The 113534-nt window shown below is 73.0% G+C and carries 98 protein-coding genes, 3 tRNA genes, 2 rRNA genes, 1 other RNA gene and 2 pseudogenes (2 of these 106 running past the window's edge); 60 read left to right on the forward strand and 46 right to left on the reverse strand.

Going from position 1 to position 113534, the window contains the following annotated elements:
• The 3 genes from GA0070606_RS17205 to GA0070606_RS34025 form a co-directional block, all read left to right on the forward strand.
• A 23S ribosomal RNA gene (locus GA0070606_RS17205) occupies positions 1-3021 on the forward strand; it begins 90 nt to the left of the window's first position.
• A 73-nt stretch (positions 3022-3094) separates the two neighbouring features.
• Positions 3095-3211: ribosomal RNA gene (gene rrf / locus GA0070606_RS17210) — 5S ribosomal RNA — on the forward strand.
• Between the two features lie 247 nt (positions 3212-3458).
• Positions 3459-3686, forward strand: coding sequence for a VOC family protein (locus tag GA0070606_RS34025; protein WP_425413101.1), 228 nt, complete (start codon positions 3459-3461; stop codon positions 3684-3686).
• Positions 3687-3791: 105 nt separating this feature from the next.
• Here the strand turns inward: GA0070606_RS34025 and GA0070606_RS17220 are convergent, their stop codons facing one another.
• Entirely contained in the window at positions 3792-5609 is a 1818-nt protein-coding gene (locus GA0070606_RS17220; RefSeq protein ID WP_091101093.1) for a VanW family protein, read from the reverse strand.
• Positions 5610-5772: 163 nt separating this feature from the next.
• On the opposite strand from GA0070606_RS17220, the gene nudC reads away from it, so the two are divergent.
• Complete coding sequence (gene nudC / locus GA0070606_RS17225) at positions 5773-6690, forward strand: NAD(+) diphosphatase (RefSeq protein WP_091101096.1); 918 nt, start codon at positions 5773-5775, stop codon at positions 6688-6690.
• Positions 6691-6854: 164 nt separating this feature from the next.
• On the opposite strand, the gene GA0070606_RS17230 is transcribed toward nudC, so the two are convergent.
• Positions 6855-8099 (reverse strand): polysaccharide biosynthesis protein, encoded by a 1245-nt coding sequence (locus GA0070606_RS17230; RefSeq protein ID WP_091101099.1) that lies wholly within the window; start codon positions 8097-8099, stop codon positions 6855-6857.
• 158 nt (positions 8100-8257) lie between these two features.
• Here GA0070606_RS17230 and GA0070606_RS17235 point away from each other — a divergent pair, with 158 nt between their 5' ends.
• Positions 8258-9013: an FkbM family methyltransferase gene (locus GA0070606_RS17235; protein WP_176737343.1), complete on the forward strand. Its 756-nt coding sequence runs from the start codon at positions 8258-8260 to the stop codon at positions 9011-9013.
• A 150-nt stretch (positions 9014-9163) separates the two neighbouring features.
• Positions 9164-10120 carry a helix-turn-helix transcriptional regulator gene (locus GA0070606_RS17240; protein ID WP_091101102.1) on the forward strand — a complete coding sequence of 319 codons (957 nt, stop codon included), beginning with the start codon at positions 9164-9166 and terminating at the stop codon, positions 10118-10120.
• An 18-nt stretch (positions 10121-10138) separates the two neighbouring features.
• On the opposite strand, the gene GA0070606_RS17245 is transcribed toward GA0070606_RS17240, so the two are convergent.
• On the reverse strand, positions 10139-12034 hold the full coding sequence (locus tag GA0070606_RS17245) for a hypothetical protein (protein ID WP_245724725.1): 1896 nt from the start codon (positions 12032-12034) through the stop codon (positions 10139-10141).
• A 135-nt stretch (positions 12035-12169) separates the two neighbouring features.
• On the opposite strand from GA0070606_RS17245, the gene GA0070606_RS17250 reads away from it, so the two are divergent.
• Both GA0070606_RS17250 and GA0070606_RS32570 read left to right on the forward strand, forming a co-directional pair.
• Positions 12170-13885 carry an MmpA family trehalose lipid delivery protein gene (locus tag GA0070606_RS17250; RefSeq protein ID WP_091107837.1) on the forward strand — a complete coding sequence of 572 codons (1716 nt, stop codon included), beginning with the start codon at positions 12170-12172 and terminating at the stop codon, positions 13883-13885.
• Positions 13882-14046, forward strand: a complete 165-nt coding sequence (locus GA0070606_RS32570) for a hypothetical protein (protein WP_176737344.1) — start codon at positions 13882-13884, stop codon at positions 14044-14046. The genes GA0070606_RS17250 and GA0070606_RS32570 overlap by 4 nt, the downstream gene beginning before the upstream one ends.
• Before the next feature lie 55 nt (positions 14047-14101).
• Here GA0070606_RS32570 and GA0070606_RS17255 read toward each other — a convergent pair whose 3' ends face one another.
• A complete protein-coding gene (locus tag GA0070606_RS17255; protein WP_091101106.1) occupies positions 14102-15259 on the reverse strand; it encodes a glycosyltransferase family 4 protein in 1158 nt (385 codons plus the stop codon).
• Positions 15260-15507: 248 nt separating this feature from the next.
• Between GA0070606_RS17255 and GA0070606_RS32025 the strand changes: the two genes are divergently transcribed.
• The 4 genes from GA0070606_RS32025 (at position 15508) to pgfA (ending at position 23681) form a co-directional block, all read left to right on the forward strand.
• The gene (locus GA0070606_RS32025) at positions 15508-17172 is read left to right on the forward strand and encodes a substrate-binding and VWA domain-containing protein (RefSeq protein ID WP_176737345.1); all 1665 of its coding nucleotides are present in this window, start codon (positions 15508-15510) and stop codon (positions 17170-17172) included.
• The gene (locus tag GA0070606_RS33725; protein WP_281190662.1) at positions 17169-21686 is read left to right on the forward strand and encodes an alpha-(1->3)-arabinofuranosyltransferase; all 4518 of its coding nucleotides are present in this window, start codon (positions 17169-17171) and stop codon (positions 21684-21686) included. Before GA0070606_RS32025 ends, GA0070606_RS33725 begins: the two co-directional genes overlap by 4 nt.
• Positions 21683-22504 carry a class I SAM-dependent methyltransferase gene (locus GA0070606_RS17275; protein WP_091101109.1) on the forward strand — a complete coding sequence of 274 codons (822 nt, stop codon included), beginning with the start codon at positions 21683-21685 and terminating at the stop codon, positions 22502-22504. Before GA0070606_RS33725 ends, GA0070606_RS17275 begins: the two co-directional genes overlap by 4 nt.
• 73 nt (positions 22505-22577) lie before the next feature.
• Positions 22578-23681: a cell envelope lipid trafficking protein PgfA gene (pgfA, locus tag GA0070606_RS17280; protein ID WP_091101112.1), complete on the forward strand. Its 1104-nt coding sequence runs from the start codon at positions 22578-22580 to the stop codon at positions 23679-23681.
• 360 nt (positions 23682-24041) lie between these two features.
• On the opposite strand, the gene GA0070606_RS17285 is transcribed toward pgfA, so the two are convergent.
• A complete protein-coding gene (locus tag GA0070606_RS17285) occupies positions 24042-25712 on the reverse strand; it encodes a DUF885 domain-containing protein (RefSeq protein ID WP_091101115.1) in 1671 nt (556 codons plus the stop codon).
• A gap of 226 nt (positions 25713-25938) precedes the next feature.
• Between GA0070606_RS17285 and GA0070606_RS17290 the strand changes: the two genes are divergently transcribed.
• The gene (locus GA0070606_RS17290; RefSeq protein WP_091101119.1) at positions 25939-26910 is read left to right on the forward strand and encodes a DMT family transporter; all 972 of its coding nucleotides are present in this window, start codon (positions 25939-25941) and stop codon (positions 26908-26910) included.
• An 81-nt stretch (positions 26911-26991) separates the two neighbouring features.
• On the opposite strand, the gene GA0070606_RS17295 is transcribed toward GA0070606_RS17290, so the two are convergent.
• The 3 genes from GA0070606_RS17295 to GA0070606_RS17305 all read right to left on the reverse strand — a co-directional run bounded on the left by GA0070606_RS17295 (position 26992) and on the right by GA0070606_RS17305 (position 32147).
• Positions 26992-28068 carry a PHP domain-containing protein gene (locus tag GA0070606_RS17295; RefSeq protein ID WP_091101123.1) on the reverse strand — a complete coding sequence of 359 codons (1077 nt, stop codon included), beginning with the start codon at positions 28066-28068 and terminating at the stop codon, positions 26992-26994.
• 65 nt (positions 28069-28133) lie between these two features.
• The gene (locus GA0070606_RS17300; RefSeq protein ID WP_091101127.1) at positions 28134-31070 is read right to left on the reverse strand and encodes a glycosyl hydrolase; all 2937 of its coding nucleotides are present in this window, start codon (positions 31068-31070) and stop codon (positions 28134-28136) included.
• 327 nt (positions 31071-31397) lie between these two features.
• On the reverse strand, positions 31398-32147 hold the full coding sequence (locus GA0070606_RS17305) for a M23 family metallopeptidase (protein WP_091101130.1): 750 nt from the start codon (positions 32145-32147) through the stop codon (positions 31398-31400).
• Positions 32148-32206: 59 nt separating this feature from the next.
• Here GA0070606_RS17305 and GA0070606_RS17310 point away from each other — a divergent pair, with 59 nt between their 5' ends.
• The 4 genes from GA0070606_RS17310 (at position 32207) to GA0070606_RS17320 (ending at position 34166) form a co-directional block, all read left to right on the forward strand.
• Positions 32207-32593: a hypothetical protein gene (locus GA0070606_RS17310; protein ID WP_091101133.1), complete on the forward strand. Its 387-nt coding sequence runs from the start codon at positions 32207-32209 to the stop codon at positions 32591-32593.
• A gap of 103 nt (positions 32594-32696) precedes the next feature.
• Complete coding sequence (locus tag GA0070606_RS32575; RefSeq protein ID WP_176737346.1) at positions 32697-32864, forward strand: hypothetical protein; 168 nt, start codon at positions 32697-32699, stop codon at positions 32862-32864.
• Between the two features lie 113 nt (positions 32865-32977).
• Positions 32978-33505: a tRNA adenosine deaminase-associated protein gene (locus tag GA0070606_RS17315; protein WP_091101137.1), complete on the forward strand. Its 528-nt coding sequence runs from the start codon at positions 32978-32980 to the stop codon at positions 33503-33505.
• A gap of 208 nt (positions 33506-33713) precedes the next feature.
• Positions 33714-34166 carry a nucleoside deaminase gene (locus tag GA0070606_RS17320; RefSeq protein ID WP_091107841.1) on the forward strand — a complete coding sequence of 151 codons (453 nt, stop codon included), beginning with the start codon at positions 33714-33716 and terminating at the stop codon, positions 34164-34166.
• 47 nt (positions 34167-34213) lie between these two features.
• Here the strand turns inward: GA0070606_RS17320 and GA0070606_RS17325 are convergent, their stop codons facing one another.
• From GA0070606_RS17325 to deoD, 3 genes are all read right to left on the reverse strand, one after another.
• A complete protein-coding gene (locus tag GA0070606_RS17325) occupies positions 34214-34681 on the reverse strand; it encodes an acyl-CoA thioesterase (RefSeq protein WP_091101140.1) in 468 nt (155 codons plus the stop codon).
• A complete protein-coding gene (locus GA0070606_RS17330; RefSeq protein WP_091101144.1) occupies positions 34678-35316 on the reverse strand; it encodes a TetR/AcrR family transcriptional regulator in 639 nt (212 codons plus the stop codon). Before GA0070606_RS17330 ends, GA0070606_RS17325 begins: the two co-directional genes overlap by 4 nt.
• 158 nt (positions 35317-35474) lie before the next feature.
• Positions 35475-36182, reverse strand: a complete 708-nt coding sequence (gene deoD, locus GA0070606_RS17335) for a purine-nucleoside phosphorylase (RefSeq protein WP_091101147.1) — start codon at positions 36180-36182, stop codon at positions 35475-35477.
• 75 nt (positions 36183-36257) lie between these two features.
• On the opposite strand from deoD, the gene GA0070606_RS17340 reads away from it, so the two are divergent.
• Positions 36258-36344 (forward strand) — tRNA-Ser (locus GA0070606_RS17340).
• Between the two features lie 87 nt (positions 36345-36431).
• On the opposite strand, the gene GA0070606_RS17345 is transcribed toward GA0070606_RS17340, so the two are convergent.
• Positions 36432-37697 (reverse strand): tyrosine-type recombinase/integrase, encoded by a 1266-nt coding sequence (locus GA0070606_RS17345; RefSeq protein ID WP_091101150.1) that lies wholly within the window; start codon positions 37695-37697, stop codon positions 36432-36434.
• Between the two features lie 16 nt (positions 37698-37713).
• Positions 37714-37848: a hypothetical protein gene (locus GA0070606_RS34120; protein ID WP_483819072.1), complete on the reverse strand. Its 135-nt coding sequence runs from the start codon at positions 37846-37848 to the stop codon at positions 37714-37716.
• Between the two features lie 23 nt (positions 37849-37871).
• Here GA0070606_RS34120 and GA0070606_RS17355 point away from each other — a divergent pair, with 23 nt between their 5' ends.
• From GA0070606_RS17355 to GA0070606_RS33360, 4 genes and pseudogenes are all read left to right on the forward strand, one after another.
• Positions 37872-38516 (forward strand): HAD family hydrolase, encoded by a 645-nt coding sequence (locus GA0070606_RS17355; RefSeq protein WP_091101156.1) that lies wholly within the window; start codon positions 37872-37874, stop codon positions 38514-38516.
• A gap of 207 nt (positions 38517-38723) precedes the next feature.
• Entirely contained in the window at positions 38724-39779 is a 1056-nt protein-coding gene (locus GA0070606_RS32035; protein ID WP_141721720.1) for a hypothetical protein, read from the forward strand.
• A 16-nt stretch (positions 39780-39795) separates the two neighbouring features.
• Positions 39796-40362, forward strand: coding sequence for a hypothetical protein (locus GA0070606_RS17365; RefSeq protein ID WP_091101164.1), 567 nt, complete (start codon positions 39796-39798; stop codon positions 40360-40362).
• Positions 40363-40541: 179 nt separating this feature from the next.
• Positions 40542-40698 (forward strand): annotated as a pseudogene (locus tag GA0070606_RS33360) (haloacid dehalogenase); the annotation flags it as partial.
• A 15-nt stretch (positions 40699-40713) separates the two neighbouring features.
• Here GA0070606_RS33360 and GA0070606_RS32040 read toward each other — a convergent pair.
• Together GA0070606_RS32040 and GA0070606_RS17375 are read right to left on the reverse strand one after the other, a co-directional pair.
• Complete coding sequence (locus GA0070606_RS32040; protein WP_141721722.1) at positions 40714-41478, reverse strand: hypothetical protein; 765 nt, start codon at positions 41476-41478, stop codon at positions 40714-40716.
• 429 nt (positions 41479-41907) lie between these two features.
• Positions 41908-42426 (reverse strand): MarR family winged helix-turn-helix transcriptional regulator, encoded by a 519-nt coding sequence (locus tag GA0070606_RS17375; RefSeq protein WP_091101168.1) that lies wholly within the window; start codon positions 42424-42426, stop codon positions 41908-41910.
• A gap of 57 nt (positions 42427-42483) precedes the next feature.
• Here GA0070606_RS17375 and GA0070606_RS17380 point away from each other — a divergent pair, with 57 nt between their 5' ends.
• Together GA0070606_RS17380 and GA0070606_RS17385 are read left to right on the forward strand one after the other, a co-directional pair.
• The gene (locus GA0070606_RS17380) at positions 42484-43200 is read left to right on the forward strand and encodes an SDR family NAD(P)-dependent oxidoreductase (RefSeq protein WP_091101171.1); all 717 of its coding nucleotides are present in this window, start codon (positions 42484-42486) and stop codon (positions 43198-43200) included.
• Positions 43201-43428: 228 nt separating this feature from the next.
• Positions 43429-44172 carry an MFS transporter gene (locus GA0070606_RS17385; protein ID WP_091101174.1) on the forward strand — a complete coding sequence of 248 codons (744 nt, stop codon included), beginning with the start codon at positions 43429-43431 and terminating at the stop codon, positions 44170-44172.
• Positions 44173-44248: 76 nt separating this feature from the next.
• On the opposite strand, the gene GA0070606_RS17390 is transcribed toward GA0070606_RS17385, so the two are convergent.
• Both GA0070606_RS17390 and GA0070606_RS17395 read right to left on the reverse strand, forming a co-directional pair.
• Complete coding sequence (locus GA0070606_RS17390) at positions 44249-44800, reverse strand: DUF5872 domain-containing protein (RefSeq protein WP_091101178.1); 552 nt, start codon at positions 44798-44800, stop codon at positions 44249-44251.
• 241 nt (positions 44801-45041) lie between these two features.
• Complete coding sequence (locus GA0070606_RS17395; protein ID WP_245724726.1) at positions 45042-48578, reverse strand: S8 family peptidase; 3537 nt, start codon at positions 48576-48578, stop codon at positions 45042-45044.
• A gap of 194 nt (positions 48579-48772) precedes the next feature.
• Between GA0070606_RS17395 and GA0070606_RS17400 the strand changes: the two genes are divergently transcribed.
• Together GA0070606_RS17400 and GA0070606_RS17405 are read left to right on the forward strand one after the other, a co-directional pair.
• On the forward strand, positions 48773-49285 hold the full coding sequence (locus GA0070606_RS17400) for a SigE family RNA polymerase sigma factor (protein WP_091101181.1): 513 nt from the start codon (positions 48773-48775) through the stop codon (positions 49283-49285).
• A gap of 10 nt (positions 49286-49295) precedes the next feature.
• Positions 49296-50582, forward strand: a complete 1287-nt coding sequence (locus GA0070606_RS17405; RefSeq protein WP_141721724.1) for a hypothetical protein — start codon at positions 49296-49298, stop codon at positions 50580-50582.
• 149 nt (positions 50583-50731) lie between these two features.
• On the opposite strand, the gene GA0070606_RS17410 is transcribed toward GA0070606_RS17405, so the two are convergent.
• The 3 genes from GA0070606_RS17410 to GA0070606_RS17420 form a co-directional block, all read right to left on the reverse strand.
• Entirely contained in the window at positions 50732-51226 is a 495-nt protein-coding gene (locus tag GA0070606_RS17410; protein WP_176737549.1) for a hypothetical protein, read from the reverse strand.
• A 32-nt stretch (positions 51227-51258) separates the two neighbouring features.
• A complete protein-coding gene (locus GA0070606_RS17415) occupies positions 51259-51873 on the reverse strand; it encodes a hypothetical protein (protein WP_091101193.1) in 615 nt (204 codons plus the stop codon).
• Between the two features lie 279 nt (positions 51874-52152).
• On the reverse strand, positions 52153-53109 hold the full coding sequence (locus GA0070606_RS17420; RefSeq protein WP_091101197.1) for a helix-turn-helix transcriptional regulator: 957 nt from the start codon (positions 53107-53109) through the stop codon (positions 52153-52155).
• 61 nt (positions 53110-53170) lie between these two features.
• Between GA0070606_RS17420 and GA0070606_RS32580 the strand changes: the two genes are divergently transcribed.
• Positions 53171-53581 (forward strand): VOC family protein, encoded by a 411-nt coding sequence (locus GA0070606_RS32580; RefSeq protein WP_176737347.1) that lies wholly within the window; start codon positions 53171-53173, stop codon positions 53579-53581.
• Positions 53582-53586: 5 nt separating this feature from the next.
• Positions 53587-54150, forward strand: coding sequence for a YdeI/OmpD-associated family protein (locus GA0070606_RS17425; RefSeq protein WP_218106027.1), 564 nt, complete (start codon positions 53587-53589; stop codon positions 54148-54150).
• A gap of 299 nt (positions 54151-54449) precedes the next feature.
• On the opposite strand, the gene GA0070606_RS17430 is transcribed toward GA0070606_RS17425, so the two are convergent.
• Together GA0070606_RS17430 and GA0070606_RS17435 are read right to left on the reverse strand one after the other, a co-directional pair.
• A complete protein-coding gene (locus GA0070606_RS17430) occupies positions 54450-54641 on the reverse strand; it encodes a DUF397 domain-containing protein (RefSeq protein ID WP_091101202.1) in 192 nt (63 codons plus the stop codon).
• Positions 54632-55399, reverse strand: a complete 768-nt coding sequence (locus tag GA0070606_RS17435) for a helix-turn-helix domain-containing protein (protein WP_091101205.1) — start codon at positions 55397-55399, stop codon at positions 54632-54634. Before GA0070606_RS17435 ends, GA0070606_RS17430 begins: the two co-directional genes overlap by 10 nt.
• 458 nt (positions 55400-55857) lie before the next feature.
• Here GA0070606_RS17435 and GA0070606_RS32585 point away from each other — a divergent pair, with 458 nt between their 5' ends.
• Together GA0070606_RS32585 and GA0070606_RS17445 are read left to right on the forward strand one after the other, a co-directional pair.
• Complete coding sequence (locus GA0070606_RS32585) at positions 55858-56187, forward strand: hypothetical protein (protein ID WP_176737348.1); 330 nt, start codon at positions 55858-55860, stop codon at positions 56185-56187.
• Positions 56184-56432: a flavin reductase gene (locus GA0070606_RS17445; protein WP_091101212.1), complete on the forward strand. Its 249-nt coding sequence runs from the start codon at positions 56184-56186 to the stop codon at positions 56430-56432. Before GA0070606_RS32585 ends, GA0070606_RS17445 begins: the two co-directional genes overlap by 4 nt.
• A gap of 66 nt (positions 56433-56498) precedes the next feature.
• On the opposite strand, the gene GA0070606_RS17450 is transcribed toward GA0070606_RS17445, so the two are convergent.
• The 4 genes from GA0070606_RS17450 to GA0070606_RS17465 form a co-directional block, all read right to left on the reverse strand.
• Positions 56499-57296 carry a sulfite exporter TauE/SafE family protein gene (locus tag GA0070606_RS17450; RefSeq protein ID WP_245724727.1) on the reverse strand — a complete coding sequence of 266 codons (798 nt, stop codon included), beginning with the start codon at positions 57294-57296 and terminating at the stop codon, positions 56499-56501.
• Between the two features lie 175 nt (positions 57297-57471).
• Positions 57472-58311, reverse strand: a complete 840-nt coding sequence (locus GA0070606_RS17455) for an alpha/beta fold hydrolase (protein WP_091101215.1) — start codon at positions 58309-58311, stop codon at positions 57472-57474.
• 99 nt (positions 58312-58410) lie between these two features.
• On the reverse strand, positions 58411-59712 hold the full coding sequence (locus tag GA0070606_RS32050) for a hypothetical protein (RefSeq protein ID WP_141721726.1): 1302 nt from the start codon (positions 59710-59712) through the stop codon (positions 58411-58413).
• 565 nt (positions 59713-60277) lie between these two features.
• A tRNA-Ser gene (locus GA0070606_RS17465) sits at positions 60278-60362 on the reverse strand.
• Between the two features lie 82 nt (positions 60363-60444).
• Here GA0070606_RS17465 and ffs point away from each other — a divergent pair.
• The 9 genes from ffs to GA0070606_RS17510 all read left to right on the forward strand — a co-directional run bounded on the left by ffs (position 60445) and on the right by GA0070606_RS17510 (position 71097).
• Positions 60445-60535: signal recognition particle sRNA small type (ffs, locus tag GA0070606_RS17470), an RNA gene on the forward strand.
• 108 nt (positions 60536-60643) lie between these two features.
• Positions 60644-63322: a DNA polymerase III subunit gamma and tau gene (locus tag GA0070606_RS17475; protein WP_091101217.1), complete on the forward strand. Its 2679-nt coding sequence runs from the start codon at positions 60644-60646 to the stop codon at positions 63320-63322.
• 259 nt (positions 63323-63581) lie between these two features.
• The gene (locus GA0070606_RS17480; protein ID WP_218106165.1) at positions 63582-63890 is read left to right on the forward strand and encodes a YbaB/EbfC family nucleoid-associated protein; all 309 of its coding nucleotides are present in this window, start codon (positions 63582-63584) and stop codon (positions 63888-63890) included.
• Between the two features lie 7 nt (positions 63891-63897).
• Positions 63898-64491 carry a recombination mediator RecR gene (recR, locus tag GA0070606_RS17485; protein WP_091101225.1) on the forward strand — a complete coding sequence of 198 codons (594 nt, stop codon included), beginning with the start codon at positions 63898-63900 and terminating at the stop codon, positions 64489-64491.
• Positions 64492-64923: 432 nt separating this feature from the next.
• Positions 64924-66588 (forward strand): ABC transporter substrate-binding protein, encoded by a 1665-nt coding sequence (locus GA0070606_RS17490; RefSeq protein WP_091101229.1) that lies wholly within the window; start codon positions 64924-64926, stop codon positions 66586-66588.
• A gap of 77 nt (positions 66589-66665) precedes the next feature.
• Positions 66666-67670 (forward strand): ABC transporter permease, encoded by a 1005-nt coding sequence (locus tag GA0070606_RS17495; RefSeq protein ID WP_091101233.1) that lies wholly within the window; start codon positions 66666-66668, stop codon positions 67668-67670.
• Positions 67667-68635 (forward strand): ABC transporter permease, encoded by a 969-nt coding sequence (locus tag GA0070606_RS17500; RefSeq protein WP_091101236.1) that lies wholly within the window; start codon positions 67667-67669, stop codon positions 68633-68635. The genes GA0070606_RS17495 and GA0070606_RS17500 overlap by 4 nt, the downstream gene beginning before the upstream one ends.
• 180 nt (positions 68636-68815) lie before the next feature.
• Positions 68816-69997: an ABC transporter ATP-binding protein gene (locus GA0070606_RS17505; protein WP_091101238.1), complete on the forward strand. Its 1182-nt coding sequence runs from the start codon at positions 68816-68818 to the stop codon at positions 69995-69997.
• Entirely contained in the window at positions 69994-71097 is a 1104-nt protein-coding gene (locus GA0070606_RS17510; RefSeq protein ID WP_091101241.1) for an ABC transporter ATP-binding protein, read from the forward strand. The genes GA0070606_RS17505 and GA0070606_RS17510 overlap by 4 nt, the downstream gene beginning before the upstream one ends.
• A 77-nt stretch (positions 71098-71174) precedes the next feature.
• Here the strand turns inward: GA0070606_RS17510 and GA0070606_RS17515 are convergent, their stop codons facing one another.
• Positions 71175-71657 (reverse strand): hypothetical protein, encoded by a 483-nt coding sequence (locus tag GA0070606_RS17515; RefSeq protein ID WP_091101244.1) that lies wholly within the window; start codon positions 71655-71657, stop codon positions 71175-71177.
• Positions 71639-72298: an HNH endonuclease family protein gene (locus GA0070606_RS17520; RefSeq protein WP_091101247.1), complete on the reverse strand. Its 660-nt coding sequence runs from the start codon at positions 72296-72298 to the stop codon at positions 71639-71641. Before GA0070606_RS17520 ends, GA0070606_RS17515 begins: the two co-directional genes overlap by 19 nt.
• Before the next feature lie 108 nt (positions 72299-72406).
• Between GA0070606_RS17520 and GA0070606_RS17525 the strand changes: the two genes are divergently transcribed.
• On the forward strand, positions 72407-73897 hold the full coding sequence (locus tag GA0070606_RS17525) for an MFS transporter (RefSeq protein ID WP_091101250.1): 1491 nt from the start codon (positions 72407-72409) through the stop codon (positions 73895-73897).
• Between the two features lie 25 nt (positions 73898-73922).
• Positions 73923-74135 (forward strand): DUF1737 domain-containing protein, encoded by a 213-nt coding sequence (locus tag GA0070606_RS17530; protein ID WP_091101253.1) that lies wholly within the window; start codon positions 73923-73925, stop codon positions 74133-74135.
• 45 nt (positions 74136-74180) lie between these two features.
• Here GA0070606_RS17530 and leuA read toward each other — a convergent pair whose 3' ends face one another.
• The 3 genes from leuA to GA0070606_RS17545 form a co-directional block, all read right to left on the reverse strand.
• Entirely contained in the window at positions 74181-75932 is a 1752-nt protein-coding gene (gene leuA, locus GA0070606_RS17535; RefSeq protein WP_091101257.1) for a 2-isopropylmalate synthase, read from the reverse strand.
• A gap of 300 nt (positions 75933-76232) precedes the next feature.
• Positions 76233-76760, reverse strand: coding sequence for a nitroreductase family protein (locus GA0070606_RS17540; RefSeq protein WP_091101260.1), 528 nt, complete (start codon positions 76758-76760; stop codon positions 76233-76235).
• Positions 76761-76844: 84 nt separating this feature from the next.
• The gene (locus GA0070606_RS17545; RefSeq protein WP_245724728.1) at positions 76845-77768 is read right to left on the reverse strand and encodes a hypothetical protein; all 924 of its coding nucleotides are present in this window, start codon (positions 77766-77768) and stop codon (positions 76845-76847) included.
• A 223-nt stretch (positions 77769-77991) separates the two neighbouring features.
• On the opposite strand from GA0070606_RS17545, the gene GA0070606_RS17550 reads away from it, so the two are divergent.
• Together GA0070606_RS17550 and GA0070606_RS17555 are read left to right on the forward strand one after the other, a co-directional pair.
• Positions 77992-79257 carry an aspartate kinase gene (locus GA0070606_RS17550; RefSeq protein ID WP_091101263.1) on the forward strand — a complete coding sequence of 422 codons (1266 nt, stop codon included), beginning with the start codon at positions 77992-77994 and terminating at the stop codon, positions 79255-79257.
• A 5-nt stretch (positions 79258-79262) separates the two neighbouring features.
• The gene (locus tag GA0070606_RS17555; RefSeq protein WP_091101267.1) at positions 79263-80324 is read left to right on the forward strand and encodes an aspartate-semialdehyde dehydrogenase; all 1062 of its coding nucleotides are present in this window, start codon (positions 79263-79265) and stop codon (positions 80322-80324) included.
• A gap of 209 nt (positions 80325-80533) precedes the next feature.
• Here the strand turns inward: GA0070606_RS17555 and GA0070606_RS17560 are convergent, their stop codons facing one another.
• Positions 80534-81958, reverse strand: a complete 1425-nt coding sequence (locus GA0070606_RS17560) for a GGDEF domain-containing protein (protein ID WP_091101269.1) — start codon at positions 81956-81958, stop codon at positions 80534-80536.
• A 218-nt stretch (positions 81959-82176) separates the two neighbouring features.
• On the opposite strand from GA0070606_RS17560, the gene GA0070606_RS17565 reads away from it, so the two are divergent.
• Positions 82177-82959 carry a phosphodiesterase gene (locus GA0070606_RS17565; protein ID WP_091107848.1) on the forward strand — a complete coding sequence of 261 codons (783 nt, stop codon included), beginning with the start codon at positions 82177-82179 and terminating at the stop codon, positions 82957-82959.
• A gap of 385 nt (positions 82960-83344) precedes the next feature.
• Positions 83345-85054 carry a bifunctional metallophosphatase/5'-nucleotidase gene (locus tag GA0070606_RS17570; RefSeq protein ID WP_091101272.1) on the forward strand — a complete coding sequence of 570 codons (1710 nt, stop codon included), beginning with the start codon at positions 83345-83347 and terminating at the stop codon, positions 85052-85054.
• Between the two features lie 64 nt (positions 85055-85118).
• On the opposite strand, the gene GA0070606_RS17575 is transcribed toward GA0070606_RS17570, so the two are convergent.
• Complete coding sequence (locus GA0070606_RS17575) at positions 85119-86414, reverse strand: MFS transporter (RefSeq protein ID WP_091101275.1); 1296 nt, start codon at positions 86412-86414, stop codon at positions 85119-85121.
• A gap of 206 nt (positions 86415-86620) precedes the next feature.
• Between GA0070606_RS17575 and GA0070606_RS17580 the strand changes: the two genes are divergently transcribed.
• A complete protein-coding gene (locus GA0070606_RS17580) occupies positions 86621-87094 on the forward strand; it encodes a hypothetical protein (protein ID WP_176737350.1) in 474 nt (157 codons plus the stop codon).
• Positions 87095-87402: 308 nt separating this feature from the next.
• Here GA0070606_RS17580 and GA0070606_RS17585 read toward each other — a convergent pair whose 3' ends face one another.
• Positions 87403-88038, reverse strand: coding sequence for a TetR/AcrR family transcriptional regulator (locus GA0070606_RS17585; protein ID WP_091101280.1), 636 nt, complete (start codon positions 88036-88038; stop codon positions 87403-87405).
• Between the two features lie 96 nt (positions 88039-88134).
• On the opposite strand from GA0070606_RS17585, the gene GA0070606_RS32590 reads away from it, so the two are divergent.
• Positions 88135-88278 carry a hypothetical protein gene (locus tag GA0070606_RS32590; protein ID WP_176737351.1) on the forward strand — a complete coding sequence of 48 codons (144 nt, stop codon included), beginning with the start codon at positions 88135-88137 and terminating at the stop codon, positions 88276-88278.
• Positions 88279-88327: 49 nt separating this feature from the next.
• The gene (locus GA0070606_RS17590) at positions 88328-88717 is read left to right on the forward strand and encodes a VOC family protein (RefSeq protein WP_091101283.1); all 390 of its coding nucleotides are present in this window, start codon (positions 88328-88330) and stop codon (positions 88715-88717) included.
• 321 nt (positions 88718-89038) lie between these two features.
• On the opposite strand, the gene GA0070606_RS33365 is transcribed toward GA0070606_RS17590, so the two are convergent.
• The 4 genes and pseudogenes from GA0070606_RS33365 to GA0070606_RS17605 all read right to left on the reverse strand — a co-directional run bounded on the left by GA0070606_RS33365 (position 89039) and on the right by GA0070606_RS17605 (position 91446).
• Entirely contained in the window at positions 89039-89440 is a 402-nt protein-coding gene (locus GA0070606_RS33365; RefSeq protein ID WP_245724961.1) for a permease-like cell division protein FtsX, read from the reverse strand.
• Positions 89441-89803: 363 nt separating this feature from the next.
• Positions 89804-89995 (reverse strand): annotated as a pseudogene (locus GA0070606_RS33370) (sigma factor); the annotation flags it as partial.
• A gap of 189 nt (positions 89996-90184) precedes the next feature.
• Positions 90185-90261, reverse strand: a tRNA-Pro gene (locus GA0070606_RS17600).
• A 291-nt stretch (positions 90262-90552) separates the two neighbouring features.
• On the reverse strand, positions 90553-91446 hold the full coding sequence (locus tag GA0070606_RS17605; RefSeq protein WP_091101290.1) for a metallophosphoesterase: 894 nt from the start codon (positions 91444-91446) through the stop codon (positions 90553-90555).
• A 25-nt stretch (positions 91447-91471) separates the two neighbouring features.
• Between GA0070606_RS17605 and GA0070606_RS17610 the strand changes: the two genes are divergently transcribed.
• On the forward strand, positions 91472-91927 hold the full coding sequence (locus tag GA0070606_RS17610; protein ID WP_091101293.1) for a GatB/YqeY domain-containing protein: 456 nt from the start codon (positions 91472-91474) through the stop codon (positions 91925-91927).
• Positions 91928-92005: 78 nt separating this feature from the next.
• Here GA0070606_RS17610 and GA0070606_RS17615 read toward each other — a convergent pair whose 3' ends face one another.
• Positions 92006-94447 carry a penicillin-binding protein gene (locus GA0070606_RS17615; protein WP_091101297.1) on the reverse strand — a complete coding sequence of 814 codons (2442 nt, stop codon included), beginning with the start codon at positions 94445-94447 and terminating at the stop codon, positions 92006-92008.
• A 406-nt stretch (positions 94448-94853) separates the two neighbouring features.
• On the opposite strand from GA0070606_RS17615, the gene GA0070606_RS17620 reads away from it, so the two are divergent.
• A complete protein-coding gene (locus GA0070606_RS17620) occupies positions 94854-95174 on the forward strand; it encodes a WhiB family transcriptional regulator (protein ID WP_091101301.1) in 321 nt (106 codons plus the stop codon).
• 6 nt (positions 95175-95180) lie between these two features.
• Here the strand turns inward: GA0070606_RS17620 and bagB are convergent, their stop codons facing one another.
• Genes bagB through GA0070606_RS17635 form a run of 3 tightly spaced genes read right to left on the reverse strand, consistent with a single transcriptional unit; the run spans position 95181 to position 97981 of the window.
• A complete protein-coding gene (gene bagB, locus GA0070606_RS17625; RefSeq protein WP_176737352.1) occupies positions 95181-96332 on the reverse strand; it encodes an ArsA family ATPase in 1152 nt (383 codons plus the stop codon).
• Between the two features lie 54 nt (positions 96333-96386).
• On the reverse strand, positions 96387-97364 hold the full coding sequence (gene bagA, locus GA0070606_RS17630; protein ID WP_091101310.1) for an ATPase BagA: 978 nt from the start codon (positions 97362-97364) through the stop codon (positions 96387-96389).
• A gap of 26 nt (positions 97365-97390) precedes the next feature.
• Positions 97391-97981: an Rv0361 family membrane protein gene (locus GA0070606_RS17635; RefSeq protein ID WP_091101312.1), complete on the reverse strand. Its 591-nt coding sequence runs from the start codon at positions 97979-97981 to the stop codon at positions 97391-97393.
• Between the two features lie 311 nt (positions 97982-98292).
• On the opposite strand from GA0070606_RS17635, the gene GA0070606_RS17640 reads away from it, so the two are divergent.
• The 7 genes from GA0070606_RS17640 (at position 98293) to GA0070606_RS17670 (ending at position 106106) form a co-directional block, all read left to right on the forward strand.
• Positions 98293-98775 (forward strand): hypothetical protein, encoded by a 483-nt coding sequence (locus GA0070606_RS17640; RefSeq protein WP_091101317.1) that lies wholly within the window; start codon positions 98293-98295, stop codon positions 98773-98775.
• Between the two features lie 46 nt (positions 98776-98821).
• The gene (gene sp36 / locus GA0070606_RS17645) at positions 98822-98977 is read left to right on the forward strand and encodes a Sp36 family protein (protein ID WP_013736319.1); all 156 of its coding nucleotides are present in this window, start codon (positions 98822-98824) and stop codon (positions 98975-98977) included.
• Between the two features lie 5 nt (positions 98978-98982).
• A complete protein-coding gene (locus GA0070606_RS17650) occupies positions 98983-99444 on the forward strand; it encodes a RidA family protein (protein ID WP_091107850.1) in 462 nt (153 codons plus the stop codon).
• Positions 99445-99565: 121 nt separating this feature from the next.
• Positions 99566-100393 (forward strand): MBL fold metallo-hydrolase, encoded by an 828-nt coding sequence (locus GA0070606_RS17655; protein WP_091101321.1) that lies wholly within the window; start codon positions 99566-99568, stop codon positions 100391-100393.
• Positions 100390-103977, forward strand: a complete 3588-nt coding sequence (locus GA0070606_RS17660) for an adenylate/guanylate cyclase domain-containing protein (RefSeq protein ID WP_091101325.1) — start codon at positions 100390-100392, stop codon at positions 103975-103977. The genes GA0070606_RS17655 and GA0070606_RS17660 overlap by 4 nt, the downstream gene beginning before the upstream one ends.
• Positions 103978-104115: 138 nt before the next feature.
• Entirely contained in the window at positions 104116-104586 is a 471-nt protein-coding gene (locus GA0070606_RS17665; protein ID WP_091101326.1) for a hypothetical protein, read from the forward strand.
• Positions 104587-104618: 32 nt separating this feature from the next.
• Positions 104619-106106, forward strand: a complete 1488-nt coding sequence (locus GA0070606_RS17670; protein WP_091101330.1) for a serine/threonine-protein kinase — start codon at positions 104619-104621, stop codon at positions 106104-106106.
• On the opposite strand, the gene GA0070606_RS17675 is transcribed toward GA0070606_RS17670, so the two are convergent.
• Positions 106083-106427, reverse strand: a complete 345-nt coding sequence (locus GA0070606_RS17675; RefSeq protein ID WP_091101334.1) for a hypothetical protein — start codon at positions 106425-106427, stop codon at positions 106083-106085. The two genes, GA0070606_RS17670 and GA0070606_RS17675, sit on opposite strands and share 24 nt — an antisense overlap.
• A gap of 99 nt (positions 106428-106526) precedes the next feature.
• Between GA0070606_RS17675 and GA0070606_RS17680 the strand changes: the two genes are divergently transcribed.
• The 3 genes from GA0070606_RS17680 to GA0070606_RS17690 all read left to right on the forward strand — a co-directional run bounded on the left by GA0070606_RS17680 (position 106527) and on the right by GA0070606_RS17690 (position 109906).
• On the forward strand, positions 106527-106985 hold the full coding sequence (locus GA0070606_RS17680; RefSeq protein ID WP_091101339.1) for a hypothetical protein: 459 nt from the start codon (positions 106527-106529) through the stop codon (positions 106983-106985).
• A gap of 182 nt (positions 106986-107167) precedes the next feature.
• Positions 107168-108973 carry an alpha/beta hydrolase gene (locus tag GA0070606_RS17685; RefSeq protein ID WP_091101342.1) on the forward strand — a complete coding sequence of 602 codons (1806 nt, stop codon included), beginning with the start codon at positions 107168-107170 and terminating at the stop codon, positions 108971-108973.
• 90 nt (positions 108974-109063) lie between these two features.
• Complete coding sequence (locus tag GA0070606_RS17690; RefSeq protein WP_091101344.1) at positions 109064-109906, forward strand: PhzF family phenazine biosynthesis protein; 843 nt, start codon at positions 109064-109066, stop codon at positions 109904-109906.
• Between the two features lie 12 nt (positions 109907-109918).
• Here the strand turns inward: GA0070606_RS17690 and GA0070606_RS17695 are convergent, their stop codons facing one another.
• The 3 genes in view from GA0070606_RS17695 to GA0070606_RS17705 are tightly spaced (at most 16 nt apart) and all read right to left on the reverse strand, a layout consistent with a single transcriptional unit that may run on beyond the window.
• Positions 109919-111082, reverse strand: a complete 1164-nt coding sequence (locus tag GA0070606_RS17695) for an acyl-CoA dehydrogenase family protein (protein ID WP_091101348.1) — start codon at positions 111080-111082, stop codon at positions 109919-109921.
• Between the two features lie 16 nt (positions 111083-111098).
• Positions 111099-113189: an ATP-binding protein gene (locus GA0070606_RS17700; RefSeq protein ID WP_091101352.1), complete on the reverse strand. Its 2091-nt coding sequence runs from the start codon at positions 113187-113189 to the stop codon at positions 111099-111101.
• An 11-nt stretch (positions 113190-113200) separates the two neighbouring features.
• Positions 113201-113534: the 3' portion of an acyl-CoA carboxylase subunit beta gene (locus tag GA0070606_RS17705; protein ID WP_091101356.1), read on the reverse strand. It continues 1268 nt past the right edge of the window; the window shows 334 of its 1602 coding nt (coding positions 1269-1602); its start codon lies off the right edge, out of view; it ends in the stop codon at positions 113201-113203.

Consider the following 113534-nt stretch of genomic DNA (forward strand, 5'->3'; position numbering starts at 1 on the left):
AACCGAGCTGTGATCCCAGGGTGTCCGAATGGGGGAACCCGGCATCAGTCATGTGATGTCACCTGCACCTGAACACATAGGGTGTATGGGGGGAACGCGGGGAAGTGAAACATCTCAGTACCCGTAGGAAGAGAAAACAAATTAGTGATTCCGTGAGTAGTGGCGAGCGAAAGCGGATTGAGGCTAAACCGGCTGCGTGTGATACCTGTCAGGGGTTGCGTGGTCGGGGTTGTGGGACCCTGCTGAGCAAGCTGACACTTGTTCGAGGAGTTATAAAGTCAGTGGCTAGCCGAACAGTCTGGAATGGCTGACCGTAGGCGGTGATAGTCCGGTAGGTGAAAGTTGCTGACCTTCTGTGGGTGTTCCCGAGTAGCGGCGGACCCCTGAAATCTGCCGTGAATCTGCCAGGACCACCTGGTAAGCCTAAATACTTCCTGGTGACCGATAGCGGACGAGTACCGTGAGGGAATGGTGAAAAGTACCCCGGGAGGGGAGTGAAATAGTACCTGAAACCGTTCGCCTACAATCCGTCGGAGCCTTGCGGGGTGACGGCGTGCCTTTTGAAGAATGAGCCTGCGAGTTAGTGGCATGTGGCGAGGTTAACCCGTGTGGGGGAGCCGTAGCGAAAGCGAGTCTGAATAGGGCGATTCAGTCGCGTGTCCTAGACCCGAAGCGGAGTGATCTAGCCATGGGCAGGCTGAAGCGCGGGTAAGACCGCGTGGAGGGCCGAACCCACCAACGTTGAAAAGTTGGGGGATGACCTGTGGTTAGGGGTGAAAGGCCAATCAAACTCCGTGATAGCTGGTTCTCCCCGAAATGCATTTAGGTGCAGCGTCGCGTGTTTCTTGCCGGAGGTAGAGCACTGGATGGTCTAGGGGGCCCACAAGCTTACCGAAATCAGCCAAACTCCGAATGCCGGTAAGTGAGAGCGCGGCAGTGAGACTGCGGGGGATAAGCTTCGTAGTCGAGAGGGAAACAGCCCAGATCACCAGCTAAGGCCCCTAAGCGTGTGCTAAGTGGAAAAGGATGTGGGGTCGCATAGACAACCAGGAGGTTGGCTTAGAAGCAGCCACCCTTTAAAGAGTGCGTAATAGCTCACTGGTCAAGTGGTTCCGCGCCGACAATGTAGCGGGGCTCAAGCACACCGCCGAAGCTGTGGCATTCACATTTTTACTTCGCAACGCCTTGATGTGTTGTGCAGGTGTGTGGATGGGTAGGGGAGCGTCGTGCCGGGGGTGAAGCAGCGGGGTGACCCAGTTGTGGACGCGGCACGAGTGAGAATGCAGGCATGAGTAGCGAAAGAAGGGTGAGAAACCCTTCCGCCGGATGACCAAGGGTTCCAGGGCCAGGCTAATCCGCCCTGGGTGAGTCGGGACCTAAGGCGAGGCCGAGAGGCGTAGTCGATGGACAACGGGTTGATATTCCCGTACCCGCGAAAGAGCGTCCCTGATGAACCTCGTTGTGCTAACCACCCAAACCAGCCAAGGCCTTCGGGTTGAGGTTGGGGAGCGTGGGAACCTGGCGGGTAGTAGTCAAGCGATGGGGTGACGCAGGAAGGTAGCTGAGCCCGGCCGGTGGTTGTGCCGGGGTAAGCGTGTAGGCCGTGCTGTAGGCAAATCCGCAGCACATGTAGGCTGAGACGTGATGCCGAGCCGATTCAGGTGAAGTCAGTGATCCTATGCTGCCGAGAAAAGCCTCTAGCGAGTTCTGAGCGGCCCGTACCCCAAACCGACACAGGTGGTCAGGTAGAGAATACCGAGGCGATCGGGCGAACTGTGGTTAAGGAACTCGGCAAATTGCCCCCGTAACTTAGGGAGAAGGGGGGCCGGAGACGTGAAGCCCCGCGCGGGTGGAGCGTTGTATGGCCGCAGAGAGCAGGGGGAAGCGACTGTTTACTAAAAACACAGGTCCATGCGAAGAAGTAATTCGATGTATATGGACTGACGCCTGCCCGGTGCTGGAACGTTAAGGGGACCTGTTAGCTCTTCGGGGCGAAGCGGAGAACTTAAGCGCCAGTAAACGGCGGTGGTAACTATAACCATCCTAAGGTAGCGAAATTCCTTGTCGGGTAAGTTCCGACCTGCACGAATGGCGTAACGACTTCCCCACTGTCTCAACCACAGGCCCGGCGAAATTGCATTACGAGTAAAGATGCTCGTTACGCGCGGCAGGACGGAAAGACCCCGGGACCTTTACTATAGCTTGACATTGGTATCTGAGTTAGCTTGTGTAGGATAGGTGGGAGCCGGTGAAGTCCATACGCCAGTATGGGTGGAGGCAATCTTGAAATACCACTCTGGTTGATTTGGGTATCTAACTTCGGACCGTTATCCGGTTCAGGGACAGTGTCTGGTGGGTAGTTTAACTGGGGCGGTTGCCTCCTAAAGGGTAACGGAGGCGCCCAAAGGTTCCCTCAGCCTGGTTGGCAATCAGGTGTTGAGTGCAAGTACACAAGGGAGCTTGACTGTGAGACTGACAGGTCGAGCAGGGACGAAAGTCGGGACTAGTGATCCGGCACTTGCGTGTGGAAGCGGTGTCGCTCAACGGATAAAAGGTACCCCGGGGATAACAGGCTGATCTTCCCCAAGAGTCCATATCGACGGGATGGTTTGGCACCTCGATGTCGGCTCGTCGCATCCTGGGGCTGTAGCAGGTCCCAAGGGTTGGGCTGTTCGCCCATTAAAGCGGTACGCGAGCTGGGTTTAGAACGTCGTGAGACAGTTCGGTCCCTATCCGCCGTGCGCGTAGGATACTTGAGAAGGGCTGTCCCTAGTACGAGAGGACCGGGACGGACGAACCTCTGGTGTGCCAGTTGTCCCGCCAGGGGCACGGCTGGTTAGCTACGTTCGGAAGGGATAACCGCTGAAAGCATCTAAGCGGGAAGCTCGCTTCAAGATGAGGTATCCCACCATCCTTTGGATGGGTAAGGCCCCCAGCTAGACGACTGGGTTGATAGGCCGGAAATGTAAGCCCGGTAACGGGTTCAGTTGACCGGTACTAATAGGCCGAGGACTTGATTACTAAGCTGCTACGCGTCCACTGTGCAACTCTGAACGAGCGAACACTCCACGTGTGTTTGACATGTTCATAGAGTTACGGCGGTCATGGCGGAGGGGAAACGCCCGGTTACATTCCGAACCCGGAAGCTAAGCCCTCCAGCGCCGATGGTACTGCACTCGGGAGGGTGTGGGAGAGTAGGACACCGCCGGACATTCTTTCGTTCAGGGCCACCCCTTTGTGGGGGTGGCCCTGAACGCATTCTGGCGTCCTTTCCGCCGGCCCCGAATCCGCCGGCCCCGACGAGGCCGAGTACGCGTTCGCCGACCTGGGGGACGTTCTGGCATCGGCGCCGAGGAGACGTTCCGGGCCCCACCGGGCGACGACGGCCGACCCGCGGTCGTCGATCACCGTGTCGGTCGTTGGCCCTTCCGGGTCTCGCCCGCCGTCTCGTCGTGGGGGTGGCTCTCGCCGGACGATCTCGGCGGGTCCGCAGTCTCCTGGAGATCGAGGTCGATGACCCGGGCGGAGTGGCCGAGCGCATGGTCGCCCACGGCGCGAAGGTCGTCGTGCCTGTCGAGAACCGCCCCTACGGCAAGCGCTCAGGTCGCATCCGTGACCCGTTCGGGCCACCTCTGGATCGTCACCGGCGAGCTACGGTGACGTCTGTTCCGCGCCCCTGTTCATGACCGCCTCCCGCCGCGCACTCACCCGGCGCGGTGCGCGTACGGCAGGAGGAAGCCCCGCCGGCGACGTGCCGGCGGGGCTTCCCGGAAGCGGAACCCGGACGGCCGTCAGGACGGCTCGCGCCCGCAGATGAAGCGCGGCTCGGCGTCGTAGCGCCAGGTGAACTTCTCCCGCTTGACGACCTTGCCGTCCTTCTTGATGACCCGGAAGGCGTCCTGGGTGAAGCCCTGGCTGCCGCTGGCCGGGATGCAGGTCGGCCCCGGCTCCAGGTAGACCGTCCTCGGCTGGGTGATGTTGCGGCGCGGGCCGTACTCGGTCTTGACGCTGTCCCAGATCTTGGTGCTCCAGATCGACACGGTGATCGAACTCGACGTGTAGGAGGTGTCGATCAGGACGCCGTACTCGGTGTTGTTGCGGAACTTGAAGTCCAGGTCGGGCCAGAAGATGGTCGACTCGATGACCGCCGGGTACCGGCTGAACCAGTACGAGTGCGGCTTGTGCTCGACGTCCTCCAGGCCGGCGTAGTAGGTCGCGTTGAACAGGGTGGTGGTGAACTGGGAGGTGCCGCCGCCCACGCCGGGCACCAGCTTGCCGTCGAGGATGACCGGGGCGTCCCGGTAGCCCTGCGCGTAGCCGCGCTCGCCGGTGTGCCCGTTGAGCGAGAACGTCTCGCCGGGCAGCACCACCGTGCCGTCCACGTCCTTGGCGATGGTGATGATGTTCTGGCTGCGCGGCGAGGAGAGCCCGCCGGTGAACCGGGTGGTGAAGGTGGAGACCCGCTCCCTGATGCCCAGCCCGGCAAGCTTCGCCGCGGTCAGCTCCGGCTCGGCCGGCTTCAGCTCGCCGGTCACCTTCCGGTCCTCCGCCTTCGGCAGTACGGCCAGCAGGTCACGCCCGAGGGCCGCGCTGTCGAGCTGCTGACCGGGCCGGCCCTCGACGACCTTCGGCTTGCCGCCGGAGATGGTCATCCGGGCGTCCTTCGGCGGCACCTCGATGGTCGCCAGGTCGTCGCCGAGCGCGGCGCGCAGCCGCTTCACGTCCACCTGCGGGGTCAGCTTGCCGGTCTTGTCGGCGGTGAACCGCAGGCTCTTCGCGATCGCCTTCGGCGGGATCTGCACCGAGCCCTTGCCGGTGGTCAGCGTGACCGGAGCGGCGACGGCCGGCTTCGCCAGCTCGGTGACCAGCCGGTCGACCTCCTCGGCGGTGGTCGCCGGGTGCGTCTCGACCAGCGGCACGGTCACCGGCTGGCGGCTCAGCCAGCCCTCGCGTACCACCTGCGCGGAGCGCTCCGGATCGAGCGCGAGGCTCGGCTTCGGGTGGACCGCCTTCGGGGTGGTGCCCTTCCAGGTGATCGCCGGCATGGTCATCTTCCGGCCCTGGTCGCCGACCACCTTCTTGAGGGCGGCGTCGAGCCGGGCGACGTCCACGGCCACCACCGGCTGCACCGCGCGGGACCCGACGAGCCGGTCGACCGCGTGCGCGTCGGCCTCGGCCGCCGCCGCCACGGTGGCGTCGACGTCGACCGTCAGGCCGACCTCGGCCGGGTCGATCTCCGCCGTCCGCTCGCCGACGCGTACCGACAGCGGGGCCGCCAGCTCGGCGGCGCGGCGGTCGAGCGCCGCCCGCAGTTCCCGCGCGGCGTCCGCGCGGCTCCGGCCACCGAGCTCCGCCCCGAGCACCGTCGTCCCGCGGGGCACGTCGCCGGCGTACGCGTAGGCGCCCACCCCGGCGACGGAGCCCAGCACCGCCGTGGCGACCCCGGCGGCGAGCAGCAGGCGTACCCGGCGTGACCGGGAGCCCCTGCCCGGCCCTCCGGTGGGCACGGCGGGTTCCGGCTCGTCACCCGGCCAGGTCACCGCCGTGACCCGCACGGTCGGCCGGTCGTCGGCGGGTGGCGTCTTCTCGCCGTACAGCGTCACGGTCACCTCGATCGAGACTTACCACATGGACGGGAGCGCGTCGCCCCCGCCGGGAGGACACCTACGGTAACCGGCGCCCGGCCGCGGCGGCAGTCTGCTCCCCGCCCGCAGGGGCAGCGCGTGTCGGGGCGGGCGCGGGGCGCGCCGGCGGGCGTGGCACGGTAGGGGCATGCGAGCGGACGACGTGGTCCTGGCGTACGGGGGCGGGTGGCTGGACCGGGCGGGCGAGCTGCGGGCCGACCCGGAGCGGATGGCGGCGCTGTTGGCCGACCCGGGCAGCGTCGTCCTGCCGTTGTGGCGGGACCGCTGCCTGGTCGCGGCGGACGTGCCCGTGCGGCTGACGGGCGACCGGGCGGCGAAGGCGCTCGCCGTCGCCGACCAGACCGTCTTCCTGGGCATGGACGACGGCTCGGCCGTCTTCGCCGCCGACCTCTCCGGCCTGCCCGAGGCCGCCGCCGTCGAGGCGGCCGGGGCGGGCACCGCCGTGGACGTCCGGGCGCTGGTCGGCCGGCTCGGCCCGGCGGAGGCGGCCGTCCAGGCGTACGCGCGAGGGCTGCTGCACTGGCACCGGCAGCAGCGCTTCTGCGGCACCTGCGGGGCGTCGACCGAGGCGCGGGGCGGGGGGCACGTCCGGTCCTGCACCCGGGCCGACTGCGGCCGGCTCCTCTTCCCCCGCATCGAGCCGGCGGTCATCGTGCTGGTCGAGGCGCCGGGCGCGCCGGACCGGTGCCTGCTCGCCCGGCACGCGGGCGCGCACGAGGGGGCGTACTCGACGCTCGCCGGTTTCGTGGAGGTCGGCGAGAGCCTGGAGGACGCCGTCCGGCGGGAGATGGCCGAGGAGGCCGGGGTGGCGGTCACCGACGTGCGGTACGTGGGCTCGCAGGCGTGGCCGTTCCCGGCGGGGCTGATGGTGGGCTTCCGGGCCACCGCCGCCTCCGAACGGGTGCGGGTGGACGGCGAGGAGCTGGTGGAGGCGCGCTGGTTCACGCGGTCCGAGCTGCGCGAGCGGGTGGCGGCCGGGCGGCCGCTGGGGCGGGTCGACTCGATCGACCACCACCTCCTGCACGGCTGGCTGGCGGAGGGCTGACCGAGGGCCGCGCCGGTCGGGACGACGCGCCGAGGCGGCGCGGACCGCCACCCGGGAAACGCGTCGGGGCGGCGTGGACCGCCACCGGGCGACGTGCCGGGGCGGCACGGGCCGCCGGAGGGAGGCCACGTGCCGGGGCGCCCGAACGCCGCCCGGAGGTGTCGTCAGGGGGCGCCGGTGGTGGGGCGGGCGCCGCGGAAGGTCAGCCAGGCCATGACAGTCGTCGTCAGGACGGCGGTGGCGAGCGCGCAGGTGAGCACGCCCGCGACCGTGCGCGGGGCGACGAGCAGCGCCGCCCCGGCGAGGCCGACGGTGGCCGCCCAGAGCGGCGCGGCGGGCCATCGGGCGCCCGTCGCCACCCGGTCGTTGACCAGCATGAAGAGCACCGCGTAGAGGGCTCCGACGGCGGCGAAGAGCGGGGCCGTGCCGGCCAGGTGCAGGTAGCCCGCCCCACCGGCGAGGCGGAACGCCAGCTCGCCGGCGAACGCGGAGGCGCCCACGAGGGCCGCGCCGCAGGCCAGGATCAGCGCCAGCGCGGCGAGCCGGGCCCGGCGGTCGCCCTGGGCGAGCCGGGGCAGCACCAGCACGGTGACCACCTGCGGCGCCCAGAGCGCGCCCTTGGTGAGCACCGACCCGACGGCGTACCCGCCGGAGGCGTCGCCGGACAGCAGCTGGCGGGCGATGATCAGGTCGGCGTACGAGATGGTGAGCATCGCCAGCGACGCGGCGCACGCGGTCATGACGTGCCGGGCGGTCAGCTCGCGGTCCGCCCCGGCGGCCTGGGCCGGCGCGGCCGTCCCGGCGGCCTGGACCGTCTCGGCGGACGGGCGGGCGAGGCGCGCCAGCAGGGGCAGGACGGCCAGCCCGGTCAACGAGGCGAGCAGCAGGCAGGCGACCGGCCCGCGGCCGAGGACCAGCCCGACGACGAGCCCGCCGTAGCGGCCCGCGGCGAGCACGGTCATCGCGGTGGCGAGGCGCAGGAACCGCTGGTCGCCCTGGAGCTCGCCGAGCCACCGGCCGGCCAGCACGGTGGCGAAGGTGGTCGTCGCGAGCAGCAGGGCTAGCGCCACCGGAAGCCGGAGCGCCACGCTGACCACCGGCGCGGCCAGCACCGTGACCCCGGCGGTGAGCGCGGCCGTGCGCAGCGCGAGCCGGGCGGTGCCGGTGGCGCCCCAACGGGCGCGGTGGGCGGCCACGGCGATCTGCAGGCCGAAGCCGGGCACCGCCGCGATGGCCGCGAGGGCGAGCACGGTGGCCAGCGCGCCCAGCTCGGCGGCGGCCAGCCGGCGGGCCCCCAGCACCGGGACCAGGTAGGCCAGCCCGTTGGTCAGCATGCTCGCGGCGGTGACGGCGACACCCGCCGCGCCCAGCCGCACGGCGCCGGCGTCGGTGTCCGTGGTCCGGGCCATGTCACCCCACACGTCGCGCTGCTGTCCGGCGCGGGCCGTGCGCGTCGCGGCCGGCGGAGCGGCCGGAACGGGCCCGACCCCGGGTGACGGTACCGGTCAGTAGGGTATTGCGTCAGCCCTCTGCCCATCCGCTCGGGAAACGTCTAGTGTGCTGGCCCATGGCGTCGACGCGCGTGACCACAGCAGCCACCTCCGGGCTGGCGGCGGTCCTCCCCGAACGGCTCGTCGCGGCCGGGATCCGGCGGGTCTATCCCCGGGTCGAGCCGGAGTTGGCCCGGCTGGCCGGGTTCGTCCCGCGCGGCGGCACGGCCGTGGACGTCGGCGCCTGGTACGGCCCGTGGACGGCCCGGCTGCTCCGGCGCGCCGACCGGGTGGTGGCGGTGGAGCCCACCCCACCGCTGGCCCGGCAGCTGCGGGCGGCGTTCCCGACCGTCGAGGTCGTCGAGGCGGCCGTGTCGGACCACGACGGCACCGCGTCGCTCTATCTGCCCGAGGGCGGGGCGATCGTCGGCACCTCGTCGTTGGAGGATCCGCGGCAGGGCGAGCCGGTGAAGGTCCGCCGGATCACGCTCGACTCGCTCGGCCTGACCGACGTGCGCTTCGTGAAGCTGGACATCGAGGGGCACGAGCTGCCGGCGTTGCGGGGGGCGGCGGAGACGATCCGCCGGGACCGGCCGGTGCTGCTCATCGAGGTGGAGGAGCGCATCCAGCCGGTCACGCCGCTGCTGGAGCTGCTCACCGGCTGGGGCTACCGGGGGTACGTGCTGCCGGGGCGGGACTGGCTGCCGCTGGCCGACTTCGACCTCGGCGGGCACCAGCGCGCGGCGATCGCCCGGATCGACCAGAGCTTCGCCCGCCGGGTGCTCTGGCCGCGCCCCCGCTACGTCAACTCGGTGCTGTTCCGCCCCGAGTGAAGCCGGTGTCCGGCACCCTCGGGTGGACGAAGCGGCCCTCGCCGAGCCAGCGGCTGAGTTCCCGCAGCCGGTCGGCCGTGGGGGCGTCGAGATCGACTCCGGGGAGGCTTCCGGCCAGTTCCTGACCGCAAGTCGAGGCAGGATGTCGACATGGCGAACACCAGCTCACGGACCCTCCGACTGCTCTCGCTGCTGCAGAACCACCGGCACTGGTCAGGGTCGGAGCTGGCCGACCGGCTCGGGGTCTCCGAGCGGACGCTGCGCCGCGACGTCGAGCGGCTGCGCGAACTCGGCTACCCGGTCGGCGCGACCCGGGGCACCGACGGCGGCTACCAGCTCGCGCCCGGCGCCGTCCTGCCGCCGCTGCTGCTGGACGACGAGGAGGCGGTGGCCCTCGCGGTGGGCGTCGGCGACGCGGCGCAGAGCGGGATCGCGGGAATGGACGAGGTGTCGCTACGGGCGCTCACCAAGGTGGTGCGGGTGCTGCCGCCCCGGCTGCGGGTCAGGGTGGACGTCCTGCGGGCGATGACCCTCTCCGCCGCCGCGTCCGGGCCGGTCGTCGCGGCGGGGGTGCTGACCGCGGTCGCCCAGGCCTGCCGGGACCAGGAGCGGCTGCGGTTCGGCTACACGGCCAGGGGCTCGGCGCGCACCGAGCGCGAGGTCGAGCCGCACCGCGTCGTCGCGCTCCGTGGACGCTGGTACCTGGTGGCCTACGACCTGGGCCGGCACGACTGGCGTAGTTTCCGCCTCGACCGGCTGACCGATCCGGCGGCGACCGGTTCGCGCTTCCGGCCGCGCCTGCTCCCGGCCGAGGACGCCGTGGCCTTCGTCCAGGCGGCGAGCGGGGCGCCGGCCCCGTACACGGTCGAGGTGCTGGTGCACGCGCCCGCCGCCCGGGTGCGGCAGGTGGTCGGCCGCTGGGGCACGATCGAGCCGGTCGATCAGGACAGGTGTCGACTCACCATGACCTCGACCTCCCTCGACTGGCCCGCCCAGGCGTTGGGCAACGTGGGCGCCGAGTTCGAGATCCTGGCGCCGGCGGAGTTCGCCGCGCACGTCCGGGAGTGGGGCGCCCGCTTCGTCCGGGCCACCCGCGCAACCGCCTGATCCGCTCGCGGCGGCAGCTCACCGCTGCGGCATCGGGGTGCCGACGACGACCTCGTCGGTGCAGATCGTCACGCCCGGTTGCGGGACGGTCAGCTCGACGGTGTCGCCGCCCCCGGTGAACTCGAAGAAGTACTGGTGCAGGCCCTGCCTGACGGGAATCTCCCGGACGCTGTCGCCGAGGCGGAAGGTGACGGTGGTGTCGGCGGAGCTGAGGTAGCCGATCCGGACCACCCAGAACCAGTCGTCCCGGGGCGCGGTGAGCGGCATCCGTACGGTCCGGCCACCGACGAGCTGGTATCCGCAGCCCTCGACGGGGCCGGGCCGGACGGCGGGGCCGTCGACGCGTACCGGGGCGATGCGACCCGTGTCGTCGAAGACGGAGGGCTCCTCCGCCCCGGTGACGAAGACCGGGCCGTCCTTCAGGGCCTGGAAGAACTTCGACTGCCGGTTGTAGGGCGCGGAGAGCGCGGGCACCACATCGCCGGGCAGCGGCAGGTCGAGGAACACCGTTCCGGGCGGGGCGGCGGCCAGTTGGGAGCGGGCGGTCTCCAGGAAGGCGTGGCCCCGCTTCACCGCCCACTCGTCGCCGTAGCGGGCCGTGCTCCAGGCGGCGCCGAGGCCCCCGGCGACCAGCACGATGACCAGCACGGTGCTGACCGTCTCGCGGTAGCGGCTGAGGAACGCCGGCGGCGGCGGGTCGCCGGCGTCCGGGTCGCCGGGGCGCGGTTCGGCGCCGTCCACCGCCGGCCCGCCGGCGGGCGAGGCCAGGCCGAGCAGGGCGACGCCGATGCAGAGCGCGGCCACCACGACCACGTCGCTGACGTACCGGGGCACGGAACCGGCCACGTCGCTGTAGACGGAGCCGAGCCGGGTCGCGCCCAGCAGCGCGGCCACCAGGGCCAGGTACGCCCCGAGCAGCACCCAGGCCCGCCCGGCGGCCCGCCGCATCCGTACGGTCACCACGACCAGGGCGATGAAGACGGCCCAGGACAGCCAGCGGGCCAGCTCCGGCGGGGCGGTCACCGGGGCGCCGTCGCCCGCCGCCATCCACCGCCACGGCCCGCCGAGCAGGCCCGGAACGACGGTCGAGCTGAGCAACTGCCACAGGAACGACAGCACCTCGCCCAGCGAGTCCGGCTTGCGCAGCGAGGACTCCGAGCGGGTCAGGTAGAGCCCGGCGAAGGCCAGCGCGACGGCGGTGAGCACCGCCCACGACGGCCAGTAGCGGCGCACCGTCTCCCGTACCGCCCGCACCGGCGGGCCGCCGACGAGCAGGCACGCGGTGAGCAGGAAGACCAGCGGCACCACCAGCAGGGCCTTCTCGAAGAAGAGCAGCCCGAACACCACCGCCAGGGCCAGGCCGACCAGGTGCCGGCGGTGGCCGGTGCGGGCGTAGCGGAGCTGGGCGCCGACCGCCAGCACCATGGCGAGCTGCATCGGCACCATGTTGACGCCCACCGCCCACCAGGTGCCCGCCTCCAGGGTGAGCGGGCTGAACAGGAAGACCGCGAGCGGCACCAGCAGCGCCAGGCCCGGCCGGACCAGCGTGCGGAGCAGCCGGAAGAAGGCCACCGCCAGCACCGCCTGACCGGCGGTCATCAGCAGCACGTACGGCCAGTAGGCGAGACCGAAAACGCGGGTGACCAGCCAGGTGATCAGCAGGGCCGCCGGCATGAAGTGGTTGTTGTAGAGGGTCAGCAGGAAGCCCGGCGTGAGGTCGGCCTCCGCCGCCCGGGAGATCAGCACCCAGTCGTCGACCGCGAGGTGGCCCCGGGACGCGACCTGTGCCCGCCAGGCCAGGCTGAACACGATCATCGCGATGCCGATCGCGCGTACCGGGTCCGCGCGTACCCAGTCGCCGAACAGCCCGCTCTCGTCGCGGCGGGCGGCCACCTCGGACTCGGTCAATGCCATGGCGGGAAGACTGCCACATCCCGGGCCGGGCGGTCCCGTCCGGTCAGCGGATTTCCCGGGGGTCGAACGGGCCCGCGTACAGTGGCCGCCACCAGCGCGGCGGTCGCCGCGCCCGGCAGTGGTGAGGTCCAGGGGATGCGTGAACGGCTGGTGCCGCACGGCGTGGCCGCCGCCGTGACGGCGGTGGTGCTCGCCCCGCTGGCCCTGCCCGGGTACGTGCTCCGCTACGACATGGTCTTCGTGCCCCGGCAGGCGTTGAGCTGGGAGGCGATCGCCCCGGCCTCGGCGCTGCCCCGGGCCGTCCCGCAGGACGCGGTGGTGGCGCTGGCCAGCCAGGCGGTGCCCGGCTGGCTGCTGCAACGGCTGGTGCTGGCCGCGATCCTGTACCTCGCCGCGCTGGGTGCCGCCCGGCTGGTGCCGACCGACCGGGTCGCGGTCCGCGTGGTGGCCGCCGTCGGGTACGCCTGGACGCCGTACCTGGCCGAACGGCTGCTCATCGGGCAGTGGGGGCTGCTGGTCGCGTACGCCGCGCTGCCCTGGCTGGTGCGGGCGGCGCTCGACGTGCGGGCGGGCCGGGGCGGGCTGCCCCGGCTGCTGCTCGCGGCGGCGGCGTCCGCGATCACGCCGACCGGCGGGGCGCTCGCCCTGGTCGCGGTCGCGGTGCTGCTGCCCGGGCGGTATCCGGCGGCGGCCCGGTCGACGTCGCTGGGGGTGGGGCTGACGGTGCTGCTCAACGCGCCGTGGCTGGTGGCGGGCCTCGCCAGCGGCGGGGCCGGCCGGTCCGACCCGGCCGGGGTGGCGGCGTTCGCCGCGCGCGCGGAGAACTGGGCCGGCCCACTGGCGGCGCTGGCGGGCACGGGCGGCATCTGGAACGGGCAGACCACCCCGGCGTCGCGGGGCGTGGTGCTGGTCCCGTTGGTCACCGCGCTGCTGCTGGCCGTCGCCGGGTACGGATTCCCGCTGCTGCGCCGGCGCTGGCCGTCGTCGGTCGCCGATCGGTTCGGCCTGCTCGCCGCCGCGTCGTGGCTGGCGGCGGCGCTCGGGGTGCTGCCCGGTGGCGCGGGCCTGCTGGGCTGGCTGGTCGCCACCGTGCCCGGTGCCGGCCTGGTGCGGGACGGCCAGAAGCTGCTGCTGCCGTACGCGCTGGCGCTGGCGCTGGCCGGCGCGCTCGGCGCGGAACGCCTCGCGGACCGGTTGGCGGCCCGCTTCGACGCGGCGACCGCTCAGGTGGTGCTGGTCGGCGCGGCGCTGCTGCCGGTGGCGCTCCTGCCCGACCTGGCCTTCGGCGGGGCCGGCCGGCTGCGGCCGGTCACCTGGCCGGCGGACTGGGCGACGGCGGCGCGGCTGACCGCCGAGCGGCCGGGCGAGGTGGTCTCGCTGCCGTTCCAGGAGTATCAGAGCCATCCGTGGAACCACGGCCGGGTGGTCATCGACCCGGCGCCCCGGTATCTCGCCGTGCCGGTGCTGATCGACGACACGCTCCGGGTGGGTGGCGTCGCGGTGGCCGGCGAGGATCCGCGCGCCGCGCGGGTGCGGGACGTGCTCGCCGCCGGTGCGCCGCTGTCGACGACCGGGGCCCGGTGGGTGCTGGTGCAGCGGGCGGCCGGCCCGGCACCGGACCCGGCCGCGCTGGCCGGTCTGCGGGTCGTCCACGCGGGACCCGACCTGACGCTCTACGAGAACCCGGACTGGTCGCCACCGGCCGCGACGGCCCGGCCCGGCCCGGTGGGACTGGCCCACGTGTTGGCCGGAACGGTGGTGATGGGGATCGTTTTTTCGGCCACTGCGCGGGTAGGCTACCGCGTGGTAGCGTCCCGGCACGCGAGTCCCGCGGAAGGAGAAGGTGGATGAGGAACCTGCCCGCGTTCGTCGCCGTCGGAGTACTCGGGGTCGTGCTCGGCCTGCTCGGGAGCGTCGGACTGGCGAATGCGCTCAGCCCGTCCGCCAAGGAGGCCGCCAACTCGAAGGTGAGTGAGCAGGGGACCGAGGCTCCGCTGTACGGCACGCGCTGAACCACGACGAAGAAGGGCGCCCACGACGCGGGCGCCCTTCTTCCTGTCTCCGGGCTCAGGGCCGGGCGGCCACCTGCGTCACCAGGCGGGCGAACCGCGCGCCCGTCGCCGCCCAGGTGAAGCGGGCCGCGTGGACCAGCGCCGCCTCACCCATCGCCTTGCGCCGCACGTCGTCGGCGAGCAACTCGCGGACCCGGGCGGTGAACTCCTCCTCGTCGTCGACGAGCAGGCCCGTCTCGGTGTCGACCATCGCCTCGGCGACGCCGCCGGCGTAGCGGAACGCCACGGTGGGGGTGCTGCGGGCGGCGGCCTCCACGATGGTCAGCCCCCAGCCCTCCTTGAGCGACGGGGTGAGCGCGACCCAGGACGAGGAGAGCACGGCGTGTTTCTCCTCCTCGCTGATGAAACCGGTGAAACGGACGCGGTCGGCGATGCCGAGTGATTCGGACATCTCCCGCAGCGGCTGTTCCCACCAGCCCTGGCCGGCCACCACGAGCTCCAGGTTGGGCAGTTCGCCGACCAGCTCCGCGACCGTACGCAGCGCGATCTCCACCCGCTTGTGCGGCACCAGCCGGCCGAGCACCAGCAGCGACGGGTGCGGCGTGCGGGGCAGCGGCGGGCCGGTCACCGGTGGCGTCCCGTTGGGCACCACGTCGATCCGCTCCGCGCCCACCCCCAGGGCGGCCAGCTCCGCGCGGCTCGCCTCCGACACCGTCACGTAGCGGCAGCGGCGGTAGAGCCGGACCGCCAGCCACGACTCGATCCACCAGCCCAGCCGCGCCATCTTCGGGCCGAAGACCACCGGCCACTGCTCCCGATGCACGTGGTGGACCAGGGCGAGCACGGGGCGGCCCGCGTAGAGCGGGGCGAAGAACGGCACGCCGTTGCAGACGTCGACGACCAGGTCCGGCCGGCCGAGGCCCCGCCGGCCCAGCGGACCGAAGCCGAACCGGCCGGCCAGGCAGGTCAGGGCCGCCCGGGCGTAGACCGTCATCCGGGAGCCGCGGCGCAGCACGCGTACGCCCGTGGGCGTGGTCTCGGCCGGGCCGGCGTTGCCGTGCGCGGCGCAGAGCAGGGTGGCCCGGTGGCCCGCGGCGACGAGTTCGGCGGCGATGCGCTCGACGTAGACCTCGGAGCCGCCGCCCTCCGGGTTCGTCGTGTCGCGCCAGTTGAGGAACAGCACGTGGCGCGAGGGGGTGTCGGAGTTGTCCACGCTACTCCTACCGGCGAGTAATGAAGCGGATTCGCGCCACCCTAGGGCGACGTGGGTCACATTCGCAATGGGTCGCCGCGTCGGCGGCGGTTCGGTCACGGCCGATCGCCAGGGGTTTGCCGGCGGCGGGAAACCTTGGCAGGGTGTGCAGCGCGACCGCGTACGGTAGCCGGCGTCGCCCGGCGCGACGCGGTGCCCGCTGCTGCCGGACGCCCCCCCGATCCGGCGATGACGAGGAGGTGACGGGCGTGCTGCGTGACGCTTCCGCGGTGCGGCGCCTCTTCCGGCTGTCGCCGGTGGTGCTGCTCAGTGCGGCGCTCGCGCTGCTGCTGGCCGGGTGGGCCGCGGTGGCGTACGTGCGGTCCGACCGGGGCACCCCGGAGTGCCAGGAGCGGGTCCGGCTCCGGGTCGCCGCGGCTCCGGTGGTCGCGCCGGCCCTGGACCGGATCGTCCGGGCCAGCTTCGGCAGCCGGCCCTGCGTGTCGATCGCGGTCGAGGCCCGGGAGTCCGCCACCGTCGCCGCGGAACTGGCCAAGGGCGTGGACGCCGCCGACGCCTGGGTGCCGGAGTCCACGTTCTGGCTGCGCCGGGCCCGCGACGCCGGCGCGTTCGAGGTGCCGTCGCAGGGCACGTCGGTGGCGAGCACGCCGGTCGTGCTGGCGGTCACCGAGCCGGCGGCGCGCCGGCTGGGATGGCCGGCGAAGCCGCTGACCTGGCGTGCCCTGATCGGCCCCGCGGCGCGTTCCGTCTCGGTGGGACTGCCCGACCCCGCCGCCGATCCGGCCGGCGTCGGGGCGGTGCTCGGGGTGCGCGGCCTGGCCGCAGGGGAACGGAACCCCGCCGCGTCGGCGGCGGCGGTGCTGCGCCGGCTGGCGAACCGGACGTTCACCCCCGGCCCCGGCGGGGCCCTGCCGGCCGGTTCGGGCCTGCCGCGCAAGTCCGACGCCGTGGCGGTCAGCGAGCAGACCGTGCTCGGTTACAACGCGCTGGCCACCGGCGACAAGCTGGTCGCGGCGTACCCGGAGGTCGCCGTCCCCGCGCTGGATCTGCCGTACGCGGTGCTGCCCGCCGCCCGCGGCCCGGTCCGCGACGCCGCCGCCGGCCTCCTGACCAGCCTGCTCACCGTCGAGGCCCGGGACACCCTGACCAGGTACGGCTTCCGCACCGCGGCCGGGTTCCCGCCGGCGGTGCCCCGGGACGGCCGGCTCTCGCCGGAGGTACGCGAACCGGCCCCGCTGCCCGCCGACGAGGCCGTCACCGACGCGCTGACCGGCTGGAGCGGCGTGCAGCGCAGCGCCCGCATCCTCACCGTGCTGGACGTCTCCGGTTCGATGGCGGCCCAGGTGCCCGGCTCCGACGAGACCCGGCTCGGTGCCACGCTCAAGGCGGCCCGGGAGGGCTCCGGCCTGCTGCTCGACAACACCGAACTCGGGGTGTGGGTCTTCTCCACGAAGGTCGACGGCGACCGGGACCACCGGGAGGTCCTGCCCGTCGGCCCGCTGGGCGCGCAGCGGGAGCGGTTGGCCGAGCAGTTGGCCGCCGTACGGGTGAAGCCCCAGGGCGGCACCGGGCTCTACGACACGACGCTGGCCGCGTACCAGAACGGCCGACGGCACTGGACGCCCGGGCGGATCAACCTGGTGCTGATCATGACCGACGGGCGGGACGAGGACGGCGACAGCATCGGCCGGTCCCGGCTGCTGGCCGAGCTGGCCGAGTTGCAGGACCCGCGCCGACCGCTGCCGATCGTCTTCATCGGGCTCGGCAAGGACGTCGACCCGGACGAGCTGAAGATGATCACCAAGGTCACCGGCGGGCAGGTGTTCCGCACCGAGCAGCCCAGCGGCATCCGGCAGATCTTCTTCTCCGCGCTCGCCGACCTGAGCTGCCTGCCCCCGGAGTGCCGGCGGTGACGCTGGTACGCCGGTTCGCGCGCTCGGTCCGCGAGGCGCCCGGCACGGCCCTGTCGCTGCTGCTGCTCACCGCGATCGCGTTCGTCCAGCGGCCCGGGCAGGTCACCTTCGACACCAAGCTCGACCTCGCGGCGAACCCGGTGCACTTCATGGCCCGGTCGCTGCACCTGTGGAACCCCGAGGCCACTTCGGGGGAGCTGCAGAACCAGGCGTACGGCTACCTGTTCCCGATGGGGCCGTTCTTCGCCGGGGGGCAACTGCTGGGCGTACCGCCGTGGATCACCCAGCGGGTGTGGACCGCGCTGCTGCTCGCCGCCGCGTTCTACGGCCTGCTGCGGCTGGCCCGGGCGCTGGGCATCGGCACCGAGCCGACCCGGTACGCCGCCGCCCTCGCCTACGCGTTGGCCCCCCGGATGCTCACCGAGATCGGGGCGCTCTCCTCCGAGACGCTCTCCGCAGCGATGCTGCCCTGGGTGCTGTTGCCGCTGGTCCTGGTGCGCCGCATCGGGTCGCCGAGAAGGGCCGCCGCGCTCTCCGCGCTGGCCGTGCTCGGGATGGGCGGGATCAACGCGGCGGTGGTGCTGCTCGCCCTGCTGCTGCCCGGGGTCTGGCTGCTCACCCGCCGCTGGGACCGGGAGCACCGGCGGCTGGTGGCCTGGTGGTGCCTCTGCGTCGTCGGGGTCTGTCTCTGGTGGATCGTCCCGCTGCTGCTGCTCGGCGAGTACAGCCTGCCGTTCCTCGACTACATCGAGTCGTCCACCACCACGACGGCGGTGGCGTCGCTGTTCCAGGCGGTGCGCGGCACCAACCAGTGGGTCGCGTACATCGTGCAGGGCGACCCGTGGTGGCCGGCGGGCTGGCTGCTGATCGACAACCCGGTGCTGATGACGCTCACCGCCGTGGTCGCGCTCGTCGGCCTGGCCGGGCTGGCCGGCAACCTGCTGCCCGAGCGCCGCTTCCTGGTGCTGGGCTTCCTCACCGGGCTGACCCTGCTCACCATCGGCTACGTCGGCAGCCTGGACAGCCCGATCTCCGCGCAGGTGCGGGACCTGCTGGACGGCCCGCTGGCGCCGTTCCGCAACGTGCACAAGCTGGACCCGGTGCTGCGGCTGCCGCTGATGCTCGGCTTCGCGCACGGCGTCGACGCGTGGATCTCCCGGCTGCACCGGGCCGGCGTCCGGCGCCGCCCGAGCCTGCGGCTGCGCCCGCTGATGTTGGTGCCGGTGCTGCTGCTGGTGCTGGGGGCCGCCGCGCCGGCCTGGCTGGGCCAGTTGCGGCCCGGGCCGGGCTGGTCGGACCTGCCGCCGCACTGGCGGGCGGCGGCGACCTGGCTGGCGGACCGGGACGCGTTCGCCCGGACCCTGATGGTCCCGGGCTCCGGCTTCGGCCAGTACGAGTGGGGGCGTTCCGTCGACGAGCCGCTCCAGGCCCTGGCCGGGGCGCCCTGGGCGGTGCGCCACCAGGTCCCGCTGGGCTCGGCCGGCAACACCCGGATGATGGACACCGTCGAGTCCGTCCTGGCCCACGGCCGGGGTTCGGCCGGCCTCGCCGACTTCCTGGCCCGCTCCGGGTTCCGGCACCTGCTGCTGCGCAACGACATCGACCGCACGCAGGTGGACGCGCCGCCGGTGGCGGCGCTGCGCCGGGCGCTCGCCGGGTCGCCGGGGATCGCGCGGGTGGCGACCTTCGGCAGCACCACCACCTTCGGCCGCACGCCGGGCAGCCCCGTCGACGAGGTCGCCGGTCCGCTGCCGGCGATCGAGGTGTACGAGGTGCGGCGTCCCGTGCCGGCCGCCTCGGCGGTCCTCACCGCCGACGTGCCGACGGTCAGCGGCGGGCCGGAGTCGCTGCTGCCGCTGCTGGAGCAGGGGCTGGTGGAGCGGGACCGCCCGGTGGTGCTGGCCGGCGACCGGGCCGGCTTCCGCGACGGCGCCGGCGACGAGTCGTGGATCGTGACCGACGGGCTGCGCCGCCGCGAGCGCGACATCGGCCGGGTGCGGGACAACCTCAGCCAGACGTTGACCGCGGTCGAGGCGAGCCGGCAGGGCCGGGTCGCCCTGGACCTGCTGCCGTTCCCCGGCGACCAGCACCAGACGGTCGCCACCTACCAGGGCGTACGCGAGGTCACCGCCTCCAGCGCGCTCAGCTTCGTGGACAGCTTCGCCCCGGCCGACCCGTCGCACCTGCCCTTCGCCGCGATCGACGGCGACGAGCGCACGGCCTGGCATTCGGCGCCCCTGGCCGGGCCCGTCGGGCAGTGGCTCCAGGTCGACCTGGACACGCCCCGCGAGGTGTCGAGCGTGACGCTCGCCTTCGTCGACGACCTCGGGGTGGGGTGGCCGGTGACGCGCTTCCGGGTCACCACGGACCGCGGCTCGGTCGACCACGAGGTCGCCCGGTCGCTGGGCGCACACCCGTACTACACGCTGCCGGGCTCCACCAGCCGGGTGCGGATCACGGTGCTGGCGGTGGCCGGCGAGCGCCTCGACGGGGGAGTCGGGATCCGCCAGCTCGACATCGACGGCACCGATCCGCGCCGGGCGCTGCGCGTTCCCGCCGACACCCCGACCGGCTTCGCCGGCCCGGTCGCCTGGTCGTTCAGCCGAGGGCCGGCCGACCGGCCCGCCTGCTTCCCGGTCGCCGCCGGCTCCGGGTCGGACGCCGCGCCGGCCACCGGCTCCGGCCTGCGGCCCGCCGGGACGGTGATCCGGTGCGACCGGTTCCTGGCCCGGGTCGGCGAGGAACCGCTCGGGGTGGACCGGGTGTTCCAGAGCGAGGCGCCGGGCACGTTCCGGCTGGCCCTCACCGCCGTGCCCCGGCCGGGCGGGCAGTGGTCGCTGTCCGGCGTGCCGGTCCGGGCCGCCGCCTCGTCCCACCTGGCCGGTGACCCCGCCGTGGCCGCGTTCGCGGCGGTCGACGGCGACCCGGGCACGGCCTGGCTCGCCGACACCGGCGACCTGCGGCCCACCCTGCGGCTGAGCTGGTCGGAGCCGCGCCGGATCGCCCAGCTGCGGCTGCGTCCCGCGGAGCTGCCGGTCGGCTCGCTGCCGCGTTCGGTGGAGGTCCGCACCCCGGGCGCCAGCCGGGTGCTGCCGGTCGGCGCGGACGGCGTGGTCCGCTTCCCGGCGGTGCGGACGGACCGGATCGAGATCGTGGTGCGGGAGTCCGACGAGCGGGTGGCGGACCGGCGGGGCAACGGGTGGACGGCGACGGCCGGCATCGCCGAGGTGGAGATTCCCGGGCTGAAGGACCTGCTCCGGCCGGTCGCCGGCGCGACGCGCGTGGTCGAGCGGTGCGGCTCCGGGCCCGTCGTCGAGCTGGACGGGCTCCGCTACGACACGTCCGTCGCCGGCACCCTCGCCGACCTGCTCACCGGTCGACCGCTGCCGGTCACCGTCTGCGGCGCCACCGGCGCGGTGGTGGACCTGAAGGCCGGCGGGCACCGCCTGGCGACCTCGCCGTCGGCCGGCTTCCTCGTGCAGGACGCCGCGCTGCGCCCGGAGGCGGCGGCAGCCGCGCCCCGGCACCGCGAGGTGAGCGTGCTCGACTGGAACCCGACGGACCGGCGGGTGCGGGTCGCCGCCGGCGGCGAGGCGTTGCTGGTGGTACCGGAGAACGCGAACGCCGGCTGGGCGGCGACCCTGGACGGTCGGTCCCTCGCCGCCACGCGGGTCGACGGGTGGCAGCAGGCGTGGGTGCTGCCCGCCGGCGCGGCCGGCGAGGTCCGGCTGACGTTCGCGCCGGACCGGACGTACCGGGGCGGGCTGGCGGCCGGGGCGGTGACGGCGCTCGGGGTGCTGCTGCTGGCGCTGCTGCCGGTGCGGCGGCGCGCGGCGGCCGGCGCGGTGCCGGACGCGCCCGGTCCACTCCCGGCCGAGGGTCCCGCCTGGGTCGCCGGCGTGCTGCTGGTGGTGTTGCTCGCCGCGCTGGGCGGGGTGCTGCCGGTCGCGATCGTGCTGGCCGCGATGTTGCTGCGGCAGTTCGCCCGCCGGGCGCTTCCGGTGGTGGTGTTCGGCGCGCTCACCGTCGCGACGATGACGGCGGTGGCCGGCCGGCTCCAGGGCCACGGCCAGGACTGGGCGTACGGCCCGTGGGCGCAGGGCGCGATGCTCGTCGCCGTCGGGGCGGTCGTCGCCGCGGTGCTACCGGCTCCCGGTGCCGCGCCCGCCGAACCGGCCACCGGACCGACCGGCGCCGCCACCGGATCGACCGACACCGGACCCGCCGGTACCGCCGCCCGATCGACCGACACCGTCACCGGACCGACCGACACCGGACCCGCCGGACCCGCCGGACCCGCCGGACCCGCCGGACCCGCCGGACCCGCCGGACCCGCCGGACCCGCCGGACCCGCCGCCGGGCCGGTCGGCGGGGACGGGGCGCCGGCGGCGAGGCCCGGCGTGGGGACGGGGGCGGCCCGCGCGTCGGATGCGCGAGATGTGCCGCCGGGCCCGGACGCGGGGCCGCCGGCCGGGACCACGGATCGGGACGACGACGGGACGGTGGCGCGATGAGCGCAGCATTCGAGGAGGCCGGTGGGCCGGCGGCCCGCCGCAGGTTCGCCACGCTGGGCCGGTCGGTGGCCCTGTTCCGGGCCTTCCTGGTCGAGCAGACGGACCCGGACCACTTCTACGGGCTGCTGGCCGAGGACTCCGTCCGCCAGGTCGCTGGCTACACGCCGCTCGCCGGGCGGACCGTGCTCGACGTGGGCGGCGGCCCGGGCTACTTCGCGGCGGCCTTCCGCGCGGCCGGGGCGCACTACGTGGGGCTCGACCCCGACGTGGGGGACTTCTCGGCGGCCGGGGACTCGGTCGCCGGCATGCTCCGCGGCAGCGGCACCGCCCTGCCGGTCCGCTCCGGCGCGGTGGACGTGGCGTTCTCGTCCAACGTGCTGGAGCACGTCTCGGAGCCCGCCCGGATGCTCGACGAGATGGTCCGGGTGACGCGCCCGGGCGGCGTGCTCTTCGTGTCCTTCACGCCCTGGTTCTCGCCGTGGGGCGGGCACGAGACCGCGCCGTGGCACTACCTCGGCGGCGACCGGGCCCGGCGGCGCTACCAGCGCCGCAACGGCCGCCCCCCGAAGAACCGGTTCCGGGAGACGCTCTTCCCGACCTCGATCGCCGACACGCTGCGCTGGGCCAGGGGCAACGCCGACGTCGAGGTGCTGGACGCACTGCCCCGTTACCACCCGTGGTGGGGGCGGTGGGTCATCCGGCTTCCCGGCATCCGGGAGGTCGCGGCCTGGAACTTTCTGCTCGTCCTGCGTCGCGTGGGGACGCGACCGGCCGGCGCGGCGGAAAAAACAGAGCTGACCGGGGGGTCGCGGTGCTAAGTGACTAGGTAGTAACCTCGCGGCCATCCCTCATCGACAGCGGCGAAACTCAACTCCTCCGGGGAGGAAGAAGATGAAGCACCGCGCCATAGGTGCCGTGCTGTTTGGCGGCGGCATACTGCTCCTGGCGCTGGCCGCCGGGCTCGTGCTCGTGGTCAAGCCCGCGGTGGCGAAGCTGCCCTACGATCTGGAGGCGTCGACCTCGGTTGCCGAGGCGAAGGGTGCGACCTTCCTCCAGATCACCAACGGCAACATCGCGATCAACCGTGCCGACCTGAAGTCGACCATTCGCGTCTCGCCCGACGCGAAGACGACCGACGACCTCTCCGGTGACCTCGACGGCAAGGCCGTCGTCTGGCAGGTCGGCCAGACCGTCGAGCGGACGGACACCAAGGAACTGGTCAGCGCGTACGGGCTGGCGCTGGCGCTCGACCGGGTCTCCGGCGCCGCCGTGGAGTGGAACGACCAGTACCTCGACGACACCGGCACGCGGGAGAAGGTGCAGTTCTCCGGCCAGATGTACAAGTTCCCCTTCGGCGCGGAGAAGAAGACCTACCAGATCTACGACCGCGACGTGCGGGACGTCCGTCCGGCCGAGTTCAAGGGCACCGAGGTCATCAAGGGCATCGAGTCCTACCGCTACGAGCAGGTGATCACCGAGGAGCCGCAGAAGCTGGCGGAGGAGCGGGTGAAGCTGCTGCTCGGCGCGCTGGCGCCGGGCGCGAGCACCGGCAAGGTCCTCTACAGCAACACCCGGACCGTCTGGATCGACCCGGTGACCGGCGTGTTCCTCAAGGTGCGCGAGGTGCAGCGCAAGACCCTGGTGCCGGACGTCGGGGCGCCGACGACGCTGCTGGACGCGGACTTCTCGTACAACGACGAGACCATCACCGCCTCCGCCAAGCGGGCCGAGGACAACCGGCAGAAGCTGAGCATCGTCGGGGTGTACGTCCCGATCGGGCTGGCGCTGCTCGGTCTGGTGCTGGCCGCGGCCGGCCTGCTGGTGGCCCGGCGGGGTGCCGCGTCGGCGGTCGAGGCGCGGCACCGGGCGGACGCGGACTCGACGCCGACCTGGACGGACCAGCCGGCGGCGTACGACACCGCCGAGCAGCCGACCGTCGCCAACCCGGCGGTGCCGGGCCAGCGCCCGGCGACCGGCGAGGTGGAGCGGCGCTGACCGCGAGCGAAGGGGTGGACCGGCCGGTCCACCCCTTCGTCGTTCTGCCGGCCTTCGACGCGGCCGGTTCCGGCTTCGTTATTCAATCGTGACTCATCGATGACCTGGTTGCCGAGAGTGACGAATGCCTGGCTCGACTGTCCGCTTTCGCGGATTTTATCGGCCAATCCCGGGCCCGCATTCATCTACCGTCGGTCACGGCGTCGGCTCGGCGACCGCCTCCGGCGTTACCGCCCGGTAATCGAGGCCTTGTGAGGCGTGCGGCAGCGGGGCAGCATCATCGGCACATTCGTTACCCGTCGGTAACAGATGGTGGGATCCAGGTGCGGGGCCGGTGTCCCTCCGGCCCCGCACCGCCCCTCAGATTCGGGCGAGCGCCTTGCGCAGCGGGTCGAGCCCGAGCGAGCCCAGGTCGAGCGCCTGGCGGTGGAACTCCTTGAGGTCGAAGTCGGCGCCCTTGCGGGCCTTCGCCTCGTCGCGGGCCTGGAGCCAGATCCGCTCGCCCACCTTGTAGGAGGGGGCCTGCCCCGGCCAGCCGAGGTAACGGTTCAGCTCGAAGCGCAGGTTCTCGTCGGGCACCCGGCAGTGCGCGCGCATGAACTCCCAGCCCAGCTCCGGCGTCCAGCGCTCGCCCGGGTGGAAGCCGAACGGGTTGTCCCGGGGGATCTCCAGCTCCAGGTGCATGCCGATGTCGACGATCACGCGGGCGGCCCGGAACGCCTGCCCGTCGAGCATGCCGAGCTTGTCGCCGGGGTCGTCGAGGTAGCCCAGCTCGTCCATCAGCCGCTCCGAGTAGAGCGCCCAGCCCTCGCCGTGCCCGGAGACCCAGCAGAGCAGCCGCTGCCAGCGGTTGAGCAGTTCGGCCCGGACGGCGGTCTGGGCGACCTGGAGGTGGTGGCCCGGCACGCCCTCGTGGTAGACCGTGGTCACCTCACGCCAGGTGGAGAAGTCGGTGACGCCCTGCGGCACCGCCCACCACATCCGCCCGGGGCGGGAGAAGTCCTCGCTCGGGCCGGTGTAGTAGATCGCGCCGTCGCTGGTCGGGGCGAGGCAGCACTCGATCCGACGCACCTGCTCCGGGATGTCGAAGTGGGTGCCGTGCAGGTCGCTGATCGCCTTGTCGGCGAGCGTCTGCATCCAGTCCCGGAACGCCTCCTTGCCCTGGATGGTCCGGGCCGGGTCGGCGTCCAGCGCCGCGACCGCCTCGTCGACGGTCGCGCCGGGCCCGACGATCCGGGCGGCCACCGCCCGCATGTCGGCCTCCAGCCGGGCCAGCTCCTCGAAGCCCCAGGCGTACGTCTCGTCGAGGTCCACCCTGGCGCCGAGGAAGTACTGCGAGGCCAGCTCGTAGCGCTCGCGGCCGGCGGCCTGCTTCTCCCGGCCCAACGGGGCCAGTTCGGTGCGGAGGAACTGCCCGAACTCGGCGGTCGCCGCGGTCGCCGCCGCCGCGCCCCGGCGCAGCTCCGCGCCGAGGGTGCCGTCGGCGCCCAGCCGCTCGACCAGCCCGTGGAAGAAGTCGTCGCCGTCCGGGTCGGTCCAGATGTCGCACTGCTTGGCCACCTCGACCAGCTGCACCCGCGAGCTGACGTGACCGGCGGCGGCCGCCTCGCGCAGCGTCGTCTTGTAGCCCTCCAGCGCGCCCGCGAAGCCGTTGAGCCGGGCGGCGATGTTGGCCCGGGCGTCGTCGCCCTCGGTCGGCATCAGGTCGAACACCATGCGCACCTCGTGCAGGCCGCTGGCGATCACGTTGACCTCGCTGGCCGTCTCGCCGGCCTCGTGGCGGGCGAGGTCCAGGCCCAGCCGTTCCTGCATGGCGTCCTTGGCGATCCGCTCCGACTCGGATTCCGGCTCGGTCACGTCCAGGTCGGCCAGGGTGCGGCGGATCAGGTCGGCCTTGGCCGCGTACCCGTCGGGCGACAGGTCGTCGAGCTGGTCGTCGTAGCCGGCGATGCCGACGTAGGTGGCGCCGGTCGGGCTCAGCGGCGCCCAGTCGGCCACGTACCGGTTGGCGAGGTCATCGATTCGTCCCACGCTGCGACCCTACGCGACGCGGCGGCCGCGTTGTCGCGCGTGTTTGCGGTGTTCAGGGCAGCCGTCGCGGAAGCCGGGACCGGACCGGCCCGGGCGCGCCCTTCCCGCCCCCCGGCGGCGACGCCCCGGCGCCTGATCCCGAGCCGTGGGACGGCGGCTGTGGTGGTCGACACGGCGGCAGAAAGGGCGCGAGACATTGTCGTACGGCTGCGGCAGAGTGTCAGGGGTGACAGCGGACTTGACTCCTGACCGGGTGGCGTTGCGGAGCTGGCTGCCCGGGTTCGTCGCGCTGGCCGCGATCTGGGGCTCCAGCTTCCTCTTCATCAAGGTCGGCATCGAGGAGCTGCACCCGCTGCACCTCACCCTCTACCGCGTCTGCGCCGGCGCGCTGACGCTGCTGGTGATGCTCGCCGTCCTGCGGGAACGCCTCCCCGCCGAGCCCCGGGTCTGGGCGCACCTGACCGTGGTCGCCGCGTTCGGCGTCGCCGTGCCGTTCACGCTCTTCGGCTACGGGGAGCAGCGGGTCGAGTCGATGCTCGCCGGCATCTGGAACGCGACCACCCCGATCATCGTGCTGCCGCTGGCGGTGCTGGTGTTCCGCACCGAGCGGCTGACCGCGCGCCGAGCGGTCGGGCTGGCGCTCGGCTTCGTCGGCGTGCTGGTGGTGCTCGGCGTCTGGAAGGGCGTCGGCGGGGCGCACTTCGTCGGGCAGCTGATGTGCTTCGGCGCGGCCGCCTGCTACGGCGTCGCCATCCCCTACCAGAAGAAGTTCGTGGCCGGCAGCGCGCACTCCGGGCTCTCGCTCTCGGCGGCGCAGCTGCTGATCGCGGCCGCCCAGCTCGCGGTCGTCGCGCCGTTCGTCGCCGGGGCGCCGCCGTCGCCGACCGGCCTGTCGGCCGAGGTGTTCGCCTGCGTGCTGGCGCTCGGCGCGCTCGGCACGGGCCTCGCGTTCGTCATCAACATGCGCAACATCCGGGTCGCCGGGGCGAGCACCGCCTCCGCCGTGACCTACCTGATCCCGATCTTCGCGGTGCTGATCGGCGCCGTCGTCCTCGGCGAGCGACTCACCTGGCACCAGCCGGTCGGCGCGCTTGTCGTCCTGCTCGGCGTCGCCGTCTCGCAGGGCGTGTTCGGCCGGCGCAGGCCCGCCCCGGCCGACGACGTCCCCGCCCCCGCGCCGGTCGCCGCCCGTCGCTGAGCGGTCCCCGGCCCGAGGCGGCACCCTTGCCCGCGCATCCCGCCACGCCTTCCCGTAGGCGCGCCGTCCGACGGGTCGCCGTCAGGCCGCCGCGTGCCCGCGCGCCCAGTCGACCAGCCGGTCGGCGTCCCAGGTGTTGACCACCCGGTCGGCGGGCACGCCGCAGCGGGCGGCGCGCTCGCAGCCGAAGCGCTGCCAGTCGAGCTGGCCGGGCGCGTGCGCGTCGGTGTTGACGGCGAACTGGCAGCCGGCCTCCAGCGCCCGACGGATCAGCCGCTTCGGCGGGTCCTGCCGCTCCGGCCGCGAGTTTATCTCGACGGCCACGCCCCGCTCGGCGCACGCGGCGAAGACGGCGTCCGCGTCGAAGTCGCTCTCCGCCCGCGTACGCGGCCGGTGCGCCCGGTCGCCCGGCCCCTTCACCCCGGCCGGCCGGGACGACACCATCCGCCCGGTGCAGTGCCCGAGGATGTCCAGGTGCGGGTTCGCGATCGCGGTCAGCATCCGGCGGGTCATCCTGGCCCGATCGTCGTTCAGGCCGCTGTGCACCGAGCCGACGACCACGTCGAGGCGGGCCAGCAGCTTCTCGTCCTGGTCCAGCGACCCGTCGGCGAGGATGTCCACCTCGATGCCGGTCAGGATCCGGAAGCCCTCCGGCAGCGCCTCGTTGACCTTCGCCACGTGGTCGAGCTGGCGGCGAAGCCGGTCGGCGGTCAGCCCCCGGGCCACCTTGAGCCGGGGCGAGTGGTCGGTCAGCACCATGTACTCGTGGCCCAGCTCGACCGCGGCGAGCGCCATCTCCTCGATGGGCGAGCCGCCGTCGGACCAGTCGGAGTGGGTGTGGCAGTCGCCGCGCAGCGCGGTCCGCAGGGCGGTGGCCTCCGCGTCCAGGTCGGTGCCCTCGGTGGCGACCAGCCGACGCAGGTAGACCGGCTCCTCACCGGCGATCGACTCGGCGACGCAGCGGGCGGTCACGTCGCCGACCCCGGACAGCTCGGTGAGCTTGCCGGTGCGGGCCCGCTCGGCCAGCTCCCCGGCCGGCAGCGCGGCGAGGGCCGTGGCCGCCGAGCGGAACGCCCGGACCCGGTAGGTCGCCTCGTTCGCCCGCTCCAGGAGGAAGGCGATCCGACGGAGGTCGGCGATCGGGTCCCGGGCGCTCATTCCAAGGAAAATACGCCTCCGCGCCGCCGGTCGTCGGACGACCGGCGGCGCGGAGGGTCACGGGATCAGGAGTGCGGCAGCTTCACCAGCGACTTGTCGCCGATGCCGAGGGTGGTCGGGTTGTTCCCGATCGCCGACCAGACCTCCACCCGCACCGTGCCGTTCGACAGGTTGCCGAGGGCGCCGGTGGCGGAGTGCAGGCCGCTCTGCTGGGTGTAGCGCTCGTAGCCGGGAACCGGGTCGGTGGCGAAGTAGCGGTAGGTCTCCACCCGCTCCCAGCTGCCGTTGCCGGTCAGGTCGTAGGAGACGCGTACCTGCACCCCGTTGCCGACCGCCGTGCCGGCGTCGAGGAACAGGTCGAACGCGGTCTGTCCGCCGGCGTACGCCAGGTCCAGGCCCGTCGCGGTGAACACCTGCGGGTTGCGCGGCGTTCCGTCGTGGTTGGTGCCGCCCGCGCCGGCCACCGTGGCGGTCGCCGGGCCGCCGGCCGCGGCCAGTCCGCCGTTGGGCAGCAGGTACCGGGTGGGGAAGTCCGCCGGCGGCGGGGTGGTGGGCGGCGGGGTCGTCGGCGGAGCCGTGGTGGGTGGGGTGGTCGTGGGCGGGACCGTGGTGGGCGGGGTGGTCGTGGGCGGCGTCGTGCCGCTGACCCCGCCGGTGGCGGTGCCGCCGCTCCAGGTGTACGCCCCGCTGGTCGCCGTCTTTCCGGCGGGCACGTCGAGCCGGGTGCCGTCGGAGAAGGTGACCGTCAGCGGTGCGGCGGTGATGTTGCTCGCCACGTAGGTGCGGGCGCCGTTGCGCTGGAACACGGCCGCCAGCGGGTGGTTGGCCGTGACCGGGGTGTGCACCGTCCCGAGCGCCGCGAGGTTGCGGATCCAGTGGAAGGTGTGCGCCCGGCTCTCGCCCTCCTCCGGCGTGTACCCGGGGTTCGCGCGCAGCTTCGCCAGCGCGGCGTCCGGGTCGCCGAGGGCCAGGAACTGCCAGTGGATGTCCTGCCACACCGTCGGCTCGCCGCCGTTGTTGCGCACCAGCTCCTGGTAGTTCGCCCGGTTGGACGCCGGGTACTGCCCGAGGTAGAGGTGCCCGCCGGTGACCGGGAGCATGTTGATGCCCTGGATCATCTCCGGCTCCGCGCTGAACCAGGTGGCGTACGCGCCGCCGTCACCCCAGACCATGCCGACCGTGGAGTGCCCGAACGCCGCCGGGTAGTTCTCTCCGGTCACGTCGAACCAGTACTCGTGGATCGCCGCGGCCTGGGTCGTGTGGATGAAGATGCCGGCGTCCCGTACGGCGGTGTTGCCGGTCGCCTGCCCCCACTGGATGAGGGCGTTGGCGAAGTTCATCCCCTCCGACGAGGACTCCTGGTTGTTGCCGGCGTGGAACGAGCCGTGCCCGGAGGCCCAGTCGTGCCCGGCGTAGATGTCGAAGTCGCGCAGGTACGGGAAGCGGTTGTCGGCGCGGTCGTAGTTGTTCGCGTCCCGGATCAGCAGGTCGATCATGCCGCCGTACTGGTCCTGCCGGGCCCAGGCCGGGTCGAACTTGGCCAGCGTGGCGGCGGCGGCGATGTAGTAGCCGTAGTGGAAGTGGTGGTCGTTGAGCTCCTGGTCGGAGCCGTACGACGCCGGGTAGCCGATCAGGGTTCCCCAGTTGCGGTCGTAGTGGAAGACCTTCGAGGTCTCCCCGGGCGAGGCGGTGAGCCAGTCGGTGAGCGTGCTCCGGATGGCGTTCAGCGCGGCGGTACGGGTCTCGGCGTCGCCGACCTGGTCGGCGATCTCGGCGATCCGGGCGGCCCGGCCCAGGCCCTTGCCCGTCCAGTAGGTGTCGCCGCCGCGCTGGTCCATCGGGTTGCCCCGGACGGCCGCCAGGTGGCTGCGCAGCGTGCTCAGGTCCGCGCCGTTGCCGGTCGCGACGGCCGGCACCTCCGGCAGCACCCCGTTGAACCTCATCGAGGTGCGGAACGCGTCCACGCCGGTGAGCACCTTCATCCGGCCGCGCGCCGACGGGTAGGTGAGCGCGAGCGGGGTGGCGCCGGTCAGCGACCGCCACTGGTGCGGGTACAGGCTGACGACCGTCCGGTTCGCGGTGCCCTCCCGGGCGGTCGTGGTCAAGGTGTACGTGGTGTTGACGGTGCTGGTCGCCGGGTCGTACGCGTACGAGACGCGGGTGCCGGTGACGTGGGCGTGGGCGTACCGGCCGTAGGTGGCGGCCAGTTCGGCGCGGGACGCGGCGTCGGTGCTCGGCGTGGTGGGCAGCAGGGCGACCGAGAAGTAGCCCTTCCCGGCGAGGCTGGACGTGATCCGCCCGCCGTTGACGGTCCAGGTGGCGCCGGTGGGCGCGTACGCGACGTAGTCGTGTCCCCGGACGGTGAAGCCGATCGTGGCGCCGCTGTTCGACCAGACCGTGGCGCTGCCGCCGGTGGCGTTGACCAGCGCGTCGCCGCCGCTGGTGCGGAAGTACGCGAACGGCAGGCCGTGGCCGATGGTGGCGCGCATGGTGCGGGCGCCGTCGTTCCAGTAGGGCGTGACCGTCCAGTCGGTCCAGCCGTCGACCTTGACGACCGGGGCGCCGAGCGCGGCCACGCCGACGCGGATGTCCTCGGCGTACGCGTACTTGAACTCGCCGACCCCGGTCGCGGTGCCGGTGATCGTGGGGGTGGAGGTGGCCGACAGGCCGAGGCCGTCGCCGAAGGGCTGGTAGGAGACGGGGTGCGCGTGCAGCGGCTCGCTGTAGGAGCAGTTGGTCCGCTTCCACAGCAGCGACGACCACCAGTCGTTGGTGGGGATCGGCCCGGCGGGGGCGTCGGCGGTGGCGAACTGGCGGGGGTTGGTGGTCATGTCGCCGCAGCCGGTGGGGAGGGGGCCGACGCGGTCGGTGGTGTAACTGCCGGCGCCGACGGTGGCGGCTTCGGCGGGGGTGGTGGCGACGACGGCCAGGCCGCCGAGCGCGACGGCCAGGGCGGAGGTGGCGGCCACGGCCCAGTTGCGGCGGGTCGGGGGAGGTTTCACGGTTCCTCCGGTCGGGAGTGCCGGTCGGATACGGAAGCCGACCGGCGGGGGTGAATTGTGAAGAAAGTTGCTTCAGAGAGCGCTCTCTTGCCGCCGGACGCTAGCCCAGCGGCGAGACTTCCGTCAATGTTTCCGGGCGGTGAACCGCTGATGCCGACAATCGTCGCGCCCGGCCCGGCCCTCGGGCGGCCCTCAGACAAGCTCCGGTCACCGCCCGCCTCCGGGCCGGGTCAGCCCGCCTTCGCCGGGCCATCGGGCCGGGTGAGTTCGCCGTCGCCAGGGCCTTCGGGCCGGGTCAGCCCGTCGTCGCCGGGCCTCCAGGTCGGGTCAGCCCGTCGTCGCCGGGGCCTTCGGGCAGCCGTGCCGGCGGTGCCAGGCCGACACCTCGGCGGCCGGCTCGCGGTTGCCCTTGCGCCGCCACGAGTTCAGGTAGGGCGCCGGCCAGACCACGCCCCGCCGGATCCACCACCCGTCCCGGCCGGTGCACGGCGGGGAGATGCCGAAGTGCAGGTGGCAGACGTTGTTGGCGTTGCCCGTCCGGCCGACCGCGCCGAGCCGCTGCCCGGCGCGCACCCGCACCCCGGCGTCGATCCCGTCGGCGATCCGGCTCAGGTGCGAGCCGTAGTAGCGCACCCCGTCGTCGCCGAGCAGCGAGACCGACAGCCCGCCGTTGTGCGGCCCCCGCGGCCCGCGCCGGTCGAACCGGTCCACCCGGCTGACCTCCAGGATCACGCCGTCGGTCACCGCCACCACCGGCTCGCCGCAGTCGGCGAAGATGTCCGTCCCCGGGTAGGCCGAGTGGGTCGGGTGGTAGGCGACGTCGGCCGCGCGTACCGGGAAGACGTGCGGCAGCCCGGCGCGGGTCGGCGCCGCCGACGGGCCGGTCGGGGCGACGGGGGTCGGGGCAGCGGGCGGCGGCGTCGGCTGCGCCGCCGTGGCCGGCAGGCTCGGCCGGGGAGTGCCGGGCGCCGTTCCGGGCCGGCTCGTCGCGCAACCGGCGGCCAGCGCCGGCACGAGCAGCAGCAGGACCGGGTACGCCGGACGCGCGCGGCGGCGTCCGATCGTCGGCGAGGGCATCCGGACATCCTGACAGAGTCGGTACGGTGGGACGAGGTCCACGGCGGAGGGAGGGGTCGGTGACGACCGGACGGTACGCCTACCCGCCGGAACCGGACTTCCGCCCGGCGCCGCGCGCCCCCTCGGGGCTCTTCCCGGCCGGGCCGCCGTCGCGACCCACCTACCGCGAGCCGCACCCGGTCACCGGCGCGGGCGTCGCCGCGGGCGGCGGTGCGGCCACCGCCTGGCTCGTCCTGTTCGGCCTGCTGGGCCGCAGCGTGCCCGAGTACGCCTGGTGGACGCTGCTGGCCGGCGCGCTGGCCTGGCTGGTCGCGCTGCTGCTGGTGCGGGCCGGCGATCGGGGGGTGGCCACGGGCATCGCCATCGTCACCGCCGGCGGGTGGAGCATCGCCGCCGCCGTCGTGGCGGTCCGCTGGGCGTCGAGCGGAGACTGGCCGCTCTGGTAGCTCTCGACGCCGACGTCCGGTTCGCGGCTGCGCTGCGTCGCGGGCCGGCTGCGCAGCGAATCCCGTCTTGACGTGGCCGCTCGGACTCGGCACCCTCGGCGGTATGGCCTGGACCACTCCGCGGCTCGACCCCGAGCGCAGCCGTCGTCGCCAGCAGCTCCTCGCCGAGTTGGCGGGCGCCCGGGCGGTACGCCAGCGCGAGCGGCCGCAGCGGGTGCGCAGCGAGCGGCTGCGGGAGCTGATCGCCACCCGTCGCCGCATCGCCGGCTGACGAGTTTCCCCAGGATTGGTCGGCCCTTCGGGGCGTTGACCGGTCGCCTGCCGACCCGACCGGCTAACGTGCACGCGTAACGGGTCGGGGTGCCGAGGCTTTTTGGGGGGACCGTGTCGTACTTCGCTGCGGCGGTCGTGCGTGACGACAGTGGTTGGACCGCCGCCGAGGTGAACCTGCGGGGTGTCACCGACGTTGACGACGTCGCCGACCGGCTGCGCGACGTCGACTCCGACGCCGACCTGTCGCTGCTCTTCGTCGAGGCGGACGACGCCTACCTGGTGATCCTGCGTCTGGACGAGGGCGAGGACCTGCGGGTCTTCGGCTCCGACTCCGCGTACGCGGAGGAGTCCCGGCTGGGCGCGCTGCTGGTCGGGGACCTGAAGACCTCGGTGACCGGGCTCGACGACACCGACGAGCCGCGCCCGGCCGCCTCCGGCGACGAGGAGACCGAGCAGCCCGCGGTCGACCCCGAGGCCGACCCGGTCGGCGACGCCGACATCCTGGCAGACCTGGGCATCTCCGCGCAGAAGCTGCTCAACCTCTGCGCGCACGAGGGCATGATGCCCGCCGACGTCACCGCCGAGGTGTGCCAGGTGCTCGGCTGCGCCGACGAGGTCGAGGAGCTGCGTGAGGTCTGACGGGCCCGGGTCCGTGGGGCCGGGACGCGTGGGGCCGGGACGCGCGGGGGCAGGCGGCGGCGAGCCGGCCGACGCCACCGATCCGGCCCTGGGGACCGTACGGCCGGGGCAGCCGACCCCGGGTTCGCCCGGCCGGGTCGGGCCCGGCGCGCGGGAAGGGCTGGCCGACCCGGACGGCGCCGGCCGGCGGCAGCGGCACGAGGTCTGGATGCGCCGGGCGCTGGAGGTCGCCGTCACCGGTCCCGCCTCCGCCGGCCCGGGCGACGACGAGGGCGGGCCCGACGACATCCCGGTCGGCGCCGTGCTCTACGGGCCGGACGGCGCCGAGCTGGCGATCGGGCGCAACGAGCGGGAGCTGACCGGCGACCCCACGGCGCACGCCGAGGTGCTGGCGTTGCGCCGGGCCGCCGAGCGGCTGGGCCGCTGGCGGCTCGACGGCTGCACGCTGGTCGTCACCCTCGAACCCTGCACGATGTGCGCGGGCGCGCTGGTGCTGGCCCGCGTGTCCACTGTGGTCTTCGGCGCCTGGGAGCCGAAGACGGGGGCGGCCGGATCGCTCTGGGACGTGCTGCGCGACCGCCGGCTCAACCACCGGCCGGAGGTCTACGGCGGCGTGCTGGAGCCGGAGAGCGCCGCGGTGCTGCGCGCCTTCTTCCGCTGACCCGCCGCCTCTGCCCGGCGGGGCGGGACGCGGTTCGGCTCCCTCGCTCAGGCCGGGGCCGGGGCGGGGCGAAGCAGGGTCGCGGCGACCGCGCGGGCGGCCTCGGTCCACGGGGTGGGTCGCCGGGTCGCCGGGTCGAGCCGGACGATCGCCCGCCGGCCCTCGGCGTAGACGGTGCCGCCGTCGGTCGAGCGGAACCGGTAGGCGTACTCGGCGCTGCTGGTGCCGAAGTGTTCGAGCCAGAAGTGCACGGCCACGGGCCCCGTGCCGGTGATCGGGGCGCGGTAGGTGATGCTGAACTCGCGTACGGCGTGGAACGCGTCGGGGGCGATCTGCCGCCCGCCCGAGAAGGAGATGCCCCGCTCCGCCCAGTACGGGGTCAGCGCCCGCTCCAGCAGCACCGCGTAACGCGCGTTGTGCAGGAGGCCGAGGGCGTCGAGGTCGTCGAAGTGCACCGTGACGTGCTCCACGTGACCGAACTCGACGGCCGGCTGTTCGATGATGGCGTGGCTCATGGGTGGCCTTCCGTTAGCAGGGTCGGATCGGGGCACAGCGCCCGCAGGCGGTTCAGCAGGCCCTGGCGGGCGTGCCGGTAGGTGGTGTCGGGGTCCAGCAGCCGGGAGCGCATCGCGGCGGCGATCCCGAGCGCGTCGATCTCGTACGCCAGCTCGGCGACGTCGGTGTCGGCGGGCAGTTCGCCGGCGTCGACGGCCTCCCGGACGAGCCGTTCGAGGAACGCGGTCCAGCGGCCGAACACCTCGGCGAGCCGGTCCCGGACCGGGCCGGGTCGGGCGTTGTACTCGAAGTCGGTGCTGGCGAAGAAGCAGCCGCCGGGGAGCACCCGGGCGGCGTAGAAGTCGATCCGGGCCCGGTGCAGCGCCCAGAGCCGCCGCACGCCCACAGGCGCGCGCAGGGCCGGCGCGACGATCAGCTCCTGCCACTGCTCGACCGCCCGGTCGACGGTGGCGAGTTGGAGTGCCTCCTTGGAGCGCCAGTGCGCGAAGAGGCCGGACTTGCTGACCCCGAGCGAGTCGGCGAGCTGGGCGAGGGAGAGCCCGTGCAGGCCGACCTCGGTGGCCAGCACCACCGCGGCGTCGAGCGCGGCGGCGCGGGTGCGGTCTCCGCGCGCCAGGCGTCCGTCGACTGTCATGGGGAGGAGACTAATGAATGTGCACGACCGGTCGTATAGTTTTTCCGCGTGACGGTGGTCACCCGTCCCGCGCCGAGGGCCCGGGCGGAAGCACGCCGAGACGACGCCGCCCCGCCGAACCGGAGCGGCTCGGCGGGGCGGCGGGAGACGCCGGAGGGTCAGGCGACGATCGTGTCCAGGGCGATCTCGACCATCTGGCTGAAGGTCTGCTCGCGCTCCTCGGAGGTGGTCTTCTCGCCGGTCTTGATGTGGTCGCTGACGGTCAGCACGGTCAGCGCGCGGGCCTTGAACCGGGCGGCGATCGTGTAGAGCGCCGCCGACTCCATCTCCACCGCCAGCACGCCGTAGTCGGCGAGCGTGTCGTAGAGGTCCGGGCGGTCGGTGTAGAAGGCGTCCGCCGCCAGGATCGGCCCGACCCGCATGCTGATCCCGCGCCGCTCGGCCACGTCGACCGACGTACGCAGCAGCCCGAAGTCCGCGACCGGGGCGTAGTCGATCAGCCCGTCGAAGCGCATCCGGTTCATGTTCGAGTCGGTGGACGAGCCGATCGCCGCGATCACGTCGCGCAGCCGCAGGTCCTCCGAGAGGGCGCCGCAGGAGCCGACCCGGATCAGCGTCTTCACGCCGTACTCGTTGACCAGCTCGTGGGCGTAGATGGAGGCGGAGGGCATGCCCATGCCGGAGCCCTGGACGGAGACCTCGACGCCGTTCCAGCGGCCGGTGAAGCCCAGCATGCCCCGGACGGTCGAGTAGCAGGTGGCGCCCTCGAGGTAGGTCTCCGCGATCCACTTGGCCCGCAGCGGGTCGCCCGGCATCAGGACCCGCTCGGCGATCTCTCCCGGCTTCGCGCCGATGTGCGTACTCATGGCAAGGATCCTGCCAGGCCGCCCCCGGGGATGCCGGTTCGGCGTCGGAACCCGGCGTCCTGTACCCTCGTCGGCGGTGGCGTGTCCGAGTGGCCTAAGGAGCACGCCTCGAAAGCGTGTGAGGGTTTACGCCCTCCGCGGGTTCAAATCCCGCCGCCACCGCTCGCTGAACAGGCGGAACGCCCGGCGACTCTCCATGAGTCACCGGGCGTTTCCCTGTCGTGGTCTCAGTTTCGGTCTCAATTGTCCTCACGACGCCTTGCTGAGCACCCCGGCCCCGCCGTCGTCCGGGTCGTGGTCAGCCGTCGGCGCGGGCTGCCAGAGCAGACCACCGACCCGCTTGGCCACGTCTCGTCGGACCTGTCCTGTGAGGTGCTGGTAGCGCCGGGCCATGCCGGAGTCCGACCACCCCATGATGCCCATCACGGCACGCTCGGCCACGCCGAGAATCAGCAGCACGGTTGCCGCCATGTGCCGGGCATCGTGCAGCCGCCCATCGCGCAGTCCGGCGCGGGTTAGCAGCCGCTTCCATTCGGTGTAGTCGGTGCGCGGGTTGACCGGGCCGCCGGTCGGCGTGGTGAACAGATAGCCGGTATCCGCCCAGAGCTGCGCGGCGGTCTCGCGCTCGGCGTCCTGTTCTTTCCGGTGCTGGCGTAGCAGGGCAACCAACGGATCCGGAAGGCCGATACTGCGCCGACCGGCCCGCGATTTCGTGTCGGCGGTTTCCGCGCGTAGTGGCTGCCGGTCCGGGCAGTGACCGCCAAACTTCCGGCCGCACGGTTTCGTGCAACCGTGCTTCCATTTGGGGCGCTGCCGGGCGCGGCGAACGGTGAGTATCCCGCCGTCGAGGTCCATGTCATCCCATTTCAGGCCCAACACTTCACCCTGCCGCAATCCGAGCGCCAGCGCGATTTCCCATCGCGCACTGTTTCGGCGCTCGCTGGCGGCGAGCAATAGCCGCTGAACGTCCTCCACCGAATACGGTTCGACCTCTTCGTCTTCGAGGCGGGGAGCTTTCGCCAGACTGGCAGGATTGCGCACCAGGTGTTGCCGGCGCACCGCCTCGTTGAGTGCGGTCCGCAGCGTGCGGTGGGCCTGATGGGCGGTGGCGGGGGCGCTGCCGGCGGCCTGCATCTTGCGGGTCAGCTTCTCCACGTGCTCGGGTTGCAACTTCTCCAAGCGGTGCGCACCGAGTCCGGGAATCAGGTGCCGGTACACGGCGACCCGGTAGCCGGCGATCGTGTTGTCACGAACGGCCGGCGCGGCGATGTTCTCCACCCAGTGCGTCAGCCATGTCTTGACCGTCCATGACTGTCCCGCCTTGCGGACGGTGCCCTTGTCGCGGTCGCGCTCCAAATCGCGCACCTTGCGAGTGACGATGGCCTCGGTCTTGCCCCGAACGTGGCGGCGGTCGGGACTGCCGTCGTCCTTAATGCCGACCGTCACGCGGCCGTGCCAGTAGCCGTCGCTGCCCTGATAGATGCTCGATGCGCCGTTGGGCTTGCGTTTTCCCATAAGTTCCCCGTCTCTTTCAGGCAGCGTTTTCTAGCGCGGTCTCTTCGGTGAGTAGGTTCTGCACGTACTCGTCAAGGCAGAAGGCCGGAACGCGCCGGAGACGGCCGATCGTGACCGTGCGGATCTGACCGGTCTTGACGAGCGCGTACATCGTGGTGCGGCCGATGCCGGGCGGTGCTGCTCGACTTCGACGGCCCGGTGTGCAACATCTTCGCCAACTACCCGGCGCCGCAGGTCGCCGCCGAGTTGGTCGACGTGCTACGGCGGTGCGGCGTCGATGTGCCGCCGGAACTGGCCAGCGAGCCGGACCCGCTTGAGGTACTGCGCCGGGCCGCGGTGGTCGGAGACCGGCGGGTCACGGAGGCGGTAGAGGACGCCTTGTGTTCAGCCGAGTGTCGAGCTGTTAAGACTGCTGAGCCGACGCCTTTCGGTCGGGAGGTCATCGTGGCGGCGCGGCAGTCTGGGATGTCCGTAGCAGTGGTAAGTAACAACTCGGCTGGGGCTGTGAGTGCCTATCTAATGGCGCACCGGCTCGCCGCGCATGTCTCGCCGGTCATCGGCCGAAGTTATGCCGACCCGGATCGAATGAAACCCAGCCCTGAACCCATCCTTCAAGCGGTGCGAGCCGTTGGTGAACCGGCCCACCGCTGCGTCCTAATAGGCGACTCGCCATCAGATATTGCGGGCTCCCTCGCCGCAGGCGTAAAGGTCATCGGCTATGCGAACAAAGCTGCCAAGGCGGATTCGCTGCGAGTAGCAGGGGCGGATGCTGTAGTTGACACCGTGCGAGAAATTGTCGACCGCCTATTGCTGGCATGAGAGGATCAATGAAGCATATGTAACCCAATTTTGCGGATTTACCTGATCTGTTCGTTTAGTATGCGGGTTCCGATTTGTGTAATCCTAGTGTCGTCAATGTGACACGCGGCGTGTCCGCCTGGCTTCGTCGACTTGAGGGAACGCCGAAACTGGAAACATTCGCTACAATAACACCACGCGAACCTCGTCTATGCGTGGGGGATGTGGATGGCAAACTACGGGTACCGGCTCTACACGTTCCAGATCGCCAATGGCGACAAGCGCAAAGCGGTCAACTTCAAGGACTGTAGTGGCGAGCACTATGTAGATGTCGCGCAACGCCTCCTCAAGTCCTTGTCGCAGCAAACCATGATTGGAGATGCTCCTCTCAACTCCACTGACGTCCTCGGTGTGGTCAACGACCAATCGCAGGGCGACGTACAGCGCTACGTTGATGAGCCGGCTTTCCGCGTTGAAGAGGTTCGCGTAGTCGACAGAACGATCCGAGCGACGGTTTTGTCTGGCAAATTCGGTAGTCATGAAAAGGCGCTCAGTGCCGCTGGGGCGGAGCAAGACGCCGACATTCGGGACAAGGCCGCAAGTAAGCGATTTCGGCTCGTGTTGGCGCTACCTGATGACGGCTTCACCGGCATTCTCGCTGTGGAAGACATCAGCCGTTCGCAACCGGTTTCTGCTATCACTCGGTGGTTGCGGTGGAGTTCGCGGGGGGAGGCCGTGGCTAGTTCAACTCCCGATAAGGAGGCTCCATGGTGGCGGCCGATAGTTCACCCTCTGGCTGACGAAGCTCGTCTAATTCAGATGATTAGCGAGGGTAACGCTAACAAATTAGAACTCGTGAAGCTCTCCATTACCTCTGCCAGAACCAGGCAACAAGAACGCTTCCGCGTATCTGCCCCTGTGGTGGATGAAGGGATGGCGGCCCAGATTGCTCAGATCGTCAAGGGATGGATACGGCGCACGAGCGTGGCCGAAACCTCTGGCGAGGTGTCGGATTGGACGACAGATGAGGAAGCGGCGAAGCAGCTTGCGGCGGTTGTTGGTCCCGAGATCGCCAATTTGGACGTGGACGATGGTTGGGTGGTCCTGAGCGACGCCGACGAAAAAACAAAAAAGGTGAGCCCGACGAGAATGTCTGAAGTGTTCACTTATGCCCAGCCGCGCGGAGACAGAAGTGACACACCCACGTTCTACGCTTTGGTCAAACAGACGGCGCAGAGGCTCCAGGCGGCAGCCAACCTGACTATCGACTGGCCTGCGCAGTAGCTAGAGGGGGCGACCGGTGCTCAGCCGCTTCAACATCGTCCCAGTCCTGCGGGGTCACTGGAAGGGCTTGAGCGATGGGCGATACCGCACGTATCGTCCGGATTGGGTCGCCCGCTGCATCCTAGCTGCGCCCGTAGGCGTTTTTGTCCTCATGTTGTGGTCAGGTACAGGCTTGGCCGCCCCCACGCCGCTCCTGACCGCCGTGGCGCTTCTGGCTGGAGGCATGCTCAGCACCTTCACCCATCTCTCTACGCTTCGCCTCAAGCTGACCGAGTGGTTAGAAAAGTTCGATGATGGTGAGGATGCGCGGTTCGTGGTTGAGCGAGAGTCGCTCGACGAAACTGCTGCGCACCTGCTTGCAGGGTCACTCGTGTGTGCTATAGATGCGGCAGTTCTGGTCGTTGGAATGAACGTCTCTACCTCTGACCGGGGAGCCCTGGAGGGAATTTGGGCCGCTCTCGGCGGAGGGTTGAGCAGCTATATTCTACTCGTATTCATAATGGTGATGCCTCGGATGTATTCAGCATATGTTGAAATCAACAGCGTAAGCACTAAGCTGAGCGGCTTCTCAAAGGATCGTTGAGGTCGGCGAGTCCAGCGGGTCGCCTCCGGCCGACTAGTGGAGTCTCAGGCGCAAGCGAGTTAGCTAGCCGACCAGGCCCTTGCAGCGGTCTAAGTTGTGGTCTCATTCGCGGCAGTGCGGGGGTGTTCACTCCGGTGTGGCCGCAGGGCGTCGAGCCTGTTCACGGGCAGTAGCCTACGACGCCGTACGGTCGGGAAGTCATCATGGCTGCTTGGCAATCAGGAATGCTGGTGGCGGCGGTTAGCAACAATTCAGCTGGCGCGGTAACCGCTTACCTCGCGATGCGCAGGCTTGCCAAGTATGTGTCTCCGGTTGAATGGTCGACCATACGCCGACAATGAGAACTTCATCTTATGAAAAAATGCTGGCGATTCGGGTCGCCAGATCGGCAGCCCCGGAAAGTGTGGGAACCATCCCCTGAAGGCTGGAAAACAGAACCTTCATCCTCGTGCGGCTCGGGTTATCGGCCCTTGCCTCAGCAAGAAAGCCGTCGAGCACTTCGACTGCCTCATCGTTATTCGACGCCCTGACAATCTGCTCAAGTTCGCGCAGCGCTTCAACTGTGTCTGTTCCGTACCGACTACGATATTGCCCGACATTGGAGTTGACGATGATGCTCTTGCTGACCACGTTGGAATTGTCGCCAACTGAGAGGTATTCATTGTAAGTCACGACAGGATCGCGCTCCCTTAGCCGTTTGTCGCCTTCGGCCGTTACGGCAACCACCGTAAACGAGTTAAGGTCGGAGGACGGAATTTCGCCTTCAGAGGCAATTTTGAGCTGCCCCCATTTTATTAATGGTTTCACAATGCAGATTGCGTATCGCTCGTGCTCATTCATGCCGGAAGCGATTTCCCTAATGCTCAAAGAGTGATCGTGACCTCTGAAAACGATGTCGATTACCTGACGCTCCACAGTGTCGCGTTCGGAGTGGCTAAGGCTCTCGGCTCGCGCTTTAGCATCGCTTATGGCGGAACGTTCGCGGAAGTGGCCACGCAGAAAGAATGCAGCGACCACAATTAGGACTAGGACCCCAATGCAGTTCTCAAGAAAGCTGGTCTCCTCGGCTGCCGCTGATCCAGCCAGTGCATCATAAGCAAGGAGGGGTGACGTCATGATCTACCTTCTTATCGGGCGAGATCGAGTATCCCTCAGCGAGAGATGGGCACGTGTGTCGGATCAACGACTCTTGTGCCCAGGGAACGTGTGGTCTCAGTTGTGGTCTCGTTCGCTGCGATACGTCGGTGCCCGATGCCGTCCGTCGGAGAGTGTTGCGCCTGGGCGGCCATCCCGGGACGCATCTGGCGGGTGGTCGCAGACCTCGAAAGCGTGTGAGGGTTTACGCCCTCCGCGGGTTCAAATCCCGCCGCCACCGCTCGTGACAAGCGAGAACGCCCGGTCGATCCGCGAGGATCGCACCGGGCGTTCCGCTTGTGGCCCCGGTTCCCGGTCGGCGTCGACGTCGGCGCGGGCGGGGGCGTCCTCCGGGCGCCCGGCCTCGCCCGGTGCCGCGTGGCGTCATCGGCGGGCAGTCGCTCCGGAGCGCTACGCGCCCACGGTGGGAATGGGCCCCGGTTCGGCGATCGCGTGGATGAGGCGCTCCAGTTGCGTCGCGAGCTGGCGTTGCTCGGCGGCCGTGAGGGACGCCAGCAGCTCCCGCTCCCGGTCGAAGATCTGCCCCGCGACGTGGTCGATGAGGTCGCGACCGCCGTCGGTCAACTGAACCAGCACCCGGCGGTCCGGGCCGGGTGTCCTCGTCACCCACTCCTGTCGCTCCGCTCTGGTCAGGCGCTGGGAGATCGCCGCCGGCGTCACGAGGGTCTGCTCGGCGAGCTCGCGGGTGGAGAGGGTGTAGGGGTGGCCCGCCCGGCGGAGCGTGCCCAGCAGGTCCAGCAGGGCCGGGTCGATGTCCAGGGTGGCGAGCAGGCGGCGCCGCTCGTCGGAGAACACCTTGGCCAGCTGCCAGATGCGCGTCACGACCGCGATGGACGAGGGGTCGAGGTCGGGTCGTTCCCGTCGCCAGGCCGCCTCGATCCAGCCGGCCCTGTCGGTGCCTGTGCTCACCCGACCAGTGTACGTTAAGCTCTTAATAGCAACGTTTAGGCCTTAACGGAGGGCGTCATGTTCGTGGTCACCGGCGGTGGAACCGGCATCGGTCGCGCAGTCGCGTCGGCGCTGCACGAGCGGGGAGACAGGGTGCTGGTCACCGGGCGGCGGGCCGCCCCGCTGGCGGCTCTCTCCCAGGAGGCCGGGGGCGGGATCGAGTTCCTGGCGTGTGACAACTCCGACCCGGCCGACGCGCGCCGGCTCGCCGAGTCGGTCACGGAGCCGGTCGACGGGCTCGTCCTCTGCGCGGGCGGCAACCCGGCCATCGGCCGCCCCGAACCCGAGAGCCTCGCCGACGTCGCCGCCCTGCTCGACGAGACCATGGCCAGCAACGTCCGATCGGCCGCGCTGACCGTCGCGGCGCTGGAGTCCCGCCTGGCCGACGGGGCCTCCGTGGTGCTGTTCGGGTCGATCGCGGCCGAGCACGGGGTCGGGTTCTACGGGCCCGCCAAGGCGGCCGTCGCCTCCTACGCCGTGGGCCTGGCCGCCCGCCTCGGCACCCGGGGGATCACGGTCAACTGCCTGGCTCCGGGGTACGTCACGGACACCGAGTTCTTCCGTGGCGGCATGACCAGGGAACGGGAGGAGCAGCTTCGCGGGCAGACGATGACCGGTCGCGTCGGGGCGCTCTCCGACGTGGTCGCCTGCGTCCTGTTCCTCCTCTCGCCGCAGGCCCGCCACGTCACCGGCCAGACGATCCACCTCAACGGCGGCGCCGTCACCACCCGATGAAGGACTTCCTGCGCTCGTGGGTGCCCAGCGTGGTCGCGTCCGTGGGCACCGGAGCGCTGTTGTTCCTCAGCAGTTGGTGGCTGGCGACCCACGCCAACGGCCTCGTCCTCGGCTGGGTCCTTGGGGGGACGGGTGTCGTCGCACTGGTCACCAACGCACTCGCGAGCGGGTGGGTCGACCGCGCGCCCCGCCGACGGAGCGCTGATCGGCCTCGGGCACGCCCACTCGGTGGCACCCACGGCGCTGCTCCTGCTCGCACTGGCGCTCGGCGCCACCCTCCTGGCCGGCTCGACCCTCGGCCTCCGGCGCCGGACGGACACTCCACGGCCGGCACCGGCGGCCGGCCCGCAGATGTCGACCAGGCGGGTGTGGCGGTACGTCACCGCCCGCCCGGACCTGCGCTACCTGCTCGCCTTCGGCGCATGGAGCAACCTGGCCGTGTCGCCGGTGCTGGCGATGCTCCCCGCCTGGTACGGCGACCTGCTGGGCCCCGGACCGGCGACGGCCGTCTGGTCGAGCCGCGCCCTCGCCGCGTACGCCGTGGGAATGATCCTCGGCAGCGTCCTCATCGGCGCCCGCCCGGTCGAGCCCGACGGCAGCCGAGCGCTGCTGCAGGCGACCCTCGCCCACCTGTCGATCTGTGCGGGGCTCGCCGTCGCCTCGGCACTGGCGTCGACGTGGGCCATCGTCGTCGCCCTGTTCTGCGTGGGTGGGCTGTTCTCGATACTCGTCGCGGCGGGCGGTCAGGTCTGGCTGCACGCCGCGCCGGCCGAGGCCCGGGCCCGCATCCTCAGCCTGAAGCGACTCGTCGCCTTCTCCACCATCCCGCTCGGCACGGCGCTCATGGGCGCGGTGGGGAACCGGTTCGGCTACCAGCAGTCGACGGGTCTCTTCGCCGCGACCTCGGCGGCCCTCACGCTGGCGAGCCTCGTCAGTTGGCGGATCCGGGCCGGCGCCCGCGTGCGGACGTAGCCGCGGCCGGGCCCCCGGGATCAGCCCCGTCAGCGCGGGTCAGCGCGGTCAGCGTCGGTCGGCCTGCTCCGCGCGGTCAGCGTCGGTCGAGTTCCGACTCCAGCCGCTGGATGAGCGTCTTGCGGCCCTTGCCGTCGCGCTCGCGTCGCAGCGCCGCCCTGAGCTGGCCGGTGTCGAGGCCCCGCACCAGCTTGGTCGCCTCGGCGACCGGCAGCTCCGACAGTCGCGCGACCGACGTGGCGTCCCGGCGCGCCCGTTTCGCCGGCTCGGTGTTGGCGACGAACTGCTTGCCGGACTTCGACTCCCGGCGCTTCTTGGCGTCCGTCGCGCGCCGTTCCTTCTCGGAGAGCTGCTCCCAGGCCCGTTTGGGCAGGTAGCGACTCGTCTCGGCGCCGTGCCGCGCCCGGGTGTCACCTTCGCGGGTCTGCCACTTCTCGTTGCCCCAGCGCTGGAGGGACTTCTGCCGCTCGTCCTTCGGGCCCTGGTAGCCCCCGCCGCGCCGCTGGTACTCCTTGGTGAGCAGCTGCGACTTGCGCGCCGACCACTGCCCCGGCCTGCCGCCCCTGTCGGAAGCCATGATCTCGTCCTTGACCTGCTCCCGCAGTTCGGGCTTCGTGTACCGCGCCATGCCCGGGCGGTTACCCGGCGCTCGGCCGCCCATGCCTCGGGCAGCGCCGCGCACCGCCGAGCTACAGGAACCTCGGGCGGCGCCGCGCACCGCCGAGCTACAGGGACCTCGGGCGGCGCCGCGCACCGCCGAGCTACACGGACCACGGTCAGCGCGACGGCCCGACGGTCAGGTACGCACGCGGTCCTCGCCGACCGGGTCGGCGAGGACCGCGTGCACGTGTCAGCCCGTCAGCCAGCGCTCACGGCTGACCGGCCCGGTACGCGCCGATGATGGTCTGCTCGATGCCGCTGCCGGCGTCGCCCCGCGCCGCCACCCGCAGCGAGACCGCCCCGCCGGCTGCGGGTTGCGGCAGCCGGGCCTGGTACGTGCCGTCGCCGGAGCGGTCGACCCGCACGGGCTGCCAGCTGGCGCCGCCGTCGAGGGAGGCGGCCAGCGTGAAGGAGGTGACCGCCTGCGTCCGGACGCCGTGCGCCTGGCGCACGGTGAAGGTCGCCGTGCCGGCGGTGGGGTGGTTGGCCGCGTCCAACGGCAGGGCGTAGTCGACCGACAACAGCGGCAGCGGGACACTGCCGGTGCCCTTCGGGCCGGCCGACCGGAACGTCCAGGCGGTGGTGACCCGGGTCGACACCGGCAGGACCGCGCTGGTGTCGATGTCGTAGGTCAGCCGGTAGTCGGCGGCCCGCCGCGGGACGCTGAAGTCGGCGACCGCGGCGTCGACCCGGCCCACCGTCCGCCCGTCGCGCTCCAGGGTGAGCGTGCGGGCGATGTCGAGGTCGATGCCGTCGGCGAGGCAGTCGAACCTGCCGTGCTGATCGGTCAGCGTGACGAGTTCGACGTGCAGGTTGCCGCTGGTGCGGCGCGGCGCGAGCGGCTGGCACTCGCTGGGGGAACCGGCCGGGTGGTCGTACCAGTCGGAGCGCAGCGGCTGCCGGACCCACACCTTCTCCTGCCGGCTGCCCGGCGCGTACCGCCGCAGCCCCTCCTGGGTCACGACCCCCCGCCAGAACGCCTCGTCGACCCAGTCGAAGCCGGGCGACACGTAGTCGGTGCGGTCGCCGGAGAGCCGGTCGGTGGAGTTCTCGGCGATGAACACGCCCTCCGGGCCGAGCCCGTACCGCTTGTGCGAGGTGTCGTGCTCCGGCGCGTCCAGCTTGTGGAAACGCTGGTCGATCCGGGCGAGGGTGGCGTGCTCGGCGGCGGTCACCCGGTAGGTCGGATCCTCGGGGATGCCGTTTCCGAACGGGTGGACGAGGTCGTAGAGGTACGGGCTCCGCCCGCTGCCCGGCGCGTCGAGACCGAAGGCCGCGTACGCCTGGAAGGTGCCGAGGCCCGTCCCGTCGTTCGGCACCACGGACACGTTCCCCGCTCTGGCCGCGTCTCCCCAGGCGAAGGCGAGGTCGCTCCAGCCGGGGCCGCGGCGGGGCGTCTGCAGGTAGGTGAGGCCGATCGAGTTGGCCTCGGTGGCGACGCCGTCGACGCTCGCCGCGAGTCGCCGGGCCCGGGACAGGTCGAGCCGAAGCGGCGTGTCGCCCGCGACGTCCACGTCCGGATCGCCGGCCAGGACCGCGCGCTCGTCGCCCTCCGTCCAGGACATGAACGAGGCCATGACGCTGTACCGGCCGGCGGGCACCCGGAAGGTCAGCGTGTCACCGGGCTCACCTTCCTCGAGCCGGGCGTACACGGCCCGGTCGTCGAGATTGACCACCGCCACGCTGACCCACTTCATCGCGTCGTCCGGGGCGCCCGGGATCGCGGTCGTGGCGACGGTGAGATCATGGCTGGGCGGCTCCACGAGGAACGTCACCGGCGTACGCGACACCACGCCGTCGCCGACGCGGGCCGTGACGACGGCCGAATGGAGGCCGGGGCGGGCCGCGAACGCGGCGCGGTCGACGCGCAGCGTGACGCCGCCGCCGTCGCCCGCGGCGAGTCGCACCTGACCGGCCGACAGGGTGGCGGCGCCGGCCGGGCCCGGAACGCCGTGCCGGTCGGTCACCGCCACGTCGAGGGCGACCGAGGCCGCGCCGGTGCCGGTGTTGACCCACGCCAGTTTCGCCTCCGCCGTGCCGGACTGCGGGTGGGCGAAGGTGCCGAGGTGCACCACCGGCTGGGCGCTGACGAGGCCGGACAGTGCCCGGGCCGCGTTGAGCCGTCCGGCGCCGCTCGCGTACGTGTCGCCGTCGGCGATCCGATCGACGGCGCCCACCAGCGCGGCCTTGAGCTGCTCGGCACGCCAGTCGGGGTGGCGCTGGGCGAGGATGGCGGCCGCGCCGGCGACGTGCGGGGTGGCCATCGACGTGCCGGAGGCGGCGACGTAGCGCGCGTCGACGGCCCGACCCATGGTGGTGCCGGCGGCGCGGGCCGCGACGATCTCCACTCCCGGCGCGACCAGCTCGGGCTTCGCGACGTGGGAGTCGACCAACGGCCCGCGACTGGAGAAGTCGGCGAGCCGGTCGCCGTCGTCCACGGCGCCGACGGTCAGCGCGGTCGCGGCGGCACCCGGCGAGGAGACGGTGCGGTCGGCGGAGCCGGAGTTGCCGGCCGCGACCACGAACAGCGCCCCGGTCTGCCGGGACAGCGCGTCGAGCGCGAGCGACAGCGGGTCGCTGCCGTCGCTCGGCGCCCAGCCGCCGAGGCTCATGTTCACCACCGGGGCCCGGCTCGCCGCCCATTCCATCCCGGCGATGACCTGCGAGTCGGTGCCGTCGCCGTTGTCGTCGAGGACCTTGCCCACGACGAGGCGCGCGCCCGGCGCCACGCCCCTGCGCGTGCCGCCCGAGGCCGCGCCGCTGCCCGCGATCGTGGCCGCCACGTGGGTGCCGTGGCCGACCCGGTCGCCCGCGTCGCCGCCGTCGACGGTGAAGTCCCGCTTCTCCGCGATCCGTCCCGCGAGGTCCGGGTGGGTGGCGTCGACGCCGGTGTCGAGCACCGCCACCCGCGTGCCCTCGCCGGTGTACCCGGCGTCCCACGCCTGCGGCGCGGCGACCTGGCGCAGGTTGCGGTCCCACCGCTCCGTGGCCGCGGGCGTGCGGGGGGCCGGCTCCCGCCGCTCGGTGACGGCTGCCGGCGCGAGAGTGGCGCGTGGCGTGCGGGAGGCGGGCTCCTGCTCGGTGACGGCCGCGGGCGCGAGGGTGGCGCGCACCCGCCGATCCAGCCACACCTTCGGCGCGGGGCCGGAGGAGCGCACCGTCGCCGAGCGGGCCGACAACGACCGGACGAGTTCCGCGCCCGTCGCCTTGGGGCGGCGACCCGAGACCGCGGCGATGCTCGGCAGCGCGCGGGCTCCGGAGAGGCCCGCGACGAGCGGGTCGGTCGTCAGCCCGCGTGCGGTGCCACCGGGCCGGACGATGAGCGGCAGGTCCTTCCTGCGCCCGTCGTCGTACCCGTCGAGGATCAGCGCGGTCACGTCGAACAGGGCCGGGTCCAGGGTCCGCCCGACCATCGACGCCACCCGGGCCGGGACCACCCGCACGTGCCCGTCGGGGCCGCAACTGCGCCTCAGCACGCCGCTCCCGCCGGCCGGGCGCACGGTCACCGCCGGGCAGCCGGACGACGTCCCCCGTACGGTCACCACGTCGCCGGTCAGCAGCGTCACCGTGTAGGTCCGCCCGTCCGGCAGCAGTGACGGGGTGGCGGCGTCCGCCGCGCCGGTCGGGCGGCTCGCCTCTCCCGCGACGCCGACGCCGGACACCGCCAGCGAGGCCAGCAGTACCGCGACGGCGGGCAGTGCGAGCGTCAGCCGGCGGCCGCGCCCGCGTCTTCCGGGTTCATCCATGGAGACATTCACGCCCCTAAGAAGGGTCCGGCCGCCCGCCGGGTTGCCCGGACGGCCGAACCGGACCGGGCGCCGGCGCGGCACGCGACCCGACCGGTGGCCGTCCCGGCCACGGAAACCAACCCGTGGGGCGTGACAACCGGGCGGTCGCCCGCTGCCGTCTGAGGGGTGGTGACCCAGCGGAGGGACGAGCGATGCGCGATGGCACGGAGCAGGAGTACGTCGACTACGTCTCGGCGCGGATCCCCGCGCTCCGGCGGTTGGCGTTCCTCCTGGCCGGCGACGAGCATCGCGCCGACGACCTGGTCCAGCAGACCATCACCACGCTGTACGTGAAGTGGCGGCGGGCGCGCGCCGCCGACCGGATCGACGCGTACGTCCGGACGATGCTGGTCCGCACGTACCTGAGCGAGCGACGGCTGGCGTGGACGCGGGTCCGGCTGTTCCGCGAGGCACCCGAGCCGCCGCCGTTCGAGGACCACGGCGTGGAGGAGCGCCAGGTCGTCCGGGCGGCGCTGAGCCAGGTGCCCCGCCGGCAGCGGGCCGTGCTGGTGCTGCGGTTCTACCACGACCTGCCGGTCGACGAGGTGGCCGAGATGCTCGGCTGCTCGCCCGGCACGGTCAAGAGCCAGACGTCCCGAGGGCTGGCCACGCTGCGGCGCCTGCTCGGTGAGCGGGAGCTGGCAACCTACTCCGCCGTTAACTGAGGAGCCGATGATGTCATCCGAACTCGATCTGCTTCGGTCGCTCGACGACGAGCCGCGTACGCCCTCCACCGTGGACATCGGGCGCGCGATCGCGGCCGGACGCCGCCGCCGGGTGCGCGGCGTGGGCTACGCGGGCGCGGCGGCGGTGACCGCGCTCGCCGTCGCGGGCGTCTCGGTCGTGGGCGGGGTCTTCGCGCAGTCCCCGTCGCACACCGCGGCGAGCGCCGCCCCGCACGCCAGCGAGGCCGCCGCCCCGGCCTACACGATTCCCGGTACCGAGGGCTGGCGCGCACCGGCGGCGACCCCGCCCACCCGGTGCACGCTCGAACGGCTGCCCGCCCCGGACGGCGCGCCGATGGCCCTGGTCAGCGGCGCGGACCCCACCGGCCGCTACGTCGTCGGGCGCTCGTACCCGAAGGGCGGCGGCTACCAGGCGGTCATCTGGCACGACGGCGAGGCCCGGAAGGTGCTGCTGCCTGGCGACCAGGAGGAGTTGCTGCGGGACGTGAACTCGACGGGCACGGCGGTCGGCTGGAGCTACACCGGGGGCGACGAGGCGGACTCGGGCCCCGTCCCGTACGTCTATCGCGACGGCAAGGTGTCGAAACTGCCCGGGGTGCGGCGCGGGTCCGCGTACGCGATCAACGACGCCGGGGCCATCGTGGGCGACGACGACAGCGGTAGCGCCGCGCTGGTCTGGCCGTCGGCGACCGCGCAGCCGATCCGGCTGCCGGTGCCCGCCGGCACGTCGGAGGTCTCGGCCAGGGACATCGACGAGGACGGCACGGTGGTCGGCACCGTCGGCGGGGAGCAGGCGTACGTCTGGTTCCCCGACGGCACGCACCGGGCGCTTCCGACCCCGCGCGTCGACGGGGTGCAGAACCCGGGCGCCCGGGTCTTCGCGATCCGGAACGGCTGGGCGACCGGGCTGGCCGGCGACGTCGTCCGCGCGGGGAAGGGCAAGAAGCTCCCCCCGGCGGTTGGCGGGATGGGGCCGGAGCTGGCCCGGACGCAGGTCGTGCGGTGGAACGTCCGGACCGGCGAGGTGCGCGTGTTCGGCGAGTTGCAGCCCCACGCGGGTACGGTCAACGCGCAGGGATGGCAGCTCGGGACGGACAAGCGGGGGCGCGCGGTGCTCGTCACCGACGCCGCCCCGGTGGCGCTCCCCGGGCTGACCGAGCGGGCGGACGGCCTGTCCACGATCGCGACGACGGTGAGCGATGACGGGCGCACCATCGGCGGGCAGTCCGACGACGCGTCGGGCACGATCCAGGCCGTCGTCTGGCGCTGCGGCTGAACGGGATCGCGATGACGGCGGCGTGTCCGACCGGTCCACTGCGGACCGGCCGGGACACGCCGCAGCCGAACCGAATCGGGCGCTCCGCTGCAGACCGCCGGGCGCTCCGCCGCGGATCGGCCGGCGCTCCGCTGCCCCGGAGACGCCCTTCAGCAAGGGCTGTGGCCCTCCTCGAAGAGGCGCTGCGCCCAGTCGGCGTACCCGACGATGATCTTCCGGACCGCGTCCCCGTCGTGCAGGAAGAGGTAGGCGCGGTCGCCCTGCCGGGCGATCAGCCCGTCGAACCGGTGCGTCCCCTGTGGAGGGTCCAGCTCGCGGACGGACGGGTAGCGGCTCCGGACCTCCTCGACCCGGCTGCCGGCGGCGACGCCTTCCGGGGTGCGCGTCGCGTCCCCGAGCCAGAGCAGCACCAGCCGGTCGTCGATGAAGATCGGGCTGGTCGTGTCGTATCCGGCGAGTGACGGCCCGCAGGCGTCGACGTCGGTACGCAGGATGCCCCGCCGGGTCAGCTCGTCCTCGGTGTCGCCGAACTCGATGCCCCGCAGCCCGTTCAGGTCGGCCACCTCTACGGACCCGGCGGGCCGGCCGTCCAGCCCGGGTCCCGATGGGTGCGCGCCACTGCCCGCGATCGAGGCAGCCGTCAGCAGCGTCGCTATAAAGCCGAATTGTCGCAATTTCATGGAATCCCCCAGTCCCCAACGGGGCCGGGGCGCTCAGGTTGCTGCTCGCCCCCAGATTGCCGGTTTTCCCACTCCTCGGCCAGCTCGTCCCAGTAGTCGGCGCTCAGCCGCCGACGGCCGTGGGCCAGCCATCCCGCGGTGCTCCGCTCGACGTGCAGGCCCAGCTCGGCGAACGGGTCTATCCAGGCGCCCGGTTCCACGCCGAGCCGGGCGAGCGCGGCGTTCAGCGGCCACTCCGAGCGCGGCCCGTCGAGGAGGTTGTCGACGCGAGGCCCCCAGCTCACGCCGCCGCCGAGCCACACGATCGCCGACTGGTAGCCGGCGCCGCCGGAGAACTCGGCCTCCAGGTAGGCGACCGGACCCGACCGGGACCAGCGCGCCAGGACGTCGGCGAGGGCGGGCGAGAGCACCAGGTGGAAGGGCTCCTCCGGCGACCGGTCCGCCGTCGAGAAGTCGGGCAGCGCCCCGGTCAGCTCCTCGACCAGTTGCGGGGTGACGGGCAGCAGCGCGAAGTCCTGACGCAGCTCGCCGACGACCGCGTGGTCGAGGTCGGCGGTCTGCTCGCGGAGCAGCTCGGCGTCCGCGACGACCGCGCTGAGCTGGTAACCCATCCGAGCCCTCCGCCGTCCACAGCCTGTGGATGGAACATGTGTACGACGACGCCGGTCCCGCCGCTCCCCGGAAACCGTACCCAACCGTCCACGATGGCGTAACCCGCCGCCGACGCTCCTGCTTCCCTCCGCCCCGCCCCCGCGCCCCTCGCCCTGCCCCCCGCGCCCCCTTCCGTCGATCTTGCACTTCCTACCCCGCCTATGCGGCTTGTGTCCGTGTTTGCGGGGGCACAAAGTGCAAGATCGCGGCAACGGGGAGGGAGGCGGGGAGCACGGGGGTCAGGTGGGGATCGCGGCGAGGTAGCGGGTGGCGAGGGTACGGAGGAAGTCGCGGAGTTCCGGGGGGTCCAGGACCGTGAACGGGACGTCGAACTTGCTCAGGTAGGTGGCCAGGTCGTGCAGCGAGTCGGTGCCGGTGACCAGCTCGCACGTCGCGTCGTCGAGCGGGACGATCTCGCCGGAGGTGGGGGTGCTGCGTTCGGCGATCACCGACGCGGGCGCCTGGAAGCGGATGCGCGCCCGGTAGGGCCAGACCAGCGAGCGGACCCCGCGCAGCACGTGCGCCGCCGCGTCGCCGCCGGGTGGCTCGCGCGGCACGAACCGCGGCCCGGTCGGCGGCAGTGGGCGCAGCCGGTCGGCGCGGAACGTGCGCCAGTCCCGCCGGTCGGTGTCCCAGGCCAGCAGGTACCAGCGGCGGCCGGTGTAGACGAGGGTGTGCGGCTCCACGTCGCGCACGCTGATCTCGCCGCCGTGGCCGGCGTACTCGAATCGCAGCCGCTCGTGCCCATGGGCGGCCGCCGCGACGGTGGTCAGCGTGTCGGCGTCGACGGTGGGGCCGCCGCCGGCGGCGGAGATCGTGGCGGTGCGCAGGGCGTCGACGCGCGGGCGCAGGCGCTTCGGCAGGGTGCGTTCCAGCTTGGTCAGCGCCCGCAGCGACACGTCCTCGATGCCGGTGACGGTGCCCGCCGCGGCGGCCCGCAACCCCACCGCGACGGCCACCGCCTCGTCGTCGTCGAGCAGCAGCGGCGGCATCGCGTTGCCGGCGCCCAGCCGGTAGCCGCCGGTCGGCCCGGTGGCCGAGTCGATCTGGTAGCCGAGCTGGCGGAGCCGGTCGACGTCGTTGCGGACCGTGCGGGTGGTCACGGCCAGCCGCGCCGCCAGGTCGGGGCCGGGCCACTCCCGTCGCTGTTGCAGGAGGGCGAGCATGCGCAGCAGTCGTACCGAGGTTTCCAGCATTTCCTGATCCTGTCTGAAATTGAGGAAGCTTACGTTCCTCAATCACTCCTAGCGTGAGGTCATGACCGAGACACCGAAGATGCGCGGCATGGCCACCGTCAGCTACTGGGCCGAGGACTGGCAGGCGGCGAAGAAGTGGTACGCCGAACTGATCGGCTTCGAGCCGTACTTCCTGCGCGACGGGTACGCCGAATGGCGGCTCGGCGACGACCAGGACGAGCTGGGCCTGATCGACAGCCGCTACCGGGCCCCGGGTGTGGCGTCCGGCCCCGGCGGCGTCGTCGTCTACTGGCACGTGGACGACGTGCACGGCATGTACGCGCGGCTGCTCGACATGGGCGCCACCGCCCACGAGCCGCCGCAGGACCGGGGCGCGGGTTTCGTGACCGCCACGGTCGTCGACCCGTTCGGCAACCTGCTGGGCGTCATGTACAACCCGCACTTCGTCGAGATCGTCGCGGCGAGAGGCTGAGCCCCGTGGACGACGCCGAGATCATCAGCTTCGCGGACGTCGACGAGTGGGACCGGTGGCTCGGCGAGCACGGCGGGAGCCGCTCCGACGTCTGGCTGACGATCGCCAAGAAGGGCGCGGCGGGAATGACGGCGACGCAGGCCGGCGACGTGGCCATCTGCCACGGCTGGATCGACAGCCACCGTCGCCGCCTCACCGCGACGCACTTCCTCCAGCGCTTCTCGCCGCGCCGGCCGGGCAGCCCGTGGTCGCGGGTCAACGTGGAGCGCGTCGCCTCGCTGGAGGCGGCGGGGCGGATGCGCCCCGCCGGTCGCGCGCAGGTCGAGGCCGCGAGGGCGGACGGCCGCTGGGCGGCGGCGTACGCGCCGCAACGCGATGCCGCCGTGCCCGAGGACCTGGCCGGGGCCCTCGCGGGCAACGACCGCGCCCGCGCCGCGTACGAGGCGTTGAGCCGCAGCGCCCGGTACGGCATCTTCCTGCCGCTGCTCAAGGCGCGCACGGCGGCGGGGCGGGCCGGCGCGCTGCGGCGGGCGGTGGCGACCCTGGAGGCCGCGACCGTCCTCAGATAGTTCCGTCCTGAGGGATCGGGGCTGCGGACACCCCCGCAGCCCCGATGGCCGGCGGGGGCACCCGCGCCTGCTCAAGCCGGGCTCGCCCACTCAGGTCGGCCCGGGGCTGCCCACGCCGGGTCGTGGCTGCCCACGTCGCCCCGGCCCGCTCGCGCCGCGTCCTGGCTGCCCGCGTCGGGCCGCCCGCTCACGTCGCGTCCTGGCTGCTCACGCCGGGCCGCCCGCTCGCGTCAGGCCCGGCCGCGCACGGCGGTCCCGGCCGCGCGCGTCGGGCCCGCCCCGTTAAGGGGTGCGCCCGGTCAGGGGCGCCGGGCGACCCCGGTGACGAAGGCGCGCCACGCCGTGGGGGTGAAGGCGAGCGCCGGGCCGGCCGGGTCCTTGGAGTCGCGCACGGCGACGACGCCGGGCAGGTTGTCGGCGACCTCGACGCAGTCGCCGCCGTTGCCGCTGCTGCGGGTGCTCTTGCGCCACCGCGCGCCATTCAGGTCCATGTCTCCGCCACTTCCGAGATGAAATCGACAGACTGCCAATGGGTCAACGCCTCTCCGCGCACGTTTTCCCACGCAGCCATCATGGCGGCGATGTCGGCGGGGTCGCTAACCACTTGGCCCTGGAGTTGGTTGTCGAGATAGCCGGCGACCCGGTGGTCGTGACTGTTGGCGATGACGAACGGCCCGTTCAGCCCCGCGTAGGCGCCGACCGACGCCGGCACGACGTGCACCCGGACGTGCGGCTCCGCGCAGGCGGCGACCAGGGCCCGGAGCTGCTCGCGCATGGTGGCCGGGCCGCCGACGGGCCGGCGCAGCACCGCCTCGTCGATCACTGTCGTGAACTGCGGCGGCTCGTCCTGCCGGAGGATGCCCTGCCGGGCGAGCCGGGCCGCCAGGTGCCGCTCCACGTCGCCCCGGGGGAACAGGCCGCCGCCGGTCAGCACGGCCCGCGCGTAGGCCTCGGTCTGGAGCAGCCCGGGCAACACCACCGATTGGTACGACCGCAGCGACACCGCCTCGCGCTCGATCTCCTGCCAGGGACGGAACCAGATCGGGTCGCGACGTCTCGAAGTGTCCGGCCAGATGTCCGACACGTCCCGGTGGAGTGCCTCCGCCGCCGCCAGCCGATGCCGGGGATGCGGGATGCGGTCCTCCGTCAGCCAGCGCCCGACCGTCTTCGGATCGACGCCGACCTTCTCGGCGAGGGATTCGGTCGTGTGCCCGGTGTCGCTGAGCGCCACCCGCAGCGCGTCGTTCACGGGCTCCTCCCATCGGATGTCCCAAATATCTGGCGACCATACATTCACGCGGTGTATCTGTCTGCTCACTACCGGCATGTTGGGGTGACGAAGACGGCGTGGCCGGTGGAGGCGAGGTGCCCGGCGGTCGCGTCCAGTCGCGGGGCCGCCCCGGCGGGGAGGGCGGGGCGGCCCCCTCCAGCCCGCCCGTCGCGTTCCTCATCGCGCTCCCGGAGGAGGTCACACCCGTGCCGACCCGCCGCCCGCCCGACCCGGCTCCCCGCCCTGAGCAGCCGGCTCCCCGCCCTGAGCAGCCGGCTCCCCGCCCTGAGCAGCCGGCTCCCCGCCCTGAGCAGCCGGCTCCCCTGCCCGATTCGGCTGCCCTGCCTGGTCGGATTCCGTCGCCGACCGGTGCCACCCGACCTCGCCCGGCCCCAGCCGTGGAAGGCGGGAGCCTGACCGTCGGCGCGACGATCCGCGTGCCGGACGACGGGTACCGCTTCGGCGAGGGGCCGCTGACCCTGCGCGTCACGGAGGTGCTGAGCGTCGGCCCGTTCGAGGGGCGGGTCTGGGCGGAGGTACGCGGCCACGAGGTGACCCCGGACGGCACCCTCCGCAGCCGCGCCCGCTTCGCCTTCGTCCGCCTCGACCGGGTCAGGGTGGTACCCCCGGCCGTCGCCGCGCCGGCCGGAGCGGTCGTCGTCGCCGCGTCGGCCGAGCCGGTCGCGGGTGTCGAGGCGTCCGCTGAGCCGCTCGGGGCGGTCGCCGCTGCCGGATCGGCCCGGGCAGCGGGGACAGCGTCGCGGTGAGCCGACGCCGCGAGCACGTCCCGACCCGACCCACCTGGCGCTGCCGGGCGTGCGGCATCGCCTGGCCCTGCTCTTCGGCGAAGCTGCGACTGCTCGGCGAGTACCGCCAGGACCGCGTCGCGCTCACCGTCTACCTGGCGACCCTCCAGGCCGAGGCCGCCGGACAACTCGCCGGGCTGGACCAGGAGGTCGACCCCGGCGAGTTGGCCGACCGCTTCGTCTCCTGGGCCCGGGCACGCGGCTGACCGGCCCGACCCGCGTCCGGAGTCGGCCGGGATCGGCGCGGCGGTGTCGGTTCCTGTGGTGTCGGCTCAGGCGAGCAGGTTGACCAGCGCGGCGAGGCCGACCACCACGATCGCGGCGCGCAGCGCCACCGGCGGCAGCCGGCGTCCCCACCGCCCACCGGCCAGGCCACCCAGCACGGAACCCGCCGCGATCAGCAGGGCCGGCTGCCACGCCACCGTGCCCAGGGCGACGAACAACACCGCCGCGACCCCGTTCACCAGGCCGGCGAGCACGTTCTTCACCCCGTTGACCCAGCGCAGGTCGGTGGAGAGCAGCACGCCGAGCAGCCCCAGCAGCAGCACGCCCTGGGCGGCGCCGAAGTAGCCGCCGTACACCCCGGTGGCGAACACGCCGAGGAGCAGGAGCGGCCCGACCCGCCGGACCTCCGCGCCGGCCGGCGGGGGCGCCGCGTCCCCCGCGCCCTGCCGCCGGCGGGCCAGCGCCCGGGCCAGTCGCGGCTGCGCCACCACCAGCACCAACGCCGCGACGATCAGCACCGGCACGATCGCCCGGAACGCTCCCGGCGGCAGCCGCAGCAGCAGTACGCCGCCCGTGACCCCGCCGAGCAAGCCGGCGACGCCCAGCCGCGCCAGCAGCCCGCCGTGCCCGGCCAGATCGTGCCGATAGGCGTACGCCCCGGAGAACGACCCCGGCACCAGCCCGACCGTGTTCGACACGTTCGCCACCACCGGTGGATAGCCGAGGGACAGCAGGACCGGGAAGGTCACCAGGGTGCCCGAGCCCACCACCGCGTTGATGGCGCCGGCCGCCACTCCGGCGGCCAGCACGGCCAGCCCCTCGGCGGCATTCAGCATCGTGTTCATTTGTGTCCGCGCTTTCCCCGGGCCGGTCGTCGCCCTCAGGTCGCCGCCGCCCGGTTACCTCGCTGTCGAATGCGGGTGTCAGCGTAGGGTTCCGTCCCCCGGTGGGCGGTCGACCTGCGTCGGAGATCACGCGGCCGGAATGGCGAGTCCCCGCTCACGCCGGGCTGTCACCCGGTCACCTCAGGAACGCCGCGACGGTCTTCACGAACAGGTCGGCGTCGTCGTGCCACGGGAAGTGGCCCGCGCCGGGCTGCACGGCCACGGAGGCGTGCGGCAACAGCCCCGCGAGTTCGCGTACGGAAGGCGGTGGGCTGTTGACGTCGAACTCCCCGGCCAGCAGCAGGACCGGGCTCCCATGCTCCGCCAGGGCGGCACGGGTGCGTTCCGGGGAGAAGGCGCCCTCGGCGGCGAAGATCCCGGCCGCCTCCTGGTTGGTCAGCGCGCCCTCGGCGGCGTGCCGGCTCCTGGCCTCGGCGTCCCACCGGCCGTGCCGGAAGGGGGCGATGGCCTCCCAGTCGGCGTCCCCTGCCCGGTTGTCGGTGATCGCCTCCAGGGCCGCGTACGCCGCCGGGAACCACGGCTCGTCCTGGCGCAGCCGTGCCGTCTCGCGCCGCGTCTCCCCGGTGATCGGAATGCCGATGGCGAAGACGCTGGGGGTGACCAGGACCAGCTTGCCGACGCGTCGCGGGTGCCGGGCCGCGTACAGGGTGACGAGGTTCGTGCCGGCGGAGTGCCCGAGCAGGTCCATCCGGTCGAGGCCGAGGTGTTCGCGCAGGGCCTCGACGTCGTCGACCAGGCGGTCGCAGCGGTAGGAGGAGACGTCCTCGGGGACGGCCGACCGCCCCGTGCCGCGCAGGTCCAGCACGACGAGCCGGCGGTGCCGCGACAGCCCGCCGAGATCGCCCAGGTAGGCCGAGTCCTGCATGGGGCCGCCCGGCAGGCAGACGAGCGGGTCGCCGTCACCGACCAGTCGGTAGGAGAGCCGGGTGCCGTCGGGCGCGGAGAAGGATGGCATGGCACAGACCCTTTCACCCCGGGCCTCGCCGAACGAGACGGCTGCCCCTCACCCGCGTACCAGCGCGGGATGGTCAGCAGTGCCGGGCGACGATCACGCTCAGCCGCGGTCACGTCCTCGCCGCCCGAAGATGTTTGTCAATCCGCCCTCAACGTTGGCATCCGATGTAGCCGACAGGGCGATCGCCCCGGTCACGAGGGCGGCCTGAATGGCGCCTGTGCCCGCAGCATTCGAATCCACCATCGGTAGCTTGTGGTAGAACAGACCCAACAGCCCCAGGGCCAGTGCTGGCGCAACCCGGCGGGTGAATGCGGCTACGCGATTTCTCAAGCTCGGTTGAGGCTGATCGCTGGCGTCCGGCCAGTTGCCGGCACACAGTTCCTCGACGTCGCTCAGCATTGCTTGCGAAACGGCGTCGGCTTCGCGTGGCGCTATTGCGTCAAGCAGTGCGTGCTCATGTGCTTCCAGGCGCGAGCGGAAGACATTCACTCTTGCGCGGTAGAGGTCTCGGTCGCCTCTGCTGCCGCCGTAACTGCGGATGCATCGGTCGACGTCGAGGACCATTTCCGCTCTGAGGAACCGCATCGCGGTGACCACCCTCTTCTTGATCCTCCTCTTCCTGAGGGCGGCTCGATTCCGGTGGATGTGCCAGATCAGATGCAAATATGTCTCTGTGACGATGTGAGGAGGCGGCAGATAACCATGGACTCGCCGGCTGAGCAGTTCCGCCGGTGACCGGTAGCCAGAGAGGCGCCAGATTATCTCAATTGTCGCTCCCGTTCCGACGTACAGGGCGATGCTTGTTGCAAGGCTGTGCCCCGCCGCCAGGGCGCGAGCTTTCTCGTCTGCGCGCAGGTTCTCCTGGTCCAACAGGGACGTCAGCAATTCGTTGCCGGCTCCCCGGAACGCCCACCATGCGAAGACGATTGCGAGACCGATTTCCGCCATTCGGCGAAGGAGTGGGGCGAACGAGAATGGAGGGATGTGGGCCAGTGGGGCGAGCGTGGCGATCGCAACAAGCGACAGAATGAACGCCAGAACGCCAACGCCTGCCACCTCGCCGCCGGAAAGTTGCGGGCTCAGTAGCGATGTCGTCAGCAGGGGGATCCCTGCAAGCGCAAAGATTCCTGAAGCAGCGCCGACGGCCGCCAGGATGTATCTCCACGTCCAGGTGTCATGGATCGCCGAGTAGGTGGCGATCCGCCGGATTGCAAGAACAGTGGAGTCTGCCGGGCCGTCGGTGCTTGAGTAGCGAGAAGCGATATCGAGCCAGCTTCTGTTCAGCCCGCGAGCGTACGCGAGGGCGCGAGTTGCCGGCCAGTGCCGAACCCGTGAATGGACGTCGAGCGCCAGAATCTTCAGGCTCTGCGCCAGATCTTCCTTCTGTAGCGTGGTGGACATGGGTGATGTCTCCCTTGCGGCCGGCCGCTCGGTGAGAGTATCTCCCTGCGTCAATAGGCTCGTGGCCGTCGCTCGTGCACTACTGAATTGTGGGCGACCACGCTTCCGCCCTTCAAGGCGCAACTTCTTGGTCTGAAAACCCCATCATCGGCGCTCTCAGCCCAACGAACCTACGGCGCGAAAGCCGTGCCCATGCCGCTGTCACGGCCGCGTGACGGTCGGCGGGAGGGACAACGGCAAGCCGGACCTGCGGCACGTCCAGGCGACGACTGAGGCCGAGGTGATCCGCGAGGTTCGGGCCCGGGAGTGGGACAATGCCCGGTACCAAGCCGGGCAGCGCTGGACCGTCGAGAAGTGGTCGAGAACTTCGTCGGCCCGGTGGTCCGCGGAACACCCCCGGCGCCACCAGGCCACGTCCGGCGATCCATCAGGCAACGGACTACGACGGGCGACGAACGGCGCCCGACCGGCCGAAACAGGGCAAGTGAGACGGCAGCTACCGTGGCGACGACTCAGGGCCGGTCCCCGTGGGGACCGGCCCTGTCGTTTGCCCTGCTCAAGCGAGCGGAGGATACGAGATTCGAACTCGTGAGGGTGTGAACCCAACACGCTTTCCAAGCGTGCGCCCTAGGCCTCTAGGCGAATCCTCCGCAGACGAGGATACAGGTCCCCGACGGGTCGGCCACCCCACCACCCCCTGAAGATCGACCGCCGGTCGGGTAGGCTTGGCGGCACCCCCCGTGCGGCGTGCATCTCGTGAACCTCCCCAGGGCCGGAAGGCAGCAAGGATAAGCGGGCTCTGACGGGTGCACGGGGGGCCTTTCTGTCTCCGGGTGCCGGTAACGTCCCTGCGGGTCAGGTCACCGGCGGGGTGGGTGGTCACCCGCGGCTGACCGGCGCAGAATGGCTCGGTCGAGAGGAGGCGGGACGAGTGGCACTGGCGCTCTACCGCAAGTACCGGCCACGCACCTTCGCCGAGGTCATCGGGCAGGAGCACGTCACCGAGCCGCTGTCGCAGGCGTTGCGCAGCGGGCGGCTCAACCACGCCTATCTCTTCTCCGGCCCACGCGGCTGCGGCAAGACCTCCAGCGCCCGCATCCTGGCCCGCTCGCTCAACTGTGAGCAGGGTCCCACGCCGGAGCCGTGCGGGCAGTGCGAGTCGTGCCGCGAGTTGGCGACCGACGGCGGCTCGATCGACGTGCTGGAGATCGACGCGGCCAGCCACGGTGGCGTCGACGACGCCCGCGAGCTGCGCGAGAAGGCGTTCTTCGCGCCGGCCAAGAGCCGCTTCAAGATCTATGTCATCGACGAGGCGCACATGGTCTCGTCGGCCGGCTTCAACGCCCTGCTGAAGCTGGTCGAGGAGCCCCCGGAGTACGTCAAGTTCATCTTCGCGACCACCGAGCCGGAGAAGGTCCTCGGCACGATCAAGTCGCGGACGCACCACTACCCGTTCCGGCTGATCCCGCCGAAGGTGCTCCGCCCCTACCTGGAGCAGCTCTGCGAGGCCGAGGGGGTCTCCGTCGAGCCGGCGGTCTTCCCGCTGGTGGTGCGCGCCGGCGGCGGCAGCGCCCGGGACAGCCTCTCCGTGCTCGACCAGCTCATCGCCGGGGCCGGGCCGGAGGGCGTCACCTACTCGCGTGCCGCGGCCCTGCTCGGCGTCACCGACGCCGCCCTGATCGACGAGATGTGCGACGCGTTGGCGGCCGGCGACGGGGCGGCCGCGTACGCGACCGTCGACCGGGTGGCCGAAGCCGGGCACGACCCGCGCCGGTTCGCCTCCGACCTGCTGGAGCGGCTGCGCGACCTGATCGTGCTCCAGCAGGTGCCGGACGCCGCCGCCAAGGGCCTGATCGACGGCCCGGCCGACCAGATCGAGCGGATGGCCGCCCAGGCCCAGCGGCTCGGCTCGGCCACCCTGTCGCGCTGCGCCGACATCGTGCACAACGGCCTGGTGGAGATGCGCGGCACCACCGCGCCCCGGCTGCTGCTGGAGCTGATCTGCGCCCGGATGCTGCTGCCCGGCGCCGACGACACCACCGGCGGCCTGCTCCAGCGCCTGGAACGCATGGAGCGCCGGCTCACCCTCGCGGGCACCGACGCGCCGCCGGCCGCCGCCGGCCCCGCGCCGGTCGCCGCCGCCCCTGCCGTACGCCCCGAGCCCGCCCCCGCCGCGCCCCCGTCGCCCGAGGTGAGTGCCCCGGCCGGGGCGGACGCCCCCGGCGCGGGCCTCCCGGCGGCCTCCCCGGGTGCCGGGCCGCGCGGCGCCGGGCCGGGTGCTCCGGCGGCGGCGGGGCCCGTCCCGGGCGCGCCGACGTCTCCTGCCGCGCCGGTCTCGGCCGACCCTGCCGCAGGCGTTGCCCGACGGGTGGTGCCGCCGTCGGCGGTGATGCCCGACCCGGCGACCCCCGAGCCGCCCCGCCCCGGCGCGCAGCCGACCGGCGCGCTGGACGCCGTAGCGGTACGCCGTGTCTGGCCGGACATCGTGGCCAAGGTCAACCGGATCAAGAAACCGGCCGCCGCCCTGATGCGCGACGCGGTGGTGCGCGACGTCGACGGCGACACCCTGGTGCTGACCGTCAAGTCGCCGGTGCTCGCGCAGATGATGGGCAACCACACCTCGGTGCTGGCCGAGGCGCTCTACGAGGAGTTCGGCGGTCGCTGGCAGATCCGTTGCGAGGTGGCCGGCGAGCGGGGCGCCGCGACGGTCGGCGGCCCGTCCCGTACCGCCGCTCCGGCCCGCCCCGCCTCCCCGCCGCCGGCCGCCCCCGCCCACCAGGCCCAGGGCGGCGGAGGCGGCGGAACGTCCGCCGGGGCGAACGGTGCCGTCGGCGGGTCCGACGGCGTGCCCGGCGGGTCCGACGGCGCGGGCGGGGGGCCCCGTGGCGCGGGCGGTCAGGGCGGGGCGACCCGTCCCGGCTCAGGCACGGCGCGGGGTGGAGGCGCGCCCGGCGCCGACGCCGCCGAGGACTGGCCCGAGCCGGCCCGGCCCGGTGGCCCGGCCGGCGGGGGCGAGGACTGGCCGGAGCCGGCCCGCCCGGGTGGTGCGGCCGGGGGCGCCGACGACTGGCCGGAACCTGCCCGGCCGGGCGGCACGTCGGCCACCAACCCGACGACCGGCGCTCCGACGGGTGGCACCCCGACGGGCGGCCCTCCGATCGGCGGCCCTCCGACAGGTGGGGCACCGGCGGCCACCGCCGTCGCGGGTGGCGCGTCGGCGGTCGCCGTACCGAAACCGGCCGGTCCCTCGGCGGCCCCGCCGCAGGCCGCGCCCGCCGGTCCGCCGGTGAGCAGCGCGATCGCGGCGGCGCGGGCGGCAGCCGCGGGGCGCGGCCCGCGTCCGGCCCAGGCGGCCCGGAAGACGGCGGACGCCGAGTGGGCCGGCGAGCCGCCGTACGACCCCGACTTCGACGGGCCGGTGCGCGGCGGGGGGCGTCCCGGCGGCGCTTCGCCGGCGAGCCCGGCCTACGAGGGCTTCGACCCCGGCGACGAGCCGCTGGACGAGGTGCTCGACGAGCGGACCGCGCGGGAGTCGAGCGAGGAGCAGGCGGTACGGCTGCTGCGCGAGGCCTTCGGCGCGGAGAAGATCGACGAGGTGGACGCCCGGTAGGCGCGCCACCGCGGCCTCGCGCCCCGACTGCGGCTGCCGACGGGGCCGCGCCTGTGACGTGCCGGGTACGGCGGCGCGATCTCGGCAGGAACGGCCTCTCCGGGGGCCGTCCCGTACCAAGATCTCGACCGGCGAACGGGCAGCGGGGCGCGGTCGCACCGGGGGCGGGGCGGGGCCGCTCGGAGCGGATAGGCTGAGCGGCGGCCGAGCAGACGAGTGCGAGAAGGAGCCATCCGTGCGCCCAGGTGGACAGCCGAACATGCAGCAGATGCTGAAGCAGGCGCAGAAGATGCAGCAGCAGATCGCCAAGGCCCAGGCCGAGCTCGCCGAGGCCGAGCTGACCGGCACCGCCGGTGGCGGCCTGGTGACCGCGACCGTCGCCGGCACCGGTGAGCTCAAGGCGATCAAGATCGACCCGAAGGCGGTCGACCCGGAGGACGTGGAGACCCTGGAGGATCTCGTCGTCGCGGCCATGCACAACGCCGCCGAGGCGGCCCGGGAGCTGACCGAGAAGAAGATGGGCCCGGTCACCGGCGGCATGGGCGGCCTCGGCCTGCCCGGTTTCTGAGCGGCAGATGTACGAGGGTGCCATCCAGGACCTGATCGACGAGCTGGGTCGGCTGCCGGGCGTCGGCCCGAAGAGCGCCCAGCGGATCGCCTTCCACGTGCTGTCGGCCGACCCGGCGGACGTCAACCGGCTGGCGGGCGCGCTGCGCAAGGTCAAGGAGCTGGTGCGGTTCTGCACCACCTGCTACAACGTGGCCGAGTCCGACCAGTGCCGGATCTGCCGGGACCCGCGCCGCACCGACGAGGTGCTCTGCGTGGTCGAGGAGCCGAAGGACGTGGTGGCGATCGAGCGGACCGGTGAGTTCCGCGGGCGCTACCACGTGCTCGGCGGCGCGATCAACCCGCTGGAGGGGATCGGGCCCGACAACCTGCGCATCCGGGAGCTGATGACCCGGCTCGGCGGCGGCGCGGTGCGCGAGCTGATCCTCGCCACCGACCCGAACACCGAGGGCGAGGCCACCGCCACCTACCTGGCGTTGATGGTCAAGCCGATGGGCATCGCGGTGACCCGGCTGGCGAGCGGCCTGCCGGTCGGCGGCGACCTGGAGTACGCCGACGAGATCACCCTCGGCCGGGCCTTCGAGGGCCGCCGCGCCCTCTGACCCGGCCGCCGGGCAGTCCTGACCCCGCCGCCGCCCTTGGCGCGCGTCCTGACCGGCCGCCGGGCCGTCCTGCCCCGGGCGGCGCGGCCTCTGACCCGGCTGCCGGACCCGTTGATCCGGCGAGGATGGCCGGTGCCGGATCCCCGGTGCCGGCCATCGTCGTACGCGTCGTGGCTCCACTGTGGGTTCTAACATGTGGGCGAAGCGGGCGTCGATCGATGTAACAAGTTTGCATCGGTCAAAACGGGCATCTCGCCCCTTTGGCGGTGGTCCGGTGCCGCCCTGCGGGCAGTGCGCATCGGTTAAGACACGATCCGGTACCAACCGCTTCAACCACGGTTTCCCGGCGGTCCGAACGAGGGCTAAGGTCACGGCCATCGGTGACCCCTGTCACCACGTTGTCCGTAACCCCAAGGACGAGGTGAAGCACCCATGCGTGCATCCAGGCCGAAGGTCGCAATCGCGGCCGTCGCGGTCGCGGCCCTCGCGGTAGCAGGCTGCGCCGAGAGCGACCGCGATGACAGTTCCGGCGGTAGCAAGAAGGACACCCTCGTCTTCGGCGTAGCCGGAGACCCGAAGGTGCTCGACCCGAGCTTCGCGAGCGACGGTGAGTCGCTGCGTGTCGCGCGTCAGGTCTTCGAGACGCTGGTCCGTCCGGAGGAGGGTGGCACCAAGGTCACCCCCGGCCTGGCCGAGTCCTGGACCCCGGACGCCGCCGGCACGACGTGGACCTTCAAGCTGCGTTCCGGCGTGAAGTTCCACGACGGCACCGACTTCAACGCCGAGGCGGTCTGCAAGAACTTCGACCGCTGGTACAACGCCAAGGGCCTCATGCAGAGCCCGGACGTGACGGCGTACTGGCAGGACGTCATGGGCGGCTTCGCCAAGAACGAGGACGCGGAGCTGCCGCCGAGCCTCTTCAAGTCCTGCACCGCCAAGGACGCGACCACCGTGGACCTGGCCTTCACCCGGGTCTCCAGCAAGATCCCGGCCGCGCTGATGCTGCCGTCGTTCTCCATCCACAGCCCGACCGCGCTGGAGAAGTACGACGCCAGCAACGTGGGCGGCACGGCCGAGGACATCAAGTACCCGGCCTACGCGATGGAGCACCCGACCGGCACCGGTCCGTTCAAGTTCAAGTCCTGGGACGTCGCGAACAAGACGCTGACCCTGGAGCGCAACGAGGACTACGCCGGCAACAAGGCCAAGCTGAAGACCCTCATCTTCAAGACCATCTCGGACGAGAACGCGCGCAAGCAGGCGCTGCGCTCCGGCGACATCCAGGGGTACGACCTGGTCGGCCCGGCCGACGTCGAGCCGCTGAAGGGTGAGGGCTTCAACGTCCTGACCCGCCCGGCGTTCAACGTGCTCTACCTGGCCATCAACCAGAAGGGCAACCCGAAGCTCGCCGACGTCAAGGTCCGGCAGGCCATCGCGCACGCCCTGAACCGGCAGGCGCTGGTCGACTCGAAGCTGCCCCCGGGCGCCAAGGTCGCCGAGAACTTCATGCCGGACACCGTCGAGGGCTGGAACGGCGACGTCGCCAAGTACGACTACAACCCGGAGAAGGCCAAGCAGTTGCTGGCCGAGGCCGGCGCGACGAACCTGACCCTGCGGTTCCACTACCCGACCGAGGTCACCCGGCCCTACATGCCGAACCCGAAGGACATCTTCGAGCTGCTCTCGGCGGACCTCAAGGCGGTCGGCATCAACGTCCAGGCCATCCCGCTGAAGTGGAGCCCGGATTACCTGAACGCCACCACCTCCGGCAACAAGCACGACATCCACTTCCTCGGCTGGACCGGTGACTACGGCGACGCCTACAACTTCATCGGCACCTTCTTCGACCGGCCGAAGGACGAGTGGGGCTTCACCAACAAGGCCCTGTTCGACCAGTTCAAGGACGCCGACACCACCGCCGACGCGGCGGCTCGGGTGGAGAAGTACAAGGCCCTGAACAAGGCCATCATGGAGTTCCTGCCCGGTGTGCCGGTGTCGCACTCGCCGCCGGCGATCGTGTTCGGCAAGGACGTGACCGGGATCAAGGCGAGCCCGCTCACCGACGAGCGGTACGCCACCGCCGAGTTCAAGTCCTGACCTGACGCAAGGACCGCGGGCGGGCGCTGTTTCGGCAGCGTCCGCCCGCGACCCTCCGCACCCCTTTCGAGGCCACCGTGTTCCGGTTCATCGTCAGACGCCTGCTCCAGCTCATACCCACGCTGTTCGGGCTCTCCCTCCTGCTCTTCATCTGGCTCCGTCGACTGCCCGGCGGTCCCGAGACCGCCATCCTCGGCGAGCGCGGGACGCCCGAGATGCGCGCCGCGATCCGGCGCAACATGGGCCTCGACGAGCCGATCCTGGTGCAGTACGGCCGGTTCGTACGGCGACTGCTCCGCCTCGACCTCGGCACCTCGACCTCCACCAAGCGCGCGGTCACCACGGAGTTCCTGGAGCGCTTCCCGGGCACCGTCGAGCTGACCGTCATGGCGCTGGCGATCGCGATCGGGCTCGGCATCCCGCTCGGCTACCTGGCCGCCCGCCGGCGCGGCCGGCTGCTCGACCACGCCTCGGTCGGCGGCTCGCTGATCGGCATCTGCATCCCGGTCTTCTTCCTGGCCTACGTGCTCAAGGCGATCTTCTCGGAGAACCTCGGCTGGTTCCCCTCCAGCGGCCGGCAGGACCCGACGCTCGGGGCGACCCGGATCACCAACTTTTTCGTCCTCGACGGCCTGATGACCCGGGAGTGGGACGCCGCCGCCGACGCGCTCTGGCACCTCGTGCTGCCGGGCGTCGCGCTGGCCAGCATCCCCCTGGCGATCATCGTCCGGATCACCCGGGCCAGCGTGCTCGAGGTGCTCAACGAGGACTTCGTCCGTACCGCCGAGGCGAAGGGCCTCACCGAGTCGACCGTCCGCCGCCGGCACGTCCTGCGCAACGCGATGCTGCCGGTGGTCACCTCGATCGGCCTGCTCACCGGTGGCCTGCTCTCCGGCGCGGTGCTGACCGAGACCGTCTTCGCCTTCAGCGGTATCGGAGCGTTCATCTACGACGCCATCGGCCAGCGGGACTACCCGGTGCTGATGGGCTTCATCATGATCATCGCGGTGGTGTACGTGCTGGTGAACCTCCTGGTCGACCTCTCCTACAGCCTGATCGACCCGAGGGTGAGGGTTCGATGACGATCACCAGTGGCAAGAAGAAGGAGAGGATCGACCGGCTCTCCGAGCTGGCGGCCCGCGACGACGAGCGCGGCGTCAGCCTCTGGCAGGAGGCCTTCCGCCGGTTGCGGCGCAACCCCGCGGCGATCATCGGCGCGGTCATCCTGGTGCTCTTCGTCCTGGTCGCGGTGGTCGGCCCGTTCTTCGTCCCGTACGGGCCGACGGACGCGATCGGCATCCGCGAGGGCGTGGTCAAGTCGGGCCAGGGCCTGATCCCGGGCTCCTCGGGCGACCACTGGTTCGGCTACGACCACCAGGGCCGCGACGTGTTCAGCCGGATGATCGTCGGCGCCCGGCAGACGCTGCTGGTCGGTGTGGTCTCCACGCTGATCGGTCTGGCGGTCGGCGCGTTGATCGGCGGGGTCGCCGGCGCGGCGGCCGGTCTGGGCGGCCGGTGGGGCCGGGCGATCGACACCGCGCTCATGCGTGTCATCGACATGATGCTGGCGCTGCCCAGCCTGCTGCTGGCGGTGAGCATCGCCGCCCTGCTCGGGGCGAGCCTGACCACCGTGATGATCGCGGTCGGCGTGGTCTCCGTGCCGGTCTTCGCCCGTCTGCTGCGCGGGTCGATGATCTCCCAGGCCAACAGCGACTACGTGCTGGCGGCCACCTCGCTGGGCGTGAAGAAGTCGAAGATCGCGCTCACCCACGTGGTGCCGAACTCGCTCGCCCCGGTGATCGTGCAGGCCACCCTGACCCTGGCGACCGCGATCATCGAGGCCGCCGCGCTCTCCTTCCTCGGCCTGGGCAACCCCGACACGGCCGTGCCCGAGTGGGGCGTGATGCTCGCCGACGCGCAGCCGTACCTCGGCATCCGGCCGGCGCTGGCCGTCTATCCGGCGGTCGCGATCATCATCACCGCGCTGGGCTTCACCCTGCTCGGTGAGGCGATGCGCGAGGCCCTCGACCCGAAGCTGCGGAAGTAGGCGCGCCATGTGTGAAGCGCGAGGAGTGAGCTTGCGAGCCCCGCAGTCGCGAACGGAAGGTCGGCTGTGTGAAGCGCGAGGAGTGAGCTTGCGAGCCCCGCAGTCGCGAACGGAAGGTCGGCTGTGTGAAGCGCGAGGAGTGAGCTTGCGAGCCCCGCAGTCGCGAACGGAAGGTCGATGATGGCACTGCTCGAAGTGGACGACCTGTCGGTCACGTTCGCCCGGCGCGGTCAGCGCACCGTGCACGCCGTCGACGGGGTCTCGTTCTCCGTCGACGCGGGCGAGGTGGTCGGCCTGGTCGGCGAGTCCGGCTGCGGCAAGAGCGTCACCTCGCTGGCGATCATGGGCCTGCTGCCGAAGCAGCCGGGCCTGCGCGTCGGCGGCAAGGCGGTCTTCGACGGCACCGACCTGCTCCAGCTCGACGACCGGTCCCGGCGCGACATCCGGGGCCGCGACGTCGCGATGATCTTCCAGGACCCGCTCTCCTCCCTGAACCCGGTCATCCCGATCGGGCTCCAGGTGACCGAGGTGCTCGCGCGGCACCGGGGGATGAAGGGCGCGGCGGCCGAGAAGGAGGCGGCAGAGCTGCTGGACCGGGTCGGCATCCCCGACCCGAAGCGGCGGCTGAAGGAATACCCTCACCAGCTCTCCGGCGGCATGCGGCAGCGTGCCCTCATCGCGATGGCGGTGGCCTGCAAGCCCCGGCTGCTGATCGCCGACGAGCCGACCACGGCGCTGGACGTCACGATCCAGGCGCAGATCCTGGAGCTGCTCAAGGAACTGGTCCGCGACTCCGGCACCGCGCTGGTCATGATCACGCACGACCTGGGCGTGGTGGCCGGCATGTGCGACACCATCAACGTGCTCTACGCCGGCCGGGTCGTGGAGACGGCCCGCCGCCGTCCGCTGTTCCGCCAGCCGCGGCATCCGTACACCGTGGGTCTGCTCGGCTCGGTGCCCCGCCTGGACGCGGGGCGCGGCGAGCGGCTGAACCCGATCCCCGGCTCGGTCCGCGACCTGCTGCCCTGGCCGGACGGCTGCGCCTTCGCGCCGCGCTGCGCCCGGCAGGTCGACGAGTGCCTGGGGGAGCCGCCCGCGCTGGTGCTCGCCTACGACGGGCGCAGCTACCGCTGCGTCAACCCGGCGCCGCTGCCCGGCACCGTGCCGGCCGCCGCCGCCCCGGCGGACGCGCCGGCCACCGCCCGGACGGTGGAGGCCCCGGCGGAGGCCCCGGCCGCCGCCCCGGCGGACGCGCCGGCCACCGCCCCGGCGGACGCCCCGGCCACCGCCACGGCGGACGCGCCGGCGGCGGAGGCGACCCCGGGCCCGGTGCCCGCCCCGCGCGAGGAGGAGAAGCCGTGACCGAGAGCGAAATCCTCGTCGAGGTCCGCGACCTGAAGGTGCACTTCCCGATCCGTCGGGGGGTAATCCTCGACCGGACCGTCGGGCACGTGAAGGCGGTCGACGGCGTCGACCTGCGCATCGCGCGCGGCAAGACGTACGGCCTGGTCGGCGAGTCCGGGTGTGGGAAGTCCACGCTCGGCCGGGCGCTGCTGCAGCTCACCCCGCCCACCGGCGGCCAGGTCGAGTTCGACGGCGTCGAGCTGACGAAGCTGCCGGCGGGCAAGCTGCGCTCGATGCGCCGCCGCATGCAGATGATCTTCCAAGATCCGATGTCGAGCCTGGACCCCCGGCAGAACGTCGAGTCGATCCTCACCGAGGGGTTGCAGACCCACGGCATCGGCGGCAACCGCGACGAGCGGCGGCGGATCATCGGCGAGACGCTGGACGCGGTGGGCCTGCCGCGCTGGGCGCTCTCCCGCTACCCGCACGAGTTCTCCGGCGGGCAGCGGCAGCGCATCGGCATCGCCCGGGCGCTGGTGCTCGGGCCCGACCTGATCGTCGCCGACGAGCCGGTCTCCGCGCTGGACGTGTCGATCCAGGCCCAGGTGGTCAACCTGCTCGACGAGCTCCAGGACAGCCTCGGCCTGACCTACCTGGTGATCGCGCACGACCTCGCGGTGGTGCGGCACATCTCCGACACGGTCGGCGTGATGTACCTCGGCGCGCTCGTCGAGGAGGCGCCGAGCGACCGGCTCTACACCGAGCCGCTGCACCCGTACACCCGGGCGCTGATGTCGGCGGTGCCGGTGCCGGACCCGGACGTGGAGGACCGGCGGGAGCGCATCCTGCTCGCCGGTGACCTGCCCTCGCCGGCCAACCCGCCGTCGGGCTGCCGGTTCCACACCCGCTGCCCCTGGGCGCAGCCGACCCGCTGCGCCGACGAGCGGCCCGCGCTGCGGGAGATCGGCGGCAGCCGGGTCGCCTGCCACTTCGCGGAGCCCATCGCCAGCGGCGAGTTGCGCCCGCACAAGGTGAGCGTGCAGATCACCCGGCCGATGGACGAGGGCGAGGAGCCGCACACCGTCTCCGCCCCCAGCGAGCCCGGCTCGTACGTCTGATCCGGCGGCACGGACGCGGCCCGTATCTGCGCCGGCCGCGTCCGTGCCGCCGTCGGCCCCGCAGGGGCGGCGCGTCGTCAGCCCTCGGGGCGGTGCAGCAGGGCGACCGCGACGCCGTGCACCGCGTCCAGCCCGGCCGGGTCGGCCAGCGCGACCTTGCCGCCGGTCACCGCGTACCACTCGTCGGCGTCCTTGTACTGCACCGTCAGCGTCACCTGGCCGTCGGCGTAGCCGGTGCGCAGGGTCAGTTCGCCGGTGACCACGCCGACCTCGTCGGTCATCACCCCGCCGGGGCCGGGCACGATGTCCGCCGTGCGCTCCTGCGGGGCCGTCGACGTGCCGCCGGCGTCGGCGGCCATTCCGGCTCCCGGCACCGCCGCCCGCGTGTCGGCCGCGCCGTCGGCCGTCATCCCGGCCGTGGTCGGCCCGGCCGTCGTTCCGGGCGTGGTCGGCTCCGCCGGCGCGCCGCCGGTGGCGGCCGCCGCGTCCGCCCCGGCGGCGTCCGGCGTCCGCTCCGGGGCGGGGCTCGCCCCGGCACCGGTCACGGCTTGCTCGCCCATGTGCAGCCCTCCAACATGTCGGTCAGGGCGGCCTTCTCGGCGTTGGTCACCGTGAGCCGCCAGTGGTGCTTGACCGTCACCCAGTTCTCGGCGTACTGGCACCAGAACGACCGGTTCGCCGGCTTCCACTGGGACGGGTCCTGATCACCCTTTGCCCGGTTGGAGGACTTGGAAACCGCGATGAGCTGCGGCCGGTCCATGTCGTTGGCGAAGTCGCCCCGCTTGGCGTCGTCCCACTCGTCGGCGCCCGAGCGCCACGCGTTCGCCAGCGGCACCATGTGGTCGATGTCCACGTCGGACGGGTCGGTCAGGGCGCGGTCGTCGTACACGCTCTCCCACCGGCCGGCGACCACGTTGCAGCCGGAGAGGCGGATGTCCTCCCCGTCGCGCTTGAGCACGCTGTCCCGCACGTCGCAGTTCTTGCCGGTGTCCCGCCAGTGCGGGAAACGCTCCCGGCTGTAGCCCTTCATCGACCCCGCGTTGGCGACGGCGAGCTGGGCCAGCTTCTGCGCGGCGTTGCCCCCGCTGTCGCTGGGCGGGGCGTCGGGCTCGTCGACGGGGACGCAGCCGGCCGCGCCGAGCGCCAGCGCCGCGGCCAGCGCGGCCGTCACCGCGACACGCGGTCCTGATCTGGTACGCACAGTCGACACCTCTCCAGCTTGGGGGCTCCCGGCGATCCCGCACAGTACCCGGGCATGGTTTCGGCGTTTCGTGGCGTTGCTCATATGGTGCGAGGCAGATTGGATGCCATGACCCGATCCGCGCCGGCACTCCGCCTGGGCACCGTCCACGGCCGGGGCACCCTCCTCGCGGCCGTCCTCGCCTCCGGCATGGTCTTCCTGGACAGCACCGTCGTCAACGTGGCGCTGCCCCGGCTCGGCGCGGAACTCGACGCCACCGTGGCCGGTCTCCAGTGGACGGTGAACGGCTACCTGCTGATGCTGGCCGCCTTCGTGCTGCTCGGAGGCGCCCTCGGCGACCGCTTCGGACGGCGGCGGGTCTTCCTGCTCGGCGTGGTCTGGTTCACCGTCGCCTCGCTGCTCTGCGGCCTGGCCCAGAGCACGGAGTGGCTGATCGCGGCCCGCTTCCTCCAGGGCGCCGGCGGCGCGCTGCTGACGCCGGGCTCGCTGTCGGTGCTCCAGGCCAGCTTCCACCCCGACGACCGGGGGCGGGCGATCGGCGTGTGGTCGGGGCTCTCCGGGGTCTCCACCGCGGTCGGCCCGTTCGTCGGCGGCTGGCTGATCGACGCGCTCTCCTGGCGGTGGATCTTCTTCCTCAACCTGCCGCTCGCCGTGCTGGTGGTGCTGGCCGCGCTGCGCTGGGTGCCGGAGAGCCGGGACGAGGCCGAGTCCCGCACCCGGGGGCCGGGGCGTCGCCGCCGGTTCGACGTGGCCGGCGCGCTGCTCGGCGCGCTCGCCCTGGCCGGCGTCACGTACGCCCTGATCGACGCGCCGGCGCGCGGCTTCGACTCGGCGCCGGTGCTGGTCGCGGCCCTGGTCGGGGTGGCCGGCGCGGTGGCCTTCGTGCTCGTCGAGCGGCGCCGCGGCGACGCCGCGATGCTGCCCACCGGGCTGTTCGGCAGCCGGCTCTTCTCCGTGCTGAACGTCTTCACCGTGCTGGTCTACGCGGCGCTCGGCGGGTTCACCTTCTTCCTCGCCGTCTACCTGCAGAACGTGGTCGGCTGGTCGGCGCTGCTCACCGGGCTCGCGATGTTGCCGACGACAGTGCTGCTGCTGGTCGGCTCGGCGCGGGCCGGCGCGTTGTCGGCGCGCATCGGCCCCCGGCTGCCGCTGACCGTCGGGCCGGTGGTCGCCGCCGCCGGGCTGGTGCTGCTGCGCGGCATCGACCCCGACGCGTCGTACTGGCGGGACGTGCTGCCCGGGGTGGGGCTCTTCGGGGCCGGCCTGACGCTGGTGGTGGCGCCGCTGACCGCATCCGTGCTGGCGGCGGTCGACGACCGGTACGCCGGCGTGGCGAGCGGCTTCAACAACGCCGCGTCGCGGGCCGGCGGCCTGCTCGCGGTGGCCGCGCTGCCGCTGCTGGTGGGGCTCTCCGGCACCGGCTACGCGCAGCCGGGCGAGCTGACCGGCGCGTACCGGGGCGCGATGCTCTGGTGCGCCGGCCTGCTGCTGGCCGGCGCGGCGCTGGCCGCCCTGCTGATCCACCGCCCGGCGCGGACGGCGCCCGGCGGCCAGCCCTGCCCCTCCCTGCCCGCCTCGACCCCGCCCGACCGGCGGTGACCGGTGGCGCTGTTAGCGTCGGACCATGGGTGATCAGGAGAGCGGGACGCCGGCCCGGCTGCGGTACCGGCTGCTGACCGGGCCGGACGACGCCGACTTCTGCCGGCGGGTCAGCGACCTGCTGGCCGACGGCTACCGGTTGCACGGCTCGCCGGCGGCCACCTTCGACGGGCAGCGGGTGATCGTGGCGCAGGCGCTCGTCCTCGACGACGGCAACCCCGTCGTCGAGCCGGTCTGAGCGGGTGGTCGGGCCCCGGCGTGCGGGGGCCCGACCACCCGTCGCTCAGCTTCGGGCGCGGTTGACGGCGCTGGTGACCGCCTTGATCGAGGCGGTGACGATGTTGGCGTCGGTGCCGACGCCCCACACCGTGCGGCCGTCGACCTCGCACTCCACGTACGCGGCGGCCTGCGCGTCGCCGCCGGAGGAGAGCGCGTGCTCGTGGTAGTCGAGCACCCGTACGGCAACGCCCACCGACTGGAGCGCGTTGACGTACGCGTCGATCGGGCCGTTGCCGACCGCGGTGAGGGAGCGGGTCACGCCGTCGTAGCCGACGCGGGCCTCGATCTCGACCTTGCCCTCGGCGGTGCCGATGGCGTAGCCGGCCAGGGTGAGCGCCGGGTCGGCCTGGTGGTCGATCAGGTAGTGCGCGGCGAAGATCTGCCACATCGTGCCCGGGTCGACCTCGCCGCCGTCGTGGTCGGTGACCTGCTGGACCACGCCGGAGAACTCGATCTGGAGCCGGCGCGGCAGGTCGAGCTGGTGCTCGCTCTTCATGATGTACGCGACGCCGCCCTTGCCGGACTGCGAGTTGACCCGGATGACCGCCTCGTAGGTGCGGCCCAGGTCCTTCGGGTCGATCGGCAGGTAGGGCACCGCCCAGGTGTGCTGGTCGATCGGCACCCCGGCCGCCGCCGCGTCCTTGGCGAGCGCGTCGAACCCCTTCTTGATCGCGTCCTGGTGGGAGCCGGAGAAGGCGGTGTAGACCAGGTCGCCGGCGTACGGGTGGCGCTCGTGCACCGGGAGCTGGTTGCAGTACTCGACGGCCCGCCGCACCTCGTCGATGTTCGAGAAGTCGATCATCGGGTCGACGCCCTGGGAGAACAGGTTCAGCCCCAGCGTCACCAGGTCGACGTTGCCGGTGCGCTCGCCGTTGCCGAACAGGCAGCCCTCGACGCGGTCGGCGCCGGCCAGCAGCCCCAGCTCGGCGGCGGCCACGCCGGTGCCCCGGTCGTTGTGCGGGTGCAGGCTCAGCACCAGGCTGTCGCGGCGGGGCAGGTGCCGGTGCATCCACTCGATCGAGTCGGCGTAGACGTTCGGCATGGCCATCTCGACGGTGGCGGGCAGGTTGACGATCAGCTTGCGGTCGGGGGCCGGGTCCACCACCTCGATGACCTTGGCGCAGACCTCCAGCGCGTACTCCAGCTCGGTGCCGGTGTAGGACTCGGGGGAGTACTCGTAGTGGATGTGGGTGTCCGGGGTGTGGATCTCCGCGTACTTCTGGCAGAGCCGCGCACCCTGGGTGGCGATGTCCGCGATGCCGTCGCGGTCCAGCCCGAAGACCACCCGACGCTGGAGGGTGGAGGTCGAGTTGTAGAAGTGCACGATGGCCCGGCGCGCGCCGCGCAGCGACTCGAAGGTGCGGTCGATCAGGTGCTCCCGGCACTGGGTCAGCACCTGGATCGTGACGTCCTCCGGGATCAGGTCCTGCTCGATGAGCTGCCGCACGAAGTCGTAGTCCGTCTGGCTGGCCGAGGGGAAGCCGACCTCGATCTCCTTGTAGCCCATCTGCACCAGGAGCTGGAACATCCGGCGCTTGCGCTCCGGCGACATCGGGTCGATGAGCGCCTGGTTGCCGTCGCGCAGGTCCACCGCGCACCAGCGCGGCGCGACCTCGACGTGGCGGGTCGGCCAGGTGCGGTCCGGCAGGTCGATCCGGAACTGCTGCTGGTACGGCTGGTAGCGGTGGTAGGGCATCCGGCTGGGGCGCTGCCGGGCGATCGGATCGGTCTCAGCGTCGGTGACGGGTTGAGCCATGACGGAGTGCTCCCCTTGGAACATGTGGCGTCAGCAATCGGAAGGTGTCGGCGAGGTGCCGGGCGACGGTGCCCGTGCGGTGCCGATGGGAGGTTCGGATGTGCTGGACGGCGCGGTTCGACTCCGCGACGAGGTGCCGGCCTTCAGGCCTCGTCGCGGCGACCAAGGAGGAGGTACGCCCGCCACATGACGACGTAACCCTACGTGGCGGGACGAGGGCTGGGAAGGCAGGTCCGGATTATGGGACCGGAGTCACGGCGCCCGATGGTTCGCCCTGGTCGGCCGCCCGCGCCGGAAGTTTCAGGCGAGCAGGAGCTCGGCCAGGGGGCGTCGGCGGCGCAGGCCGGTCTCCGACGCGAGCAGGTCGGCGGGGAGGCTGAGTGGGTCGCCGAGCTGCCCGACGGCGACGACCACGTGCGGGCGTACGCCGGCCGGCAGGTCGAGGTCCGCGACCAGGCCGGCCCGGTCGAGGTCGACCAGTTGGCGCACGTGCAGGCCGAGCGCCGTGGCCTGCACCGTGAGGTGGGCGACCGCCTGCCCCAGGTCGTAGAGGTGCCCGGCGTTCCCCGTGAGGTGCGCGCCCAGCAGCAGCGCCGAGGCGCGCTGGGCCCACCTCTGGTCCGGTTTCCGCAGGTTCACCAGGATCCGCTTGAACGTCTCGTCGTCGCGGCGCCCGAGCGCGAACCGCCACGGCTGGGCGTTGCCGGCCGAGGGCGCCCAGCGGGCCGCCTCGAGCAGGGCGGCGACCTCGTCGGCGGTCGACTCGGCGTCGGGATCGAACGCGCGGGGACTCCAGCGGAACGCGAGCAGCGGGGTGAGGTCGGCCATGCGTCGAGTGTCCCGTAAGGGTGTTTTAGGGATTAGGGGCGGGATGTCCGAATGTGGCGAATCGCACCCGTAACGTCCTGGCGGTCACGGCGTTGCCGCGCTCGCGCTGTCGGCCGGCTCGGGCGCGGCCGTGCCGAGCGGTTCCCGATCCACCACCGGACCGGCGAGCTGCACGGTCGCCGGGGCCGGCGCGGGCGTCCCGGCGAGGATCAGCGTGCCGGCGGCGGTCCGCACGGCGGTGGGCGTGCCATCGCGGTCGTAGCAGTAGATGCCCACGTCCAGCGGGGCGTTGATTGAGGCCGAGGTCGTCTCGACCGAGTAGCAGGTGCCGGACGCGCCGGGCGGGGGCTGCGCCGGCGACACGGCGAGCGGGGCCCGGCGGTCGGTCAGCACGTCCAGCCAGTCGGTGAAGGGATGCTGGACCCGGGGGTCGAGCCGACGGGGCACGGCGTCGTCGGGGTCGCCGAGGCGTACGCAGCTCGGCGGCTCGGGTCGGGCGGCCGACGGCAGGGCGCACTGGTAGAGCCCGTCGGTGGTCGCGGCGAACGAGACGTCCGCCGTGCCGCCGAGCGCGCCGCCCGGGATGTCGACCCGCCAGGTGCCGTCGTTCGCGCTGGTCACCACGACCGTACGGTCGGGGGCGTCGGGGGCGCGCAGCGTGTAGTTGGCGACCAGGCGCCGGTCCTGCGCGGCCGCGGCGAGCGCGGCCAGCTCGTCGCGTGCCGCGTCCATGCCCGCCGCGGCGGGTGTCGGCGTGGGGGGCGGCGGCGCGGCCGGCCGGTCGGCGGTGCAGGCGACGAGGAGCGCCGGCAGGGCGAGCGCGAGCGGGCCGGCGAGGCGGTGGGTGGGCCGCGCGGGCGTGCCTGCATCCCCGCCGGGGGTGGGCCGCGCGGACGTGCGGGCGGCATCCCCGCCGGGGGTGGGCCGGGCGGGCGTGCCGGCGTCTCCGCCGGGGGTGGGCCGACGATCCCGGCCGCGGGGGCCGGCCGGACTCAGGTGGGCGTGCACGGGGCCATTCTGCGGGCCGGGGAGGGCGCGCGGGGTCCACTGCCGCTTCGCCCGTCCGGCGTGTCGCGCGCCGCGTCGCCGCCGCCGGCCGGGCCGGATCGTGGGATCACCTGACCCGGTCGAGCCGGCCGACCGATACCCTGGACGGGTCTGACACGCGCCGCCGGCCCCGACCGGCGGCGTCGGCACGCTCAGGGTCGTCGCTGGGAGGGAGTGCACCGTCGTGGCACTCGTGGTGCAGAAGTACGGCGGGTCCTCCGTCGCCAACGCCGAACGGATCAAGCGTGTGGCCGAGCGGATCGTCGCCGCGCGCAAGGCCGGCGACGACGTCGTGGTGGTGGTCTCCGCGATGGGGGACACCACCGACGAGCTGCTCGACCTGGCCAACCAGGTCAGCCCGCTGCCGCCGGGCCGCGAGCTGGACATGCTCCTCACGGCCGGGGAGCGGATCTCCATGGCGCTGCTCGCCATGGCCATCCACAACCTGGGCTACGAGGCCCGCTCGTTCACCGGCTCGCAGGCCGGCGTGATCACCACGTCGGTGCACGGCCGGGCGCGGATCATCGACGTCACGCCGGGCCGGCTCAAGGGCGCGCTCGACGAGGGCGCGGTGGTCATCGTCGCCGGGTTCCAGGGCGTCTCGCAGGACACCAAGGACGTCACGACGCTGGGCCGGGGTGGCTCGGACACCACGGCCGTGGCGCTCGCCGCCGCGCTGCAGGCGGACGTCTGCGAGATCTACACCGACGTGGACGGCATCTTCAGCGCCGACCCGCGCATCGTGCCGAACGCCCGGCACATCAGGCAGATCACCTACGAGGAGATGCTGGAACTGGCCGCCTGCGGCGCCAAGGTCCTGCACCTGCGCAGCGTGGAGTACGCCCGCCGGGCGGGCTTGCCGATCCACGTCCGTTCGTCATACTCGACCAACACCGGCACGATGGTCACCGGATCGATGGAGGACCTTCCTGTGGAGCAAGCACTGATCACCGGGGTCGCCCACGACCGCAGCGAGGCCAAGATCACGATCGTGGGGGTGCCCGACGAGCCGGGCGCCGCCGCGCGGATCTTCGACACCGTGGCCGGTGCCGAGATCAACATCGACATGATCGTGCAGAACGTCTCCACCGAGGGCACGGGGCGCACGGACATCTCCTTCACCCTGCCCAAGACCGACGGTCCGACGGCCATGGCCGCGCTCAGCAAGATCCAGGAAGCGGTCAAGTTCAAGGGCCTGCTCTACGACGACCACGTCGGCAAGGTGTCGCTGATCGGGGCCGGCATGCGGTCCCACCCCGGTGTCGCGGCCGGCTTCTTCGCCGCCCTCGGCGCGGCCGGGGTGAACATCGAGATGATCTCCACCTCGGAGATCCGGGTCTCCGTGGTCTGCCGCGACACCGACCTGGACGCCGCCGTCCGTGCCATCCACGAGGCCTTCGACCTCGGCGGCGAGACCGAGGCCGTCGTCTACGCGGGGACGGGACGGTAGCGCCCATGTCGCCGCTGCCCACCCTGGCCGTGGTCGGAGCGACCGGTGCCGTCGGCACCGTGATGTGCGAGCTGCTCACCGGGCGCAAGAACGTCTGGGGAGAGATCCGGCTGCTCGCCTCCGAACGCTCGGTCGGGCGGCGGGTGCGCTGCCGTGGCGAGGAGCTCACCGTCCGGGCGCTGACCCCGGAGGCGTTCGACGGCGTCGACGTGGCGATGTTCGACGTGCCGGACGAGGTCTCGACGCAGTGGGCCCCGGTCGCGGTGAGCCGGGGCGCGGTCGCGGTGGACAACTCCGGCGCCTTCCGGATGGACCGCGACGTCCCGCTGGTGGTGCCGGAGATCAACCCCGAGCAGGTCCGCAACCGGCCGAAGGGGATCATCGCCAACGCCAACTGCACCACCCTCGCGATGATCGTCGCGGTAGCCCCGCTGCACCGCGAGTACGGGCTGCGCGAGCTGGTGCTCGCCTCCTACCAGGCGGTCTCCGGCGCCGGCCAGGCCGGGGTGGACACCCTGCACACCCAGCTCACCAAGATCGCCGGCGACCGGGCGCTCGGGTCGCGTCCCGGCGACGTCCGCCAGGCGGTGGGCGACGAACTGGGCCCGTTCCCGGCTCCGCTGGCGCTCAACGTGGTGCCCTGGGCCGGCTCGCTGGCCGAGGCGGGCTGGTCGTCCGAGGAGATGAAGCTGCGCAACGAGTCGCGCAAGATCCTCGGGCTGCCCGACCTCAAGGTCTCCGCCACCTGCGTACGGGTGCCGGTGGTGACCGGCCACTCCGTCGCGGTGCACGCGGTCTTCGCCACCGAGGTGGACGCCGAGGGCGCCCGCGAGGTGCTGCGCAACGCCCCCGGGGTGATCCTGGTCGACGACCCGGCCGACGGCGAGTTCCCGATGCCGATCGACGCGGTCGGCACCGACCCGTCCTGGGTGGGCCGGATCCGTCGCGCCGTCGACGATCCGCGTGCCCTGGACTTCTTCGTCACCGGCGACAACCTCCGCAAGGGCGCCGCCCTCAACACCGCCCAGATCGCCGAACTCCTGGCCAGGGAACTCACCCCCCGCTGACCCCCTTCCCCCCTCCCCCGTCCCACGCCCCCGTCGTCGCGGCGATCTTGCACTTTCTGCCCCGGCAAAGGCAAAGGGTGCAAATAACCCATAGCGCGGGCACAAAGTGCAAGATCGCTGGGGCTGGGGCTGGGGCTGGGGCTGGGGCTGGGGCTGGGGCTGGGGCTGGGGCTGGGGCTGGGGCCGGGCTGGGGCTGGGGCTGGGGTGGTCAGGCGGCGGCCAGGCGGACGCCGTCGCGGCCCTGCCGCTTCACCGCGTACAGCGCCTGGTCGGCGCGGCGGAGGGTGAGCTCGGGCGACTCGCCGGGGCGGGGCAGGGCCACCCCCACGCTGATCGTCCGGCCGATTCGGCGCGCCTCCTCGGCGAGACGCTCGGCGATCCGCACCGCCTCGTCGGGCCGGTTCACCTCGATCACCGCCACGAACTCGTCGCCGCCGATGCGGTAGAGCTCGTCGCCCTGCCGCAGCGCCCCCTCCAGGGCCCGGGCCAGCCGCACCAGCACCCGGTCGCCGGCCTGGTGGCCGTACGTGTCGTTGACGCTCTTGAAGCCGTCAACGTCGATCGCCAGCAGGGCCGTACGACCGGGGGTGGCCCCGGCGATCCGCCGGCCGAACGGGCCGGTGTGCCCCAGCCCGGTCAGCGGGTCGGAGTTGGCCTGCTCGCGCAGCCGGGCGACGGTACGCAGCCGGTCCAGGCAGCTCCACGCCTGGCCGGCCAGCAACTCCAGCAGGTTGACGGTGGTCGGGTCGGGGCGTAGCAGTCGCTCGTCGGCGACCAGCAGCACGCCGCCGTGATCGTCGGGCGGCCCGACCGGCACCGCGACCAGGGTGCGCACCCCGGCCCCGGCCAGCGGCCGGTGGTCGGGGACCGGCGGGTGCCCCGCCTCGCCGAGGGTGTATCCCACGCCGTGGCGGTGGGCGCGGCTGATCAGCCGGTCCAGCGCGGCCGGGCCCGCCTCCGCCAGCTCGGCCCGGATCCGGGACTCGAACTCGCCGGGAGCGGCCGTCGGCGCGCCCAGCCGGGGCCCGTCCGGACCGGCGAGCAGCAGCACGGCGGCGGAGAGGGTGGACACGTCCCGGGCCGCGGCGATCGCGGCGGTGAACAGGTCCCACTCCGTCGAGGCGGCGGTCAGCGCGGTGGCGTGCCGGAGCAGCTTCTCGCTGCGGCTCTCCGCCGGCGGCCCGCCGAGCGCCACGATCCGGGCACCGAGCCGGGCCGCCAGCCGCTCGGCCGTGTCCCGCCACGGGGCCAGGTCGGCCGGTACGCACCACTGGAGGTCGAGCACGCCGATCGGCCGGCCCGCCGGGTCCCGTACCGGCACGCAGACCTCGGCGATGACGTCGGGGCGTACGGGGATGTAGTCGGGATCGTCGGCGACGTCGGGCACGACCGCGGTCTCGCCGGAGGCGTACACCCGCCCGACGATCCCGGTCTTCGGCGGCACGGTGGAGAAGACCTGCCAGGAGCCGGTCGCCGCGACGCAGCGGAGCCGGTCGTGCACCTGGAGCAGGACCGAGATGGTGGCCGGCGCGTGCCGGGCGAGCGCGGTGACCGTCCACTGGCACGCCTCGACGGCGGTCGAGGCCATGGGCAGGCGGACCGTCACGTCACGGATGACTCGCTCGTGATCCACTGGGCACGTCGTTCCAGGTAGGGAGGGGGTTCCGGCCGGCGGGCGGGCCCGCACCAAGGGTACTCAGCGCCGCGTCGCGCCGCCCAGGAGCAAGATCGCCCACAGCCTTCGTACACATGTGCCATCCACAGGCTGTGGACACGGCCCGTGGATGCGGGCGGGCCGCGCGGCGGGGCCCGCGACGATAGCGTGAGGGTCCCGGCCGAGTGGAGGCACCGATGCTCATCGCCCAGCTCAGTGATCCGCACGTGACCACCGGCGTCCTCGCCGCCGAACCGGCCGCCGGCCTGCACCGGGCCCTCGGCCGGGTGCTGGCGCTCACCCCCCGGCCCGACTGCGTGGTCGTCACCGGCGACCTGGTCGAGCACGGCCGCCCCGACGAGTACGCCGCGCTGCGCGAGATCATCGGTCGGTTCCCGCTGCCGGTGCACCTGGTGGCCGGCAACCACGACGACCGGGAGTCGCTGCTCGACGCCTTCGGCGGCACGCCGTGGCTCGGCGGCGGCTTCTCGGCCTACTACCACGTCGACCATCCCGAGGCGACGATCGTGGTGCTGGATTCGTTGATGCCGGGTGGACACGGCGCCGGCTGTCTCGGCGAGGACCAGCTCGGCTGGCTCGACGGGGTGCTGGCCGGCCGGCCGGAGGTGCCGGCCGTGGTCTGCGTGCACCACCCGCCGGCGGCGGTCGGCATCCCGTTCCTCGACGACATCCGGCTGACCGACGGCGACGGGCTGGCCGAGGTGGTCGCCCGGCACCCGCACGTCGCCCGGGTGGTCGCCGGGCACGTCCACCGCCCCGTGACGGTCAGCTTCGCCGGCACGGTGCTCACCACCGCGCCGAGCACCTGGCGGCAGAGTTCGCTCACCACCAGCGCCGACGAGCAGATCGGCTGGGTCGCCGAGCCGACCGGCTTCCTCCTGCACCAGGTCGCCGGGGGCGGCTGCGTCACGCACCTCGTCCAGGTCAGCCACGCCGTCGGCATGACGTGCGCGTTCTGACCGGCGACCCGGGAGCAGCGACCGGGGCGCCGTGGGCCGACCGCGCCGTCTCCGCCGCCGGCGCGCGGCTCGTCCGATCATCCTTCCCGTCGTACGCCGTCCGTCCGGTCCTTTCCGGACCCGCACGCCGACCACCGCGACGATCGGTCGGAGGCTGCCGGGCATGTCGGAAACGCCTGGCCGGACCTCCCCGGGCGGGCGGCGTATCCCCAGGTCTGTGGGCCTGCCCCGGTCGACCGACGGCGGGCCGCGATGAGAGGCTGTACCCGACGCGGCGGCGGTCCCCCACCGCCGTCACCGCGACCGAACCCTGCCGACGGCGCGGGCCCGACCGGCGCGAACCGTCGCCCCGGGGGCCCCGCGCCGGCTTCTCACGAGGAGTTCCATGTCCATCCCCGGGATGCGTCGGGCCGCCATCGGCCTGACCGCGCTCGCCGTGACCGCGTTCGGCGCGGTCACGACCACCCCCGACCAGGCGGACGCCGGCCCGAAGCCGGTCGCCGTCAAGCTGCTCGCCCTCAACGACTTCCACGGCAACCTCGAACCGCCGTCCGGCTCCAGCGGCTCGATCGCCGGGCAGCCCGCCGGCGGGGCCGAATACCTCGCCACCCAGCTCGCCGAGCTGCGCAAGCGCGCCGCCAAGGAGCAGAACACCATCACCGTGGCGGCCGGCGACCTGATCGGCGCCTCGCCGCTGCTCTCCGCCGCGTTCCACGACGAGCCGACCATCGAGGCACTGTCGCTGGCCGGGTTGGACTACGCCAGCGTCGGCAACCACGAGTTCGACGAGGGCGCCGACGAGCTGCTGCGCATCCAGAACGGCGGGTGCCACCCGGTCGACGGCTGCGCCGACGGCACCCCCTACGAGGGCGCCGGCTTCCAGTACCTGTCGGCCAACGCGTTCAAGACCGCCACCGGCCAGCCGCTGCTCGCCCCGTACGCCATCCACAAGGTGCAGGGCGTCAAGGTCGGCTTCATCGGCATGACGCTGGAGGGCACCCCGCGCATCGTCAGCCCGCAGGGTGTCGCCGGCCTGACCTTCGCCGACGAGGCGCAGACCGCCAACCGGTACGCCCGCGAGCTGCGCCGCAAGGGCGTCGAGACCATCGTCGTGCTGCTGCACGAGGGCGGCACGCAGGACGCCACCGGCGGCATCAACGACTGCAAGGGCATCTCCGGCCCCATCGTGGACATCGCCAACCGGATGGACCCGTCGATCGACGTCGTCGTCAGCGGCCACACCCACCAGGCGTACAACTGCGACATCGCCGGCAAGCTCGTCACCAGTGCCAGCTCCTTCGGTCGGCTGGTCACCGACATCGACCTCTCCATCGACCGGCGCACCGGCGACGTGATCAGCGCCAGGGCCGAGAACGTGGTGGTCACCCGCGACGTCGACCCGGACCGGGCGCAGACCGACCTGATCAACCGCTACAAGACCGTGCTCGGCCCGGTGGCCGGCCGCGAGGTCGGCCAGACCACCACGGAGATCAAGAAGACCCAGGAGACCCTCTTCGACAAGACCCTGGGCGAGTCCCCGCTGGGCAACCTGATCGCCGACGCGCAGCTCGCCGCCACCGACGACGAGCAGGGCGCGGTCGCCGCCTTCATGAACCCCGGTGGCGTACGCGCCGACCTCGACGCCGGCCCGGTCACCTACGAGGAGGCGTTCACGGTGCAGCCGTTCGCCAACAACCTCGTGACGCTCGACCTCACCGGCGCGCAGCTCTACTGCCTGCTGGAGCAGCAGTTCGTCGCCGGCAGGACGCTCTACCCGTCGTCGACCGTCCGGTACGTCGTCGACCCGGCCGGCACCACCGGCACCGCGACGGACCCGTGCGCGGGCAGCCGGGTGGTCCGGGGCAGCCTCACCATCGGTGGCGTGGCGGTCGACGCCGGCACCACGTACCGGATCACGGTGAACAACTTCCTCTCCGGCGGCGGCGACGGCTTCACCGTCCTCACCGGAGGCACCAACCTGGTCACCGGCATGATCGACCTGGACGCTTTCGTGGCGTACCTGACCGCGCGGTCGCCGGTCTCGGCGCCGGCGCTGGACCGCATCCGCACCACCGCGGAGGTTCCCGCCGCCTGACGCGGCGTCGCACAGCCGACGGGCCCCGAAGCGTTCGCTTCGGGGCCCGTCGTCGTCGTGCCGGTCAGGCGGGTGCGGACACCGGTTCGGCGGCCGGCGGGGCGGCAGGCGGAGTCGCCGGCACGCGGCCGTCCTGGACGGCCGTCAGCAGGGGGCGCAGGGAGAGCGCGACCAGCGAGGCCACCAGACAGCCGCCGACGACCGTCGCGACCCAGATCCGGCCGTCGGCCGCGCCGATCAGGGGGCCCGCGGTGACCGGGCCGATCACCCCGCTGATGCCGAAGATCATCGAGCTCATCGCGTTGTACCGGCCGCGCAGCTCGTCGGTGGCGAGCGCGTTGGTCAGCGCCGGCATCACCGGCGAGAGCAGCGTCTCGCCGAAGCCGAAGATGGCCGAGCAGGCCACCACGCCGAGGGCGGCGAGCAGCGCGCTCTCGGCGCCGATCACCCCCGCCGCGCCGAGGACCAGCCAGGCGGTCGCGAAGACCGCGCCCACGACGGCCAGCGCGCCCGTCCGGCTCCGCCCCTCCATCCGGCGGATGACCAGCAGCTGGGCGAGCACGATCATCACCGTGTTGCCGGCCAGCGCCCAGGCCACGATGCGCGGGGACACCTCGACCACCCGCACGGAGTACGCGGCGAAGCCCACCTCGATCTGCGCGTACCCGCAGGTCGTCAGGATCAGGCCGAAGATGACCAGCCGCCGGAACGGCCGGTCCTTCAGCACGGTGAGGTAGCCGCCGGTCGACGTCCGGCCCCCGGTCGGGCCCGCGGTGAGCCGGCGACCCACCCGCGGCAGGCTCAGCAGGATCAGCGCGGGCATCAGGTAGCTGATCGCGTCGAGCACGTAGATCGCCTGGAAGGTGCCCGGGCGGGCGGTGTCGACGATCGCGCCGGAGGTCAGGCCGCCGATGCCGATGCCGAGGTTGAGCAGGGCGAAGTTCAGCCCGAAGACCCGCTGCCGCTCGTCGTCGTCGGTGAGCGAGGCGAGGATCGTGTTCTGCCCGGACCAGATGGCCGAGCTGCCGATCGCGACCAGGGTCATCACCCCGAACGCCGAGGCGGTCGAGTCGACCAGCGCCAGCGAGCCGGTGCCGGCCGCCTCGATCAGCAGGCACGGCACGACGATCCGGCGCGCGCCGAAGCGGTCGATGAGCGTGCCGCCGATCGGCGACAGGGCGAGGGTGACCGCGCCGTACCAGCCGATGACCAGACCGGCGCGGGCGTCGGTGAGGCCGCGGACGTCGGTCAGGTAGATGAACAGGAACGGCAGGGTGAGGCCGCGCCCGACCGCCGACAGCAGGGTGCCGACGAGGATCCGCCGGGCTTCCGGACGGCGGGGGAGGGCGCGACTGAGCATGTCCGAGATTCTGTGCGGCTGGTACGACGGCCCGCGAGCGTTTTACGGCCCGGACCGCGTGGCCGGCACCCTCACGTGATCAAGGCCACGTCCCGGGTCCGGTCCGGGTCGGGCCGGCCCCGGTCGCCGGCGGTGCCGGGCCGGCCCCGGTCGCCGGCGGTGCCGGGCCGTGGGCGCTGTCGGGCCCGTCTGCGATGCTGGTCGGGATGACCACGACCTGGCGACACCTGCCCGCGCCGGCCCGCGAGATCGCCACGGCCGCCGGCGACGCGGTCGCCGCCGCGCGCGAGCGCGACTCCGAGGCGTACGACATCGCGGTGGCCCGGCTCGCGGCGGCCGAACGGTCGGGGCTGGTCCTCGGCGCGGTGGTCCGGCTGCTGCTGGAGGAGGGCCACCCGGACGGCCTCGACGGCGACGACGTCCGGCAGGTGCTCGAACGCTGCGTGCGGGGCGCGGCGGGGTGGCGGCCCGACGTCGACCCGCACGTGGTGCTCGTCCTGCTGGCGGGCGCCCTGGGCGTCTACGACCCGGACGGCGACGAGTCCCCGCCCGACCCGCCTGCCGTGGCGCGGCACGCGCCGCTGCTCGTGGCCGACCTGCTCGCCGTGACCGGCCGGCCGCTCGACGGCTACCTGGCCGCCGCGTTCACGGAGATCGCGCGCACCGAACACCACGACTGAGCGCGCGGCCCGGCCGGCCGCCGGGAGCACCCGCGCGCCTGTCGTGGTGAGCCTGCCGTTGCGGGCCCGCCGTTGGGTGCCTGTTGTCGCGGCCTGTCGTTGCGGGCCTGTTGTCGCGGCCTGCCGTTGCGGCTTGTTGTCGCGGGACTGTCGTCCCGCGACTGCCGTTGCGCGTCCACCGCCGCCGGCCCGTCGCCGGGGCGCGGGGCGGGGAGCGCCCGCCGCCGGGGCGCCGGGTTCGGGGGTGCGGTCCTGGCTCGGCGATGGTCGCTATCGCGCCGTCCCGACGGCCCCGGCGGCCTCCGTCCTCAGCGGACGGCGTAGTCGCCGAGCGCCGGTTCGAGCAGGTCGAACGTCCGGGTGCCGGCGTCGGCCAGGGCGGCCGCGACGTCGTCCAGGTCGTCGCCGGCGAGCGTGCGCCGGATCGTCTCGGCGAAGAGAACCCGGTGCGCCGCGCCGAGCTGGGCGGCGACGGCGCGCGGCACGACGTCGCCGGGGCCGACGTGCGCCTCCGCGACGAGCAGGTCGGCCAGGGCCTGCTCGCGCAGCTCGTGGAACTCGCGCAGGCGGGCCGTCAGGGTCGGGCTCTCCACGATCATCCGGACGAACGGCAGGCCGGCGAAGCCGATCACCGGGTCGCGACGGGCCACGGCCGCCAGGAACTCGCGCCGCAGCGCGGCGAGAGCCGACTCCCCGGCGCCCCGCTCGGCCACGGTGCGGGCGAGCGAGCCGACGAACTCGTCGCTGAGGTCGAGGGCCATGTCCTCCTTGCGGGGGAAGTAGTTGGTGACGGTCATCTTGGCGACGTGCGCCGCCGTGGCGATCTCGGCGATGGTCACGGCCTCGAAGCCGCGTTCCATGAAGAGACGGGTCGCCACGTCGGAGATCGTCTGGCGGGTCTCCCGCTTCTTCTGTTCCCGCAGGTTGAGAGTCGGTGAGGTCATGCCGGACAGTATCTCATAGGTTCAACCTAAATTTGGGCTTGACATATTAGATGGGTCCGACCTAAGCTTGTGTCGTTCCCAAGTTGAGGAGGGCGAATGAGTACGCGCTTCACGCCGCCGGCTCCGACCACCGGCCCCGCCCGACGGATCGGCGTCACGCGCAACACCTCCAGGGGCGACCGGACCGGCGCCCGCGTGACCCGGCAGCCGCTCCGGCTGCCGCCGCGCAGGGGGCGCTGACGACCCCGCCGCACCGCCCCGACCGCTCGGCCCGCCCCGGAGGAAAAACATGAACATCACCGCCACGACCGTCTCCCTGACCGTCGACGACGTCATCGCGTCCCGCGACTTCCTCGTCACCCACCTCGGTTACCAGGAGAAGGCCGCCGCCGACGGGTTCGCCTCACTCAGCCGGGGCGAAGCGGCCGTCGACGTCGTGCTGTTGCGACGGGGCATCGAGGTGCTTCCCGAGGACCAGCGCGACCAGCGGGCGTCCGGGCTGATCCTGGCGTTCACCGTGTCCGACCTGGCCGGGGTGCTCAGTCGGCTGGAGAGCGAGGGGGTGGCCGTCACCATGCCGTTGCGCGAGGAACCGTGGGGTGAGCGGCTGTTCCAGGTCACCGACCCCAACGGCGTGGTCATCCAGTTCGTGGAATGGGTCACCCCGGCCGCCGGCTGACCCACCGCGCACCGCCGGGCACCCGGCGGCACCCGTGGCTTGCGCCGCCGCACCAAACGTCAGGGGCATGTCCGCCGCGCGGGCATGCCCCTGACCGTACGCGCCGGCAGACGGACGTCGTGCGCGTCCCACGTTGGCGTCCGGCGTCCGGCGTTTGACGCCCGGCGCGTCCACCGTTGGCGTCTGGCGGTCCTGCGTCCGGTGTCCCGACGTCTCGTGTCCCGGCGTTTGGTGTCCCGCGTCGCCGGAGTTCCGGGACGGCCGTCCTTCGCTCGCCGGAGTTCCGTCCGGGGCTGGTGCGGGCCGGGGCAGGGCGCCGGCTCAGCCGCAGCCGACGACCGCCCCTGCCTTCTTGTCCGTCGGCCGCTGGATCACCTGGATCTCGTCCACGCCCGGCAGGTGGCGGATCGGCGCCAGCCTCGTGCAGTCGAACTCCCTGCCCTCGGTCGTGAGCCGGAACGACTCGGGCATCGCGTCGGCCGAGACCTGCGCGATCATGTCCGGCCTGTCCTTGAACGTCTCCCGGAACTGTTGCCACGCCTGCTCGCGGCCCTCGAACCTGATGCCCTCCACCGGGTCCAGCCCGTGCAGGGCCGACTCGATGGCGGCCTTCTGCTCGGCGGTGGCGTCGTTGCTCAGGAAGACGTTGACGGCGTACTGGTGCTGGTCGCCCCGGACGACGAACAGGACCACAGTGGTCGCAACGAGCGCCCCCACCAGCATGGCCACGGCGGCGACCAGCAGGAGCGGACCGCGCCGGCGGCGCGCGGGAGGCGTCGACCCGTCCGGCGAGGCAACCGGGACGACAGGCAGCTGATCGGCTCCAGCGGCAGGGCGCAGCTGGTCGACGGCACCCACGGGTGACGACCCGTCCGGCGGGGCGCCCGCGGGCGACGACTCGTCCTGGGACGGCTGAGGCTGGGGGATCGGCTCCGACACGGTGCACAGTAAAGCAGCCAGGGCGGCTGGCGGCGCCCCGGCGGTGACCGGGTGACCGGGCGACCGGAGGTCCGGGCGACTGGAGGTCCGGGCGACTGGAGGTCCGGGTGACCGGAGGTCCGAGCGCGGCCCGCGCCAGGCGTGCACCAGCATCGCCCGGACGTAGCCGTCGAGCGAGCCCGCCGCCGACGCCTTCCGCCAATGCCGGTACAGCGCGACGAGGCACTCCTGCACCAGGTCGTCAGCGGCCGATCGTTGCCCGCACAGCCCGTACGCCAGCCGTCGCAGCCACGGCAGGCGTGCCTGGACGTACTCGACGTACTCTCGTTCACTCCGCAACCCGGCCTCCCGCCAACACTAGGAGTGGTCCGAGACCCGTTTCGGTTGTGGCGGTTGGTGATCGAAGCCGGGGAGGTCGCCCCACCCCCCGGACGTCGACGGGGGGGCTCTCGCTGGCTCCAGCGAGCGATAATCGGCGGAAACGAATCAAGGCCCCTCCGTGGAGGGGCCTTGACCTGCTGTTACCTCTGGTCGGGGTGGCCGGATTCGAACCGACGACCTCTTCGTCCCGAACGAAGCGCGCTACCAAGCTGCGCCACACCCCGAGGCGTGCCGACAAATAGTAGCCCACCCGGTTCGGTGGTCCAACTCGGTACCCCCACCGCTCCGGTGCCCGCTGCACCGGGCACCGCAGCGGCGAGATCTCGACAACTTCCCGGATGTAGTTGGCTCCCGGCGAGCGGATACCACTACATCCCGGAAGTTGCGCGGATCTTGGGGTGCGCAGCGCGGGGTGTGCGCGGCGCGGGGTGTGCGGCGCGGGGTGTGCGGCGCGGGGTGTGCGGCGCGGAGCGCGGGGTGGGGTGCGCAGCGCGGGGTGTGCGGCGTGCGGTGGGTCAGCGGGGGATCAGGGTGAGCACGCTCGCTTCCGGCGGGCAGGCGAACCGTACCGGCGCGGTCGGGTGGGTGCCGAGGCCGGCGGAGACGTGCAGCCAGGAGTCGGAGCCGGGCCAGCGGTGCAGGCCGCGCGCCATCGAGCGGGGCAGGCCGCAGTTGGTGACCAGCGCCCCGACGCCCGGCACGCAGACCTGGCCGCCGTGGGTGTGCCCGGCGAGCAGCAGCCCGAAGCCGTCGGCGGCCATCCGGTCGAGCACCGCCGGCTCGGGGGAGTGGGTGAGCGCGATCGACAGGTCCGCGGCGGGCGACACCGGTCCGGCGACGGAGTCGTAGTCGTCGCGTTCGATGTGCGGGTCGTCCACGCCGAGCAGCTCGACCGCGCGACCGCCGGCCTTGACGGTGGTGCGGGCGTTGTTCAGGTCCACCCAGCCGGCGCCGGTGAGCACGTCGCGCAGCTCCTCGTGCGGCAGCTCGACGCCCTCCGTGTACTCCCGGTCGGGCAGGAAGTAGGTGAACGGGTTCTTCCAGACGGGGCCGGTGTAGTCGTTGGAGCCGAAGACGAAGCCGCCCGGGTGGTCGAGGAGCGGCTGGAGCGCGCGCAGCACGCCGGGCACGGCGTCGGGATGTGCCATGTTGTCCCCGGTGACCACGACGAGGTCGGGGTCGAGGGCGGCCAGCGACGCCACCCAGCGCTGCTTGCGACCCTGGCCGGGCATCATGTGCAGGTCGGACAGGTGCAGGACGCGCAGCGGCTCGGCGTCGGCCGGCAGCACCGGGACGTCGTACCGCCGCAGGGTGAACATGTTGCGCTCGACGAGCGACGCGTAGGCCAGGGTCGCCGCGCCGAGGGCGGCGGTCCCGGTCGCGAGCCGGAATAGTGTGCGCTTTCGCATGGCGTTCAGGGTAGTTTCACCGACCATGAGCACGCTGAAGGACCGTCTCACCGCCGACATGCGCGCCGCCCTCAAGGCGCGCGACGAGCTGACCACCTCCACGCTGCGGATGGCGCTCGCCGCCGTCGGCACCGCCGAGGTCGCCGGCAAGGCCAAGCGCGAGCTCACCGACGACGAGGTGCTCGCGGTGCTGACCAGGGAGGCGAAGAAGCGCCGGGAGGCCGCGACCGCCTTCGCCGACGCCGGCCGCACCGAGCAGGCCGCGAAGGAGACCGCCGAGGGCGAGGTGCTGGAGCGCTACCTGCCGAGCCAGCTCTCCGACGCCGAGCTGACCGAGCTGGTCGCGGGGGCGCTCGCCTCGGGCGGCTTCACCGGCAAGGCGCAGATGGGCCCGGCCATGAAGGCGGCCCAGGCGGCGGTGGCCGGCCGGGCCGAGGGTGGTCGGGTGGCCGCCGAGGTACGCCGGCAGCTCGGTCTCTGAACGAGCCGCACCGACGCGCGTACGCGAAACGGGCGGGCACCCCCACGAGGGGTGCCCGCCCGTTGTCGTCCGGCCGGCTCAGCCGCCGGGTCGGTTCGGCGGGCGGCCCGGGCCGGTCGGCGAACCGCCGGGGCCTTGCGGCGTGGTGCCGCCCGGGGTGGCGCCGCCGGCGCTGATCTGGATGGTCACGACGCCGCCCTTGATGGTGCGGCCGTCGGGGCTGGTGCCCGCGGCCTTGCCGGCGGGGCAGGTCGACGCGACCTTGATGTCGGAGACGACCGCGTCGAAGCCCTCCGCCTCGATCCGGGACTTCGCCTGCTCCACGTCCAGGCACTTCACGTCCGGGATCCGGCGCTGGTCGCCCTCGCGGATCTTCTGGCCCGGGGGATCGAAGTTGATCCGCTTCTTGCCCTTCATGGCGTCGCGGAGCGTCTCGTAGACCGGCGGGTTGATGCCGTCCTTCTGGTTGTGCTTCATCTTGACGTTGGTCTGCGGCCAGTCCGGGTCGGCCATGATGCCGGCCACCGCGTACTGCTTGGTCATCGCGACCAGCGAGGCGGTCTTCTCCGAGTCGGTGGTGCCGGACTTGCCGGCGACCGGGGCTTTGACGATGCCCTTGACGCTCGCGGCCGTACGGCTGCCGCCGCACCTGCTGGTGGAGGAGTTGTCGCCGACCGGGCAACGGGCGGCGTCGACGGCGGCGCGGGCCACCTCGGTGGTGACGCGCTTCTCGCAGCGCGGGTTGGCGACGTCGAGCTTCTTGCCCTCCGGGTCCCTGATCTCCTGCACCGGGGTGGGCTCGCAGTACTTGCCGTCCGCGGCGAGGGTGGCGTACGCGTTGGCCAGCTCCAGCGGGGTGGTCTGCGAGACGCCGAGGGTGAAGGCGCCCCACTGGTGGGCGGCGTCCTTGCTGCCGGCGAACTTGGCGTCCTCGGTCTGCCGGAACTGGATGCCGAGCCGCTTGGCGACGTCCACCACGTTCTCCGCGCCGACCTTCTGCTGCAGCGGCACGAAGTAGGTGTTGGTCGACTGGGCGAAGGCGCTCCACATGGTCTGCACGCCGCCGGGCTTCTTGTTGGAGTTGGTGGGGCAGTAGAAGTGGGTGCCGGGGCACGCCGCCGGGCTGCTGCGGTCGATGATGTATTCCGACTTGAACTGCTGCGGGGCGTTGAACGTGTAGCTGAGCGGGATGCCCTTCTCCAGCGCCGCCACGATGGTGAAGATCTTGAAGGTCGAGCCGGCCTGGTAGCCCGTGATGCCGTCGCCGCCGGTGAGCAGCGGGTTGACGGTGTTCGGGTAGTTGCCGCGCTTGCCCTTCTTGCGCTGCTTCGGGTCGCTGTGCTGCTTGTTGGCAGGCTTGTTCGGGTCGTCCAGCTTGAAGTTGCGGTTCACCGCCAGCGCCCGGACCCGGCCGGTGCCCGGCTCGACCACCGCCACCATGGCGGCTTCCTTGCTGTTCTCCGGCTTGGCCCTGCGGACGGCCTTGTCGGCGCCCTCCTGGGCCTGCGCGTCGAGCGTGGTGGTGATGACGTAGCCGCCGCTCTTCAGCCGCCGCTCACGGTCGTACGTGGTCGAGCCGAACGTCTCCTGCTGCATCCACCAGCGGTAGAAGTAGTCGCAGAAGAATCCCCAGCCCTTCTTGTTGGTCGCGACGCAGCCGTTGGGGGCCCGCTTGCCGGTGACCACGAGCTTGGTGGCCTTCGCCGCGTCCGCCTCCTGGCGGGTGATGGCCCCGGTCTCGACCATGTTCTCGATGACGTAGTTGCGTCGGTCGAGCGCCCCCTTGTAGCCGCTCTTGGTGGTCGGGTCGTTGGTGCTGGGGGCCTTCACCATGCCGGCGAGCATGGCCGCTTCCTCGATCTTCAACTTGCTCGGCGGCTTGTTGAAGTAGACCTGGCTGGCGGCGTAGATGCCGTACGCGCCGTTGCCGAAGGCGGCGATGTTGAGGTAGCGCTCCAGGATCTCGTCCTTGGAGAGCTCCTTGTCGATCTGGAGGGCGTAGCGCATCTCGCGCAGCTTGCGGGCGCTCGTGTCCTCGGTCGCCGCGACCACGTCGGCCGGGTGGGTCGCCGAGTAGGCGATGGCCAGCCGGACGTACTGCATGGTCAGCGTCGAGGCGCCCTGCTGGCTGGCCGCGCCGGACTGGTTGTTGACGAAGGCGCGGGCGATGCCGTTGAGGTCGACGCCGTTGTGCTTGTAGAAGTCGTGGTCCTCGGCGGCGATGATCGCCTTCTGCATGATGGGCGCGACGTCCTTGAGCCGGACGTCCTTGCGGTTCTCGTCGTACATGGTCGCCAGCGTGGTCTTGCCGTCGGAGGCGAGCAGGTGGCTCATCTGCGGCGCGCGCGCCACGGTCAGCTCCTTGGGCAGTGCGCCGAAGGTTTCGGCGCCGGCCTTCGCGGCGAGGCCGGACATCGCCACCGCGGGGAAGGCCGCCGCTGCGACCACCACGCCGGCCAAGAGGCCACATATGAGCAGCGATGCGGCGTTGGTCAGCACATTGTGGTCACGTTTCCGCATCCAGGTCACCTCGACAGGGTACGCGAGTAGGGAACGAGGGGCGCTGGGGCGTTCTTTCCCCATTTCCTGCGCGCGCCGACCTCGTTGTGCTAAACGCACGACCCCCGGTGCGTGGTTGCGTGAATCCGGTGCCGAGTCTCCCTTCTTCCCGAGGGGGCCCGCAGCGTTTTCACGGACTTCGGCGGGGTAACCGGCGGTCGCGAAGCCCGGGAAGCCGGGAGTGTCCGGAATGATGGATTTAGCCGACAACGTTGCGTAATCGGGTGACTACAGAGCATGATGGGGGGCGGCGACAGAGCCACATGTCGTCCGTGCCGCCTTGGGGAAGGCGCGCCGGGCGACCGGGGGGAATTGCCGGCTGGTCCGCGACGGGGTCGGTAGGTACTGCAAGGGGGGACGTGTACAGATGGGCATGATCACTGACTGGCCGTCGCTGGCGGCGTGTCAGAACGGGGACCCGGACGCGTTGTTCGTACAGGGCGCCGAACAGAACGTGGCCAAGCGGATCTGCCGGAGCTGCCCAGTCCGGTACGAGTGCCTGGCCGACGCGCTGGACAACCGGATCGAGTTCGGGGTGTGGGGTGGCATGACCGAACGCGAACGCCGCGCGCTGCTGCGCCGTCACCCCCAGGTGACGAGCTGGCGCAAGATGTTCGAGGCCGCGATGAAGAAGAACGCCAAGAACAAGGCGGGCAAGGACAAGATCCTCGTCACCGCCGCCGGCTGAGCGCCGTCACGGCCGGCTGATCGCCGCGCCGATCGTCCGCAGCCCGTCGACGTCGTGCACGTCGGCGGGCTGCGCCGTCACCGACACCGCCGGCACCGCCGGGAACGCCTCCGTGAACCGGGCCGCCACCTGCCGCTCGCGTACCGCCTGCTGGACCAGGGCCGCGTGGGCCCGCAGCACGTCGACGGTGCCATCGTGCCCGCCGAGGGTGGCCAGCCGCTCCGCGGCGGCCAGGCTCTCCGCCGCGTCGAGGTCGGGCACCGCCGGGCGGTGCACCCGGTTGAGCACCAGGCCCGCCAGCGGCATCTTCTCCTCGCGCAGCCGGCCCGCGAAGTAGGCGGCCTCCCGCACCGCGTCCGACTCGGGCGCCGCGACCAGCAGGAAGGCCGTCTCCCGCGCCTGGAGGATGCGGTACGTCTGCTCGGCGCGTTGCCGGAACCCGCCGAACATCGAGTCGAGCGCCGCGACGAAGCCGGACAGGTCGGTCAGCAACTGGGCGCCGAGCACCTTCTGCACGACCTTGGAGAACATCCCGAACGAGGCAGTGACCAGGCTGAACATGCTGCGGCCGCCGGTGCGCGCCGGGGCCAGCAGCAGCCGCAGCATCCGCCCGTCGAGGAAGCGGGAGAGCCGGGCCGGCGCGTCGAGGAAGTCCAGCGCCGAGCGGGACGGCGGAGTGTCCACCACGATCAGGTCCCACTCGCCCCGGGCGTGCAACTGGCCCAGCTTCTCCATCGCCATGTATTCCTGCGTGCCGGCGAAGGTCGAGCTCATCGCCTGGTAGAAGGGGTTGGCGAAGATCTCTTCCGCCTTCGCCCGATCGGTGTGCTGGAGCACCACGTCGTCGAAGGTGCGCTTCATGTCCAGCATCATGGCGTGCAGCTCGCCGCCGCTGGCCTCGACGTCGATCCCCTTGACCTGGCGGGGGGTGTTGTCCAGCTCGGTCAGCCCGAGCGACTGGGCCAGCCGGCGGGCCGGGTCGATGGTGAGCACCACCGTGCGCCGGCCGTGCTGCTCGGCGGCCCGCAGCGCGAGCGCGGCGGCCGTCGTCGTCTTCCCCACCCCGCCAGCCCCGCAGCAGACCACGATCCGCACGCCCGGGTCGGCGAGGATCTGGTCGACGTCCAGCTGCGGCGCCGCGTCTTCGGAAGGCACCAATCGAGCGTATCGGGCCGGGTCGGTCGGCGCGCCCGTGCCGGCGGCAGGTGTGAGTCAATCCGCCCGGACGAGGGCCTCGGCGAGCCGGTCCAGCCCGGCGCGGTCCACCCCGTCGGGCAGCAGCGGCAGCTCGGTCAGCGGCAGCCCCAGCTCCACCAGGTCGGCGCGGAGCGAATCCTCCAGTTCGCGGCGGATCGCCTGGTCCCGCGCCTCCGCGGCCAGCCCGGCGACGGTGCCCTCGTCCGTCGGCAGCCCGGCGGCGCGCAGCCCCCGCTCCAGCTCGGCCGGGCTCACCATTCGACCCGCGGGCAGCGGCGGCCGGGTGCCGTTGACGATCACCCGGCCCACCGGGAAGCCGAACGCGGACAGTTCGGCGATGGCGTCGACCGTCTCCTGGACGGGCATCTCCTCCAGCAGGGTCACCACGTGCACGGCGGTGATGGGGGAACGCAGCAGCGCCGCGACGCCCTCGCTCTGGGTCTTGATCGGGCCCACCTTCGCCAGCCGCGCCGTCTCGGCGGTCACGTTGAGGAAGCGACCGATCCGCCCGGTCGGCGGCGCGTCCAGCACCACCGCGTCGTACGCGCGCCGCTGGCCGACGGTGCGGGTGGTGGCCTCCTTCACCTTGCCGGTGAGCAGCACGTCCCGCAGGCCCGGGGCGATGGTCGTGGCGAAGTCGATGGCACCGAGCTTGCGCAGCGCCCGCCCGGCCGCGCCGAGCTTGTAGAACATGTCGAGGTATTCGAGCAGGGCCTCCTCGGCGTCCACCGCCAGGGCCCGCACCTCACCGCCGCCCGGCGCGTCGGTCAGGTGCCGCTCCTCGTAGGGCAGCGGGTCGGTGCCGAAGAGTTGGGCGATGCCCTGCCGCCCCTCGACCTCGACCAGCAGCGTGCGCCGGCCCCCGGCGGCCAGCGCCAGGGCCAGGGCGGACGCGACACTGGTCTTGCCGGTGCCGCCCTTGCCGGTCACGACGTGGAGGCGGGCCGGCCACTCCGCGCCGGCCGGGCCGGTCGCCCGCTCTGCTGCTCGCACCCGTCGAGCCTATCCAGCGGACGGGCTCACGCGACCTCGCAGACCCGCCAACCCGTCTTCTTCACCACCGTGAACCGCAGGTCCTGCTCGGCGATCTTCTCGTCGGCGGTGGTCATGGTGACCTTGGTGGTGACGGTGGCCCGTTCGCCGGCCTGGCTGTCCACCCTGGGGCTGCTCCACCGGAACCGCGGGTTCTGGTGGGTCGAGACGTACTTCTCGACCTCGGCGACCTTGGCGGCGATCTTCTTGTCGTCCCGCGCCGAGGAGCAGACCAGGGTGGCGGCCCGGTCCGCGTCGCGGTCCTGGTAGACGGCGGTGAGGAACTCCTCCACCGCGGCCACCGGCTCGTTGGCGCCCGTGCCACTCTCGGCGTCGCGCAGCGTCAGGAAGGCGACGACGCCGCCACCGGCGCAGAGCAGCAGGATCACGGCCAGGGCGATGGAGGCGATCAGCACGCCGCGCTTCTTCCTGGGCGGGCCGGGCTGCTGGTAGGGCGGGTACCCCGCCGGCGGGACCGGGCCCGGGGCGGCGGGCGGCAGGGTGGCGCCGGGCGGGGTCGGGAGCTCCGGCTGGCCGGCCGGCGATCCGACGGGGCCACCGCTGGGCGGTTGCGTCATCTCTTCCCCCGGGGGTGCGACGCCGCCGCCTCCCGGGGCGACGAGCGTGATCGAGCTGGCGGCGAGCCGGCGAGCGCCCGTCCGACCGGAAGGGTAGCGGTCGGCCGGCGCATTCGGTGGGCCGGCAGGCGCAGTCGGATTCCTCGCCACGCATGTGTCGCATATGTGACTCCGAGTGACCGGCCGTGCGCGTCCTGTTGGCGGGACTCCCGGTCCGGTCCTACGTTCTCACCGTCGCGGGGGAACGGGGCCGGGCGGAACCGGGCCCCGGACGATGACGTGAACAGGTACGACGTCCGGAGGCGAAGGGCATGCGCGACGTGGACAACAACCCCCGAGGCCAGTTCTCGACGGGCGACCGGGCGTGGCGGGCCGGGGCCGGCTCCGGCGACGCCGAGGGGGTGGTGGGCGGCCTGCCGATCAACGAGCGGTCGTACCGGCGGTTCGTCGATCCCGTCGAGGTGCGCGTCGCGGACCGGCCCGCCGCGCGCGGCCGGGACGAGGAGGAGCCCGGGTACGTCATCCACCTGCCGATCCGGGTCGCCGACCTGGCGGCGGCCACCGCGCTGGCCGGCACGGTCGCCACGTCGCTGAGCTTCCTGCCGGAGCTGGACGCCGGCGAGACCACCGTCTCCACCGCCGACGACCAGAACAACCGGCACCGGGTCTTCTGCGACCTGCTGCTGCCGGACCGGTCCCGCTGCCCCCAGCCGTACGAGCACGGCGGCCCCTGCGGGGAGCTGCCGGTCGCTCCGGAGCAGCGTCCCGCGCCCCGGCCGTCCGCCGGACCGTAGGCTGTGCGTCGAAGAGCCGTACTCCATCCAAGGGAGCCCTCCACCGATGCAGAAGTGGGAATACGCCACGGTCCCGCTGCTGGTCCACGCGACCAAGCAGATCCTCGACAACTGGGGCGAGGACGGGTGGGAACTCGTCTCCGTGGTTCCCGGCCCGAACCCGGAGCAGCTCGTCGCGTACCTCAAGCGGCCGAAGGCGTGAGCGGCATGACCAACGGTCCCCACGCGAAGCTCGCCGAACTCGGGCACGAGCTGCCCGAGGTGGTCCCGCCCGTGGCCAGCTACGTGCCGGCCGTGCAGTCCGGGCAGCACGTCTACGTCTCCGGGCAGCTGCCGATGGCCGAGGGCAAGCTCCTCGCCACCGGCAAGGTCGGCGCCGGCGTCTCCGCCGAGCAGGCCAAGGACCTGGCCCAGCGGTGCGCGCTCAACGCCCTGGCGGCGATCGACTCGCTGGTCGGCCTGGAGAACGTCGTCAAGATCGTGAAGGTGACCGGCTTCGTCGCCGCCGCCCCCGGCTTCACCGCCGTCCCGGGCGTGATCAACGGCGCCTCCGACCTGTTCGGGGCGGTGTTCGGCGAGGCCGGCCGGCACGCCCGCAGCGCCGTCGGCGTCGCCGAGCTGCCCCTCGATGCCCCCGTCGAGGTCGACGTCATCGTCGAGGTCGCCTGACCCGCGCCCACCCCCGCGATCTTGCACTGACCGCCCTGGCGAAAGCCGCGAAGCGGGACGTATCCGGGGCGGAAACTGCAAGATCGCGGGGAGTGGCGGCGGGGGCCGTACGATCGCAGCCATGACCGGGCACTTCACCGCGCCGGCGGCGGCGCTCGCCGACGAGCTGCCGGGCTGGGTGACGCTGCTGCGTGCCCCGAACCCGGGGCCGATGACGCTCGACGGCACCAACACCTGGCTGCTGCGCGCCCCCGGGCAGGAGCACGCCGTCGTCGTCGACCCCGGCCCGGCCGACGAGGAGCACCTGGCGGCGATCGCCGCGCGGGGGCCGATCGGTCTGGTGCTGATCACCCACGGCCACCCGGACCACACCGACGGCTCGCGCCGCCTGCACGAGCTGCTCGACGGGGTGCCCGTCCGCGCGGCCGACCCCGCGCACACCCTCGCGGGGGAGCCGCTGACCACGCCCGGGGACGGCCTCGGCGGCCACGGCCTGGGCATCCGGCTCCTGCCGACCCCCGGACACACCGGCGACTCGGTCTGCTTCCTCGTCGAGCACGGCGACGAGCGGGTCGTGCTCACCGGCGACACCATCCTCGGCCGGGGCACCACCGTGGTCGCCCACCCCGACGGGCACCTCGGCGACTACCTGGACAGCCTGGAGCTGCTCTCGACGTACCGGGGGATCCCCGCGCTGCCGGGGCACGGCCCGGCGCTGGCCGACTGCGCCGCCGCCGCCGAGTTCTACCTCGCCCACCGCCGGGCCCGGCTCGACCAGGTCCGGGCGGCGGTCGCCGAGGGCGCCGGCACCGCCGCCGAGGTGGTCGCGAAGGTCTACGCGGACGTCGACCGGTCGCTGTGGTGGGCGGCCGAGTGGTCGGTGCGCGCGCAACTGGAACACCTCGGGCGGGAATCCGGCGAAGGTGCCGCGGGGTTGGAGCAAGCGTGACCTGCCCGGTGTGCGGAACCGTAGCCGTACCCGGCGCGCGGTTCTGCCACAACTGCGGGGCCGCGCTGCCGGCCGCCGCCATGCTGCCGGCGGCCGAGCGCCGGGTGGTCACCGTGCTCTTCGGCGACCTGTCGGACTTCACCTCGTGGTCGGAGGACCTCGACCCGGAACGGGTCGGCGCCGTCACCGACCGGGTGCTCGCCGCCCTGGCCGGCGCGGTCAAGACGTTCGGCGGGCACGTCGACAAGCTCACCGGCGACGGCATCATGGCGGTCTTCGGCGCGCCGGTGACGCACGAGGACGACGCCGAGCGGGCGGTCCGCGCCGCGCTGTCCATGCAGCGGGCGGTGCGCCGGGTGCTCGACGACGAGCGGGGCGGCGGCGCGCCGCTCGGCCTGCGGGTCGGGCTGAACACCGGCGACGTGATCGCCGGCATCCAGGCCGCGATCGAGTACACGGTCATCGGCGACACCGTGAACACCGCCGCCCGGCTGGCCGACGCCGCCGCCGTCGGCGCGGTCTACGCCGGGGCGCGGACCTCCGCCGCCACCCGGCACGTCGCCTCCTGGCGGGCGCTGCGGCCGTTGCGGCTCAAGGGCAAGCGCGAGCCGGTCGAGGCGTACGAGCTGCTCGGCCTCCTGGACGCGCCGGGCACCCGGTCGGGCCTCGGCGACGAGGCCCCCTTCGTCGGCCGGGAGACCGAGATCGGCCGGGTCGCCGGCCGGCTGGCCGAGGTGATCGACCGCGGCGAGCCCCGGGTGCTGCTGATGACGGCCGAGGCGGGGCTCGGCAAGTCCCGCTTCGCCGCCGAGGTGGAACGCCTCGCCGCGGGCTACGACGTGGGCGCCGGCCGGTACGCCGCGCACACCGGCGCCCGGGTGCTGTCGGTGCGGTGCGCCGCCTTCGGCGAGCGCCGCCGGCTCGCGCCCCTGGCCGACCTGGTCCGGGCGGCGGTCGGCCTGCCCAACGACGCCGCCACCGCGCTCACCCGCCCGGCCGTCGAGGAGCGGCTGCGCCGGCTCAACCAGCGGCTCGGCCGCTCCGGCGGCGATCCGTCCCCCGTCGCCACCGACCAGCTGCTGGCCCTGCTCGGGTTCGCCGAACTGCCCGCCGGCGGCGCGACCGACCAGGCCGAGTGGAGCACCGCCGGGCAGCCCGCCGACGCCGACGCCGTGCCGAACGCCGTCGCCGAACTGCTCAGCGCGCTCGCGGCGGAGGCGCCGCTGGTGGTCGTCGTCGACGACCTGCACGACGCGACCGCCGAGACCATCCGGGCACTCGGGGTCGCCCTGTCCCGGCTCACCGGCCCGGTGCTGGTGCTGCTGCTCGGCCGGCCCGAGCTGGTGCGAACCGCCGGGGCGCTGACCCGGGTCGCCGACGCCGAGGTGCACGCGCTGCCGCCGCTGCGCGGCGCCGACGCGGCCCGGCTGCTCACCAGCTATCTCGGCGGGGGCAAGCTGCCCCAGGCCGACACCGACCGGCTGCTCGCCACCGCGCAGGGCAACCCGTTCTACCTGGCCGAGCTGGTCACCCTGCTGATGGAGCGGGGCGCGCTGACGGCCGTCGCCGACCGGCACGCCCCCGGCCCCGGCGGCTGGCGGCTGGCGCCCGGCTCACTCGGCAGTCGCCTGCTCTCCCGCGACCTGGCGGCGGTGCTCGCCGCGCGCATCGACGCGCTGCCCGTCGACGCCCGCTCGGTGCTGCGCGACGCCGCGGTGGTCGGCGACACCGTGCCGGCCGGCGCGCTCGAGGCACTGCGCGAGCAGCGGGCCGGGCGGGACGGCCGCCCGGCGGCGGTGATCGCCGTCGAGCTGGAGCGGGCCGTCGAGGAGCTGCTGCAACGCCGGATGCTGCACCGCGCCCGCGCCGGCTACGCCTTCGCCACCCCGCTGATGCGGGAGGCCGCCTACGCCGGGGTGAGCAAGGCCGAGCTGGCCGAGCGGCACGCGGCGCTGGCCCGCTGGGCCGCGACCGATCCGCCGGCCGGGGCGGGCGCGCCGGGCGGCTTCACGGAGGCGGCCCGCGACGTGTTCGTGGCCGAGCACGTGGAGCGGGCTGCCACGCTGGCCGACACGGTCGGGCTGCGGCCGGACGCGCCGGCGCGCGCCGTCGTCCCGCTGGGCGTCGACGCGCTCGGCCGGGCCGCCCGCCGGTCCCTGCAGGCGGGCGAGCCCGCGCTGGCCGTGGAGTACGCCGAGCGCGCCGCCGAGCTGGCCCGCGACGGGGTGCCGGTGGCCGACCGCGTGGTGCACGCCCGGGCGCTGCTCCAGATCGGCCGCCCCGCCGACGCGCTCGCCTCCGCCGAGAAGATCGCGGCCAACGCCGGCGAGCCGGCGGTGCGGGCCAGCGCGCTGCTGCTCGCCGGGCAGGCCCACCAGACCATGGGCGACCAGGCGCGGGCGACGGCCTGCTGGCAGGAGGCGTTGCAGGTGGCCACCGACGGCGGGCTGCCGACCCTGCGCGCCTCGGCGATGCGCCGCCTCGGCATGGCCGACTTCATCGCCGGGCGGCTGGGGCAGGCGAGCAGCCGCCTCGCGGCGTCGTACCAGGTCAGCCTCCAGGTGCAGGACCGTCGGGGGCAGGCGTGGTCGTTGCAGAACCTGGCCTGGGTGACCACCACCAGGGGCGACTTCGCCGGCACCGACGCGGTGCTCGGCCGGGCCGCCCGGCTCTTCGCCGAGCTGAAGGACCCGTACGGGCGGGCGTGGCTGCGCGGCACCACCGCGTTCGCCCGGCTGCTGGCCGGCCGGCTGCGGGAGGCGTGCCGGATGGCGCGGGTCTTCCTGCCGTTCGGCGAGCGGGTCGGCGAGGCGTGGGCGGTGGGCACGCTGCGCGCCGTGGAGGCGTACGCGACCGCCGAGCTGGGCGAGCTGGCCGAGGCGGACCGGGGCGCCCGCCGGGCGTACCGGGAGTTCGCCGCCGCCTCCGACGACTGGGGGCAGGGCTTCGCGCTGGTCGTGCGGGGGGTGGTGGCGCGCGGGCTGGGCGAGCCGGAACACGCCGCCGACCTGCTCACCGACGCGCTGTGGCACGCGCACCGGACGTCGCATCCGCTGCTCACCGGGATGGCCGGCACGCTGCGCGGGTTCGTGGCGCTGGACATGGGCGACTACGACACGGCCGAGCGGGCCGCGCGCTCGGTGCTGACCGCCGTCGAGCCGCACAACCCGCAGGCGCCTGCCCAGGTGGCGCCCCGGGTGCTGCTGGCCACCGCGCGGTTGGCCGCGGGCGACTCCGCCACCGCGGTCGGGCTCCTGGCCCCGGTGGCGACCGTCGCCGCCACCGTGCCCTCGCTGCTCATCTCCCGCCGCCAGACGATGGCCCGGTACGCCGCGGCGCTGCTCGCCCACGGTCAGCGCGAGCAGGCGCTGGACTGGGCCCGGCGGGCGGTGGCCGCCCCGGCGGAGGACGTGCGCAGCCAGGTGGTCGGGGCGATGGTGCTCGCCGAGGCGCTCGCCGAGTGCGGCCGGCCCGTGGAGGCGCTGGCCAGCGCCGAGGAGGCGGTGCGGCTGGCGTACGCGACCGAGCAGCGCAGCGAGCGTCCCGCCGCCGACGCCCTCCGCGCCCGCCTCGCCGCCGGCTGACCGCTCCGGGCGCCCGGCTCCCGGGGCCGGGGCCGTATTGGCGGTTCCGGTGATGCGGCATGTCGGAGGTGGCCGATAGCGTGGCAGATCCGAGGGGTGGTCCGAGGTCGGCCGCGCCGGGGTCTGGGGAGGGCCGGGATGAGGTTGCCGCGTTCGGCCGCGGGATGGACGATCGCGGTCTTCGGCGTGCTGGCGCTGGTCATGGGCGCGGTCGGGCTGCTCTGGCCGGAGGCGCTGCTGCGCATGCTCGGCTTCGAGGTGCCGGCCACCCGCGCGGCCGGTGACCACACCGGCACCTTCCTGACGGCGTCCTCGATGGCCTCGTTCAACATGGGCGTCTACTACCTGCTCGCCACCGCGACCGAGTGGCGCCCGTTCTACCGCTTCACCGTGGTGTTCCGGCTGGTCACGTTCACCGTGTTCGGCATCGCGGTGCTGGCCGACGTCGCGCCCGGCCGGTTCCTCGGGGTGGCCGCCTGGGAGGGCCTCGGTGCGGTGGCGACCGTCGTGGGGCTCTGGTGGGACGAGCGGCGCGCGGGCTCGGCGGCCGGCGGGGGTGGGAGCGTTCTTTCCGCTGGTGCCGCCCCGGCTCCCGATGCGGCTCATTGAGCGGCCGGTCCGGTTGGGTATTTTCTAGAACTGTGACCGAGACCCCGCCCGGCGCCCTGCCGTTGCCCATCGTGCCCGGTCTGACTGATCTGCGCGTCTTTGCCCGGGGCGGCTACGCCACCATCTACAAGGCGACCCAGATCTCCGTGGGCCGCGAGGTCGCGGTCAAGGTCGAGAACCGCACGCTCGACAGCGAGCGGGACCAGGCCCGCTTCCTGCGCGAGGCGCGGGCCGCCGGGCGGATGTCGTCCCACCCGCACGTGGTGGACCTCTTCGACGTCGGGGTCACCGTCGACCAGCATCCCTATCTGATCATGGAACTCTGCGACGGCTCGTACGCGGAGCGGATGCGCACGTCGCCGCTGGGGCCGGCCGAGGCCCGCGACCTCGGCGTCAAGATCGCCGACGCGATCGCCCACTCGCACGCCGCCGGGGTGCTGCACCGCGACGTCAAGCCGGCGAACATCCTCTTCTCGCACTTCAACCCGGCGGTGCTGGCCGACTTCGGGCTGGCCGTGGTGGCCGAGATGCGCGACGCCTCGGTCGCCCTGGAGGTGCTCACCCCGGCTTACGCGCCGCCGGAGATGTTCAACCACAGCCCGCCGTCGCCCGCCGTCGACGTCTACGCCCTCTGCGCGACCCTCTACGCGGTCATGCACGGCCGCCCGCCCCGCTGGCAGTCCGAGCGCAATCCCAGCCTGGTGACGGTGCTGGAGATGTTCCACCAGCCGGTCCCCGGCCTGCCCGGCGTGCCGGACGAGATGATCGACGTGCTGCGGGTCGGCATGTCGAACGACCCGGGCGAGCGCCCGTCGGCCGTCGAGCTGCGCGACCTGCTGGCCGGCCTGCCGCTCGACCCGCCCGGCTCGCCGGTCGGCGGCGCGCCGGTGTCGGGCTCCCCGGTCAGCGGCGGTCCCGCCGGCCGCGCGACCCGCCCCGCTCCGCGACCCCCCGTGGAGGACACGCACCCGACGGTGGCCACGCCCGCCCGGCCCCGCCGGCGGCGCTGGTTCCTCGGCGGCGCCGGGATGGTCGCGTTGGCCGCCTCGGTCAGCGCCGGTGCCTGGCTGGCCGGCGCCGCCTCGGTCCCGGCCCCGTCCCCGACGGCCGACGTGGCCGCGACGAGCGGGGTGCTGCCCGCCTGCGCCGCGGTCGCCGGGCTGCCCGACGGCACGGGCTGCGCCGACGAGCTGGAGTGCTTCGGGCCGATGGAGGTGCGCGGGGCCCGGGCCAGGGCGGCCCGGGTGCCCTGCGACGGCGAGCACACCTGGGAGAGCTACGCCGAGGGCCGGCTCCCCGACACCCTGGTCGGCGCGGATTACACCCGGCTCCGCCAGGCCCCGGCGGTGCGCCGGGTCTGCAACGAGACCACCTTCCGGCTCACCAGCGGGATGAGCCGCGTCGACGGCTGGAACTTCGAGGTGCTGCCCCCGACCGGAGTGGACGCCGACCGGACGTACCGCTGCCTGGCCGGGCGTGGGCTGGACGCGCTCGCCTCACCCACCCTCACCGGTCGCTGAGCCGCGCCCCCGGCGGCGCTCCCGCATCACGCGGACGGTGTCCCGGGGGTCGAGCGTCTCCAGCGTGTCGGCGTCGATGCCGTACTGCCCGGATCCCGGTTGACCCGGGGCTGCCGGTGCGGCCGTCGGCCGCTCGCCGTCCCCCTGTCGGGCCGCCGTCACCGACACCGCCGCGATCATCGTCAGCAGGACGCAGAGCAGCGCCAGAGCCACGCCGGGGAGATCCTGGCGGCCCCGCACGACCAGCGTGACCAGCAGCGCGAGCGCCGCCAGCGCCGCGACGGCCGCCTTCGTCCGCGCGTCGGGCCTGGAAAACCTCACCCGTCCAGCATGTCCACATCGGGCAGACTGTCAACCGGGGGCCGCCGGAACCGGTGCCATGATCTCCGTGGAGATCGTCCCTTGAGGAGAGGAGCGCCGGTGTCCCGGTGTACCCGGATCGTCGTCGCGGTGTTGGTGTCGGGCGCCCTGGTCGCCTGTGGGACGGACGACCCGCCCGAGGCGGCCACCACGCCCGCGACCGGAGCCGCGACCGCCACGGCGACGCCCGGGACGTCGCCGTCCGTGGCCGCCGCGTCGTCCCCGGCGGGAGTCGGCTTCCCCAGCGTCGACCAGGCGGTGGCCCGCTATCTCGCGGACGCCTCCGGGGCCCGCTACGTCGGGCCGTGCGAGCGGGCGAAGCCCGACCCGGACGCGGTCTGCGCGATCAAGGTGGCCACCGTGGACGACGGCGAGGTCTACGGTGTGGGCGCCCCGGCCAGCGAGGTCGTGGGGTTCCTGCTGCTCCGCCGGGGGGCCGACGGCTGGCGGGTGGTGGACGACCACACGCCCGACGGCGTCGACGCGTCGACACCTCCCTGGATGGCCGGCATCGCATGACCCCGGCGGGGCGGCCGGGTCGGGCATGGTGAGCGTCGGCGGGCGGGATTCCGTTACGCCAGGGCCGCTGGATTGTCGGATATGTGGCCCGGCGTCGGGCGGTGGTCGTTGCCCACGATCCCTAGAGTGACGGAGGTCGGGCCTCGCCCCGACCCACCCTGTCGTCGCTCGGAAGGGTCCACATGCCACGACGAACCCGATCCCTCGCCGCCAGGGGAATCGCGGGCCTGATCCTCGCCGGCTCGGCGGTCGCGCCCGCCGCCGCCGCGCCCTCTCCGACGGGCTGGGGTCGCCCGGTGCACTCCGACCGGACCAGCCCCGAGGAGGCGCGCCGGGTCGACCGGGTGCCGACGCCCGACCTGGACTGGTACGCCTGCTACGACTACGCCGAGTGCGCCACCGTCCGGCTTCCGCTCGACTACGACAAGCCGAAGGGCCCCACGACCGAGGTCGCCGTGCTGCGGGTGAAGGCCCGCGACCAGCAGCGCAGGCTCGGCAGCCTCTTCCTCAACCCGGGCGGCCCCGGCGGGTCCGGCACCGACGTCGCGCTCGCCGCGCCGTACTTCCTCGGTGACGAGGTGCTCGACCGGTTCGACGTCGTCGGCGTGGATCCGCGCGGCGTCGGAGCCAGCCAGCAGGTGAGGTGCTTCCCGTCGGTCAAGGAGCAGACCCGGGCGTACGCCGGGCTCAACGTGGCGTTCCCGTGGACGAAGGCCGAGGAGAAGGCGTACGTCGCCTCCTCGGTGGCCGTCGGCAGGGGCTGCTCCACCACCGGCCGGCCGCTGACCGGCGCGATGTCGACCGCCGAGGTCGCGCGGGACATGGACGTGCTGCGTCGTGCCGTCGGCGACCCGAAGCTGACCTACCTCGGCTTCAGCTACGGCAGCGCGCTCGGCCAGTACTACGCCAACATGTTCCCGGACCGGGTCCGCGCCCTGGCGATCGACGGGGTGCTCAACGCGAACGCCTGGGTCGGCCGGGGCGAGGCGCGCCGCCTGTCCCAGGAGGACCGGCTGCGCAGCGGCCAGGGCGCGTACAAGGCGCTGCGGGAGATCCTGGCGCGGTGCGAGGCCGCCGGCCCGACGGCCTGCCCGCTGGCCGAGGGCGATCCGCTCGCGTCGTTCGAGCTGGTGGCGAAGCGGCTGCGGGCCAGGCCGGTGGTGATCGAGGACCCGGACGCCGGCACCGTCCGGGTCACCTACGCCGACTTCGTCTCCGCCAACCTCGGCGCGCTCTACGACCCGACCGGCTACGAGCAGGTCGTCGGCCTCACCGCCGAACTGCTCGTGCTCACCGACCCGACGTCGGGCACGGCCGCGCGCGAGCAGGCCCGCGCCGGCGTGGCCCGGCTGGCCGCCAAGGCCCGCGAGCAGGCCCGCCGCTACGACTTCCCGTACGACAACGGGTTGGAGACCTTCCTCGGCGTGGACTGCACCGACGGCTACCACCCCACGGACGCCGCCTCGTTCCCGGCGCTGGCGGCGAAGGCGGACCGACGTGACCCGTACTTCGGTCGGCTGTGGACCTGGGCCACCGCGCCCTGTGCCCGCAGGACGTGGACGGTACGGGACTCCGACGCCTACCCCGGCCCGTTCGACCGGCGGACCGCCGCGCCGGTGCTGGTGGTCGGCAACTACTGGGACCCGTCGACCAACTACCAGGGCGCGGTCGGCGCGGCCCGGCTGCTGCCGAACAGCCGCCTGCTGAGCAGCGACAGTTGGGGGCACACCGCGTACGGGACCTCGGCCTGCGTGACGGGGGCGGTGGACGCGTACCTGATCCGGGGCGCGCTGCCGGCGAACGGCACGGTCTGCACCGGCGACGTCCAGCCGTTCGCCGAGCCGCCGGGGAAGCCGGCGGCCAACCGGCGGGCGGAGTCGTCGAAGAGCGTCCTCGCGGCCGAGGGCGCGCCGGGCCGGGGTGAGCCGAAGCGGCTCCCGCCGGTGGTCGCGCCGCTGCCGGCGGTCGGCTCGCTGACCGTCCGCTGAGGACCCGGGGTACGGCGGACGATCGGGCGTCCGCCGTACCCCGGCCCGCCGGTGGCGCCTCGGCGGTCCTCCGTCGTAGGGTCCCCGATCATGGAGATCCTGCGCTACGTCGCGTTCAGCTCCGACCCGGCGGGCGGCAACCCGGCCGGTGTCGTGCTCGACGCCACCGGAACGGGCGACGCCGAGATGCTGCGCGTCGCCGCCGACGTCGGTTACTCCGAGACGGCGTTCCTCGTGCCCCACGGCGACGGGCGCTTCGAGGTGCGCTACTTCAGCCCTCTGGCCGAGGTGCCGTTCTGCGGCCACGCGACCATCGCCTCGGCGGTCGCCCACGCCGAGCGGCACGGTCCGGGCCTGCTGCGCCTCGACACCCGGGCCGGCCTCGTCGAGGTCTCCACCGCCGTGGGGCCGGACGGCACGACCACGGCGACGCTGGTCAGCGTGGCGCCGCAGACCCGGCCCGTCGCCGCCGACGACCTCGCGGCGCTGCTCGCCGCGCTGCGCTGGGCGCCGGACGATCTCGACGCGGCGCTGCCGCCGCGTGTCGCCTTCGCCGGCGCCTGGCATCCGGTCGTGGCCGCCGCCAGCCGGCAGCGGCTGGCCGACCTGGACTACGACATGGACGCGCTGTCCACGCTGATGGCGCGGCGCGACTGGACGACCGTCGACCTGGTCTGGCGCGAGTCCGCGCACGTGTTCCACGCGCGCAACCCCTTCCCGCCCGGTGGCGTCCGGGAGGACCCGGCCACCGGTGCCGCGGCGGCGGCGTTCGGCGGCTATCTGCGCGAGCTGGGGCTGGTCACGCCGCCCGCGACCGTCACCGTGCACCAGGGGCGGGACATGGGCCGCCCCAGCGTCCTGACCGTCGGGATCCCCGCCGGACCGCGAACCGGCATCGCGGTGACCGGCGCCGCCGTCGCCCTGGCCGGATAGCCGGGCCCGCCGTCAGTACGACTTGTCCTGGCCGAGGACGTGCTGGGCGACGAAGTTGAGGATCATCTCGCGGCTGACCGGGGCGATCCGGCCCGCGCGCACCGCGCCGAGCAGGGTCGCCACCCCGTACTCGGTGGTCATGCCGGCCCCGCCGTGCACCTGGACGGCGGTGTCGACGGCCAGCGCCGCCGCCTCCCCGGCCGCGTACTTGGCCATGTTGCCGGCCACCCCGGCCTCCAGGTCGCGGCCGGCGTCGTAGAGGGTGGCCGCCTTGTGGATCATGAGCCGGGCCAGTTCGACCTGCACGGCCGCGTGCGCCAGCGGGTGCGCGACGCCCTGGTGCGAGCCGATGCTGCGACCGCCCCAGACCTTGCGGGCGGCGGTGTACTCGCTGGCCCGCTCGATGGCGTACCGGCCGGTGCCGGCGCCCATCGCGGCGACCGTGATCCGCTCCGGATTGAGCCCGGCGAAGAGCGCCGGCAGGCCGGCGTCCAGCGACTCGCCGACCAGCGCGTCGGCGGGCACCCGCACGTCGTCGAGGTAGAGCAGGAACTGGTTCTCCGGGGACACGATCTCCATGTCCAGCCTGGACCGGGTCAGCCCCGGCGCGTCGGTCGGCACCATGAACAACGCCGGCTTCAGCCGCCCCGTGGCCGCCTCCTCGGTCCGCGCCACGACCAGCACGTACGCCGCCTCGTCGACGCCCGAGATGTAGCACTTGCGACCGGAGATCAGCCAGTCGTCGCCGTCGCGGCGGGCCACCGTGCCGAGCCGGTGGAAGTTCGAGCCGGCCTCCGGCTCGGTGATCGCGAAGACCACCTTCAGTGAGCCGTCGGCGAAGCCGGGCAGGTAGCGCTTGCGCTGCTCCTCGGTGCCGTGCCGGGCGACCACCGTGGCGGCGATGGCGGGGGAGACCACGAGCAGCAGCAGCGGGCAGCCGGCCGCCGCCAGCTCCTCGCAGACGATGGCCAGCTCGGTGATGCCGCCCCCGCCGCCGCCGTACTCGGTGGGGATGTTGACCCCCAGGTAGCCCAGGCGACCGGCCTCGTTCCACAGCTCGGTGGTGTGCTCGCCGGCCTTGGCCCTGGTGACGAAGTAGTCGTGGCCGTACCGCCGGCCCAGCGCGCGGACCGCGTCGCGGAGCTGGTCCTGCTCGGGGGTCAGGTCGAAGTTCATCGGAGGGCCTCCAGGATCACTCGGGGTTGACCACGGCCAGCACGGCGCCCGTGTCGACCTGCCCGCCGGCGGGCACCGGCAGCTCGGCGACCACGCCGTCGGTCGGGGCGAGCACGGGGTGTTCGAGCTTCATCGCCTCCAGCGTCAGCAGCAGGTCGCCGGCCGCCACCCGCTGGCCGACCTCGACGTGCAGCCGGGTCACCGCGCCGGGCAGCGGCGCGACCAGCGACCCGGCCGCCAGCTCCGCGGCGGGCTCTGCGAAGCGCGGCAGCTCGACCAGGCCCGCCGCCCCGTCCGGGCCGTCCACGAAGACCGCCGACCCGGCCCGGCGTACGCGGTACGTGCGCCGTACCCCGTCGACGTCGAGCACCACCCGGTCGGGGGCGGCATCGACCAGGCCCACCACCGGCGTCGTTCCGCCGTCGGGGGTCGGCCCGCTCGGCGAAGCCGCTCCGTCCGAGGTCGGCCCGTTCGACGTCGGCCCGTCCGCCGAAGTCGGTCCGCCCGGGGCCGGTCCCTTCGCACGGGCGGTCGCGCCGGCGCTCGGCGACACCGCCCACTCGGCGAGGCCGCCCGAGCGGTCCAGGCGGTAGCGGACCTCGATCTCGCCGTCCGGGCCGGTGAACCGGGTGACCTGCGGGAATGCCGGCACGTTGCGCCAGCCCCAGGGGAGCCCAGCCAGCACCGGCGCCGAGACGCGGCGGGCGGCGGCCGAGGCGAGGGCCGCCGCCAGCGCTACCAGGGGGAGCTGATCGGCGGGCAGCAGCGGGGCGAGGACCTCGGGGTGCCGGTCCAGGAAACCGGTGTCGACGTCGACGGCGGCGAACTCCCGGCTGCGCAGGACGCGGACGAGCAGGTCCCGGTTGGTGACCACCCCGTGCAACTCGGCGCCGGCCAGCGCGCCGGCCAGCGTCCGGGCCGCCTCGGCGCGGGTGGGTGCCCACGCGATCACCTTGGCGAGCATCGAGTCGTAGTGGACGCCCACCACCGAGCCGTCGACCACGCCCGAGTCCAGCCGCAGGCCCGGCCCGGCCAGCGGCCCGAACTCGGCCGCGACGCCGGGCAGGGCGAACCGGTGCAGGGTGCCGGTCGCCGGCCGGTACCCCTGCGCGGGGTCCTCCGCGCAGAGGCGTACCTCGATGGCGTGGCCCTGTGCGGGCGGGGTCGCCGCCACCGGCAGCGGCTCGCCCTCGGCGACGAGCAGTTGCAGCCGGACCAGGTCCAGGCCGGTGGTCAGCTCCGTGACCGGGTGCTCGACCTGGAGGCGGGTGTTCATCTCCAGGAAGTAGATCTCCCCGTCGGGCGCGAGCAGGAACTCGACCGTGCCGGCGCCGACGTAGTCGACCGCCCGGCCGGCGGCCACCGCGGCCTCGTGCAGCCGCTCCCGCACCCCGGCGGGGAGGACACCGGGCGCCTCCTCGACGATCTTCTGGTGGCGGCGCTGGATGGAGCAGTCCCGCACGCCGAGGGCGACCACAGTCCCGTGGGTGTCGCCGAAGATCTGCACCTCGACGTGCCGGCCCCGCTCGACGTACCGCTCGACGAAGACCGTGCCGTCGCCGAAGGCCGACGCCGCCTCGCGGCGCGCGGAGGCGACCGCCTCGGCCATCCCGGCGGCGTCGCGGACGACGCGCATGCCGCGCCCGCCGCCCCCGGCGGACGCCTTCACCAGCACCGGGAAGTCGGTGACCTGGTCGGCGTCGGTCCAGGTGGGCAGCATCGGCACGCCCGCCTCGGCGAGCAGCGCCTTCGCCGCCATCTTGTCGCCCATCGCGGCGATCGCCTTGGCGGGCGGGCCCACCCAGGCCAGCCCGGCGTCGGTCACCGCGGCCGCGAACTCGGCGTTCTCGGCCAGGAAGCCGTAGCCGGGATGGACGGCGTCCGCGCCGGAGCGGCGGGCCGCGTCGAGGACGAGGTCCATCCGCAGGTACGTCTCGGCGGGCGTGCTCCCGGGCAGCCGGACGGCGCGGTCGGCCTCGGCGACGAACGGCGCGTCGGCGTCGGCGTCGGAGTGCACGGCCACCGTCTCGACGCCGAGCGCCCGGCAGGTGGCGAAGACCCGCCGGGCGATCTCGCCCCGGTTGGCGACGAGGAGTCTCGTGATCATCAGTGGCCCCCCTACATTCGGAAGACGCCGAAGGCGTCGGCGCCCCTGACCGGTGCGTTGTGGATCGCCGACAGGCAGAGCCCGAGGACGGTACGGGTGTCGCGGGGGTCGATCACCCCGTCGTCGTAGAGCCGCCCGGAGAGGAAGAGCGCGCCGGACTGCGACTCGATCTGCTGCTCGACCATCATCCGCATGGCGGCGTCGGAGTCCTCGTCGTAGTCGCGCCCCCGGGCGGCGGCGGCCTGCCGGGCCACGATGGAGAGCACGCCGGCGAGCTGCGCCGGCCCCATCACCGCCGACTTGGCGTTCGGCCAGGTGAACAGGAACCTCGGCTCGTACGCCCGG

Origin of the sequence: Micromonospora citrea, assembly GCF_900090315.1 — a bacterium.
Taxonomy (GTDB): Bacteria; Actinomycetota; Actinomycetes; order Mycobacteriales; family Micromonosporaceae; genus Micromonospora; species Micromonospora citrea.

Bases quoted from the DNA above. Each gene is read 5' to 3' on its own strand.
- nudC (WP_091101096.1), top strand. From the start codon at position 5,773: ATGCGAGCGGACGACGTGGTCCTGGCGTACGGGGGCGGGTGGCTGGAC.
- GA0070606_RS17230 (WP_091101099.1), bottom strand. From the start codon at position 8,099: ATGGCCCGGACCACGGACACCGACGCCGGCGCCGTGCGGCTGGGCGCG.
- GA0070606_RS17235 (WP_176737343.1), top strand. From the start codon at position 8,258: ATGGCGTCGACGCGCGTGACCACAGCAGCCACCTCCGGGCTGGCGGCG.
- GA0070606_RS17240 (WP_091101102.1), top strand. From the start codon at position 9,164: ATGGCGAACACCAGCTCACGGACCCTCCGACTGCTCTCGCTGCTGCAG.
- GA0070606_RS17245 (WP_245724725.1), bottom strand. From the start codon at position 12,034: ATGGCATTGACCGAGTCCGAGGTGGCCGCCCGCCGCGACGAGAGCGGG.
- GA0070606_RS17250 (WP_091107837.1), top strand. From the start codon at position 12,170: ATGCGTGAACGGCTGGTGCCGCACGGCGTGGCCGCCGCCGTGACGGCG.
- GA0070606_RS32570 (WP_176737344.1), top strand. From the start codon at position 13,882: ATGAGGAACCTGCCCGCGTTCGTCGCCGTCGGAGTACTCGGGGTCGTG.
- GA0070606_RS17275 (WP_091101109.1), top strand. From the start codon at position 21,683: ATGAGCGCAGCATTCGAGGAGGCCGGTGGGCCGGCGGCCCGCCGCAGG.
- pgfA (WP_091101112.1), top strand. From the start codon at position 22,578: ATGAAGCACCGCGCCATAGGTGCCGTGCTGTTTGGCGGCGGCATACTG.
- GA0070606_RS17295 (WP_091101123.1), bottom strand. From the start codon at position 28,068: ATGAGCGCCCGGGACCCGATCGCCGACCTCCGTCGGATCGCCTTCCTC.
- GA0070606_RS17305 (WP_091101130.1), bottom strand. From the start codon at position 32,147: ATGCCCTCGCCGACGATCGGACGCCGCCGCGCGCGTCCGGCGTACCCG.
- GA0070606_RS32575 (WP_176737346.1), top strand. From the start codon at position 32,697: ATGGCCTGGACCACTCCGCGGCTCGACCCCGAGCGCAGCCGTCGTCGC.
- GA0070606_RS17320 (WP_091107841.1), top strand. From the start codon at position 33,714: ATGCGCCGGGCGCTGGAGGTCGCCGTCACCGGTCCCGCCTCCGCCGGC.
- GA0070606_RS17325 (WP_091101140.1), bottom strand. From the start codon at position 34,681: ATGAGCCACGCCATCATCGAACAGCCGGCCGTCGAGTTCGGTCACGTG.
- GA0070606_RS17330 (WP_091101144.1), bottom strand. From the start codon at position 35,316: ATGACAGTCGACGGACGCCTGGCGCGCGGAGACCGCACCCGCGCCGCC.
- deoD (WP_091101147.1), bottom strand. From the start codon at position 36,182: ATGAGTACGCACATCGGCGCGAAGCCGGGAGAGATCGCCGAGCGGGTC.
- GA0070606_RS17345 (WP_091101150.1), bottom strand. From the start codon at position 37,697: ATGGGAAAACGCAAGCCCAACGGCGCATCGAGCATCTATCAGGGCAGC.
- GA0070606_RS34120 (WP_483819072.1), bottom strand. From the start codon at position 37,848: ATGTACGCGCTCGTCAAGACCGGTCAGATCCGCACGGTCACGATCGGC.
- GA0070606_RS32035 (WP_141721720.1), top strand. From the start codon at position 38,724: ATGGCAAACTACGGGTACCGGCTCTACACGTTCCAGATCGCCAATGGC.
- GA0070606_RS32040 (WP_141721722.1), bottom strand. From the start codon at position 41,478: ATGACGTCACCCCTCCTTGCTTATGATGCACTGGCTGGATCAGCGGCA.
- GA0070606_RS17380 (WP_091101171.1), top strand. From the start codon at position 42,484: ATGTTCGTGGTCACCGGCGGTGGAACCGGCATCGGTCGCGCAGTCGCG.
- GA0070606_RS17390 (WP_091101178.1), bottom strand. From the start codon at position 44,800: ATGGCGCGGTACACGAAGCCCGAACTGCGGGAGCAGGTCAAGGACGAG.
- GA0070606_RS17395 (WP_245724726.1), bottom strand. From the start codon at position 48,578: ATGGATGAACCCGGAAGACGCGGGCGCGGCCGCCGGCTGACGCTCGCA.
- GA0070606_RS17400 (WP_091101181.1), top strand. From the start codon at position 48,773: ATGCGCGATGGCACGGAGCAGGAGTACGTCGACTACGTCTCGGCGCGG.
- GA0070606_RS17405 (WP_141721724.1), top strand. From the start codon at position 49,296: ATGTCATCCGAACTCGATCTGCTTCGGTCGCTCGACGACGAGCCGCGT.
- GA0070606_RS17415 (WP_091101193.1), bottom strand. From the start codon at position 51,873: ATGGGTTACCAGCTCAGCGCGGTCGTCGCGGACGCCGAGCTGCTCCGC.
- GA0070606_RS17420 (WP_091101197.1), bottom strand. From the start codon at position 53,109: ATGCTGGAAACCTCGGTACGACTGCTGCGCATGCTCGCCCTCCTGCAA.
- GA0070606_RS32580 (WP_176737347.1), top strand. From the start codon at position 53,171: ATGACCGAGACACCGAAGATGCGCGGCATGGCCACCGTCAGCTACTGG.
- GA0070606_RS17430 (WP_091101202.1), bottom strand. From the start codon at position 54,641: ATGGACCTGAATGGCGCGCGGTGGCGCAAGAGCACCCGCAGCAGCGGC.
- GA0070606_RS17450 (WP_245724727.1), bottom strand. From the start codon at position 57,296: ATGAACACGATGCTGAATGCCGCCGAGGGGCTGGCCGTGCTGGCCGCC.
- GA0070606_RS17455 (WP_091101215.1), bottom strand. From the start codon at position 58,311: ATGCCATCCTTCTCCGCGCCCGACGGCACCCGGCTCTCCTACCGACTG.
- GA0070606_RS32050 (WP_141721726.1), bottom strand. From the start codon at position 59,712: ATGTCCACCACGCTACAGAAGGAAGATCTGGCGCAGAGCCTGAAGATT.
- GA0070606_RS17480 (WP_218106165.1), top strand. From the start codon at position 63,582: ATGCAGCAGATGCTGAAGCAGGCGCAGAAGATGCAGCAGCAGATCGCC.
- recR (WP_091101225.1), top strand. From the start codon at position 63,898: ATGTACGAGGGTGCCATCCAGGACCTGATCGACGAGCTGGGTCGGCTG.
- GA0070606_RS17490 (WP_091101229.1), top strand. From the start codon at position 64,924: ATGCGTGCATCCAGGCCGAAGGTCGCAATCGCGGCCGTCGCGGTCGCG.
- GA0070606_RS17500 (WP_091101236.1), top strand. From the start codon at position 67,667: ATGACGATCACCAGTGGCAAGAAGAAGGAGAGGATCGACCGGCTCTCC.
- GA0070606_RS17505 (WP_091101238.1), top strand. From the start codon at position 68,816: ATGGCACTGCTCGAAGTGGACGACCTGTCGGTCACGTTCGCCCGGCGC.
- GA0070606_RS17515 (WP_091101244.1), bottom strand. From the start codon at position 71,657: ATGGGCGAGCAAGCCGTGACCGGTGCCGGGGCGAGCCCCGCCCCGGAG.
- GA0070606_RS17525 (WP_091101250.1), top strand. From the start codon at position 72,407: ATGACCCGATCCGCGCCGGCACTCCGCCTGGGCACCGTCCACGGCCGG.
- GA0070606_RS17530 (WP_091101253.1), top strand. From the start codon at position 73,923: ATGGGTGATCAGGAGAGCGGGACGCCGGCCCGGCTGCGGTACCGGCTG.
- leuA (WP_091101257.1), bottom strand. From the start codon at position 75,932: ATGGCTCAACCCGTCACCGACGCTGAGACCGATCCGATCGCCCGGCAG.
- GA0070606_RS17540 (WP_091101260.1), bottom strand. From the start codon at position 76,760: ATGGCCGACCTCACCCCGCTGCTCGCGTTCCGCTGGAGTCCCCGCGCG.
- GA0070606_RS17555 (WP_091101267.1), top strand. From the start codon at position 79,263: ATGTCGCCGCTGCCCACCCTGGCCGTGGTCGGAGCGACCGGTGCCGTC.
- GA0070606_RS17565 (WP_091107848.1), top strand. From the start codon at position 82,177: ATGCTCATCGCCCAGCTCAGTGATCCGCACGTGACCACCGGCGTCCTC.
- GA0070606_RS17570 (WP_091101272.1), top strand. From the start codon at position 83,345: ATGTCCATCCCCGGGATGCGTCGGGCCGCCATCGGCCTGACCGCGCTC.
- GA0070606_RS17575 (WP_091101275.1), bottom strand. From the start codon at position 86,414: ATGCTCAGTCGCGCCCTCCCCCGCCGTCCGGAAGCCCGGCGGATCCTC.
- GA0070606_RS17580 (WP_176737350.1), top strand. From the start codon at position 86,621: ATGACCACGACCTGGCGACACCTGCCCGCGCCGGCCCGCGAGATCGCC.
- GA0070606_RS17585 (WP_091101280.1), bottom strand. From the start codon at position 88,038: ATGACCTCACCGACTCTCAACCTGCGGGAACAGAAGAAGCGGGAGACC.
- GA0070606_RS32590 (WP_176737351.1), top strand. From the start codon at position 88,135: ATGAGTACGCGCTTCACGCCGCCGGCTCCGACCACCGGCCCCGCCCGA.
- GA0070606_RS17590 (WP_091101283.1), top strand. From the start codon at position 88,328: ATGAACATCACCGCCACGACCGTCTCCCTGACCGTCGACGACGTCATC.
- GA0070606_RS33365 (WP_245724961.1), bottom strand. From the start codon at position 89,440: ATGCTGGTGGGGGCGCTCGTTGCGACCACTGTGGTCCTGTTCGTCGTC.
- GA0070606_RS17605 (WP_091101290.1), bottom strand. From the start codon at position 91,446: ATGCGAAAGCGCACACTATTCCGGCTCGCGACCGGGACCGCCGCCCTC.
- GA0070606_RS17610 (WP_091101293.1), top strand. From the start codon at position 91,472: ATGAGCACGCTGAAGGACCGTCTCACCGCCGACATGCGCGCCGCCCTC.
- GA0070606_RS17615 (WP_091101297.1), bottom strand. From the start codon at position 94,447: ATGCGGAAACGTGACCACAATGTGCTGACCAACGCCGCATCGCTGCTC.
- GA0070606_RS17620 (WP_091101301.1), top strand. From the start codon at position 94,854: ATGGGCATGATCACTGACTGGCCGTCGCTGGCGGCGTGTCAGAACGGG.
- GA0070606_RS17635 (WP_091101312.1), bottom strand. From the start codon at position 97,981: ATGACGCAACCGCCCAGCGGTGGCCCCGTCGGATCGCCGGCCGGCCAG.
- GA0070606_RS17640 (WP_091101317.1), top strand. From the start codon at position 98,293: ATGCGCGACGTGGACAACAACCCCCGAGGCCAGTTCTCGACGGGCGAC.
- sp36 (WP_013736319.1), top strand. From the start codon at position 98,822: ATGCAGAAGTGGGAATACGCCACGGTCCCGCTGCTGGTCCACGCGACC.
- GA0070606_RS17650 (WP_091107850.1), top strand. From the start codon at position 98,983: ATGACCAACGGTCCCCACGCGAAGCTCGCCGAACTCGGGCACGAGCTG.
- GA0070606_RS17655 (WP_091101321.1), top strand. From the start codon at position 99,566: ATGACCGGGCACTTCACCGCGCCGGCGGCGGCGCTCGCCGACGAGCTG.
- GA0070606_RS17665 (WP_091101326.1), top strand. From the start codon at position 104,116: ATGAGGTTGCCGCGTTCGGCCGCGGGATGGACGATCGCGGTCTTCGGC.
- GA0070606_RS17685 (WP_091101342.1), top strand. From the start codon at position 107,168: ATGCCACGACGAACCCGATCCCTCGCCGCCAGGGGAATCGCGGGCCTG.
- GA0070606_RS17690 (WP_091101344.1), top strand. From the start codon at position 109,064: ATGGAGATCCTGCGCTACGTCGCGTTCAGCTCCGACCCGGCGGGCGGC.
- GA0070606_RS17695 (WP_091101348.1), bottom strand. From the start codon at position 111,082: ATGAACTTCGACCTGACCCCCGAGCAGGACCAGCTCCGCGACGCGGTC.
- GA0070606_RS17700 (WP_091101352.1), bottom strand. From the start codon at position 113,189: ATGATCACGAGACTCCTCGTCGCCAACCGGGGCGAGATCGCCCGGCGG.